Raw genomic sequence first — 115,343 nt, forward strand, 5'->3', positions numbered from 1 at the left:
CAATTACAATTACACCGTGGTGCAACCCACGGGATTGACCGCGAACATCACGCCGGCCAGCTTGACTGTCAGCGGTGTGAGCGCAAACAACAAGGTCTACGACACCACCACTACGGCCACGCTGAGCGGAACAGCAGCGGTGACGGCTTTGGGTGGCGATACCGTGACCGTGGGCGGTACCGGCAGCGGAAATTTCGCCAACAAGAACGTAGGTAACGGCAAGGCCGTCACCGTCACCGGCTACACACTGGGCGGAGCCGATGCCGGCAACTACACCGTGGTGCAGCCAACAGGTGTCACGGCCAACATCACGCCGGCCAGCCTGGCCATTACGGGTGTAGGCGCGAACAACAAGGTCTACGACACCACCACCACCGCCACGCTCAATGGCACCGCAAACGTCGCCGCCCTGGGCGGCGATGTGGTGACGGTTGGCGGTGGCAGCGGCACCTTCGCCGACAAGAATGTGGGCAACGGCAAGGCTGTGACGGTCAGCGGCTACACACTGGGTGGAGCCGATGCCGGCAACTACACCGTGGTGCAGCCCACCGGTGTCACGGCCAATATCACACCGGCCAACCTGGCGGTCACAGGCGTGGGGGCCAACAACAAGGTGTATGACACCACCACGACGGCGACGCTGAGCGGAACGGCAGCGGTGACGGCTTTGGGTGGCGATACCGTGACCGTGGGCGGTACCGGCAATGGCGCCTTCGCCAACAAGAATGTGGGCAATGGCAAGGCGGTGACTGTGACCGGCTACACGCTGGGCGGTGCCGACGCCGGCAACTACACCGTGGTGCAACCCACCAGTGTCACGGCAAACATCACACCAGCCAGCTTGGCGGTGACGGGTGTGAGCGCAAACAACAAGGTCTACGACACCACCACTACGGCCACGCTGAGCGGAACAGCAGCGGTGACGGCTTTGGGTGGCGATACCGTGACGGTGGGCGGCACCGGCAGCGGCACCTTTGCCAACAAAAACGTGGGTAACGGCAAGGCCGTCACCGTCACCGGCTACACACTGGGCGGCGCTGATGCCAGCAACTACACCGTGGTGCAACCCACAGCTGTCACGGCCAACATCACGCCAGCCAGCCTGGCAGTCACAGGTGTGGGCGCCAACAACAAGGTGTATGACACGACGACCACAGCGACGCTCAACGGAACGGCGGCTGTCACAGCTCTGGGCGGCGATACCGTGACGGTGGGCGGCACCGGCAGCGGCAATTTCAATAACAAAAACGTTGGCAATGGTAAAGCTGTGACGGTTACCGGCTACACACTGGGCGGTGCCGACGCAAGCAACTACATCGTGGTGCAGCCTACGGCAGTGACTGCCAACATCACGCCGGCCAGCGTGGCCGTCACGGGCGTGGGGGCAAACAGCAAGGTGTATGACGCGGGTACTGCCGCCACCCTCAATGGCACAGCCGCTGTGGCTGCTTTGGGTGGTGACGTGGTGAGTGTGAGTGGCGGCAGCGGCACTTTTACTGACAAGAATGTGGGCAACAGCAAGGTCGTGACCGTGACCGGCTACACCCTGGGCGGAGCCGACGCCGGCAACTACACCGTGGTGCAACCCACCGGCCTCGCAGCCAACATCACACCAGCCAGCCTGGCTGTCACAGGCGTCGGGGCAAACAACAAGGTCTACGACACCACCACCAACGTCACGCTTAACGGAACGGCGGGGGTCACGGCCCTGGGCGGTGATGTGGTGACTGTGGGTGGTACCGGCAGTGGCGCCTTCGCCAACAAAAATGTGGGCAACGGCAAGGTCGTGACGGTGACCGGCTATACGCTGGGCGGAGCCGACGCCGGGAACTACACCGTGGTGCAACCTACAGGTGTCACGGCAAACATCACACCGGCCAGCCTGGCTGTCACCGGTGTGAATGCGCAGAACAAGGTTTTTGACGGTACGACTGCGGCCACCTTGGGTGGTACCGCCGCCGTGGCGGCCCTGGTCGGTGACGTGGTTAGCGTCAGTGGCGGCAGCGGGGCTTTTGCCAACGCGAATGTGGGTAACGCAAAGCCCGTGACCGTGACCGGCTATACCCTGGGCGGGGTTGACGCGGCCAACTACACGGTGGTGCAACCGACCGGGCTGACGGCATCCATCACTCCCTTGCCTGTCACAGCTGTGCCCGCACGGGCGGGAACGCTTGGGCGGGGGGGCGCCGATGATGGTGCCGACGCCGCCATGCAACAGGCCGTGGATGGGACACGCTCCAAATCCGGCCTGATCGAGGTATCTCCCATCCTTCGGGTAACTCGCAGCGCAAGCGCGGATGCCTCCGGTGGAGACGAACTGGTGGTTTCCGGTGGGGCCGTCGAGGTGCTGCAGGATGTGGTTGCCACAGTAAGAAAAGATCCGCGCCTGCATATCGTTGACGGCGGCGTGCAGCTGCAAAACGGTGTGCTGGCCGCTCAAAAATAAATACGGCCACCCCACAAAAGTTTCCCCATGAAATGCAACGTATCCGGTAAGCACGCTGTGCTGCTGTTGGCAGCCGCGCCCCTGTTCGCGGTCCAGGCGGCTGATCCGCTGCCGGTTGATATCGGCACCATCCTCCAGCAGGTCCAGCCGTCCCAGCAAGCCGTCCCATCGCCCCGCGGAGAAAGGCCGCCTCTCAGCAATGAGGGGAATGTCCCGCCGCCACCTGCACGTCCCGCCGTGACGGTGGATGTCAAATCGATCAACATCATCGGCAACACCCTGTTTGAGACAGCCACGCTGCATGCACTGGTGGCCGATGCTGAAGGCAAAAGCCTGACGCTTGACCAGCTCGACGAAATGGCGGGGCGCATAGGCCAGTATTACCACAGCAGGGGCCAGACCTTTGCCCGGGCCGTGGTGCCTGCGCAGGTGATCCAGTCGGGCGTTGTTCGCTTTCTGGTGATCGAGGCGCGCTACGGCAAGGTCGGCGTCAACAACCAGACGCGCGTGAACGACCTGCTGCTGCAGGCGACGGTAGCGCCGCTGCAAAACGGGCAGCCAGTCGACCAGGCCCTGCTGGACAAGTCCCTGCTGTTGCTGTCGGACATACCCGGCGTGGTGGTGCAGGCAACCTTAAGACCCGGCGACGGGATGGGCACCTCCGATCTGAGTATCGATACCACGCCCGGCCCGGCGGTTTCAGGAAGCCTGGTTGTGGATGGCTACGGCAACAGCTATACAGGAAGAGCCCGCTTGGGCGGTACGGTGTACGTCAACAACCCCTTGAAGCATGGCGATGTCCTGAGCCTGAGCGGCCTGAGTTCCGGGAAGGGGCTGAGCTACGGACGGGTGGGCTACGAATCATTGTTGAACGGCCAGGGTACCCGCGCAGGAGCCGCCTATTCCTTGCTGGACTACAAAATTGGCGGGTCTCTTGAGATACTTGGCGCACACGGTTCCGCCGAGACCGGCAGCCTCTGGGGCAAGCATCCGCTGGTGCGAAGCCAGACGGTCAACCTCTATGGACAGATTCAGTACGACACGGTGCAGTTGCGCGAGCGTGTAGACGTGGCAGGAATAAAAACAGACCGGCATCTCGACTCCTGGACGTCGAGCCTGACCGGGGACTGGCGGGACACCTTGCTGTCCGGCGGCATCAATACCTGGAGCCTGGGATGGACCCGGGGCAGGGTGGTTTTTGACGCTGCCGAGGCGCAGCTGGACGATGCGGCCAGCGCTAGGACGCAGGGCTGGTTTTCAAAGGCCAATCTGGGCTTCTCCCGCTTGCAGCGCCTGGGGCAAAACAGCACGCTGCATTTTTCATGGGCGGGCCAGTGGGCCAACACCAACCTCGATTCGTCGCAAAAAATGTCCGTGGGCGGGCCCTATTCGGTGCGTGCCTACGATGTGGGTGCGCTGTCGGGTGATACGGGTTACCGCACAAGCGTCGAGCTGCGCTACGACCTGGGGCAGGTTGTCGGCGGCAAGCTCCAGGCGGTGGCGTTCTGGGACGGTGCCTACCTGAAAGTCAATCAACGACCCTGGGTGGCAGGTGCGAACAGTGCAACGCTCAGCGGAGCGGGGGTCGGCCTTGACTGGACGGGGCTCAACCAGTGGCGGGCTCGCGCCTATCTGGCCTCGCCCCTGGGGCAGACACCCGAGCTGGTCAGGACGACAGATTCAACGCGGATGTGGACCGAGGTCGCCTACCGTTTTTGAAGGCTCCGCTGCTTGTGCCCATTCCTGGCTTGTGGTGCCGGGCTGTCAATTCACGTAGCCCTGTAGTGCTATTAAATAAATAGCTGCTTGCGCTTTCCCTGTCTGGGCTACAGCCTATTTTGTTGTAAAAATCAGATACCGGCGGGCTTCTTGAGCGTCAGCATCCTGTCCTGGGCCTTGAGCACAATGGTTTTGACTTCTGCACCCTGCAGCACCGTCAGCCTGACTTCCGCGTCGGGTGCGGGCCGGTCCCACAGCTTTTTATAAAAAGCTTCGAGCGTGGCCACCTTGGCGTCGTCCACTGCCAGCACCACATTGCCCGCCTCCAGCCCGGCCAGGTCCGCAGGACTCTCCTTGCTGACCCGCAGGATCTGTATGCGCCCGCCCTGGTCATTGGAGGTGATGCCAAGCCACGGCCTGCGGCTTTTCGTGCTGGCGCCTGAACGCTGCAGCTCCGCGAGGATGGGACGCAGCAAATCCACCGGCACAAACATATTGCCCGGCAGGCGGCGGTTTTCACCTGTGGCATCGGACACGAGCAGCGAGCCTATGCCCATCAACTCACCTTTCTGGTTGAAGAGCGGGGCGCCACTGTGGTTGCCACCACTGGCCATGATGGGTGGGCTGGTGAACAGCGCCGATTCGATGTGGTATTCCCAGTTGCCGGAGAACGCGCGCCGGCTGACCAGTCGGGTCATGCTCACGTCGCCGTCCTCATCGGCCTGCGGGCCGGTGACGGCCATCAGAGGTTCGCCCGGCTGCAGGTCTTTGCTATTGCCCAGGGCCGCTACGCCCACGCCACGCAGCGGCAGCAAAGGGCGCAACAGCCCAAACCCGGTTGCCAGGTCGTAGGCGACGGCGCGCGCCGGCAACGTGCGGTTGTCCTGCGTCACGATCTCAATGTATTCGGCCTCCAGCATCAGGTAGCCGATGGTGAGGATGAGCCCGTCCTGGTTGATTTGCACACCCGAGCCGGCACGGCGCAAGCCCAGCGTTTCGGCCGAGCGCGCATCTTCCATCGCCGTGACCTTGACACCGACCACTGCTGTCGTAGCGCGAGTTAGCGCATCCATCATGGCCTGTGCCGCCGGGGGCTGCACAGTGGCTGCGTGCGCGGTCGCCAACCACGGCATGCCGGGCACTAACGCAGACATGAATGCGCTTGAAAGGAGGATGCAGAGCCACTGACGCAAGGTGTACATGACGGACTCCTGAACGGCAGAAATTTCTGCACGGAGTTCAAGAATGCACGTTAATAAATGGCGTGACAAGCGGCAGGGTCAAAAGAATCAGGAAGGGAAAGTAACAAGCATTCAGCCCAGTAATTACTCAATACTCAACCAATCCGGCGCTAATGCACCAGTTCAGAGCGTTCGCAATTCTTTGGGAATCAACGGCCCTGAAAAGAGATGAAAAAGGAGATGAAAAAGGAGATGAAAAAATTTAGCCCAATAAGTATTGCAACGCAAAGTTCAAAAGTATCTCTATTTCCAGTGGTTTGGAAATGACTAAGCAATTAGTACCCAAACCGGCGTTGAAAATAACGTAACTGCCGCTGCAAGTTCTGCGTATTGCGATACAGTTTGGAACAAATAACAGGGAGGGGGCCCGTGCGGGCGCCTTGAGACATGTCACATAACATAGCCGACTGGGGAAGACTCGCCCCAAGCACATACGTGATCGCACCTGTGCCGCCGCAGCGATTCTTTTGCTGTGGCAGGAGTCCCAAGTGACAACCGCAACCACAGCAGCCTCGCCCACACTGTCAGCGGCGCCGGGGGCTGAAGAGCCAGCACCACCCATCAACGCGCTCGCTGCCCTGTGCCTGGTGGCGCGCTTTCACCAGGTTGCCGCAGACCCCCATACCCTTGCCCATCAACTCGGCGTTTCCCCGAGTGACGATATTGATGCCAGCATATTGCTGCGTGCGGCCAAACACCTTGGGCTTAAAGCCAAGCTCTCTAAATCCAAACCCGACCGCTTGAAGCTGGTCCCGCTGCCGGCCCTCGCTTTCCTGAAGCCCGCAGACGACGCAGCAAGCAGCACCAGTGCCGGTAGCAAGCAAGTCCGCACTGTCATCCTGGCGCAGTGCGACGGCCAGCGTGTGCTGTTTCAGGACCCGGCCACACCGTCGAACAGGCCCACGATTGAATCAGTGGAAGTCTTCGCAAGCCAGTGGACGGGTGAGCTGATCCTCATCACCAGCCATGCCGCGCTGGCGGGTGAACTCGCCAAGTTCGACTTCTCCTGGTTTGTGCCCAGCCTCGTCAAATATCGCAAGCTGCTGGGCGAAGTGCTGCTTATTTCCTTCATGCTGCAGCTGTTCGCGCTCGTCAGCCCGCTTTTCTTTCAGGTCGTGATGGACAAGGTGCTGGTGCACCGGGGCCTCACCACGCTGGATGTGTTGGTCATCGGCCTCGTGGTGGTGGTGCTGTTTGAAAGCATCCTCAACGGTTTGCGTGCCTACGTGTTCAGCCACACTACCAGCCGCATTGACGTGGAGCTGGGCGCGCGACTTTTCCGCCACCTGGTGCAATTGCCGCTGGCGTACTTCCAGGCCCGGCGTGTCGGTGACTCGGTGGCGCGTGTGCGCGAGCTGGAGAACATCCGCAGCTTCCTCACCGGCAACGCGCTCACCGTGGTGCTCGACGTTCTCTTCTCGGTCATCTTCATCGCCGTGATGCTGTTCTACAGCGTGCCGCTGACCTTGATCGTCATGGTCAGCCTGCCGCTGTACTTTGGCCTGAGCCTGGCCGTGGTACCCATCCTGCGCCAGCGGCTGGACGTGAAATTTGCGCGCGGCGCAGAGAACCAGTCCATGCTGGTCGAAACCATCACCGGCATCCAGACCGTCAAGGCCAGCGCACTCGAGCCCAGCTTCGGCAAGCGCTGGGACAATCAGCTCGCCGCGTATGTCAGCGCCAGCTTCAAGACACAAAACCTCGCCACCTGGGCGCATGAAGGCATCAACCTGATCGGCAAGCTCGTGAACGCGGCCACGCTGTGGTACGGCGCGCACCTGGTGATGAACAACGAACTCACCGTTGGCCAGTTTGTGGCCTTCAACATGTTTGCCCAGCGCGTGGCCCAGCCCATCATGCGCATGGCCCAGCTATGGACGGACTTTCAGCAAACCGGCATCTCCGTCGCGCGCCTGGGCGACATCCTGAACACCCGCACCGAAGTGCCGCCCACCAGCGCCGCGCAGCTGCCGCCCATCAAGGGCCGCATCACGCTCGACGGCGTGGTGTTCCGCTACCGGCCCGAAGCGCCACCGGTGCTGCACGGCATCAGCCTCGATGTGAAACCCGGCGAGATCATCGGCATCGTCGGCCGTTCGGGCTCCGGCAAAAGCACGCTGACCAAGCTGGTGCAGCGCCTCTATTCCCCCGAAGGAGGCCGCCTGCTGGTCGATGGCATAGACATCAGCCTGATCGACGCCGCGCAGTTGCGCCGGCAGGTCGGTGTGGTGCTGCAAGAGAATTTGCTGTTCAACCGCAGCGTGCGCGAGAACATCGCCATCACCGACCCGGCTGCGCCGATTGAAGCCGTGGTGCGTGTGGCGCAACTGGCCGGCGCGCATGAGTTCATCAGCGAGCTGCCCGAAGGCTACGACACGCATGTGGGCGAGCAGGGCAGCTCCCTCAGCGGCGGGCAGCGCCAGCGCATCGCGATTGCGCGAGCGCTGTTTACCAACCCGCGCATCCTGATTTTTGACGAAGCCACCAGCGCGCTCGACTACGAAAGCGAAGCCATCATCCAGCGCAACATGGCCCACATCTGTAAAGGCCGCACCGTGCTCATCATTGCCCACCGCCTGAGCGCCGTGCGCCACGCGCACCGCATTATCGTGATGGACAAGGGCAAGATTGTTGAAGCAGGTCCGCACGACGCACTGATCCAGAAACCGCAAGGCCTGTATGCGCACCTGTGGCGCATGCAGGACGGCAAACAACCGATGGAAGGGGCGTCGGCATGAGCACCGGTCCTGAAGATCAAAAACCGGTAGCCGTGGGTTCCGCACCGGCCGAAGCAGCTGCCCCGGCTGACAGCCGAGAGAAGCATCAGATGAAGCAACCTGCGCCTGACGTGGAAGACATAACCGCCAAAGGTGAAGCACCGGCCGAAGTTCCCCAGGAAGCCGCCGTACCCGCCAAGCCTCGCCACCCCGCTATCGAACTGCTGACACGTTATCGCGCCATCTTTGGTGCTGCCTGGGCGCATCGCGACGAGCTCGCCGGCCCGCGCCGCTTGAGCGACGAGGCAGCTTTCTTGCCCGCCGCACTCAGCCTGCAAGACACGCCGGTGCACCCAGCGCCGCGCCGCCTGGCTTACCTCATCATGGGGCTGTTTGTCATAGCGCTGGTCTGGTCCATCTTCGGCAAGATCGACATCGTGGCCGTGGCGCCCGGGCGCGTGGTCGTGAGCGAGCGCACCAAACTCATCCAGCCGCTCGAGCGCAGTGTGGTCAAGGCCGTGCTGGTCAAAGACGGCGACCATGTAGTGGCTGGACAGCCCTTGGTAGAGCTGGATCCAACCGCCGCGAGCGCCGACAAAACCACAGCGCACGATCAGCAAAAATCAGCCCTTTCGGAAGTGCTGCGCGCCCGCGCCATCCAGCAGGCGCTACAAAATCTGCAGCAGCTTTCGCCCGCCAGTATTGGGTTGCCGGCCAAATACATACCCGAATTTCCCAAAGAATGGTCTGCAGCCGAGACTGCCGCCGCACAGGCGCAGCTGCAAGGCGAGTGGGGCGACGTGACGGCCAAGCTCGCCAAACTGTCTTCAGAAATCAGCCGCCGCCAGGCCGAGATCGTCACCGCGCGGGCCGTCGTTTCCAAACTCGAAACCACCGTGCCCATGGCCCAGGCGCGCGAAATGGATTTCAAGAAGCTGGTAGACCAGGGCTATATCTCCGGTCACGCCACCCAAGACAAAACCCGCGAACGCGTAGAGCTGGAGCGCGACCTCGCCACCCAACGCGCCAACCTGCTGCAAACCCAGGCCACCTTGCGCGAAAGCGAAAACAGCCGCGCCGCCTATTTGGCCGAAGTGCGCCGCACGCTGTATGAGCGCGAAGCCCAGGCCGACCTCAAACGCCAGCAGGCCACACAAGAACAAGCCAAAGCCACCCAGCGCGAAAACCTCACCACACTGAAAGCACCCGTCGCCGGCGTGGTGCAGCAACTCGCCATCCACACCACAGGCGGCGTCGTCACAGAAGCACAAGCGTTGATGATCATCGTGCCCGAAGGCGCGCAGGTCACGGCTGAAGTCACACTGGAAAACAAAGACATCGGCTTCGTCAACGTAGGCAACGGCGCCGAGATCAAGCTCGAAACTTTTCCCTACACCCGCTACGGTACCGTGCAAGCAAGCGTAGACCGCGTCACAGCCGACGCCGTCAACGACGAAAAGCGCGGCGCAATTTTCCCCGTCACGCTGGCCCTAAAAACCAAGCAGATCGACATAGACGGAAAGATGATTCAGCTCGTCCCCGGCATGAACCTGACCGCAGAGATCAAGACCGGGCAGCGGCGGGTGATTGAGTATTTGCTGAGCCCGATTCAGAGGGCGGGTAGTGAGAGTTTGAGGGAGCGATGACGAAGCTCTTACTGCGAAAGTCGAAATCTTTTTATGAAAATTAAAAGAGACTACCTTGCGTAAACTGAAATTTGAGGTGTTGAATTCCGTCGAAATCTGACCCATTTAGCGCAGTAATTTCCATCCAAAACTGACCCACGTAGGCACTACCCTGCTTGTTTTAAAAGCAGGGGGAAATTAGGAGTGATGGACGTGGCGACATTGAATGTCATCAGGCGTTGGGCATTGCGGGATCAGATGTCCATTCGCGAGATCTCAAGGCGTACAGGCCTGGCTCGCAACACAATAAAGAAGCACCTGCGATCGGAAGAGAGCGAGCCCAGTATCCAAGGCGGGCCAGCGCCAGCAAGCGCTATCCCTACGCCGAGAAGCTGGCCACCTGGCTAGTCATCGAGGCAACAAAATCGCGGAAACAGCGGCGCACTTTGAGGCAGATCCATACAGACTCAGCCCAAAAAGGAGAAAACCAAGAACTTATCCACATCGTGAGCACCTTCTGCTCACAAAGAGTGTGGGTCAATATTCGATGGAAAACTCGGGTCAGACTTCAGTGCAATTCAACAACGTCGGAAGGTCTGTATCGCGAATTTGCCCCAACGACCGGCGCGTGCTGGTCTTCAAATTCTGGCGGCTGGCGTCGGCTTAGTAGTCGTATTCACCAGTGCCGGGTGCATTTGTGTTCGCAGCGGCGACAAAAGAAAAAGCCGGATCGGTTTGAAACCGTCCGGCTTTTCGGGATGTGGTGCCCGGGGCCGGAATCGAACCGGCACGCCTTGCGGCGGGGGATTTTGAGTCCCCTGCGTCTACCAATTTCACCACCCGGGCCGCGAGGAGCGAAGCCTCAAATTATGGCACAGTGTGGCCATGAACTATCCAACCATTGAAGACGCGATTGGCAAAACGCCTCTGGTCGCGCTGCAACGCATTTACGCCGCCGAAAACGCCGCCCGCGGCAATGTCATCCTGGGAAAGCTCGAAGGCAACAACCCGGCCGGTTCCGTGAAAGACCGCCCGGCGCTGTCGATGATCAAGCGCGCGGAAGAGCGCGGCGACATCAAACCCGGCGATACATTGATTGAAGCCACTTCCGGGAACACGGGCATTGCACTGGCCATGGCCGCGGCGATCAAGGGCTACAAGATGGTACTGATCATGCCGGAGGACCTGAGCATCGAACGCGCCCAGACCATGAAGGCTTTTGGCGCCGAATTGATCCTGACGCCCAAAAGCGCCGGTATCGAATATTCCCGCGACCTGGCCGACCAGATGCAAAAAGAGGGCAAAGGCCGGGTGCTGGACCAGTTCGCCAACCCGGACAATCCGCGCATCCATTACGAAACCACCGGCCCTGAAATATGGACAGATACGTCAGGCAAGGTGACACATTTTGTCAGTGCGATGGGCACAACCGGCACGATTACCGGCGTTTCCCGCTATCTGAAAGAGAAAAACCCGGCCATCAAGGTCATCGGCGCCCAGCCCAGCGAAGGGTCCCGCATTCCCGGCATCCGCAAATGGCCACAAGAGTATTTGCCCAAGATTTACGACCCCCGCCAGGTCGATGAACTGGTGCTGGTGAGCCAGGCTGACGCTGAAGACATGTGCCGCCGCCTGGCGCGCGAGGAAGGCATTTTTGCCGGCATCTCGGCGGCAGGGGCGCTCTGGGTCGCGCAGGAAATCGCCAAAACCGTGAAAGACGCTGTGATCGTCTTTGTCGTGTGTGACCGCGGCGACCGTTACCTGTCTACCGGCGTATTTCCGGCTTGAGCCATTTTTTGAGGCCAAAAATTGGCTTTGGCCCATATGTGACTTGCGCAAGCAGCTATTAAAACGATAGCGAATTGCGCTCCTCAACCCCTCTTATCCTTTCCTTCTCCTCCTTTCTTGACCATGACCCACGAATTCAGGTTTTGCCCCAACTGCGCGACGCCGCTGGCCATGGTGTCGCAGATGGAAGACGGCGGCGAGAAGGCGCGCCTGCGTTGCCCAGCCTGTGGCTATACCCACTGGAACAACCCCACGCCCGTGCTGGCCGCAGTGATCGAATACAACGGCCAGGTTTTGCTGGCCCGCAATGCCGCCTGGCCCGGCAAAATGTACGCGCTGATCACCGGCTTTATGGAGGCCGGGGAAACGCCCCAAGGCGGCATAGCACGCGAAATCAAGGAAGAAACCAGCCTGGACACCACCTCGCTTGATTTGATTGGCGTCTATGACTTCCAGCGCATGAACCAGATCATCATTGCCTACCACGCCGTCTGCACGGGGGATGTCAGCCTGTCGCCAGAACTGGTGGACTACCGGCTCTACGACCTGGACAAGCTCAAATGCTGGCCTGCGGGCACGGGCTACGCGCTGGCTGACTGGCTGCGTACGCGCGGCCATGAACCTGAGTTTGTGGATTGGGCTACCGTGCTGAGCAAAGTGGAACCGGACGGCGACGGCAAGGCCGGGTAAAACCGGGCGAAGAGGCTTTGCGCTTTGCTTAAAATCGCGGCAACCCAAGGATTTTCATGAACATCGACAAAGAACTCGACACCCGCGGCCTCAATTGCCCGCTGCCCATCCTGAAGGCCAAAAAAGCGCTGACGGAAATGCTCAGCGGCCAGCTGCTTCGAGTTGTATCAACCGACGCCGGCTCTACGCGTGATTTCCAGGCATTTGCCAAACAAACCGGCAACGAACTGGTCGAGCAGCAGGTTGCCGGTAGTGACTTTATTCACGTTTTAAAGCGGCGCTGATTCTGTAACAGGTGGTTATCAGGCCACTTGTTTGCGGCGTTCCCGGCCCGACCAGCCAATTTGCAGGTTGTCCAGGTAATTCCGGAAATACACACCCACTTCTGGGTGCTCCAGAGCCAACTCTACGGTCGCTTCCAGGAAGCCTTCCTTGCTTCCGCAGTCATAACGTTTGCCCTCGTACTGGAAGGCATACACGCTCTCCTGGCCCAGCAGGCTCGAAATCCCGTCGGTGAGCTGCAACTCGCCGCCCACGCCGGATGTCTGCTTGCGGATGTGCCCAAAAATCGCGGGCGTCAGGATGTAGCGGCCGGCCACGCCCATGCGTGAAGGTGCCACCTCAGGCGCCGGCTTTTCGACAATCCTTTTGACTTTCATCAGGCCGGTGCTGGCGCCTTCCGTGGCGACGATGCCGTAACGGCGGGTTTGATCGAGAGGGACCTCCTGCACCGCCAGGATGGATTGCTGGACCTCTGCGAATTGCGCCGCCATCTGGGCCAGCACGGGCTGGCCGCCTTTCGGGCCGACCATCAGGTCGTCGGCCAGCAACACGGCAAAAGCCTCCTGGCCCACCAGGTGCTCGGCACACAGCACGGCATGGCCGAGGCCCAGCGAACGGGGCTGGCGCACATAGGAAAAATTCATGTCGTCCGGCTGGACAGAGCGCACCAGTGATAACAGTGCGTGCTTTTGGGCTACTTCAAGTTCGTTCTCTAGTTCATAAGCAGTATCGAAGTGATCTTCGATGGCCCGTTTATTGCGTCCAGTAACAAAAATCATGTGTCGGATGCCTGCGGCGTAGGCTTCTTCCACTGCGTATTGGATCAACGGCTTGTCGACCACAGGGAGCATTTCCTTGGGTTGGGCCTTGGTGGCTGGCAGAAAACGGGTACCGAGACCAGCAACCGGGAAGACAGCTTTATTTAATGTAAATTTTTGCATCGACTTTGACCGAATAAAAGCCTAAAGTGTTGCGTTGTTGGTACAGCGCGTGGGTCGGACAAATGCCCGAATCTGCGTGGGCACAGCACGCGATCGAGAGTTTGCAGGAAAAAGGATTGACTGAGTGGACATCTTACTTCTTGATGCGTTAGTGCCCGAAGCAATGGCCTGGCTTGAAACCCGGCATGGCGTCGCCTACCATCCAGAGCTTGCCGACGATCTGACATCGCTGCGCAAGATCGCGTACAAAACCAAAGGCATTGTTTTTCCGCGCCAGACTGTGGTCACGCGCGAGTTCCTCGATTTCCTGCCCAGGCTCAAGGCCATCGGGCGCCTGCACGTGGGAACCGACAACACCGACCTGGAGGCCTGCAAGGAGCGCGACATCAAGGTCGTGCATGCCAGCAGCGCCAACGTCCGCTCCAACGCAGAATACCTTTTGAGCAGCCTGTTGTTGCTGTACCGTCGCGGCCTTGTCTCGGCCTTGATGGGACGCCGTCATCCCACGACGCAGATGGGGCGCGAGCTTCATGGCAGCACCGTGGGCATTCTGGGCCTGGCCCCGACGGCGCACACGCTGGCCGGCATGCTGAGCGGGCTCGGCGTGCGGCTTGTCGGCTACGACCCTGCGGTTCATCACACTGCGCCCATTTGGGAGCGCCTTCGCATACAGCCTGTTTCCTTGCCAGAGCTGGTCAGCCAGTCTGATGCCGTGTCTGTGCAGATGCTGTATGCCACCCGGTTCCGGGGTTTCGTGAACGACAAACTCCTGGCGGGCTGCAAGCGCAACCAGTTGTGGGTCGGCATCAGCCGCAGCGAATTGTTTGATGAGGGCGCATTGGCCGCTGCGCTGTGCGACGGCCGCATTGAAGCCTGCATCCTGGATGGCGCTGAAGCAAGTTTCCTGGGTGACACCTCACCGCTCAAAGGGCTGAAGAACCTGTTTGTCACGCCGCGCCTGGGCTCCCACACACGCGAGGCACGCCTGCGCTCGAGCTGGTATGTAGCCCACCGTATGCATGAAGCTCTGGGCACGCAGCACAGCGGCATGGACCAGTTGACCAGCACCCCCATGGGTCTGGAGTCGCCGGGCAGTGTCCCGCCGTCGCAGTGGTCTGAACCCGAATTCATGACCAGATAGATCTTGGCCCCCACGTTCGCTCGCTTCGCGTAGCTCTCTGCCCCCCGAGGGGGCGCTGCGCCTGCGGCCCGGCAAAGCCGGTTCCGCGGCCCCTGTTGGTGAAGAGAGACCTTATTTTGACGGGGCATTGCTGATCTTGTTAGGGCTCGATTCGCATTTCAAACAATAAAAAGCCCCGCATCGCGGGGCTTTTTATTGAGTGGCTGTCGCTTATTTCAGGCGTGCCAGTTGCTCGCGAATCTTGGCCAGGGCCGCCTGGTTATCGGCCAGGCGTTTGCGTTCCTGCTCCAGCACGGCCGGGGGCACCTTGTTGACAAAGGCTTCATTGGCGAGCTTGGTTTCGGACTTGGTGATTTCTCCTGCCAGGCGGGTTTCTTCCTTTTGCAGGCGAACCTTTTCCGCCGCCAGATCGACTTCCATATAAAGGCACAGGCGCGCTTCGCCGACGATGGCCACAGGTGCAGACTGCGCCGCAGCGGCCCAACTGGCTTCGTCGTCGAACACTTTCACTTCGCTCAGCTTGGCCAGTGCCTTGAGTACCGGGGCGACGCCCTGCATGAAGGCGGTGTCGCCCAGCACATAAAGCGGCATGCGGGTAGCCGGAGACACCTTCATTTCGCCGCGCAGGTTGCGGCAGGCATCCACGAGCGTCTTGAGTTTGGTGACATGCGCTTCCGCTACCACGTCAATTTTCTCGGGCTGGCTTTGCGGATAAGGCGCGACGCCGATGAACTTGCCCGTTTTGCCGGCGACGGGAGCCACTGTCTGCCACAGCTCTTCCGTGATGAACGGAATCACCGGATGCGCCACGCGCAGGATGGCTTCGAGTGTGCGGATCAGTGTGCGGCGTGTGGCGCGCTTTTGCGCATCGGTGCCGGTCTGTATCTGCACCTTGGCGATCTCGAGGTACCAGTCGCAGAACTCGTCCCAGACAAACTGGTAGATGCTGCCGGCAACGTTGTCGAGGCGGTAGTCGGCAAAGCCTTTGGCCACGTCGGCTTCCACGCGCTGCATGGTCGATGAAATCCAGCGGTCGGCCTGCGAGAAGCTCAGGTAGTTGTGGAACTCTCCGCCGGGCGCGCATTGCTCTTTGGTGTGCTCTTCCAGCCCGCAGTCCTGGCCTTCGCAGTTCATCAGCGTGAAGCGCGTTGCGTTCCAGAGCTTGTTGCAGAAGTTGCGATAACCCTCGCAGCGTTTGCTGTCGAAGTTGATGCTGCGTCCCAGGCTGGCAAGCGAGGCGAAGGTAAAACGCAGCGCATCGGCGCCGTAGCCCGGAATGCCGGCGGGGAATTCCTTTTCGGTGTTCTTGCGCACCTGCGGCGCCGTCTCGGGCTTGCGCAGGCCTTGCGAGCGTTTTTCGAGCAGGGGCGCGAGCTCGATGCCGTCGATCAAATCGACCGGGTCCAGCACATTGCCTTCGGACTTGCTCATCTTCTTGCCCTGCGCGTCTTTCACCAGGCCGTGGATGTACACGTGTTTGAACGGCACCTGACCGGTGAAGTGCGTGGTCATCATGATCATCCGGGCGACCCAGAAGAAGATGATGTCGTAGCCGGTGACCAGCACGCTTGATGGCAGAAAGAGATCGAGCTCTTTCGTCTTCTCAGGCCAGCCCAATGAAGAAAAAGGAACGAGCGCCGATGAGTACCAGGTGTCGAGTACATCTTCATCGCGCGTGAGTTTTTTACCGGGCGCCTGGGCCTGTGCTGCTGCCTCGTTTTCAGCGACGTAAACCTTGCCGTCTTCGTCGTACCAGGCCGGGATCTGGTGGCCCCACCAGAGCTGGCGCGAGATGCACCAGTCCTGGATGTTGTTCATCCACTGGTTGTAGGTGTTGACCCATTGCTCAGGCACGAACTTCACGTCGCCGCTGGCCACCGCATCGCGCGCCTTTTGCGAAATGGATTTTCCGGTCGGGTCCTGTTCACTCACCTTGCTGAGCGCCACAAACCACTGGTCGGTCAGCATGGGTTCGACCACTGCGCCGGTGCGCGCGCACACCGGCACCATGTTTTTGTGCGGCACGGCTTTTTCGAGGAAGCCTTGGGCTTCCAGGTCTTTCAGCACGGCCTTGCGGCAGTCATAACGATCCAGGCCCTGGTATTGCGCCGGGCCGTTCTCGTTGATCTTCGCGTCCAGCGTGAAGATGGTGATCAGCGGCAGGTTGTGGCGCAGGGCGACCTGGTAGTCGTTGAAGTCGTGCGCGCCGGTGATCTTCACCACGCCGCTGCCAAATTCGGGGTCAACGTAGTCATCGGTGATCACCGGAATTTTCCGGTCGCACAGCGGCAGGTCGACCATCTTGCCGACCAGGTGCTTGTAGCGCTCGTCGTCCGGGTGCACCGCCAGCGCACCGTCGGCCAGCATGGTTTCGGGCCGTGTGGTGGCAATGTGCATGCCGCGCAGCGCCGAGCCGTCAGCGGCTTTCTGCGGGCCGTCGCTGAAGGGGTACTCGATGTGCCACATGAAGCTGTCGCGCTCTTCGTTCTCGACTTCCAGGTCGGACACGGCGGATTTGAGGATCGGGTCCCAGTTCACCAGGCGCTTGCCGCGGTAGATCAGGCCTTGCTTGTAAAGCTGCACAAAGGTCGAGGTCACCACCGTCGACATCTTCGGATCCATGGTGAAGTACTCGTGCTTCCAGGCCACCGAGTCGCCCATGCGGCGCATCTGGCGCGTAATGGTGGTGCCGGACTCTTCCTTCCACTCCCACACTTTCGCGACGAAATTTTTGCGGCCCAGGTCGTGGCGGCTTTGGCCTTCAGCCTGCAGCTTGCGTTCCACCACGATCTGCGTGGCGATGCCGGCGTGGTCGGTGCCGGGCACCCACAGCGTGTTGTGGCCGCGCATGCGGTGGTAACGCGTGAGCGAATCCATGATGGTCTGGTTGAAGGCATGGCCCATGTGCAGCGTGCCCGTCACGTTGGGCGGTGGCAGCTGGATGGAAAAAGAAGGCTTGGCAGCGTCCAGCGTGGGCTCGTACTGGCCGCTTTGCTCCCATTCGGGGCCCCAGCGGCTTTCAATGGCGGCCGGCTCGAAGGACTTGGCCAGGCCGTCCAGCCCCGGTGTGGCGACTTTCACGGCCTCAGGGGCTGTGTTGGCGGTATCGGCAAGGGTGGGGGCGGCAGCGTTGGTCATGGGGCAATGAAAAACGGCATCGAAGGGATGCCGCCTTGGGTTGGGTGAAACTCCGCTGATTTTATTCGACTGGGGCTGGCCGTTGCGCTTGCCGGCCGTTGGCCTTGTAGCGCTCAGGCCTGGCGGGCCGCGGCCACGCAAGCCCGCAGTACCGCGGTGTCGCCCAGCTGGTTGGCCATCAGCAGGATCAGCCGGGCGTTGAGCAGCTCGGATTCCTCCCGGGAGAGGCCCTGGTGGGCGTCCAGCAGGCATTCGTAAAACGCATCGGCGTCCTGAAAATGCAGGCGGGTGATCAGGGGGGTGTCTGGCTTCATGATGCATCCCTTGTTTCGTGGCCGGCGCCCGCACCCATGGCGCTTGCGATGGCGTGGACCACCGAGGCATCCGTACTTTCACCCGTTGCGGCGACGTGTCCGTCGGGCCGCAGCAGCGCCCAGGCATGGCCAAAAACATGGCAGGTCGCCTGCAGATGGCCTTCGCGGTCGATCACATGCTCCCTTGCGGCGGCTTTCTCGCCGGGCCCCAGCACTTGCACGCAGCGCACGTCCGCTTCCCTGGAAAGCGCCGCCAGCCGCGCCAGCCCGGCGCCGGATACATCGCCAAACACCAGCAGCAGCAGGCGCCCATGAGCCCACGTCAACAAGTCCAGCAGCTCGCCTGAGCTGCCATCGGCCCAGGAGAAGCCCGCGTTCTGCGTGGCCCGCCCGCCCGCAGGCCCGCAGACGCCGGACCGCGTGTAGTGATTGGGCGTCGACATGCGCCCGGTGTTCACCAGCTGCCGGGCAAACAGGTGTTCACGCGCCAGCCCCAATGCCGCCGTGCGAAACAGCCGCTCCGCGCCGTCGGCCGGCCGCAAAAAGCGCGCGGTGCGGTTGGTTACCAGCACGTTGTGCTTCGCCGCCTCATGCCTTTCATGGTGATAGCTGTCGAGCAATGCGGGTGCGGCGCGGCCTTGCAGCACAGCGGCCAGCTTCCACGCCAGGTTGTCGGCGTCCTGCACGCCCGAGTTGCCGCCGCGTGCGCCGAAGGGGCTCATCACATGGGCTGCGTCACCGGCAAAGAACACGCGGCCATGGCGCAGGTTGTCGAGGCATTCGCTGCGGTAGGCATAGGGGCCGACCCAGACGATCTCGTAGTCGGCATCGTCCAGCGCCTGACCGGCCTGGCTTTTGAACTGCGCCTTCAGGCGTGCGCGCACCACCTCTTCGCGGCTGACTTCTTCGGGGTTGGCGTGCGGCGGCATCTGGTAGTCGATGCGCCAGACGCCGTCGGCCATCAGGTGCTGCCATACGGCGCGCCCTTCGTTAAAAGGCGCTTCGATCCAGGTGTGGCGCTCCACCGGTGGCGGGTTTTTAAAGCGCACGTCGGCAATGCACCAGCGGTCGTCGCCTTTTTGCGCTGTGACTGCCGCGCCGCACCAGGCGCGAAACGGGCTGCGCGATCCGCTGCAGTCGATGACATGGTCGGCCTCCAGGGAATACGAACCGGCGGGCGTTTCAAGCTGCAGCGTCGCGAAGTCGTCGTTCTGTTCGAAGGCCGTGACGCGGTGGCTCCAGCGGAGATCAATGAGGCGGTCCTCAGGCTCGGGTCGGTAGAGCTGCTCCACCAGGAATCCCTCGACATAAAACTGCTGGATATTGATAAAGGGCGGTTGCCGGCTCAGTGAATGCGTTTGCTGCTGGCGCAGGTCAAATGAATACACCTCGTCGGCGCCCGCAAAGGTGCGGCCCACGCTCCATTGCACGCCTTTGGCGGCGATGCGCTCGTAAGTGCCCAGTCGCTTGAAGATTTCCAGGGTTTTCTGGGCATAACAAATGCCGCGCGATGACGCGCCCTTCACGCCCACGGTGTTGTCTTCGTCCAGCAGCAAGGCCTTGATGCCGTACTGCGCCAGCGCACAGGCCAGCGTCAGACCGGTGATGCCGCCACCCACGATGACGACACCGTGCCGTTTGGCCGCGCCTGTTTGCAGCTCGGGCGGTTCCACGAACGGGTATTCGGGCAGGGTGTAGCCCGTGCCTTGGGCAAATTCATAGCCGTTGGTAAACGCGGCCGCCAGTGTGGCCGCAGCGGCGCTGCCTTTTGTGCTTGTCTCCGGCATGGATTGTTCCTGCGGTTTTTACGTGTTTCAAGCGTTTTAGCCATACTGGACGAGCGCGAGCAGCTATCAAAAAAATAGCAACTGCGGGACGCCGGCTGCACTTTTCCGGGAGACCCGGTGCGGTGGGTGGCTCTGACCGTATTGTTTACCTATCCGTAATAAATTTACCATAACGTAATTCAAACGATGATTTGCTGCCGCACGTCGCTGGCTATGGTTGCCCCTTCCTATGGTTGCCTCTTATTTAATTTGTTAAATTTATTGATATTATTAATTTGATAGTTTTTATCAATGTCATGCATTGATTCCGGCAATTAGACGAATCCCTCCAACAGGTCTATGGTGTTTACGGCCTGTTGAAGCTATTTATGCAAATGCGAGTGGGGTGACGGGGTGTACCCCGCCTGCGTTTTGCGCCTTGCTCAAAGGCCTTTTTGACTCGCAACGCATCTTGCATAAATAGCTTTAACAGGCCTTAGTCTTCGGTCCTGCGCCAGAAGTCGGGCGTGGGTTTGAAGCATTGACGATTTGTTCGTTCATCAACCCACGAAGGAGATTTCCATGGCTGCTCTAAAAGGCTCCAGGACGGAAGAGAACCTGAAAGCCGCATTTGCCGGCGAATCACAGGCCAACCGCCGCTACCTGTATTTCGCGAACAAGGCCGACGTTGAAGGCCAGCCCGATGTCGCGGCACTGTTTCGCTCCACTGCGGAAGGTGAAACCGGCCACGCCCACGGCCACCTCGAATGGCTGGAGCAGTGCGGCGACCCCGCGACCGGCCTGCCGTTTGGCGCCACGCGCGACAACCTCAAGTCCGCTGTGGCCGGTGAAACGCACGAGTACACCGACATGTACCCAGGCATGGCCAAAACCGCGCGCGACGAAGGCCATGATGAAGTGGCCGACTGGTTTGAAACCCTGGCCAAGGCGGAACGCTCACACGCCAACCGCTACAGCAAAGCGCTGGCCGAACTGGTCGATTGACTGGACAAGCGTGTCCCTCGCTACGCCGCAAGGCGTGGCGGGTTTTGGAAAAGATTCCGCACGAGAGTCTTTTCTCAAACCCCACCTGAGATTCAAAAGAAGAGGCAAGAATGGCCACAGAAGGCAACCTCCAGGCGCCCACGCGCCACGCGATCGACTGGAAAAACCCGGACTTCTACAACGAGGACGCGGCCCTCCACGAGATGGAGCGCATCTTCGACATCTGCCATGGGTGCCGCCGCTGCGTCAGCCTCTGCGGCGCCTTCCCCACGCTGTTTGACCTGGTCGACGAAAGCAAGACCGGCGAGGTTGATGGTGTGGACAAGAAGGACTACATGAAAGTGGTCGACCAGTGCTACATGTGCGACCTCTGCTACATGACCAAGTGCCCCTATGTGCCGCCGCACGAGTTCAACCTCGACTTTCCCCACACCATGCTGCGCGCCAAAGCCATCAAGTTCAAGAAGGGCGAAGTGGGTGCCGGTGAAAAGTTTTTGTCCTCCACTGACGTGCACGGCCAGTTCGCCGGCATTCCCATCGTGGTCCAGGTGGCCAACGCGGTTAACAAAACCAAACCGGCCCGCGCCGTGATGGAAAAAGTGCTGGGCGTCGACAAAAACGCCTGGCTGCCCGACCTGGCCACGAAAAAATTCCGCTCCGGCGCACTCGAGTCGCCGCCCCACGCGGTGAAAGACGGCGCCAAGACGCCCGGCAAGGTCGTGATTTATTCCACCTGCTACATCAACTACAACGAGCCCGGTATAGGCCACGACCTGCTCAAAGTGCTGGACCACAACGAAGTGCCCTACGTGCTGGTCGAAAAAGAGAAATGCTGTGGCATGCCCAAGCTGGAGCTGGGCGATCTGGCCTCGGTGAACACCAGCAAGGAGGCCAACATCCCGGTGCTGGTGAAGTACGCCAAAGAGGGCTACGCCATCCTGAGCGCCGTACCCAGCTGTACGCTGATGTTCAAGCAGGAGCTGCCGCTGATGTACCCCGACGACGCCGACGTGCAGCTCGTCAAGGAGAATATGTGGGATCCGTTTGAATACCTGATGGCCCGCAAGCGCGACGGCCTGCTCAAGACGGAGTTCAGCACGCCGCTGGGCAAGATCAGCTACCAGATCCCCTGCCATGGCCGGGTGCAGAACATCGGCAAGAAAACCGAGGAAATGCTCAGGATGGTGCCGGGTACCAGTGTGCACACGCATGAGCGCTGCTCGGGCCATGCCGGCACCTTCGGCGTCAAAGTGCCGTACCACCAGCAGGCCATGAAGATCGGCAAACCGCTCTTCAAAGCCATGGCCAACCACAAAGACGGCGGCCTGCCTGACGTCATCAGCAGCGACTGCCCGCTGGGTGGCCACCACATCGCCCAGGGCTTTGATGTGAACAGCCTGGGTGCGCCGCCGCAAAAGCACCCGCTCACGCTGATACGCACGGCCTACGGCCTGAAATGAGATCACACCATGAAGACCACCGGAAAGATCACCCGCGAATCCCTCATGACGCTGGAGGCCTACAGCAAATACCGCAAGGAGAACAAGCCGGCCATCATCGCCCACCGCAAGCTGCGCAGCGTGCGCCTGGGTGAGCACATCAACCTGCAGTTTGAAAGCGAAACCAGCATCCGCTACCAGATCCAGGAGATGCTGCGCGTCGAGAAAATCTTCGAGGACGAGGGGATTGAGCAGGAGATCGAAGCCTATGCCCCACTGATGCCCGACGGCAGTAACTGGAAGGGCACGCTGATGCTCGAGTACCCCGACGTAAACGAGCGCAAGCGCGAACTGGCCCGCCTCATCGGTGTGGAAGACCGCATGTTCGTCGAGGTCGAAGGCCATGCGCGCGTGTACGCGATTGCTGACGAGGACATGGACCGCGAAAATGACGAGAAGACCTCGGCTGTGCACTTTGTGCGCTTTGAGCTGAACCCGGCCATGTGCGCGGCCGTCAAGGCAGGCGCAAGCGTGAAACTGGGCTGCGACCACACGCATTACCCGGCGCATACAACGATTGCAGCGGAAACGCTCGCCTCTTTGGCCAGCGATCTGCAGTAGTTGAAGGCTCATGGCTGTGGCGCCACCCTCCTGTCGTAAAGTGGGGGTTTCGCCTTACTTGCCTTACCCCTACGACTCAAAGCATGCTGTTTCTCATCTCGCCGGCCAAATCCCTGGACTACGACACGCCGCCGCACGTCGCGACCCACACCCAACCCCTCTTCACCCGCCAGTCGGCCCAGTTGATTGACGTGCTCAGAACCCGAACCCCGCAGCAGATCAGCGAACTGATGAAGCTGTCAGATTCGCTCGCAGGCCTGAATGTCGCGCGCTACCAGGCCTGGTCGCCGAAATTCACCGCGAAGAATTCCAAACAGGCCGCGCTGGCGTTTGACGGCGATGTGTATGGCGGCCTCGATGCAAAAACGCTAGGTGACGCACAACTGGCCTGGGCGCAGGACCATGTCTGTATCCTGAGCGGCCTTTACGGCGTGCTGCGCCCGCTGGACCGCATGCAGCCCTACCGGCTTGAAATGGGCACGCCGCTGGCCACGCCCCAAGGCAAAAATCTCTACCAGTTCTGGGGTTCGCAAATCTCCGCCTATCTGAACGAGCGCGCGGCCGCCCACACCACACCGGTCATCGTCAACCTTGCCAGCGAGGAATACTTCAAGGCCGTGGACCGCAAGGCGCTCAAGGCGCGCGTGGTGAGCTGCGTGTTTGAGGAATACAAGGCCGGCAAGTACAAGGTCATCAGTTTTTTTGCCAAGCGCGCCCGTGGTCTCATGGTGCGCCATGCGATTGAAAAGAAGCTGTCTACCGTCAAGAAGCTCGAGAGCTTTGACGTCGAAGGCTACCGCTTTGATCCCAAAGTGTCCGAACCCGACCGGCTGGTGTTCCGCCGCAAACAGGCCGCCTGAGCAGCCCAGCCCCGCATGAGCACGCCCGCCCGCACCGACCAGCAGCTCACGCCGGAAGTGCTGGCGTGGATGACGGCGCAGGCAAACCTCGGCCATTCCAGGGACGAGATTTTTAACGCCATGCTGGCAGCTGGCTGGAACCGCGACGCTGCCACGCGGGCGGTGCGCCTGACGCCCGAAGATCTCGCCGCAGTGGTTGTGCCTGCGCTGGCTTTGCCGGTCACCAACAACATGGTCGATGCCGGCGACAAATGGGTGGAAATACTTTTTTTCGCCCAGGTGCCCAATGTCATCGTGCTGGGCAACCTGCTGGGCCCGAGTGAATGCGAGGCGCTGATGGAGGCCGCCCGCCCGCGTCTGGTGCGTTCGCTGACGGTAGATACCAAGACCGGCGGCGAAGAACTCAACCCTGACCGTACCAGCGAGGGCATGTTTTTCAGGCGCGCTGAAAACGCCGTGGTGCGCCAGGTGGAGGCACGTATTGCCAGAATCTTCGGCTGGCCGCAGGAAAACGGCGAAGGGCTGCAGGTGCTTCACTACGGGCCCGGCACCGAATACAAGCCGCACTACGACTACTTTGACCCGACCGAACCCGGCACGCCCGCCATACTGCAGCGTGGCGGCCAGCGCGTGGCGACGCTCATCATGTACCTGCATGAGCCCGAGGAAGGCGGCGCCACGGTGTTCCCGGATATCGAGGTGCGGGTGGCGCCGCGGCGCGGCAATGCGGTGTTCTTCAGTTACCCGCATGCACTTCCTTCCAGCCTCACGCTGCATGGCGGCGAGCCGGTCACCGCCGGCGAGAAATGGATTGCCACCAAATGGCTACGAGAAAGAGAATTCGTGTAACACCCCCGTCCAGGCTCACTGTGTGTAGCCCGTTCCCCCCTCAAGGGGGCGAAAATTTTCTCACCCCTGTTGAGGCTCACTTCGTGTAGCCTCCTCTCCCCTTGCAGGAGACGGCGCCTGCGGCCTGGCGAAGCCAGTTCCGCGGAGAAATAGTTTCACCCCCGTCCAGGCTCACTTCGTGTAGCCCGTTCCCCCTTAAGGGGGCGGTGCCAGCGGCCTGGCAAAGCCAGTTCCGCGGCCCCTGCTTGCGGGTGAGCCTGCGTGACGCATGGGGGACGAGGTGATTGACGCGATTCGGGGAGTGCAGACCATAATCAGTTATGAAAATACGCGCCAACAACATCGATATCGAGATTGAAGACACCCACCCAGGCGACGCTACCGGACGGCCTGTGGTGTTGCTCATCATGGGGCTGGGCATGCAGCTGATTGCCTGGCCGCCGGCCATGGTGCAGGCGATCGCTGACGCGGGCTTTCGTGTGGTGCGCTTTGACAACCGCGATATCGGGCTTTCGCAGCACTTTGACCACCTTGGCTCGCCTAGCCTTTTGTGGGAGGGGCTCAAGTTCCGTATGGGCTGGCGTATCCGGCCGCCCTACAGCATTGAAGACATGGCCGCCGACACCGTGGGCGTGCTGGATGCGCTGCAAATCGGCAAGGCACATGTGGTGGGTGTGAGTATGGGCGGCATGATCGCGCAGCGCGTTGCGGTGCTGGCGCCTTCTCGGGTGATCAGCCTGACCAGCATCATGAGCTCCAGCGGCGCGCGCGGCCTGCCGGAAGCCAGTCCGGCGGTGGCCCGTGTGCTGCTCAGTCGGCCTGCCGGCAGGGGTGTGCAGGCCGCCATTGACCATACGGTGAAGCTGCTCAAGGCCATCGGCAGCCCGGGCTTTCCCATGGACGATGCCGAGATACGCGAAAAAGTCGCTGCGGCGGCGCAGCGCAGCTTTCATCCGCAGGGCGTTCTTCGCCAGATGGTGGCCGTTGCCGCTGACGGTGCGCGCGCCTCGGCACTTGCCAGGGTGACGGCGCCGACGCTGGTGGTGCACGGCCAGGCAGACCGGCTGGTGCCCATGGCCTGCGGGCAGGACACGGCCAGGCGCATTCCCGGTGCCCGTTTTGAAAGCATCGAAGGCATGGGCCACGATTTGCCGCCGGGTGTTGTCGAGCGCTTGCTGGCGCTGTTGGTTCCTCACTTCAAAGTGGCAAGCTGATACAGCTCCATCGCTTGGGGCTTTGTACGGGGGCTTTCAGCCTGGCAGCGGTTAGCGGCGAAAATGGGTGCATGAACACCCCTGAACAATCCCAGCTCGGCAAATCGTCGGCCTATATCGACCAATACGACGCTTCGCTGCTGTTCCCGATTCCGCGCGAAGGCAAGCGTGCCGAGATCGGCGTCACCGGAACGCCGCCGTTTTTCGGCGCAGACATGTGGACGGCGTTTGAGCTGAGCTGGCTCAATATGCGCGGCAAGCCGCAGGTGGCGCTGGCCCACATCACCGTGCCTTGCGAGTCACCCAACATCGTCGAAAGCAAGTCCTTCAAGCTCTACCTCAACAGCTTCAACAGCACGCGTTTTGCCGATGCGCGCGATGTGCGGGAACGCATTCGCGCCGACCTGAACGGTGCTGTCGGCATGGGTGTGGGCATCAAGACGCTGGGCCCCGAGCTTTTTGACCGCGAACCCGTGCATGAACTCGACGGCCTGAACCTGGACCGGCTCGACGTGGAGTGCATTCATTTCACGCCCACGCCCGAACTGTTGTTTGCCGAGTTCGACGAACCGCCGGTTGAAGAGACGCTGACCAGCAATCTGCTCAAAAGCAATTGCCTGGTCACCGGCCAGCCCGACTGGGGCAGCGTACAGATTCGCTATGCCGGCCCGCAGATCAACCAGGAAGGCCTGCTGCAATACCTGGTGAGCTTTCGCAACCACAACGAGTTCCATGAACAATGCGTGGAGCGCATCTTCATGGACATCTGGACGCGCTGCAAACCCATGAAGCTCTCGGTGTATGCGCGCTATACGCGCCGCGGCGGGCTGGACATCAATCCGTTTCGCACCAGCCATCCGCAGGCGCTGCCGCCTGCCATTCGTACAGCCCGCCAATAACTGCCAATGCAGTTTGCTATTAAATTAATAGCTGCTTGCGCAAGTTCTGTATAGGCTAGAGGCCGAATTCATTGAAATTCTTGATCGGTGAAAGCCCGGGAAAGCTCGCCGCGCGTTTTTCCTTCATGGCGGTAACCGCCTCACGGACATGCGCGTTGCTCCAGATCGCGCCCTGCAGCCAGCCCATCTGCTTGAGCGCGTCGTCCACCGAATGGTCACGTGTGTAGTGAATCGCCTGCTTGGTGCCCCAGATGGCCACCGGCGGCTTGGTGGCAATCTCGCCGGCGCATTGCATGGCGGCCGCCAGCATCGCCTCGGCTGAGTCAAACACTTCATTGACGAGGCCGTAGCCCAGCGCTTTGGCAGCCGGCATTCGTCGCCCGGTGTAAGCCAGTTCCTTGACGACCGCCAGCGGCACCAGTTTGGGCAGGCGCTGCAAGGTGCCCACGTCGGCCACCATGCCGATGTTGATTTCCTGGATGCAGAAGAATGCGTCGGCCGTGGCGTAGCGCAGGCAGCAGGCCGTCACCATGTCGACCGCTCCGCCTATGCAGCCGCCCTGGATGGCGGCGATCACCGGAATGCGCAGGGTTTCGAGCTTGGTGAAGGTGGCCTGCATGTCGCCCAGCATGTCAACGATGGCGGCGCGGCCCTCGGGGCTCTGGTCGTCCATGGCGATGTCGCTGCCAAAGGTTTCCAGTGCCATGCCGGCGCTGAAGTGCTTGCCGGTGCTGGAGATCACCAGCACGCGCGCCTCGCCAGCCTTGTGGATGTGCGTGAGCGCCGCATCCAGCTCGCGCCAGAAGGTCGGGTGCATGGTGTTCATCGCCTCGGGGCGGTTCAGCACCAGGTGGGCGACGTGGCCGGTGGTGTTGAGGGTGAAGCAGGTGAGGGCAGGTGGGGAGGAGGCGTTCATGCCCACACTCTAAGTCAGGCGACCAGGTCCAGCCAGTCACACCTGAGACGCCGCGCAATGTGCGCCCGTGCCCGTACATAGACATACAGCCGCGGCGCCAGTGTGCCCAGCACGCACAGCGGGTAGGCCCAGGCCGCCTCAAAGGTAAAGGCCGGCAGCCAGCCCATCCAGCCCATCACCCACGCCGTCAGCACTATCTCCCAGAGCTGGCATTCAAGCGGGTGCGCCGCTCGCTGCGCCTCGCGCCAGTCCTTGACGCGCTGCAACTGCGCCAGCGTGATGGGATGCCAGTACGGCGACCGGGCAGGTAGTGATGCCTTGGACGGGTCAGAGGGATCAGACATAAAGCCTCCGTGCGGAAGCTTCAATGTAAGTTTCGTGAAAGGTTCTGTCAATGACCCGAAAGGCCTGAAAGACGCCAAAAAAGCGTCGAAAGATTTCTGGATACGGCCGGCTAAATCCGGCGGCGGCGCGGCACCACGCTCAGCTGCAGCGTGAGCTTGCCGGGCGAGGCGGTCACGGTGTAGTTCTGAGGCGGGATATCGATCAGCTGGTCGGCATGCCAGACCTTGATCTGCGCAGCGCCTTCGGGCAACTGCTCGACCTGCGCTACGCCGTCGGCGCCTGTCAGCACGGCCCAGGGCGATTCGCTCACATAGACATGGCCGCGCATGGAGCCGTGAATGTGGCAGCCCAGCAGCACGGCGCCGGCCTTGTTGAAAGTGGCATCAGCGGTTTTGGCGGGTTTGCCTTCGGGCTTGCCGTCGAGCCGGAGCTCGAACCCCTCGCCCGGCGTTGCGTTGAACTGCGCTGCGCCGGCGGCCGAGCCGCGCACATGGTGTTCCCACGGATCATTGTTGACGAACTGGGCCTTGGCGCCCAGCGCCACCACGCTGACGGCCGGCACAAAACGCATCTTTTCCTGGTAGATCGTCACTTGGGCGGGCAAAGGGCTTTGGGGCGCCCCGGTTTTGGCGGAAGGCACCACGACGACTACGGCGTCCGGCGCCGGCTTGCCTTCCTTGTCGAGCACTTGAATGGAAATGTTTCCGGCTGCAGAGCATATAGGTAGTGCGCAAGCAGCTATGAAAAACAGAGCAGTTGGCAGCATCCGGAAGGCAGGGCGTGTTAGCTTGGGCATGGGATTTCTTTCGGCTTAAGCTTCGCGGGGAGTCAGCAATGCCAGCACAGCCGCCACCGCGAACAGCGCCAGGACATCACCCCAGAGGTGCCCCATGTTGTGGTGGCCCTGAAACGACTGCACTGCCATCACCCCGCCGTGTGCAATGCTGGACCAGACGGTAAACCAGATGAGGCTGCGGTGCAAGAGAGGGTTACGGGCGGCAAGCATGAGGAAGATCCCCAGCGTTGCGTAAAGGGCGAGGATCATCTCCAGGTAGTACGAACGACCTTCCGCATGCCACGACCAGCCTGAAGGCCAGATGATGGTGAGCGGCCACAAGCCGAAAGTGAACGTCACCCCTATCAGCACCAGGGCAATGCGCAGGTATTTGATGCGATCAGCGTCAGTCATTGTTTTCTTTCGGATCATCAGAGGTCGCGCACTCAGAGACCCGCTCTTTGTGCGCCGGGAGGTGAGTGGCAACAGGAGACCATTGCAGCGCATACCGCGCCGCAATGGTGGCGGTTCAAGGGCGGCTTACTTGGCGGCCGGCTTGTACTCGGCCACGGCCTTGGCCAGGTCGCGGGTTTCCTCACAGGTGGCGCAAATTGCCTGCAGCTTGGCCAGCTGCGCGTCGGCCTGGGCTTTCTGGTTGGTCTTCAGGTAGGCAATGCCCGAGTATTCCAGCGCACCCTTGTGCTTGGGGTCCAGCGCCAGCGCCTTGCCATAGGCGGCAAAGGCATCGTCGTACTTGCCCATCCAGCGGTTGGAATAGCCGAGGTAGTTGTAGGCGTCGGCATTTTTCGGGTCCTTGGCCACCACCTTGTTAAAGCTGCTCACGGCCTCCGACCAGTTCTTGGCGCTGATGGCTTTTTTACCCGCCGCGAAGTCGTCGACCTGGGCGTTTTTGGCTGGTGTGGTTTCGATGTCGGCAGCCATGGCTGCACCGGCCAGGGCCAGGGCGATGACGGGCAATGCGACCAAGTTGCGGATGGAAAAAGTGTTCATGTCGGGCTCCTTGAGATATCAGTTGATTGAAACGCGCTGCAAACCAGCACCTTATACAAACGGTGTGACAGGGAAAACGGATGCAGGGCGAGTTGTAATTTATTTGTAAACACAACGGCGGCTGCGCTTGATCGATGGCAGGCTCGCTGATTTCTCCTCTGATGGGGAAAGCTGGGCAGCCGCGGGATCACTGGCAGGGCGCTGAAGTCAGCATTTTTACCGCGGTCAAAAAGTCGCCCGGTTTGACCCAGCTCACGTTCCAGTCGCCGGATACAGGGACTTGACGCTTGTGAGCGATGACCATGCGGTGCTTTGGTACCACGAGGATGTATTGCCCATGGACGCCCCAGGCCATGTAAGCGCCACTTAGTGGCGAATCGGCCGGCTCTTCCAGCGTCCACCAAAGGTAGCTGTAGCCAAAGTGACGGCTGGCCGTGCGCGCCGGATGCATTTGCGCGGCCGCGGTGACGGGTGTGGTGATTCGAGTGGCCCATTCTGGGGGAATGAGTTGCTGGCCGCGCCAATTGCCGTGTTGGAGCATCAAGTAGCCCAGTCGCGCCATGTCTCTGGTTGACAAGAAAAAATGATAGGCGGCGTGCCGGGACTTTGTAAGGTCCCCGGTGCGCTGGTGACGAGCGAGGTCGAAGTCTTCAAGCTGCAGCGGCGTCGCAAGATCGTCCGCGAATGTGCGGTAGATGCTGCGATTTGTCAGCGCCTCGAAGACTGTGCCCGCAGCGTTGAAATCCCAGTTGTTGTACAGAAAATAAGTGCCGGGCACTTGTGAGCCGCGCGGTGGCGCCGATGCCAGGTCATCGCCTGTGTTGGCCGCCGGGTGATAGACGCCAGAGCGCGCTGTCAGAAGGTGGCGCAACTTTGCCTGGCGCTCCAGAGGCAATAGGCCACCCAGGTCGTCAATGTCGAGGTCGGCCAGTGTTTTCTCCAGATCGATCGTGCCATCTGCGACATATTTCCCATACAGCATCGCCAGCACACTTTTGCGAGCCGAAAACACGATGCTGACGGTATCGACGGGGCCATAGCTGAACAACACCCGGCCGTCCTGCACTGCCAGAACTGCGGTGGAATCAAGGGTTCGCAAGTAGTCGCGTGCAGCATCCAGGCGCTCATGACACGCGGGGCTTAGTGAAGTGGGGGAAATGGGTTCCCACGCCTTCGCCGGAAAGACGGGCGCAGGGGCTGCCGGCGTTGTTGCCCATCCGGCTGCAGGCATCGAAACCAGCAAGGCCGTGACGGAGGCAAGAAAAAAATGCTTCATTCTTGGTCAAATCTTTGCGCAAGGTTGTATCAATCGCCAAACCAAAGAGCCTTCTGGTGCCAGGCGAGATGTTTCTCGCGGGCACGGCAAACTCAGTCGTGCATGACCCGCGCTGTCCCTGACACCTTGATCGAGGCACCGGGGTTGGGTGGAATTTCGGCGCGCAAGCACGAGCGCATGCCCATGTCTTCACCCTGCACGATATCGATGGCGCCGCCGTGCGGCCACTTCAGGTCGCGCAGGTAGCCTGCAAAAGCGGCTGTGGCTGCACCTGTGGCGGGGTCTTCATACACGCCGCCCGAAGCAAACGGATTCCGGGTGTGAAAAAGCCGAGGCGTTTGTGCATGGGCCAGAAGGATCGTCACCAGCCCCGCCTTGTTCATCAGCTCGCGGCCCGTGTCCAGGTCATATTGCATGGCCGCCAGTTTGTCGCGGCTCTTCAGAACCAGTACCAGATGGTCTGCGCCGCCGTGGGCGAGCGCGGGGGCAATGCGCGGGTCCAGGTCATCCGGTGTGTAGCCGAACAGCGCCAGGGTGGCCAGCACCAGCGGCTGTGGGGCAGCCTGGCTGCGCGTGGGCGGCGATTGCAGCGCGGCGGTGATCGTCTCCCCGTTGCGCCGGCCTTCAACCGTGATGCTGGCCTGGTTCAGGGTCAGCGCAAACACGCCATCGCCATGCTGAAGGGCCAGTGCTGCGCCCAGGGCTATCGTTGCATGGCCGCAGAAGGGTACTTCTGATTCCGGCGAGAAATAGCGCACCCGCCAGCCGGCGCCGCTTGCAACGGCAAAAACCGTTTCCGAGAAGCCAAGCTCCGCAGCGATCCGCTGCATCTCACGGTCATCCGGAAATTGGCCGGCGATCATCACGCCGGCGGGGTTGCCGCCGGTGTTTCCGTCAGAAAAGGCTGCAATCTTCAAGACACTCATCGTTTTCCTTGTGAAATGGAAGGCGGGCTGCTTGCCTGTCCGGCGCAATTCATATTGCGCGCTGCCACCGGAGGCCGAAAGGCAATACTCGCGGTCCGAACAAAAAATGCAGCACCCTGCGCATGTTGCCGCTGGTGGATCTGGACGAAGCATGCAGCAGCAGCGGGCGCATGGCCATCGCGCTGCCTTGCCCGGCCGTGCAGGTGAACCCGGTTTGGGCCTGGCGGGCTGCTGCAGCGTCCTTCGCCTGCAAGCGGCCGTACAGGTGTGACCCCGGAACCACGCGCAGTGGACCGTCCCCCGGGCCGCAGGCATCGATGTGCAAACGCACCGCCACCAACTGCTCCAGCAGCTCGACGGGCGGCTGGACATAAAGAATGCCTTCCTTCCTGGACCAGCCACTCAGGCTTGCGTGCTCTACGTGATCTGCCACGGGAATGCTCAGGTCCTGGTGCACCGGAACCAGCCAGTTGCGCGACGCCGACTTCTCGAAGTAGGTGCATTGCACAGCCGCAAAACCGGCCGGAACCAGGGGGGCCATTGACACGTGCCGGCGCACTCTTGCTGCGAGCGCCTGGCACCAGGCCTCCGATAGCAGGCAACGTGTTCCCGCCGAGTTGGCGGAAATCCCGGCAAGGCGCGAAGCGGCCGATTCACACTGGGCGGCAGTCAGCACCTGCGGAACAAGTGCGAAGCCCTGAGTGGTGAATGCGGCGTGGTCCATCCCGGCTTGTTTTGCAAAGAGGTGTTGAATGCTCACAGCATCGACTGAAACAGCGAAAGGTACTGCGGATGCTGCGAGACCGTGTTGTGGGAGGTTCCGGGCAGCATCTTCAGTACTGCTGTGCCATTCTTGAAGTGCGCATGCAACTGGTCGGTGCTGGCTTTCGGAATGACTTCATCGTATTCGGCCGAAATCAGCAGCGTGGGCACGGTGACTTTGGCCGCGTACTTCCAGGACTCGAACTTGTCGACAAGAAGCCAGGGGATGGGAAACCAGGGAAAGCGCTGCGCTGCCAGTTCCTGGATGCTGTTGTAGGGCGTCACCAGAATCAGGCGCGACGCCGGCCGTTGGCTGGCCACCCGGATCGCAACGCCTGAGCCCAGACTCCTGCCAACCACGGTGACGTCCGAATGTGTCCGGCTCACATGGTCGAACAAGGCCAGGGCGTCGCTTTGAAGCGCCGCCTCGGTGGGATTTCCAGTACTTCCGCCGTAACCGCGGTAGTGAAGCAGGTAGAGGGCATGGCCTGGAAATGCTTCCGAGAAAGACGGCAAATTCGGCGAAACGTCTTCGGCATTGCCGCCGAAGTAAATGATGGCCTTGGGTCCGGCCGTTTGCCGGGCGGTGACCACGAGCGTGGCGTCGGGTGTCTGGAGGTGGAGCGTCGTGGCCGGACTGCCCCACGACCTCGGCTGCGGGAAATAGATCAGCGAGCGTTGAAACGCAAACAGCGCCGCGCAGATGCCCAGGTAAGCGAGCACCATGACCACCAGAAAAACAGTCACTGTGCGGCGCACCATGAAACTCGGCGTCTTCCCCCGCAGCGCGCCCTGCCAATCAGGATGATCCGGTCCAAAAGGCCACGAACAAGGTTCATCGGATGCGTCGCATTGAGTGAGTGCCTGAATAACTCAGTTCAGCCGCATGTCTGCACTGAGTTGTTTGACCAGCTCTGCACTCGTTTCCACATACTTCAAAAATGCCACTTCATCCTTGTTGATGGTCTTGCGCGCCATCATGTCGGTCAGGCGCGCGTCCAGGCTTTGCCAGTGAATTTGGCGATTGCCCACGAGATACACCGGAACCCTGGTCAGCTGCCTGCTTTTGATGATCTCGATGATCTGGAATATTTCCCATTCGGTGCCGGTCCCTCCTGGTGCAATCACGATGGCGGCCGAGTGCTTGATCATCGCCAGCTCGCGGATGGAGACGCTGGAAAAAATCAGGCCATGGGTCACATAGGCATTCAAGGCCTGCTTGGGGTCACCACCATAGGGTTTCAGCGTGTCGTTGGCCGTCGAGCGGTCGTAGTAGGTGGTGTACCCGACGCTGGGGCCTCCCGCCTCTTTTGCGCCGCGGTTGCCGGCTTCCATCAGGCCCGGGCCCGCACCCGTCATTATCGGATACTGCTTGCCATAACGCGTGGTCCATGCGTGAGCAAAATTCCGGATGTCTGCGTAGATGGCATCGTTTGCCGCCCTGATGGTGTCGTTGCAGTTCTCGCCGCGCGCGTCGCAGGCGGCATTTTTCTCGCGGATACGGGAGCTGCCATAGATGGAGACAAAGCCCCGCGGAAAATGCATGGCCTTCAGGGCGTCAGAGCAGTAGGTGTCCTGAGCCATCAGTTTCACGGGGACGATGTTTTCAACGCCCGCATAGGGGCCGATGTAATCGGCGTTCGGGACATCTGCTTTCGCTACTGCGCACTCCAGCCGCAACTCCGTGGGCTTGATCGCAGACGTTGCTGTGGTTGGCGGTGGTGTTGCACACCCGAGGAGGGTGGCGGTGACCACACCGAGGGATAGAAACAATTTGAGGCTGGCGTTCATGCTGGTTCTCCTTTTTACGGTACCTACCCGGATTGAGACCCCGGATGCCGCCACGCTCACCACAGCTTGGCGCAATTGCCGCTGAACACCACGGTTCCGCTCGGGCTGGCGGGTGTGGCGCTGGTTTCCAGTGTCACCACCAGCTTGCTGACCTTGGACAGCAGCTTTTCCGACGTATCGGGCAGCATGGAAACCGCCGATCCGCTCGTGGGCACGGTGCCCAGCGAGAACGCCGGGCCATTGGCCGGCACGGCCCACAGCACCAGTGTTCCGGTGGCCGGCGGTGTGATCGGGCCTATGACCTTGACCGTCATGGTCTTGCCGTGGCGCAGCGAACTGGCCAGCAGCTTGCCGTTGCCCTGGGCGTCGGTGAGCAGGCCCACATAGCTTTGCGGCAGCCTTTCGCCCGAGCGCATCGCGATCTGGTCGCTGGACATGAACAGGGTGGGCATGGCGATAAAGAAAACGCTGGCCGCGATCACCCCGGCGGCCAGGCCGCCGAAGCCGAAACCAGCAGGTTTGAGCCAGCCCAGCCAGGACGGTTTTGTTTGCGGCGCCCGTTGCGGCCCTGCGGGTCGTGTGCGTGCTGCGATGGCAGCCCACACCCTGGGAGACGGTTTGTGCGCCGGTACCGACATGGCGAGTTGACCCAGCCGGGCTTCCCATTGTGTGACGCGCACGCGCACATCGGCACGGTCGCGCTGCAGGCGCTCAAAGCGGCGGCGCGCGCCATCTTGCAGCGTACCCAGCACATAGGCCGATGCGAGGTGTTCGAGCAATTCGGGGCTGGAATATCTCATGACGCCACCACCCCTTGCGCCGCCAGGCAGCCCTTGAGTTTTTCGAGCCCGCGCCGTATCCAGGCTTTCACCGAACCCAGCGGCGCGCCCATTTGCGCGGCCACTTCGGTATGCGACAGGCCCTGGTAATACGCCAGCGCCAGGCTTTGGCGGTGGCTGCCTTCCAGTGCATTCATGCAGCCTTCGATGTGCAGGGCCTCTGTGGCCTGCTCCAGCAGCTGCATGGCGCTGGGGGTGGGTGTGGCGGTAGTTTCGGTGTCTTCCTCATCCACATCACCGGAGTCGGGCAACTCGCTTTCCTTGCGGCGCGTGCGGGAGCGCAGGGCGTCCAGCGCCTTGTTGCGGACGATGGCAATCAGCCACGTCATGGGTTGAATGGTTTGCCCGTCTACCTCACTGCGGTAGCCGGCAGCGTTTTTCCAGATGCTCACGTAAGCCTCTTGCAGCACATCTTCGGCCGCGTGTCCTTGTCCCAATATACGTACGGCAACGCCAAACAGATGCGTGTGGGTGCGTTCATAGACCTGCGCAAAGCAGGCGTGGTCGCCTTGCCCTGCGCCGGCAATCAGCGTCTGCAGGCTGCGGGTGTCCGTGTCGGGGGCCAGTTTCATGCGGCTGAGTATAGGGAGTTACGCCCAAGCGGCAAATCTTCCCCGGTCATGGCATTTTTTTCAGAAAAAGCTGCATCCAATCGACGCTTGCTGTCGTTTGTCCCTGGTAGGCCGGGCGCCGCGCCGGCCCACGCCCCCTTCCGCCATGTGGTTGTTGGGACTTTTTTACTTTCTTTTAACCCGGAGACCTGTCAATATTTGCAGGACTCCTCTCAGGAGATCGCCATGACACCGATAGCAACCGCCACCCAACCCAGGCTTCACGCAGGCCTTGCCGCTGCCGCGTTGTGTACTGGACTGCTGCTAAGCGCCTGCGCCGGTGGCCCGGCCGCACCAATGGATGTCAAGCCGGTGCCCGCCGCGCTCAAGCCGGCCGACGGCGAACGCATGGCCTTCACCTGGCATGCGGTGGGCTCGCAGATTTATGAGTGCCGCTCCGGCGACAAGGGCTGGGCCTGGGTGTTTGTTGCGCCAGAGGCAGACCTCTTCAACCAGAAAGACGAAAAAGTCGGCACGCATGGCGCCGGCCCGAACTGGACCGCGCTGGACGGCAGCAAAACCGTGGGCACGGTCAAAGCGCGCGCCGACGGCGAGCGTCCCGCCGACATCCCGCTGCTGCTGCTGACGGCCAAATCCGCCGGCATGCCCGGCAAGATGGCCACCGTTACCAGCGTGCAGCGCCTGAACACCGAGGGCGGCAACGCGCCGGCCAAAGGCTGCACCACACCGGCCGATGCGGGCAAACGCGTCAAGGAAGGCTATACCGCCGACTACGTGTTTTTCACCGCCCAAAAAGCCTGACCCACAAAGCCAGAGGAAGCGAGGCCTGACATGTCCGTGCTCAAGAACCTTTTCAGCGCCAGCAAGAGTCCCAAGCACGATGCCACGGGGCCTGAGACGGGTCCGGTCAAGATGAACCTTGACGAGCGCATGGCGTTTCGGCGCGAGATGCTGTTCGAGGCCATCAAGGTCACGATGCAGGCCCACGGAATTTTGTCGGCCAGCTACAAATTCCGCGTGGTGCGTAACGACAAGCGAGGCCACCAGTACATGGTGCTGGTGGACCTTTCCACCGACTTCCTGGACAACCGGGAAGGTGGGCCCGCCCGGCTGGTCGAGGTGGGTGCGGCTATCGCCAAAAATGCCGCTGCGCGTTACAACCTGCTGGTCAGCGGCGTGTACTGGCAGATCAATGAGCAGATTCAGGCCTTCGCGCCCAGCCGGCCCGTCTCCTTGCCCGCGAGCCAGGATGCGGCCAGCCCACCGCCACCGGTACAACGCCGGGAGCGAGCCACGGCGGAAGAACTCGCGGCCTTTGAAGCCGCCTGGGAGAAGGGGCGGGCGCTGCATATCGGCGACCGGGTCTATTCGTCCGACCTGTCGCCGCTGGAGCCTGATTCCCAGAAGGACGACAGCCGGCGCTAACAACCTCGGGGCCGGCCGTTCAAGACCTGCGCCGCCGCGGCACCACGGTAAGCTGCATAACGCTTTTGGCCGGGGAGGCGCTCACCGTGACCTGCTGCGGCGCAATGTCCACCAGCTGGTCGGGGTGCCAGACTTTCAGCTGCGCGGCGCCCTCAGGCAGGTCCTCAAAGCTCGCAATGCCTTCCGGACTGGTTTTGGTTGCCCAGGGGGATTCACTGGCGTAGATATAGCCGCGCATCGAGCCGTGGATAAAACAGCCCAGCAAGGTGGCCCCGACAACGCCGGCCCTGTCCAGCGTCACTTCACTGGACTTGCCCGGTTTTCCGTCGGGCTTGCCTTCCAGCCGCAGTTCGAAGCCGGCATTCGTCGCGTTGAACTGGCCCATGCCGGCAGGTGAGCTGCGCACGTGGTGGTCCCATGGGTCGTTGTTCACAAATTGAATTTTTGCCCCCACGGGAACCACTGTCACTGCGGGAACGAACTGCATCTTTTCCTGGTGAATGGTGGCCTGCGCAGCCGGCGGCGTTCTGGGCTGGGCGCTTTTGTTGGCGGGTGCCACCACGACCACGGCATCCGGCACCGGTTTGCCGTCTTTGTCGAGCACCGACACCGTGAGGCTGGCCGCATGAACCCCTGCGCCGAAAGCGAAGAGCGCGGCGATCGCTGTGAGCTGGATTATTTGTTTCATGGTTTGGCTGCCGTCTCGGTGGGCGTGATGATGTCGCGGTTCATGGGAGCCAGCAGCGCCAGCATTTCATTCTGTTTGCGAAAAGGGATGCCCCTGGCATCCATGCTTTGCTGCAGCACCTCCACCAGGGCGTGAAAGTCCGACTTCTTGATATCAAGGTTGGCATGCGCGCTTTTCATGTCTGCGCCCTTGTAGGCACAAGGGCCGCCGCTCAGGGCGCAGAGCTGGTCGACCAGCTGCTCTTTCACGCGCTGCTGGTTCGACGGCTTGAAATGCGGCCCGGTGCGCGGGTCGGCCAGCAGGCGAACCATGAAGTCGTCCATCAGCGCGACCAGGCCGGCTTTTTCACCGAAGGCCTTGTAAAGCTGGTCGTCCTTGGAGGCTGTCTGGGCAAATGCAGATCCGGCCACTAGCAGGCCTGCTGCGAGCGCAAAAGAAACAAAAGGGTTTTTCATGGGGCGATTCCTTGAAGGGGGTGGTTCGTCGGGCTTAAAAAGCGACCTGGGCCGAGAGGTAGTAGCCGGTCTGCTTCCGGCTTCCTGTTGTGGCCGGCACGATCACGCCCAGGTCCACATACGCCAGCGTGAGCGAAAGATTTTTGGTGGGTGCCCAGGCAATAAAGATGTCTTTCCAGTCTTCAGAGCGCAGGCCGTTGCCCAGGCCGGCCGCGCGGCCGGCGCCCTCGAGCTTGTTGCGCATGAAGCGGTATTCGGCGCCGATGGCGATGTTTTTGCTGATCAAGTAGGCGACGGAAAATTCCGGCTGCAGCGTGTACTTGTCTTCGTTGCCGCCCAGCGTGGCGCCGTAGCCCAGCAGCCCGTTCTGGTTGGCCTTGGTTGCGCGCAGCGTGCCGTTGACCAGCAGGCTCTGGCCCAGGAAGAGTTTGGTGGCGCTGACATACACATCCACGCCGTGGCGTTTGGCGCCCAGTGCATTGAGTGTGGGGTCCAGCCCGGTGGATCCCAGCGTCTTGTACTGCACGCCGACTGCCACCTGCGGCATCAGCGTGTCGCTGTCCAGGATGGCATCGCCCAGCACGCGAACCTTGGCGCCGACGATGGTCTGCTTCAGGTGCAGCCCGGGCAGGCCCAGGGCCACGCCGGTGCCGCGGGTGTTGAAGTCCTGCTGCGCAATTGACAGCTCGTAGCGGTCATGGATGCCGACAGCCGCGCCGTACACATTCAGGCCGTAGTCGGTGGTGCCGGCGTGGGTGACATAGGCAGAGCCGCCAATCTCATCTGCCGTGGCGTTGCTGCCGATGACAGCCCAGGGCGTGAGGCCGCCGCCGGCCGCGCCTTCAATGGTGCTGACACCGCCGGTCAGGAGGAGCTTGCCGGTGTCGGCGTGGGCGCCGGCGCAAAGCAGGGTGAGCAGGCTGGCAATCAGGGGGGGTGATACGGAGTGGCGCATGGTGATCCTGTGGGTGGAAAGGAAAAAGCCGGTTGCCGGCGTCAATGGAAGTGAACCTGTGTGGAATACGGCAAACCGGATTCACTGGATTCAATGAAACGAAAAAAAGATGCGAAAAGAAGCTGGGTCGCTCTTCGAAAGGCTGAATCCGCGGGCCGGCCGTCAACGTATTCAGAACAGCTTGCGGGATGGCCTGGCAGATTGCATGGCTTTCCCACCCGTCAAAACCAGTGTCTGGAGTGCCGAATGCCTGCTTGTTCCCTGTTCATGCGCAATGCGCGTCATCTTTTTAGTACCGTGGCGGCACTGACGCTCTTTGGCGTGAGCGGTGCCCCGCTATGGGCCCAAACGGCGCCCGAACGCGAATGGGTCACACCGCCACCCGGCAATGTGGCGCGCGGCATGGCCCTGTACCAGGCTCGCTGCACGGCCTGCCATGCGGTCGACAGCAACAAGATCGGGCCCGCGCACCGCGGTGTGATGGGCCGCCGCGTGGGCAGCCTGCCTGGGTACAAATATTCAGACGAATTGGCCCGGTCTCGGCTGCGCTGGACGCCGCAAACCCTCAACGCCTGGCTGGAAGACCCTGAGCAACTGGTGGCCGGCCAGCGCATGGGCTTTCAGGTGGAAAGCGCGGCGGAGCGCGCCGACCTGATTGCCTACCTGGCCACGCTGAAATGAACAGACCGCTATCAATTCAGGAGCTGCTTGCGCTTGTCCTGCCTGCCTGGAAGGCCTTTTCTTCATAAACTCTTTGTTCCGTGGCCCATGAGAGAAACGCCAGCCCGCCCTGATGCCGCAGCAAATGGGGCCCTGTGGGGACTGCTACCATCGCAGTCATGAAACGACGCGACTTTCTGGCCACCACCACGCTGGCTTTCACCGGAGGATTTGCCATGGCTGATTTGCCCAAAGTCCAGTCACTGGATGAAGCGTTGCGCTGGCTGGACAAGGTCGACCAGGCCGCCAGCGTCAAAACCACCGGCCAATGGCCCCTGGTGTCGGTGCTGGAGCACATGGCGCAAAGCGTGGAAATGAGCCTGGACGGTTTTCCGCAGCCGAAAAGCGCGGTGTTCCAGAACACGGCGGGCGCCGCGGCCTTTGCCTTTTTCAAATGGCGCGGGCAAATGAGCCACAGCCTGAGCGAGCCCATCCCGGGCGCTGCGGCGCTCAGCCGTGAAGGCGACTGGGGGCCCGCCTCGGCGCGGCTGCGCGCGGCCATTGCCCGCTTCGCCGGGCACCAGGGCGCGCTCAAGCCGCACTTTGCCTACGGCGCACTCAGCAAGGCTGATTTTTCACTTGCCCACACCTTCCATATCGCCAACCACCAGGATGAGATCGTGCTGGTGGCGCGCTAGAAGAACTGGTTAAAAAGCTGGTTAGAAAAGCTGGTCGGTTGCTATCGATTCAGGAGCTGCTTGCGCATGAACTGATTGGGCTGCAGGCACTTTTTGTTCAAAAACGCCTTCTTCGCCGGGCTTGGCCAGCGTGGAAGCGCGAACACCCAGCAGGCGCAGCTTTTTGTCCAGCGGCACCCGTTTGAGGCACAGGCCCGCCAGCTGGCGGATGGTTTTCCCGTCCGCGGTGTACGTGTCTGAGGTCTGGTCGCGCGTCGCGATCTTGAAGTCGTCGTAGCGCAGCTTGATGCCGATGGTCTTGGCCACATAACCCTTGCGCTGCAGGTCTTCGCCCAGCCTTTCGCACAGGTCGGTGAAGATCGCGCCCAGCGTTGCCTTGTCGCGCACCGCATGCAGGTCACGGTCAAAAGTGGTTTCGCGGCTCATGCTGACCGGCTCGCTCTCGGTGACCACCGGGCGGTCGTCGCGGCCCCAGGCGGCCTCGTGCATCCAGGCGCCGGTGGCCTTGCCGAAGTTGTCGATGAGCCATTGCGGGTCTTGTGTGGCCAGCTCGCCGATGGTGTGGATGTGCAGCCTCGCCAGTTTTTCGCCGGACTTCGGGCCGATGCCGTTGATCTTGCGTACGTGCAATGGCCAGATTTTTTCCTGCAGGTCAGCTTCGTAAATGATGGAAATGCCGTTGGGCTTGTTGAACTCGCTCGCCATCTTGGCCAGCAGCTTGTTGGGCGCCACGCCGACGGAGCAGGTCAGGCCCGTCTTTTCAAAAATCGCCTTCTGGATGAGCCGGGCCAGCACGCGCCCGCCTTCACGCTGGCCGCCGGGCACGTCGGTGAAGTCAACGTAGACCTCGTCCACGCCGCGGTCCTGCATGAGCGGCGCGATGTCGGTGATGGTGCTTTTGAAGAGCTGCGAGTATTTGCGGATTTCCGAAAAATCCACCGGCAGCACGATGGCCTGCGGGCACAGCTTGGCGGCCTTCATCATGCCCATGGCCGAGCCCACGCCGAACTGCCGCGCCGCATAGGTGGCGGTGGTGATAACGCCGCGGCCCACATAGTCCTTCAGCAGCGGAAAACTTTCGACCGGAATAAAGCGCAGCGCGCGCTCACCCTGCGCCGCGCGCAGCTCCTCGTCAACCTTGCGCCAGCCGCCGCCTATGACGACCGGCAGGCCCTTGAGCTGTGGGTAGCGCAGCAGCTCGACGGAGGCGAAAAACGCGTCCATGTCGAGGTGGGCAATGCGGCGGATTTTGGGTGCGGAGGAGGGGGACGAGGCGCTCACCCGGCAAGCATAGCAATTCGCAATGGCTTGCGCGCGGGCGCCCCGACACGATTTGGCCCTATTTGGCTCGCGCAGCCGCAAGGCTCATGCGCTCATTGGCACGGCGCGGGCCAGGCTTTTCGGGCAGTGGTAAGCGGGCGTCAACAATCGCGTGAGACTGCCGGGCTCTGGCATCATGGCCGGCTTGCCCACTCCTCTTGTCGAAAGTGAAACGCTATGCCCTCCCACGCCACCGGAATTTTTGAAGTCAAGCTCGCGCCGCAACCGCTGGCGAATGCGGATGCCGGGCCGCTGATGGGCCGGCTGTCCATCAACAAGACCTTCAGCGGTGACCTGCAGGCCACCAGCCAGGGCGAAATGCTCAGCGCAGGCACGACCATCAAAGGCTCGGCCGGTTATGTCGCGATGGAGCGCGTGACCGGAACGCTCCACGGCAAGAGCGGCAGCTTCGTGCTGCAGCACAGCGGCACCATGAACCGCGGCGCGCCGCAATTGACCGTCAGCGTCGTGCCCGATTCCGGCACCGGCGAGCTGGTGGGCCTCACGGGCACGCTCACCATCCAGATCGCTGATGGCAAGCATTCGTATGCCATGGACTATGAAGTTGCGCCCGGGTGACTTGAGCCCTTGTCATTTCCGCGTCACGTCGAAATATCCGGGATACCCGATCCTTAAGGGAAATCGGCCTCTAGCCCTTCAACCGCATGGGCGAGTAGCTACCAAAAAAATAGCAATCTATCTGAGATGCCCCTGGGGGCCTGGCGGCGTGCGCAGGTGCAGTCGGTGTGAACAGCCGTAGGGTCGTTATCGGCACGTGCTTGCCAGTGCGCCACTGGCTCGAGAATGATGAAAACAAGGGATCCGTGCCCTGGCATCGATATTGCACGCGGCGACCCTGCTGGTGCGTTGATGCAAGAAGTTGAAGGCCGCCACATTATTTCGCCCTCCAGTAGCTCAATTGGTAATTGAACCGCGGAGCGTGCGAAGCCAGCGTTTGAAGTTGTCTTAAAAAAACAGTTTAGAAAGTGCTTGAATAATGTCCGCATACATCAAGGCGTTATTCGCCAGTACCATCTTCGTTAGCGCCTTCCTGTTGTTTCTGGTTCAACCCATCATTGCCAAGCAGATATTGCCTTGGTTTGGGGGGTCGGCTACTGTGTGGTCAATCTGCATGGTGTTCTTCCAGGTTGTATTGCTCCTGGGCTATATGTATTCGGACTGGACCACGCGCCGGCTTAGCGTCCGTGCGCAAACATGGTTGCATGTCGGTCTGCTGCTGCTAAGCCTCGCGTTTCTTCCCATCATTACCAGTACGCACTGGAAGCCAACCGGCGACGAAAGCCCGACCCTGTGGATTCTCGGCCTGTTGGCCGGAACCATTGGCCTGCCGTACTTCCTGCTGTCTACTACCGGCCCCTTGGTGCAATCCTGGATCACACGCACGACGTGGGGTGCGCAGGTATACCGCTATTTCGCTTTATCGAACTTCGCGTCATTGGCTTCGCTGCTTAGCTATCCAGTGCTGATTGAGCCACACAGCACACTGATGCGGCAGGCAACTATCTGGTCGGCAGCATATGGTCTCTTTGTCGTTTTATGCATAGGCACGACGCTGTATGTATCGCGTTGTGTGCCTATGCCTGCATCAGCTCAAGTAACAAGCACTGCTGAGCCAGCAGCGCGGCCGCGTGTTTATCACTACCTGTTGTGGGCCGCACTACCCGCGCTGGGATCGTGGCTGTTGCTCGCTATTACCAACCACATAACGCAGAACGTGGCGGCAATTCCCTTCCTGTGGGTCGTTCCGCTTTCGGTTTACCTGCTGACATTTGTATTGGCTTTTGAGAGCGACAAATGGTACCGCCGGCAGGTGTTCCTGCCGGTCGCTGCGATCATGCTCGTCTTGTGTGCCTTCGGCCTGCAACACGATATCGGTTTCAATGTGAAAACCGCGCTACCCCTCTATATCGTTGGCCTGTTCGCTCTATGCATGTTCTTGCATGGCGAGATGGCGCGCCTGCGCCCCGGGGCCGCCTACCTCACGCGGTTTTACCTCATGCTGTCGCTCGGCGGTGCTCTCGGCGGGATAAGCGTAGGCCTGGTCGCGCCGCATGTGCTGTCGGGGTATTACGAATTAGGTCTCGGGCTGGTGCTGTGCGCAGTGGTCGCTGCGGTGCTGTGGCGCCACCAACGTGTTGGCCTGGTCTTTTCGCTTTTTTTGGCCGGATGCTGCGCGTGGTTCCTGGCCCAACAGGTGCAAGCGGACACGACGGGCGCTCGCCGCATGGAACGCAATTTCTACGGCACCTTACAGACCCTGGACACGAAGGGTGCCAGCGCCGAAGATCGCGTGCGCCAGCTGTACCATGGCTCGGTCAAGCACGGCGAGCAGTATCTTGCCGCAGCGCGTCGGCGGGAACCGACTACCTACTACGGAATTACCTCGGGGATCGGGCGAGCGATTGCCGCCGCACCGTCGGGCCCGCGTCGTGTTGGCTTGATTGGGCTCGGTGCCGGCACGCTGGCGGTGTACGGGCGACCGGGAGATATCTACCGGGTTTATGAAATCAACCCCTTGGTCTTTGATCTGGCGGATGAGGAATTTACTTTTTTATCCGACAGTTTGGCCCGTATCGAACGAGTGCCAGGTGATGCGCGGCTTGCCATGGAGCGCGAGACCCCGCAGAAATTTGACGTGTTGGCCGTCGATGCCTTTTCGGGCGACTCGGTGCCCGTCCACCTGATCACTACCGAGGCCATGGACGTCTACTTGCGTCACATGCAGCCAAACGGTGTGATCGCCTTCCACGTGACCAACCGTTTTCTGGCTTTGGCGCCGGTGGTGGAACGCATCGCATCAGCCAGAGGCCTGCACTCGGTATTGATCCATGACGAAGCGGAAAATTCAGATTTACGCCGCACCGACTGGGTACTGGTGTCTCGTGATCCTCAGGCGCTGGCGCGCGAATCGATTCGTGGCGCGATCTCTGCGTCAAAGCCGATCGCTGGCTTGGTGCCTTGGACGGACGACTTCAGCAATCTTTTCGGCGTGCTGAAGTAGGGCGCATGCATTCCAAAGCCGCTTCAGCTGTCCTCGGCGGGGCGCGCTGTTGCAGCGTGTCAGCGAGAGGGTTTGTCGACGGCGCCCAGCGCTACCTGGACTCGCTGCCGGAACAGGCGCAAGGTTGGCTGGGCGCACCGCGCGACCGCCAGATCGGCGCGCCATCACTCTGATGCACGGCGACCCAGCCCTGGACGCGGGTCCACCGCGCATGAAGACGTTCTGCGCACTTGGCGATCCATTGGGTAGGTAAAAGCGGTTCCATCAGGAGGAAATCTTGGCGGTTGGCTGTATTTTTATACAGTAAATTTGGCAATGAAAGTAATGAATTACTCTATCTTATGTTTGTAAGATATAATTTAGTTGTCAGCTAGTCTGACAACCAAAACACATACTCAAACTCATACCCAACTCAAACGCTCAAACTCCATCAAATCAAAGTCCAGCCTCAACCTCTAGCCCAACTAAACCACTCAAAACCACATCCATACAACTTATGAACATCACAAGGAAAGAAGCCATCATTCTTGGACAGCTCGCTGCCTCTGCCGGCTCTGAGTTGTACGGGCTTGAAATGGTCAAGGCGTCTAACGACGAATTGAAACTTGGCACTGTTTACGTCACGCTCAGCCGCTTGGAGACCAAGGGGTTTGTGGAAGGGCGTCGGGAGGAAGATCCCAATCGGACGGTGCCCCGCAGGCTTTACAAAATCACTGGAGCCGGCAGGCGTAGCTACATGGCATGGAGTGCCGCAATGGCAGTCTATAACCATGAAATTGGAGTAACAACATGAGCGATGAAGTTCAGAAGACCGCCTCTAAAATCCACAGCTCTTTCACCACTAATGAGGGAGCCCCTGCGGATGTGAAAGCGTTTCAAGAAGGTTTGCATAAGTACGGACGTGCCAACAAAAATTTAGATATTTTTGGGTCCGACCCGAACCTGAAAGGACTCAAGCAATTCCAGCATCAACTAACGGTGGTGGTCGACGAGGCATATGAGGGAAGTGTCGTAGAGATAACAACAAGAATGGAAATAACAGCGAGACTGGAAGCAGAAGCCGACTTATTTGCAAACGTCTTCTTGAAGCGCACTTCCCAGGCGCTGGGGCTCAAACGCGGCGTAAAAGTTGAGCGGGCGCCAGGATTTGGAACGCGAGATTTCCTCGGTCATTTTTGCCAGAAAAATTTCCGGGAGCGTGTATTGGAACCGCTGCATGCCGAGGCGCTGGTCGACTATCAGGACGCGTTAGCAAAGAAGGATTTTTCCAGGGCGAAGCATGTGCGTTACATGATCTATTTCTGGATGCTCACGACGATGCTGAAGGGTGCGTTGTCGTGGGTCACCGGCAAGCTGTCATTCAAAGTTGGGACATCAGGAGACTGATGCTGAAAGCAATAAAAAAGGGCCTTTTGGCCCTTTTTTTTGGTCTGAAGGCGACGTACGTTTTTGCGTTCCGTCATTTTCGATTGGTGCTTAGGTTCGCAAATGGGCTGTTAGAGTTTCCGGTCTTTTGCTTGATGCCATCCTCAATTGACTCCAGGTGACCAGGTACCTGACTAAATATCGTGATGAAACCGAAAACCTCGCCGAATACTGTTTGCATCAAGTGCAGATCTCCTGATTTATCCACTGAGTATTTGTAGTCGAACTGGTCTTTCAAGTCCTTCCCTCCTCGCTCTTTCGGTGAAGACATAGAGACTACAGTCGAAAGTAGATCAAGTGCTGGAATGCTTCCGTGCTCCATTTTTTCCGCATTGGTGAACCACTTAAACATGATCCCCGCATCGGATGGAAATATCGCCCCGGTGTTCATGTAGTAGACCGCCTTAGTCAGCTTTGCCGCAAGCGTTCCTACACATTTGTGCATTTCGTCGGTCACGTTTGCGATGCCTAAGTCTTGGTATGTTTCCCCCGGACCTGGGTGCATGCCAACGCGGCGCGCCCTAGAGCGTTTCTCACTCACAGTCATATCAAACATTTTTTTCAACGCATCTGGGAATCGTCGGTTAACCATTCGCATCAATCCAGCGCCCTTTTGAATCGTCGCTGAATCTTGTTTCGACGGGTCCAACTGCGCAAGGAAGGCCACCATTAGGTCATCATCAGAAGTCCCGCCGTTACACGCATCACACGCTGAAAACGAATACCCCTCGGGCCATTGTCGGTTCCTGAAAAGCGCTCGCGGTGGGCAATGTTCTTCTGTAGTTGCGGTACGCCCACCCCCACAGAAGATGCAGGGCTTACCCGCAAGCAGCAAGGCCCTCTTTCGTCGGATGCCATCGCCCATATGTATTCCCGTTTTAACCGAATAGTCGCATTCTGCATGGCATCCAGCAAATTTCATTGCCCGTGCATCAGCTGATGCACCTCGCCGGCTATTCCAGCCCAGGTTCTCCACCGAAGCTGCCAGGTGTTTTGAAACCCAGGATTTGGACTTCTTCACCAACTGGCAAATCTCGGTCAACGTCTTGCCCTGGTCAGCCAAGCTGCGCAAAGCCGCTGCCAGCTCCATCAAGGACAAATCCTCCCGCTGCACGTTCTCCACCAATTGGAGGATGCCCGCCCGCAGATCGTCCGCTTCACCGATCAGCGCCGGCACATGGCTAAACCCAGCCAGGCGCGCAGCCCTTCCTCGTTCCCCCGAGTAGGGGGCGGAGGGGGGTGCTGGTAGTTCAACAAGAAAAAACCGGGATGACCCGGTTGCCGCTGTATTAAAAATCCCCCCACAAGTGCCCCTCACACCGGGACGGGGTCTTGTGGGGGGATTCAGCGGCCACCGGGGCAGTCCGGTTTTTTCACAGCGTTAGGCCTGGAGCCTGCAGCCGACGTGACACAAAGCGTAGCGACTGGCACCAAAAAGGGTGCAGCCAGGCCGGATTGTTGGGAGCAGAGATGAAGCACCAGAGAATCCGCTATGTGGTCCGCGTTAATCCATTCGAAGGAGGTGGCGAACGGACTCCGCGCCTAGAATGATTCGGGCAGATTTGCAATGCCAAATTCGGAGAACTGTTGTGGACGCACTCACTAAGAAAAAAACTGATCGCTTTCTATTCCTCAATCGACTCTACGAGCTCACTGGCGGAGATAAGCTCATCTACGAAGATATGGGAGAAATTGGTAGGCAACTAGGTTTATCACGCGAAGAGATTCGAAACGTCATGAATTACTTGGACGGCGAAGGGCTCGCGATGTACCGCGGAATTGGCGGACAAATCGCCATGACTCATGCGGGAGTTGTGCAAGTCGAAAAAGCGCTTTCGAAGCCTGAAATCCAGACGGAATACTTCCCACCGGTGGTGAATATCCTGAATATTCAAAGCATGATTGGTTCTCAAATTCAACAAGGAACGCACGGAAGCACACAGTCGCAGACGATTTCAGTGAAGGATATTGCAGCTATTGAAAATTTATTGACGCAAGTTAAAAGTGCCCTTGGGAGTCTTCAGATGCAAGATGAAGTCCATAGGGAAGCTGAAGCTGAGATCCAAACAGTCGAAGCGCAATTGAAGTCAAGTAAACCCAAATCGGCGATCATTCGTGAATCGCTTGTAACACTGCGTGCATTGATCGAAGGTGTAGCATCCAACGCCTTGGCGGCAGGCCTCCTCCCGCTATTCGTCCCCGTCGCGGCGGCGCTGGGCTTTTGAGTCTGGACCAGTTGTAGGCTCACCGTAGGCAAACTTCCTTACTCAATGAGCGACCTATCAATCTTCATCTCTCTTTTGGCGTTTGGAGTGTCAATAGCAGGCTTCACCATATCGTTGTTGGGCTATAGACGAGACCGCAGCAAGCTTCGCGTTTGGAGTCGTATCTTCTGGCAACACAATGGGCCTGACCCAGAAACCCCTGTGATGCATGTAACCATTGCAAACGTAGGTCGCCGTCCTGTTGCGGTCCTCAATTTGGTGATGTATGCAGGGCGAGTTAAGTGGTGGAGGTCAATACAACAGCCTGTTTTATCCAATCCTGTTGTCAACACGCATGAGCAAATCCAAGAGTTCAAGCGCAAGTCTCTTGCTCACCTCTTAGCTCAGAAGCTTGCTGAAGGTGAAATACTGGAAATGACCTTTCAACCCGAAAATTGCTCGGACTTTATTTCTACCCATGACGACCAGTGGCTACAAGCTTCACGTTTAGAGATTGAGGATGTCTCAGGAAGACTGCACGCTATTAAAGGTTCGAAAGAAAATTTAGCAATCCTTTTCAAAGCCTGGCGTCCCTAAATTTTGCTGCGCAAGCTTGAGTGACCTGAGTGGCTACATTTTTGATAGCAACTCTAGCGAAGGTTTTGATAGCTTGCAGGACGTTCCCTGTTGGAACTAACAGGTTAAGCCACCGCTTTCGAGCTCTCACGCTAGGTCATTTGTGCTGGCTGCATAGGCCAGTTGATAGCGGCCTGCCAACGCGCCGGCCCGGGCGCCGTGGCTCTCAATGTCTTCACCGAACGACTCTCGTTGCAGAGCGTCCAGCGCCGACGCCTCATAGGCCACGGCAACCACGATCCAGTCGGCCGCCTTGTCTTTGCCGCCGCGAATCTGCTGCTCCTTGGTGCTGGCGGCTTGCGGTGTCTCTGTGCGCAGCACATGAAACGCGACGCCGCCAGGCTGGCTGACAAATTCCGCCGCAAGCGCGGATAAGTGGCCCAGCAATTCCGCATCCCGGCCTTCGGCAGGCGATAGCCGCACTGTCAGCGCGTGGCGGCCGATACCGCCGCCCGTGCTGTGCAGCAGCCGGCACTGGCTTCGGACCATGCCCTGGTGGTGCGGCATCATCTTCGTGGACCAGGGTGTTGGGTTGTTCAGGCGTTCCAGGTAGTCGGTCGACGTGAGGGTCTCGTAGTCCTCCAGTTCATACAGGACGAAGAAGCCTTCTGCGTTGTCAATGCTGGACCAGCGTGAACCCCGCAGAAAACCCTTGATGCCCATGCGCTCGGGAAAGTGCTCATGGGAATGCCAGTGTTCGAACTCCTCGCGGTGTTCTGCTGCCATGTTCCACCACATCGCAACGGCGGCTTGTCCCAGGAAAGCCATGGTGTTTACCGCCTCAGGCTCAGTAAGTACCCGGCACAAAGATGCTGGTGTCCACCGACTTGATGTCGGTGCGCCCACAGAAGGCCATGGTCAGGTCCAGCTCCTTGTGGATGATCTGCAGCGCCTTGGTTACGCCTTCTTCGCCCATGGCGCCCAGGCCGTAGAGGAAGGCGCGGCCGATGTAGGTGCCCTTGGCACCCAGGGCGGTGGCTTTCAGCACATCCTGGCCGGAGCGGATGCCGCCGTCCATGTGGACCTCGATCTGGTTGCCCACTGCCGCGACGATCTCGGGCAGGCAGGAAATGGAAGACATGGCGCCATCGAGCTGGCGGCCGCCGTGGTTGGAGACCACCAGCGCATCGGCGCCCGAATTGACGGCGAGCTTGGCGTCTTCAACGTCCTGGATGCCTTTGAGGATCAATTTGCCGCCCCAGCGCTTTTTGATCCACTCCACGTCGCCCCAGTTGAGGGCCGGGTCGAACTGTTTGGCCGTCCACTCAGAGAGCGAGCCCATGTTCTCGACACCCTTGACGTGGCCCACGATATTGCCGAAGCCGTGGCGCTTGGTACCCAGCATACCCAGCCCCCAGCGCGGCTTGGTCATCAGGTTGAGGATGGTGGAGAGCGTCGGCTTGGGCGGAGCGCTCAGGCCGTTCTTCAAGTCTTTGTGGCGCTGGCCGAGGATCTGCAAATCGAGCGTGAGCACCAGTGCCGAGCAGTTGGCTGCCTTGGCGCGGTCGATCAGGCTTTCAATGAAGGCGCGGTCCTTCATCACGTAGAGCTGGAACCAGAAGGGGTGGCGGTCTGTGCCGGCGGCCACGTCTTCGATGGAGCAGATGCTCATGGTCGACAGTGTGAACGGGATGCCGAATTTTTTGGCCGCGCGGGCGCCCAGGATTTCGCCGTCGGCGTGCTGCATGCCTGTGAGGCCCGTGGGCGCGATAGCGACCGGCATGGCTACCGGCTGGCCGATCATGGTGGTGGCTGTGCTGCGGTTTTCCATGTTGACGGCCACGCGCTGGCGCAGCTTGATCTTCTGGAAGTCGCTTTCGTTGGCGCGGTAGGTGCTTTCCGTCCAAGAGCCCGAGTCGGCGTAGTCGTAAAACATGCGGGGTACCCGCTTTTTGGCCAGGACGCGCAGGTCTTCGATGTTGGTGATCACGGGCATGGGGTCTCCAGACGACAGTTTTTTTGGGGAAGCTGCCGCCATGGTAGCGCCCGTGTTTGCGTTCTTGCGTGAATTCTGGTCCCGAGGCTTTGAAATTATTGATAAGCCACTGTCCCGCATAATCTGCGCCGGTGCGCCCCGGTGGCGCTACCTCAACAAAAAGCGGCGACCAGGGCCTGTTCGCCAATACCAGGGAATTACCTATGCAACGCACTCTCTTCACACTGATTCCAGTCCTGACGCTCGCATTGCTGGCCGGATGTACCCGCATTGAAACCGGCGAGGTGGGCTTGCGCATCAACTTTGACAAAACCACAGACCCGACCGAGCGTCTGCCGGGCTCCTTTAACCAGACGCTGATCGGCGATATCCTGACCTTCAAGATTCAGGACGTGGCGGTGGCCGTGGACAACATGACCCCGCTGGCGTCTGACAACTCAACCGTCAAGGACTTTGACATGACCGTTGTCTACAACGTCAACCCGACGGCGGTGTCCGAGTTATGGACCACCAAAAACAGGACGTTTCACGGTTTGTCTGAAAAAGGCAACGACATCTTGCTGATGCAGAACTATGTGGCGATGAGCGCGCGCAACGCGGCTTACAAGGTGGCGCGCGAATATGAGTCGCTCAAGATGGCCGACAACCGGCCGGCGATTGAGCAGAAAATCCGCGAAAACGTCATCAAGACGCTGACCGAGGAAAAGCTGGCGGACAAGATCACGGTTTCCCAGATCCAGGTGCGTGCCATTACCCCCGCCGATGTGATTGTTCAGAGTGCCAACGAATTGGTGCGGGCGCAAAACGAGCTGAAAACCAAGGAAGTTGAAGTCCAGACCGCCAAAAAAGAAGCGGAGCGCATTGCTGCCTTGAACGCTAACGCGGGCGCAATTGGCTACATGAACGCCATGGCCAACCTGAAGATCGCCGAAGGCGTTGCCGCAGGCAAGGTGCATACCATTGTGGTGCCCTATGACTTCAAGGGCATCGTGAACGCAAAGTGATCCTGGGGCGGCGGCGCGCATCCAACGCTGCCGGCGTCTCCTACCAGCTGCCGGACGAGCCGCCGCCGCTGCTGGAGCCACCCGACGAACTCCGGCTGCTGGAGCTGGAGCTCGAACTGCTGCCCGACGAGCTGCTGCCATCCCGGTCATCGCGCCCACTGCTGCTGCCGGTACCCCCTGTGAAGAAGCCGAACAGCATCGCCAGCCCGAATGCCATGCCTGTCGGCAGCCAGGATTCCCAGTCAGATAAAAGCAGGTCTGGCGGGTTTTGAAACGCCACATACCCCACAACGCAGGCCACCAGGGCGCTGCGCACGCCAAACTCCATCAGGCTGCGTTTGTAGGCCGCGCGCATACCCATGGCGATCAGGCCGAGCAGCAAACAGCCTATACCGCCCCCCAGGGCGTAGAGCAGGCCCACGCCGAACCGCTCGGAGCCCACCACGAAGGCAATACCGACCATGACGCCGATCGCCAGCCCGATACCGGCGGCAATCCTGCGCACCGTGCGGGAGCGGCCGCAGCCGAAGCCCAGCGCAAACGCCAAAGGCATCGGGAAGGTGAGCAGGATGGCTCCGATGGCGACATTCTTCAGGACAACTACCGCCACCGCCGGGGCGGCCGCGATGATACCGATCGTCACAGGCCACTTCCAGGTGCGATGCGCCCGGACTACGCCCACGGCGAAACCCCACAGCAGTGCGGCAAGAAAGGCCCAGCCAAAGCGCGTGATGCCACCGCGGCTCGCCTCCGGGGGCTCAATCTCGCCTCGCAGCAGCGCGCCGATGTGGCCGACGGCCGCTTCCAGTCCGCCGCCGTAGTCGTTGCGCTTAAAGCGCGGCTTCATGTCCTGGTCGATGATGCGACCCGCCAGCACGTCGGGCACGGTGCCCTCAAGGCCCTGGCCCACCTCGATGCGCATGCGCCTGTCCTCCAGTGCCACCAGAATCAGGATGCCGTCGTCGCGCTGGGTATCGCCGAGTTTCCACTTCTCGAACACGCGCGTGGCGTATTCCTCGATGGAGTCTTCGCCCGTGGTTGGCAGCATGAACACGACCACCGCCGCCCGCGTGTCTGCTTCGATTGCCAGGATCTGTTCGTTCAGGGCCGCGACCTGGGCTGTGTTCAGCGTGCCGGTGGTGTCGAGCACGCGCGCGCTGTAAGGCGGAACCTGCACCCGTACGGCATCGGCGGGCGTGGCTATCTGCGCAGCATCGCTCGGTGTGGGTGCCTGTGCGGCATCGGACGGCACGTCTGTCTGTCCGGCACGCGCCGGTGCTGCCATGGCATCACCCGCCGCCAGCATGCACAGCGCCACCCACAGAACAACCAGCGTTCTATAGAGAAAACGCCGGGTTTCAGCCGCTGAAGGAAATAGCGGGGCGCGTTGAAGGTGAAGCATGGAAGGTTTGGGGTAGAGCATGGCCGGTACAGCGTTGTCGGATGCCGGCGACGGAAAGATCAACGTGCCGCAGTCGCGCCGCCGCGCACACCGGCACCGCGCACTTCGAGCCTGATCTCGTCGGCCACCTTGCCACCGGCATCGACCAGTTGCACCACATGCCGGCCCGGCCAGGGCATCCACTGCGCCTGGGCCCCGCGCGCAAACTCCTTGCCGTCCATCAGCCAGCGCGTGCCGCGGCCTTCGGCGCTGAAGCTGACGCGCTGGTGTTTGGGTGGAATGTCCGGGTCCAGCGCAATGATGGTGCCGGAGGCAGGGGCGGTGATGCGGGGCGGGGCGTCGGGCTCGGCAACCGGTTTTTTGATGCTATTTCTGGCTGCAGCCCTTTCAGAACGGGCGCCACCAGCTCCTGAATTCATAGCAAAAACGGCCTGCTCCGTGCCTTTCAGAAACCATTCACTGCGGGACGCCTCCAGCGGCGTGCCGCCCTGGTTGTCAAACCGGGTCTGGCTTTGCACCAGGCCGGCAGGCGGCAGCGGCGCGCGGCTGGGTTCTGTTTTGTGCAGGTAATTCATCACCGCGGCCCAGATGGGGGCGGCGCCTGTGGTGCCGCTGACGTCCCACATCGGCGCGCCGCTGGCGTTGCCTACCCACACGCCCACGGTGTAGCGTTGCGAAAAACCCATGGCCCAGTTGTCGCGCATGTCCTTGCTGGTGCCGGTTTTCACGGCGCTCCAGAAACGGGTGGCCAGGATGCTGTCGGTGCCGAAAGTGCGGGCGCGCGCCATTGGGTCGGCCATGATGTCGGTGGCGATGAAGGCTGCGCGGGCGTCCAGCGCAGGCTTGAACTGGGGCTTGGGGTTCCGCTGCAGCGCAGTGGGGCTGTAGCGCCCGCCATTGGCCAGCGTGCGGTAGGCGTTGGTGAGGGACAGCAAAGAGACCTCGCTGCTGCCCAGCGCCAGGCTGTAGCCGTAGTAGTCGCCGGTTTCCTTGAGCGGCAGGCCGACGGCCTTCAGTTGTTTGTGAAAAGCGTCGGGCGACACCATCACCAGTGTGCGCACGGCCGGCACGTTCAGCGAAGCACCGAGTGCGGTGCGCGCCGACACCAGGCCCTTGAACTGCCGGTCGTAGTTTTGCGGAATGTAAAGCCCTCCCGCGGTCTGGATCTGCGAAGAGGAATCTTCGAGCAGCGAAGCCGCGGTGATGCGGCGCTCGGCAATGGCCTCAGCATACAAAAATGGTTTGAGCGTGGAGCCCGGCTGGCGCAGCGCCATCACGCCGTCGACTTCGGCCGCGCCGCTCAGTTCGCCCGACGAACCTACCCAGGCCAGCACCTCGCCGGTGGCGTTGTCCAGCACGACAATGGCGCCGTCTTCGACATGGCGGCCGCGCAGCTCGCGCAGCTGCTGGGTCAGGGTCTGCACGGCAAAGCGCTGCAGCGGAGCGCGCGCGGTGGAAACCAGCGTGCGGGGCACGCCCGTACGCCCAGGGGTATCGGCCTGGGCCGCGAGCAGCCGGCGCGCCAGGTGCGGCGCCACGCCTTCGCTGGGGTCAAACGCCTTGCGCTGCAGCGCGGCAATGGCAAGCAGGTCCAGACCCTCGCAGTCGGCCTTGGCCGGCGCTTGCATGGTTTTCAGCACGCCGCAAGCTCGCTGCGAGACCTGCGCGGCCTTGGCGTTGGGCGCACGCACCAGCGCGGCGGCGATCGCGGCCTCGCGCTCATCCAGCCCATGCGCAGCCTTGCCAAACAGTGTGCGGCTCAGCGCGTCGATGCCGACAAGTTCGCCGCGAAAAGGCACAAGATTCAGGTATGCCTCCAGGATCTGGTCCTTGCGCCAGCGTGCTTCCAGCACCTGGGCCGACACGGTCTGCCCCACCTTTTGCGCCATGCTGCGGCCACTCGCACCGGCGCGCCAGTCCTCGTCGAGCAGTCCGGCCAGCTGCATGCTGAGGGTCGAAGCGCCGCGTGTTTTGGTGTTCCACAGATTGCCCCAGGCCGCTGCAGAGACCGCCCGCCAGTCCACACCGCTGTGCTCGTAAAAGCGCTTGTCCTCACTCAGAATCAGTGCCGTGCGCAAGGCAGGCGACACATCGGGCAGCGCCACCCACTGGCCGCGCCGCACGGCGCTGTCGATGCGCAGCCGCTGGATGAGCTCGCCGCCGCGGTCCAGAACCAGCATGTCGGAGGGCCTGTAGTCGCGTTTGACTTCGTCGAAGGTGGCGACGGCCCAGGCGGCGTCCATCATGGCCGCAGCCAGTAGCAATGCTGTCGCAAGCTTGCGTGTCATGTGCTTCATGCCGGCAGCCCGATCTTGGTCGCCGCATTGAAGAGCTGGAAAAATGGCGCCTGCCAGGGTCCTTCGGACTCCACCGCCGTTTGCACCAGCACGGTTTGTGTCACGCGGTCCACCAGCACGCGCTGGCCGTGGTGGCCGTTCATCATCATCCAGCTGCCGTCGGGCTTGGGGTGCCAGAAGAAATACTTGTAGCCGGAAAGGCGCATGGCGGTGCCGTGCCGGCCCTGCGCATCAGCTGCCGACCATGAGGAGCATTCGTCAATCCACTTCTTGCTGACGACCTGGCGGCCTTCCATGACGCCGTCCTGTGCGATCAGTTGCGCAAGCCGTGCCCAGTCGCGCAGACGCGCGCCAAAGCCTATGCAGTTGAACTCCTTGCCCTTGCCGTCGCACAGCCAGCTGGCGCCGCCCTCGGCGCCCAGCGGTTGCCACAGGGCTTCTTCGCAAAAGGCCGCCAGCGGTTTTCCGGTGACCTGACGGATAACCATGCCGATGGTCAGCGGGCACAGTTCGTTGTAGTTGTAGCGTGTGCCGGGCGGCTCCTGCACGGCGTTCCAGCCGCGCACCACGGCTTCCAGGTCAGTATTTCCGCCGGTGAATGCACGCGGGTAGATGGTGGGGTTGTCGCGGTCATGCAGGATGGCCGCGCCGCTGGACATATTGGCCAGGTGGCGCAGGGCAATGCCGCCGTGCAGCGTTCCCTTCAGTTCGTCAACGTACATCTGCGGCGTGTCGTCCATGGAGCGGACCAGACCGCGGTCCAGGCAGATGCCCAGCAGCAGCGACGTCACACTTTTGGCCATGGACCAGCTCGTCATGCGCATGTCGGGCTTGCGGTCGAACTGGTAGGACTCCAGCAGCACCGTGCCCTTGCGCGCGATGAGCAGGCCCGTCACGGGCCAGGCCTTGAGGTAGTCTGCCGCCGATTCCGCAATGGGTACGAATGCCTTGAGGCTTTCGGCCGATGCCGCCTTCAGCGTGGAAGCCTGCGCGGGCGCGGCGATGGGTCGCGCCCGGAACATGGTTTCGTAGCCGCCGGAATAATTGCCAATGCGGTAGTCCTTGTCGGTCCAACTGCGGTTGCCGCCCCAGCCGGTCGGGTAGCCGAAGCGCTGCCAGTCGGCGGCGGCCGCGGCCGCAACGCGCGGCAGGGCAATGCCCGCAGCCAGTGCGACGGCCAGGGAACGCCGCTGGATCATTTTGCGGCTTCCACCTTCACCCGTGCATTCGGCGACTCGCCAAACATCTCGGGCGCATACATGGCCTCGACCCGGCTAGGCGGTAGCGCGAAGTCGCCGACGTTGTTCAGGCGCACGGTGTATTCCATCTTCACCACGCCCTTGGGCAGGTATTCGTAGTAACTGCGGAAGGCCTCAAAACTGCGCTCTTCAAACGCCGGCCAGCCTGCGCCGGTTTTCTTTTCGCCGCTGGTGGCGATTTCGGAGTCACGGCCCAGACCGCCGCCGAGGATCGTTGCGCCGCCCGGCACCGGGTCGCTGATGACGACCCAGGTCATGTCGGCGCTGGCGTTGACTTCCAGCGTGATGCGGATCACGTCGCCGCGCGTGTAGATGCCTTTGACGGCCTGCTCTACCGGGGTGATCGTTTTCTTGATCTGGTAGCCGGCGTTGAAAGGCGCCTTCAGCTGGATGGCCGCGATGGACTGCAACGTGAGCCACGGTTTGCCTGGGCCTTGATGCGTTACGGTCAACGTGTCCTTCGCTGCGCTGCCCCAAGGCAGGAACATGCTGTTGTTGCGCAGGTTGCCGGGCGAAGCCGGTGCGCCGAAGAAGGTGGTCTGGTTGGGTGCGCCGGCTGCGTCGGTGGTCTTGACGCGGTCAACCTTGGCCCAGTCAACGCTCGCCACGCTGGCGGCGGCCGCTGCCAGTGTGGCCTTGGTCACACCGGCCACGGGTGTGGCTTCAAACTTGGCCGAGAACTTGTCGAGCGCCAGGCCGCCCCACAGGTTGGCCGTGGTGGTGTGCCAGGCGCCCTTTTGCTGACGGGCGATAAAGCCGTTGGCCAGGCGGCCCATGTCATCTTTCCAGGCCGGGTCGTCCATCACGGCCAGCATCAGGCGCGCGGTATTCACATCACCGTTGGTCATCAGCCACCACCAGTAGTCGTCCTTTTCGGTGCTGAAGATCAGCTTGGTGCCCTGGAACGACAGGCGCGAACGCAGCACCTGATTGGCTTCGGCGATGCGCTGCTCACGCTGCGGCACATCGGCCACGCGTTTCAGGATGTTGAGCCAGTCGATCACAGCGTGCGTAGGCCACTGGTTGGGCGCAATCGTGATGCTGCCCAGCATGCGGCCCTGCGCCTTGCCGTAGCGCGAGAGCGCTTCCAGCGCGGCCAGCTTGCGCACGTCGAGGTCTTTGCGCGGGCTCCAGAACTCGCGCTGGATACGGCCTTCCACAAACGCGATCAGGCCGCGCTCCATGGGGGCGCGCGCATCGTCGGGCAGGGCAAACGCCGGGTTGATGCCAGAGGCTTCATGCGTGGCGGCCAGCAGGTAGGCCGTCAGTGCATCGCTGCCGCGATTCGCTTCACCGTCGCGCGGGGGGAAGTAGTTGGCCAGGCCATCGCTGTCCAGGTAGCTGGGCAGTTGTGCCAGCACGGTCTGCCACAGCTTGCTGTCGCGCAGCCCCACCGATTTGCTGGTTTTTTGCTCGAGGCAGATGAAAGGGTACATCGCGAAATAGTCGCGCACACCGTCCATGCCTTCTGCGAGTTTCGGCTGCAGTGACATCTTCAGGCCGCCGCGGCCGGGCAGGGCGTCGGCCGGTGGGTTCACGTCCAGCGTGAAGTTGCCGTCGACCTGCACCAGTGTGGCTTGCTGCACCGTCAGCGGCACGGCCGGGATGATGCGCTGGCGTGCCTTGAGGCCGTCGCGTGCGCCGGAAATCGTGTCTTTGGCTTCGATCTCCCACAGGATGGCTTCAGCACGGGTGAATGCGAGCTGCGCCGGTGCGGTGACCATCCAGGCCACTTCGCGCGCTTCGCCGGCGGGGATGTCCACCGTCTGCGGTTTCAGGTCAAGCAGCGTGGCGCGCGGGCTCACTTCCACCTTCATGGCTACTTTGGTGGTGTTGCGCAGCGTCAGTTGCGCGCGGAACTGGTCGTCCTCGCGCACCAGCGGCGGCAGGCCGCTGATGATTTGCAGGTCCTGTGTGGCCTTGATGCTGGTCTGGCCCGTGCCGAAGAGGCCGGTGCCTGCGTCAGCCACCGCCACAATCTTGAAGGTGGTCAGCGCGTCGTTGAGCGGCACCATCACCACGGCCTGGCCGTTGGCGTCCAGTTGCACCTTCGGGTTCCACAGCAGCAGGGTGTCGAGCAGTTCGCGCGTGTTGCTTCGCCCGCCGCCGCCGCCGGCTGCCACAGCCTTGCGCCCGAAATGCCTGCGCCCGATGATTTCCATCTGCGCGGTCGAGGTTTCCACGCCCCAGGCGCGGCGCTGCAACATTGCGTCCAGCAAGTTCCAGCTGCTATTGGGCATCAGCTCCAGCAGGGCCTGGTCCACCGCGGCCAGCGCCACTTCGGCATTGGCGGCCGGCTGGCCGTTGGGCAGCCTGGCGGTAATGGTTACCTTGGCCTGGCTGCGCACGGCGTAGCTTTCCTTGTCGGTTTTCACGCTGACGTCAAGCTGGTGCGCCTTGGTGCCGACACGGATTTCGGCCACGCCCAGGCGGAAGGCCGGTTTGCTCAAATCGACCAGCGCGGTAGGCGCGACGTATTCACGGCCTTCGTACCAGAAGGATGTCCACCACTCACGCGGTGCCTTGTAGCCCCAGGTGAAGAAGCTGTACCAGGGCACTTCGCGCAGCCGGCCGCGCAGGGCCAGCACGCTCACGTACACATTGGGGCCCCAGCCTTCCTTGATCTGAAGGTTCACCGTCGGGTCCTGGCCGTTGAGCTGTACCACCTGGGTTTCGACGATGCCTTCACGCTCAACGGCGACCAGTGCCGTGGCAAACCGGAAGGGCATGCGCACCTGGAACTTGGCGGTCTCGCCGGGCTGGTAGCTTTTCTTCTCGGGCAGCACGTCCATGCGGTCGTGGTCTTCGCCGCCAAACCAGAGTTCGCCCTGGCGGGTGACATACACGTTGCTGGCGGCCTGGATGGTGTTGCCGTCCTTGTCCTTGGCCGTCACGATGAGTTCGACCTCGCCGGGTTCGCCGAGCTTGGTCTCGCACAGCAGCAATCCGCGCGAATCGCTCTTGCCGCTGCAGACGCTGCCGAGGTCTTTGACTTCCGTCTTGTTGTCGTAGGTGTAGAAGCCACCCACCATGCGCTTGCGGCTGGTGGTGGTGATGCGCGCCACGGCCTTCACTTCCAGCGACACGCCGGGGGCAATCTTGCCGGTCAGGTCAAGCGCCAGCGCCTGGAACTTGATCTTCTGGCTGGAAGAAACCCAGCCTTCAGTCTTGATGCCCGCCACCACGGCCGCAGGCCAGACGGTGGAGGTGCTGCGAATGGTCTGCACTTCGCCGTTCGGGTCGGCATAGGTGGCTTCCATCAGCAGCTCCTGCGGCTGCCTGCGTTCGGGGATGTCGTTGATGGTGAGCTTGCCTGCGCCATTGCGGTCCAGCGTCAGCGGCAGTTTGTCGGCAATCACGCGCTGGTCCTGTGAAGAGGTGCTTTCCTCTTCGCCCTGGTTGCCCGCGGTGCCGCGGCCGGTGCTCGGCGGCGAGAAATTGAATTCGTCGAAATCGCTGTAGCTCAGGGACTTGCCGCGCACCAGCGCCGACACCCGTACGGGCAGGGCCACGGCGCCGCCGCCCGCCACGTAATTGATCTGCACGTCGGTTGGCACGGACTTCACATTGACGAGCGGTTTTTTGTCGGAAGGATTGATACGGCCTTCAAGCACCGGCAAACGGAACTCTTCCACACGGAACTGCCCGCTGGAAAAACTGCGCTCGCGGCTGCCACGTTCGCCCCGGAGTTGCACCTCATACACGCCCAGCTTGGCAGCAGGAGGGATGGCAAAAGTGTTTTCGGCGCTTTGCCCGCCCGTGGCGGTCTTGCGCCAGGTGATGGGCTGGGTGTATTGCTGGCCGCTGCCGACATGGGTCACGACCAGCGTGGCCGGCGCGCCCTCGGGCAGGCCAAAACCCTTGCTGGTTTCAGTGCGCAGCAGGTGTTTCATCGACACCGTTTCGCCGGCGCGGAACAGTGTGCGGTCAAAGACAGTGTGTGCCCGTTCGTTGGGCAGGGGATCGCGGTTGGTCGGCACGTTAAAGCGCCAGGGCTCAATGCCCTTGTGCCAGTCGCTCCAGGTGAAGGCCAGGTCTTCAACACCGCTGACCGTGCTGCGTGCGCTGACAAAGTAGGCATTGGCAGAGTTGTCACCCGAGCAGCGTGGCGGCTCGGAAGACAGGCCGCTGAAATTGGCGATGCCCTGTGCGTTGGTGACAGCCTTGGCGATCTCGGTGCCGTTGCAGCCCGAGACGCGCACCGTGGCGCCAGCCACCGGGGCGCCCTTGTCGAGCGTGGTGACCCAGGCCAGCGAGTTCTCGCGGCCCAGCTTGAAGTGCACGCCCAGGTTGGTCACCAGGGCGGAAGTGCGCACATACATGGTCCGGCTGTTACCGTAGCGTTCGTCGAGCAGCGAGCTGCCCAATTTTTGCGAAGCGATCTCTACCACGTGAAAACCGGGTGCCAGCGGTATGCCGACCACCTCAAACGGGCGTGGGTCGGTGCCTGCGGCGGGCTTGGGCAGGTCCAGTGTCTTCACGCCGGCCTGGCCGGCCAGCAGCGACACCATGCGCGATTGCACGTAGTCCCGGTCGCGTGACTCCAGCGGTTTGGGAAGAGCCCCCTTGATGTCGGCAGCAGCCGTCTTGCGCGAAACCTGGTAGTCGTCGTAACGCTGCACCTTACGGAACCACGCGATGATCTCGGCGTCGGTGCGGGGCTGGAGGTCACTGACCTTTCCGGCCGGTGCCGTGCCGGGCGTGAGCCCTTTCACGGGCAGCAGGGCTTCGACATTGCGCAACGTGACGGGCAGCAGGGCCGGGTCGCCCGGTTTGGTGTTGGGTTCGGCAAAGCGTTCGACGATGCCGAAGGGAGAGGCGGCGAACTTGGCCAGTGGCGGCATGGAGCCGGTAGCCACCTTGAGAGGGAAGCTGTCGGCATTGCGCAGCGTACGGCCGGAAGCGTCCTTGAAACCCTTGGGCAGCTCCAGCATGAACTGCGCCTGTTCGGGAAACAGAGGCTTGAAGGTGATGTTGCTGACCAGGCTGTCGCCGTCGCTGTTGCCTTCCTCGAAGGCGGGCTTGAACGTGTCCCTGTCGCCCTTCAGGCGAATGGCCTCGGCCAGCTTGCGCGGCACGGGGGTATTGAAGTTCAGGGTCATGGGCCGCATCGGCAGGCAGGCCGACTGGGCGTTTTCGCGTTCGCAGGTGAAGCTTGCCGCAAACGGCTCGCGTACCTGGAAGTTGTAGCGTTTCTCGACTGAATTGGGAATGCCGCTGGGTGTGCTGACGCCTTTGCCGTACACCAGTTGCACTTTGGCGGCCGACGTCAGGCGCCGGTTGCAGGTCAGGGTGGCGTAGCGCAGCGGCTCTTGGGCAGCGGCCTTTTCCAGGCCCAGCGACTTGAGCAGTTCGTTGCGCTCGTTACCGTCGATGAGCTTGACAGGAACACGTTCACCCAGGCCTTCCACGTTGCACCAGACGTTTTCGCGAATGCTGGCCAGTGTGGCGGCGCCGTTGAACTGCAGCACGAAGTACTGTTCTTCGTCGATGCGCTCATAGGTGCCGGGGCGAAGGTTCTGGATGAAGGGGCCGCCGGTGTTGAATTTATAGGAAGTGTTGCCGCCCACGGGCTGGCTCTTGGGAGACTTGAAGGTGCTGACCACCTGTACCGAACAGCTCACGCCGGGTGGCAGGTCGTTTTCAAATTCGAAAGCCCATTCGCGTTCGTTGATCCAGCGGCCGGAGCCCTTGGTGGCCTGCGCGTCGCTGCAACTCAGCGACAGCGGGGCAGGTGCCTTGGGGTCGCCGAAATTGACGGCGCCTTCGTCAAATTTGGCGACGATTTGCCTGACACGCGCGACTTCGCCCTGCGGCGAAAGACTGGTGATTTGCAGGGCATGGGCATGCAGCGAAACAGCCGCGATCAGTGCCAAAGCGGCTTTTTTCATTATTGGGCTCACGTTTTCCTCTCCTTCGGGAGGCCAAGCGTAGCCGATTTGGATGTAACAAAATGTCCCGTGAAATGGGCAAAAACCGCCCAAAAAAAGCGGGCCTGAAGCCCGCTGGGGTGATTTTTCAGAGGGCCTTCAGCGAAAAGCGGAAGGCCCCTGCGTCAGGACGCTCAGCTGAAGTTCACTGGCACAAAAATTTTGCTGTCGCCCCGCTGTATCAGAAGCGCCACGGATTTCTCCGCTTTGGCTACGGGCGGCACCTATTCGGTCGATCGTTTCCCTATTGCCTGTGGATTCATCTACTCCATGCGCGCGAACCGCTTGACAAGACTGTCAGGACTTCCTGGTCAGGTGATGAAAGATTTTTGTGCTCACCAAACGAGCAACGCCATTTGCTTCTGCGTTCAATTCTCTCGAAAAACCCGCTATCTAGTCTGAGCGGTCGCGGTTGGCTGCTCATGTTCAGTTGTTGTGATGCGGGTGAATTTTCACCATCGCGTGTGGTTACCTCTGCTCGGTCCGCGCTAAAGCCGCTTGATTAAAACGTTTGCTGGACTTCCTCTGCGTTAACTAATGAAAACGACTTGTGGCGGTCAGACGACGAGTGCGATTTGATTTGGTTTGCGGGATCCGTTCAACATAAACTGGCAATGACTACCAATAAATAACAAACGGGCAGGGAGTGTATGACTCAGGCAGAAGCAGCTGTGGCGAAGGAGACGCCAGCGCACGCACAAAGAACCAATAAGACAAGTTGTATTGCCGCTGTTTGTGTCGCCAATGTGTCTTCTTGCGCTGCAGCCTTCGGGTTGCCTGCCCTACTCCCGCTCGCCCGTTTTCATCGGGATGCCATCTACTCGGCCAATCCGGCTTCCCGGCTTGGGTGATGGCTTTCACTCCCGTAACCAAACTCGAAACCGCAGTGCCCACGGCCCAGGCACGCGAGGCTGACTTTAAGAAGCTTGTAGCCCAAGGCTATATCTCCGGTCACGCCACACGAGACAAAACCCGAGAACGCGTCGAGCTCAAGCGCGACCTAGCCACCCAACGCGAAACCCTCACCACCTTGAAGGCATCTGTCGTCGGCGTCGCGCAGCAACTCGCTATTCACACCACAGGCGCCGTCACCGAAGCACAAGCCCTGATGATCATCGCGTCCGAAGGCCCACAGTTCACTGTCGAAGTCACGCTGGAGAACAAGGACGTCGGCTTCGTCAACGTCTGCAACGGCGCCGAGATTAAGCTTGAAACCTTTCCCTCCATGCGCCGTGTCACCGTGCAGGCCAGCGGGATCTCGTTACGGCCGGCGCCGTCAACGACAAAAAATGAGGCGCGATTTTTCCGGTGACGCTGGCCCTAAAGACCAAGCAAATCAACGTACAAGGAAAGATGATCCAGCTGACGCCTGGGATGAACCTGATCGCAGAAATCGAAACCGGGCAGCGGCGCGTGATTGAGTATTTAATGAGCCCAATTCAAAGGGCGGGGAGTGATAGTTTGAGGGAGCAACGAGTGCTTTTCGGCTCCTCGGCTGTTGCCTTCACCTTCATCATTGGTTACCGACAATTTCTTTTTTTCAGGGGAAACAAATAGATGAGTAATTTGTGAAGCTTCAAACCTGTCATGAATTGAATATCTTCTTTTAAAAATAAATATCCATCCAATTTTCGAAGGAAATTTAGGATTTCAGTTATGAAACAAATATTTATTGCCCTTTATCAAATACACCCGCTGTTCCCAGCAGCTTATTTGTTTCTTTTTTCAGTTGGAATTCTTGCTCCAGGGATCTACTGTCTGATAAGAAATATTCCATATTCGTTGGGAATTATTTGGAGAAATTCCAGACGAGGTGATCTATTTGCTCAAATGGTCATCGCTGTGTATTCTTTTTTTGTATTGATAAGTTTCGTTTGTTTAATCCTTGTTTTACTTAAGTGAGAAAAAATATGGCTGGTATCCCCGCTCAAGCGTTAATCACAATTTATATGGACGTTACTGGGGTCGCGGTTGGTGCCGTCGACAATGTTGTTCAAACTATCAACGCCAGTTCCACCATGGAGACGGCCGCAGGTGTCGTTCAGGTTGTAGCGGCGGTAACGGGGCCAATTCCGGGTGTTGGAGCCGTAACAAACACCATCGCTCTGACTATGGGCGCAGTCACCGCAGATCCAAACGGTGCGACGCCCGGACAGCTCATTAGTGCAATTGGGAGTGTGGTTGGAATCGTTGGTAGTTTGCTTGCCGTTGGTGGAGTCGCGGTTCCCGCATTAGTAGTCGTTGGGCTCACGCTAACTGTCGCAGGTGCTGCCTACAACTTTTACGACCTTTATAAAAAATACCATCCCGATCCAGCACCGATCAATCCTGCGGTTGACCAGTGCTATAAAGATGCGTGCCGCTTCGTAAACAGCCGCGACCCATTGGTTCTGGACCTCGATGGCGACGGCCTGGAACTGGCAGGAGCCAACGGCGCTACCCTCTTTGACCACAACGCTGACGGCATCAAAACCGGCACAGGCTGGGCTAGACCGGATGACGGACTTCTGGTTCGTGACCTCAACGGCAACGGCACCATAGATACCGGCCGGGAACTCTTTGGTGTAGACACCATTAAGAGCAACAGCACACTGGCTACTGACGGCTTCGATGCCTTGGGTGATCTGGACGCCAACGGCGACGGTTTCATCACCAATGCAGATGCCGCATATGGTGATCTCAAGATATGGCAAGACGCTAATCAGGACGGCATTACCCAGAGCGGCGAGCTCAAGACGCTGACCGAGCTCAACATCACCAGCATTGGCGTCAACGGAAGCGGCACGGGCCCACAAGCGGGGCAGGTCATCAACAACAACACCGTAGCTTTGAGCGCCACGTTCACCCAGAACGGCCAGACGCATACCGTCGGCGCGATCGACCTCGAAACCAACAACTTCTTCACCGAGTTCCCACCTGTAGTGGTGGATGAAACTGGCAACCCTGTTCCTATCACCGAGCAGGCACAGGCATTGCCACAGATGAATGGCTCAGGCATGGTGCGCAACATGCGAGCCGCAGCCAGCATTGACGGTGATTTTGCGGATGCGCTGCAAACCTTCGCTGTCGCCGCTACGCGAGGGGATCAGCGTAATCAGCTGGATGGGCTGGTCCTTAAGTGGGCAGAAACTTCTGATTATTTTGGACAAACACCTGCTGGCTTTAATGCCAGTGTCACCTACAACCTCCCGGTCGGAATGACGGAGATCGAGTATATGAAGATGATTCATATACTCGAAGCATTCAACGGCAGCCGGTTTTATGGCGATGAGAATGGCGGCCCTCGCCCTGCGGGCTTTACCGTGCGTCTGGAGACAGATCCGTACGATGGACGTGCGATTTATCACTACATCATCAGCCCACCTGCACAGCAGATTGCGCTGCTGAAACAAGCCTATGAAGCGCTCAAGAACAGTGTTTATGACGCACTTGTCTTGCAGACTCGCCTTAAGCCTTATACCGATGCTATCGAGCTGGCAATTGGTGAAGCAGGCATTACATTCGACTTTACTGCGGTCTCCGCAATGTTTGCGTCGAAGTTCGGTGCCGATGCGCCAAACGCGGTATTTGATTTGCTGGACATGCAAAAGTATGCGGGTGACCAGATGCGAGGCATGGGATGGTCTGTCTATAGCACCCTTGACAGCCTTATCCGGTCTGGAAGTCCGTCATCGGCTTTGCAGGCAGCTTTGGATGCAGAGCATATTGAATTGGTCGCCGCCGGTGTTCAAGCTGGGGCGGTAAGCAATGCCACCGGCGCGATTTTGCTGGGTAACTCGCTCGACAACTCGTTGACCGGGAGCGCAGGTGATGATTACCTGTATGGGGGCGCGGGCAACGACACACTCACAGCCGCAGGCGGCACCAACGTGCTGGACGGTGGCGACGGCGACGACATACTCACCGGCGGCTATGGCGGGCACGACACGCTGCTGGGCGGCGCCGGTAACGACATCATGACAGTGCTGGGCAGTTACAGCAGCGACAACGTGTTCGAAGGCGGTACCGGCAACGACACCATGACCGGCAGCTACTGGACAGATACCTATCGATTCAACCTGGGCGATGGGCAAGACACGATCATCGAGACGCAGACGAACAACAACATTACCGACAAGCTGGTCTTCGGAGGTGGCATTGCGGTCAGTGACATCAGTGCACTGCGCTCGGGCAACGACCTCGTGTTCAGCCACGTAAATGGGGTCGACAAGGTCACGGCCAAAGACTGGTTTGTCAGCGCAGGCAACCAGCTCGAGTCGATCGAGTTTGCCGATGGCACCGTGTGGACGGGCGCAGCCGTGACGGCAGCGGCGCTGATCGTCACCGGCACGGCCGGTGACGACGTCATGACCGGCACGGTCATGAACGACACCCTGCGCGGTATGGGTGGCAACGACAACATCACGGGCGGGGCTGGCAACAACGTGCTGGACGGCGGTGATGGCGACGACGTGCTCAGCGGCGGCTACGGCGCCAGCGACACGCTGCTGGGCGGCGCCGGCAACGACACCATGACAGTGTTCGGCGGCTACAGCAGCGACAACGTGTTCGAGGGCGGCACCGGCAACGACACGATGACCGGCAGTTACTGGAACGACACCTACAAGTTCAATCTGGGTGACGGACAGGACACCATCATCGAGACGCAGACGAACAACAATGTCACCGACAAGCTGGTCTTCGGCAGCGGTATCGCCGCCAGCGATATCAGTGCATTGCGATCAGGCAACGACCTGGTGTTCAGCCATGTGAATGGGGTCGATAAAGTCACCGCAAAAGACTGGTTTGCCAGTGTAGCGAGCCAGCTCGAGCGCATCGAGTTTGCCGACGGTACGGTGTGGACAGGCGCGGCCGTGACCGCATCGGCGCTGATCGTCACCGGCACCGCCGGGGACGACGTCATGACCGGCACGGTCATGGATGACACCCTGCGCGGCATGGGTGGCAACGACAACATCACTGCAGGAGGCGGCACCAACGTTCTTGATGGTGGCGACGGTAACGACGTACTCACGGGTGGCTACGGCGGGCACGACACCTTGCTGGGCGGAGCCGGCAACGACATCATGACGGTGTTGGGCAGCTACAGCAGCGACAACGTGTTCGAGGGTGGTACCGGCAACGACACAATGACCGGCAGTTACTGGAATGACACCTACAAGTTCAACCTGGGTGACGGACAGGACACCATCATCGAGCTGGCCAGCAACAACAACGTGACCGACAAGCTGGTGTTCGGCCCAGACATAGCCGTTGTCGATATCACTGCAGTGCGATCTGGTAATGATCTGGTGCTCGGTCATTCCAATGGCCTGGACAAAATTACAGTCAAGGATTGGTATGTCGCAGACGGCAGCCAGCTCGAACGAATCGAGTTTGCAGACGGCACGGTGTGGACGGGAGCCGCTGTAACGGCTGCGACCATGGAAATATTTGGCACCAGCGGTAACGATGTTCTCAGCGGCAATAGCGCTTACACAGAATTTCTGTATGGCGTGGGTGGCAACGATACCTTATATGGTGGCAGCAATGACACGCTTTATGGCGGTGATGGCAACGATGCTTTGTATGGTGGAGGCAATAACGAAACGTTTGACGGCGGGGATGGCAATGACACCTTGACCGGCTACTGGGGGGGCAGCAACGCGACCTTCATCGGTGGCGCCGGCAACGACGTGATCACCGGGTCTTACTACAACAACAAGTACATCTTCAACCTGGGCGATGGCCAGGACACTGTCAGCAATTACGACGGTGTCCACAGTGGCTATACCGACACATTGATCTTTGGTGCGGGCATTGATCCGGCCAACGTGACGGCCACGCGTTCCGGTATTGACATGGTGTTCAAGGTTACAGGCAGTACCGATCAGATCACAGTGCAGAACTGGTTCTATGACACAGCAGGCGGATTCCAGATCGAGCAGATCAAGTTTGCCGATGGCACGATCTGGAGCGCTCCAGCCTTGACCACTGCCGCGCTGGAGGTGTTTGGCACCAGCGGTAACGACGTTATCAGCGGCTCCGGGGTGTATGTGGATATTCTGCACGGCGCTGGCGGCAACGACACTCTGTATGGTGATACCAACGACACGCTCGATGGCGGGGATGGCAATGACAGCCTCAATGGCTTCTGGGCAGGAAGTGACGTGACCTTCATCGGCGGCGCCGGCAACGACGTGATCACCGGGTCTTACTACAACAACAAGTACATCTTCAACCTGGGCGATGGCCAGGACACTGTCAGTAATGACGATGGTGTTCACAGTGGCTATACCGACACACTGACCTTTGGTGCGGGCGTTGGCGCTGACCAGATCTGGCTGCGCCAGGTGGCCAACAACCTTGAAGTGGGCGTCATCGGCACCACTGATACCGTCACGCTGAATAACTGGTACCTCGGTAGCCAATACCATGTGGAGCAGTTCAAGACTGGCGACGGAAAGGTGTTGTTGGACAGCCAGGTGCAAAACCTGGTGGACGCCATGGCGGCCTTTGCACCACCGGCTGCGGGGGAAACCTCTTTGCCTGCCTCTTATCAGGCCAGCTTGCAGCCTGTCATTGCGGCGAATTGGCAATAGTGTTCATCGGCTAAACCTGCCTGCAGCCCCTGGATGCCCGACCCAGGGGCCGCGTGCTTCAACTACCCGAAATTCACCGGCACAAAAATTTTGCTGTCGCCCCGCTGTATCAGAAGCGCCACGGATTTCTCTGCTTTGGCCACGGTGGCGCGCACCTGGTCGATATTTTTCACCGGAACGCCGTTGATGGACAGCAGCACATCACCGGCCTGCACTCCGGCCAGTGCCGCCGGGCCGCTGGCCTGCTGCACCACCAGGCCGTTGTCCACGCCGGCTTCCTGCTTTTCATCGGGCTGCAGCGGACGCAGCGCCAGGCCCAGCTTGCCCTGGTTGGGCGTGTCTTTTTTGGCGGCGGCCTGGGCCGTCTTTTCGTCGGCATTGGCCAGCCTGGCAGTGACCACCTTGGCGGCTCCCTGCCGCCAGATGTCCAGCCGGATGCTGTCGCCGGGCGCTGCCAGGCCGATCAGCGCGGGCAGGTCGCCCGAGGAGACGATGGGCTGGCCGTTCACGCCGCGGATCACGTCACCCGACTGCAGCCCGGCCTTGTCTGCCGGGCCGCCCTTTTCCACACTCGAAACCAGCGCGCCTTCGGGCTTGTCCAGCTTGAAGGAATCGGCAAAGGACTGGTTGACCTCTTGCACCGCTACCCCCAGGCGAGCATGTTCAACCTTGCCGGTCGCCACGATCTGGTTCTTGATCCGGACAGCCACGTCGACCGGGATGGCGAACGACACGCCCTGGTAGCCGCCGCTGCGGGTATAGATCTGCGAGTTAATGCCCACGACTTCGCCGCGTGCGTTGAACAGCGGGCCACCCGAGTTGCCCGGGTTGACCGCCACGTCGGTCTGGATGAAAGGCACGGCGCTGTCGTCAGGCAGCGAACGGCCCTTGGCGCTGACCACGCCGGCGGTCACGGTGTTTTCAAACCCGAAGGGCGAGCCGATGGCCAGCACCCATTCGCCGACCTTGAGCTCGCTGATCTTGCCGAGCGTCACCACGGGCAGGTTTTTGGCGTCAATGCGCAGCACCGCCACGTCGGTCTTGGGGTCGGCGCCCAGTACCTTGGCGCGGTATTCGCGCCGGTCGGTCAGCTTGACGGTGACCTCTTTTGCATCGCGCACCACGTGGGCGTTGGTCAGGATGATGCCGTCAGGGCTGACGATGAAGCCCGAACCCTGTCCGCGTGTGGGCATTTCCTGCTGCTGGCCGCCGCGGCCGCCACGGGCGCCCGGGCCCTGCTGGAAGCGTTTGAAGAATTCGAAGAACGGATCACCGGAGGGCGTGTCGTCGTCATCGCCGTCGTCCTGTGCCATCGGGGAGTCGTTTCGTACTTTGGTGGTGCCGGTCACGCTGATGTTGACGACCGCCGGGCCGTAGCGTTCGGTGATCTGCGAGAAGTCGGGCAGGGCCATGGGCACCGAGGTTGGGGTGCCGGCGGTAATGGCCGGAGGGACGGCCGCCGTGGCGGCAGGGTGCACGGCGTTGAGTGCACTGACGCCGGCGCCGCCTATGGCACCTGCAGCCAGAAGTGCAGCGACAAGCCGGGTATTTTTCAATGCTTCAGATTTCATGGATGGGCTTCCTTGCGTTGAGGGCACACACCGGTGCCGATGCGTACAACTATGGGGTGGCAGCCTTAGGCGGGGCTTAAATTTGCGCGACGCAGGAAGGGCAGCGCTGCGGGCGTGAATTTTGATAAAAAGTGGCTGTAGCCAGCAATAGGACTGCGCGAGAAGCTATAAAAATGGTAGCAAATGATGGCTGCTAGCCGGTGGTTTCATCCGCCGAAAAGCGGACTTCAACCCGCAGCCCGCCCAGGGACTCCGATGTGCCGAGCTGCAGCGTCGCGCCGTGCCGCTCGGCAATCACCTTGACGATGGCCAATCCGAGGCCGCTGCCGGTTTCGGGAGATATCGCTGATCCAGCCGACCCACCCGCCGTGTCCGTGACGCTGGCGGCGCGAAAGAAGCGGTCAAACACGCGGTGACGGTCTTCCGCGGCGATGCCCGGGCCGCTGTCTTCCACGGTCAGCGTCGGCTGGCCGTCCTGCAGGTCCAGCGACACATCGACCCGGCCCGCCACCGGCGTGTACTTGACAGCGTTGTCCAGCAGGTTGCGCAGCAGGATGCGCAGGGCCTCGCCTTGGCCTTTCACCTGCACAGGCTGCAGCGGCTCGCTGCCGGCCAGGCCCAGGTCAATTTGCCTGTGGCCCGCATGGGGCAGCACATCGGCCACGGCCAGCTTCACCACATCGCGCAGGTCCACCAGGGCGGCAGAGGCAGGTGCCTGGCCTGAATCGGCTTCGGCTTGTGCCGTGCCAGCGGTTTCCTCGCGGGCCAGCACCAGCAGCTGCTCGACCAGCCGTATCGCCCGGTCGATGCCCTGGTTCAACCGGCCGATGGCGGCCTCCCGCACGGCAGGCTCTTCGTCGTTTCGGCGAAGGGCCTGCGCCTGCAGCTTGAGCGCCGTCAGCGGCGAGCGCAGCTCGTGTGCTGCATCAGCCACAAAATGCCGCTGCGCCTCGAAAGCGCCGCGCACCCGGTCAAACAGCAGGTTCAGCTCTTCAACCAGCGGCCGCACTTCGTCAGGCAAACCGTCGTCGGCCAGCGGCGACAAATCGTCGGCCGGGCGCCCGGCCACCTGCCGCCGTGCACGCTCGATGGGCGCCAGCGATCGGCTGATGACCCACCACACGGCCAGCATCAGCAGCGGTGTGAGATAGGCAAAGGGCAGCACGGCGCGCACGGCCAGCGTGCGGGCGCGCGCCGAGCGGGCGTCCAGGTCCTGCGCAATCTGCACGGTTTGCAGCGCGGTCTGCAGGGTGTAGACGCGGTACCGGTTGCCGTGCGCTTCGACGTCTGAAAAGCCGAGCACTGCGCGCGGCGGAAGCGCCGAGCGGGTGGAACGGAAAATCTGTGTGCCGTCCTGGCCCCAGATCTGCACATACACCTCGAAGCGGTCGTCCTCATCGGCTTCGTCCAGAGGAATGTTGAGTGGAATGCCGCTGCGCAGGGAGCGCGCCATTTGCTGCAAATGGTCGTCGAACATCGCGTCGGCCTGCTGCAAGGCGCCGCGGTAGGCCGTGGCCGCCTGCAGCAGGGCCGCCAGAAAAATTGCCGCCAATATGAACCAGAGTAGGCGCCTCCTCAAAGAATGCGTTGCCGATTTTTTCACAGCTTCGATCATTGCTTGGGCACCAGATAGCCCAGGCCGCGCACGGTCTGGATCACGTCGTTGCCAAGTTTTTTACGGACACCGTGGATGTAGACCTCGACCGCGTTGCTGCTGATGTCGTCTTTCCAGCTGAAGAGCTTTTCCTCAAGCTGCGCGCGTGACAGTACCACGCCCGGGCGTGCCAGCAAGGGTTCGAGCACCGCCCATTCGCGTGCCGAGAGCGACACCGGCTGGCCATTGAGGCTGGCTTCGCGCGTGGCGGGGTTCAGGCTCACGCCCTTGTGTTCAAACGCCGGTTCGGCCCGGCCCGCACTGCGCCGTATCAGCGCGCGAATGCGTGCCAGCAGTTCGTCGGTGTCATAGGGTTTGACGACGTAGTCGTCGGCGCCGGCATCCAGCCCGGCGATGCGGTCGCCGACCGCATCGCGCGCCGTGGCCACCATCACCGGGGTGGTGTTGCGGCGAGCCCGCAAAGCGCGCAGCACTTCCAGGCCGTCACGCTTGGGCAGGCCGAGGTCCAGCAGCACCAGGTCGTACTGTTCGCTGTTCAGGGCCTCGTCGGCCATGCGGCCGTCACGCACCCAGTCGACGGCATAGTGCTCACCGCGCAGCACCTGCAGCACGGTCTCGCCGATCATGGCGTCGTCTTCAACGAGCAGTAATCGCATTGGAAGATGTACGGTTTTGGAGAAATTGCCGGGGAGCCCGCAAGCTGGTGGGCCATTGGGGGCCATTGGCCGGATTATCCGGCCAATGCCTGGCCAAGGCTTATGTCAGCCTTAAACGAAAAGGCAAAGCCGCCATACCGCGGCGAGGAGCGCAAGTGCCCCCGGGTCATGCCATACTCCGGCAGCCGTGACTGCCCTGGCAGGCGCCTTGTTCAACATGACGTTTACACCATGCCCTTTGTCAGCCTGATGTGTCCCCAATGCGCCGCGCCGCTGCCGCGTGCGGCTTATTGGCGTACGGTCACCTGCAGCTACTGCGGGGCCACCGTCAGCCGCGGCGCAGAAACCATCCGTGCCGCCTCGTTTCACGAAGCCTGGCTGCGGGTGCACCAGGCGGTCGATCTCCCGGCGCGCATGGTGTCCGTCGGCGAACGGCAATATGGGCTGCTGGCCGGCCTGGGCGGCGGCGAGTCGTCGCAGGTCTTTCTCGCGCAGCGCGTGCATCCTTTCGGCGAGCGCGTGACGCTCAAGCTGGCGCGCACCGACGGCGCAACCGCCGTGCTGCAGCAAGAGGCGGAGACCGTCAGGCAATTGCAGGGGCTTAAAACAGCAGGCTCGGCTTACTTCAGCCAGCGCCTGCCGCAGCTCGTTGCTTCAGGCACCGCGCGGGACGGCACGTCGCCCGAGCGGCATGCGCTGGCGCTCAGGCATCCCACGGGATTCTGGGGCAGCCTTGCCGACGTCATGCGTGGGCATCCAACGGGCGTGGACGCCCGCCATGCCGTCTGGATGTGGCGGCGTGTGCTGGAGGTACTGGCCTATCTTCATGACAACAGCTGGCAGCATGGCGACCTGTGCCCGGAGCATTTGCTCGTGCACCCGCGCAACCATGGCGTCCAGATGATTGGCTGGGCGCGGGCGCGGCATGGCGGGCATGGAGCGGTGCAGGACCTGATGCAGCTGGCGTGGAGCATACGCATGCTGTTGAGCGGCCAGGCCGGCAGCGGCGAGCATCCGCCGTCTCTGCCCGCAACCACCCCTGCGCCGCTGGCCGCGCTATTGCTGGCTGGCAGCGAAGATGCCCGTTGGTGCGCACAGCATGGCGCGCGCGGGTTGCTGGCGCAACTGGGCCAGGCGGCCGAGCAGTCTTTTGGCGTGTCGCGTTTTGTCGTTTTTCACCCGACTGCAGCGTCCGCCCTGCACTGAATCAGAATTACTGAATTACCAAAAGAGGAGCCGACTTCATGGGACACGGAAATTATTCATACGCTGCACATGCGGCCATGGTGGCCAACCGATCTGCCAGCCCACACACCGAGGTCTTTACCCAACGGGCCTGCCACGCGCTGATGGACCCGCGCGGGCTCAAGGTCCGGGAGTCGCGCGACAGTGCCGACCACCCGGCGTCGCTGGCCGTCGTGTTCGCACTGGACGTTACCGGCTCGATGGGAGACATCCCCCGCATCCTGGCGCAGCAGGAGCTGCCGACGTTCATGAAGCTGCTGGGCGATTGCAACATCCCCGATCCGCAGCTGATGTTCATGGCCATCGGTGACGCCACATCTGACCGGGCGCCGCTGCAGGTGGGTCAGTTTGAATCCACCGCCGAGTTGATGGACCAATGGCTGACCTGGAGCTATCTGGAGGGAGGCGGTGGCGGCTCGGGCAGTGAAAGCTACGAGCTGGCTTTCTACACCGTTGCCCAGCACACCGACCTGGACTGCTGGGCCAAGCGAAAAAAGCGCGGCTACCTGTTCATGACCGGTGACGAGCTTCCCTATCCGGCCGTGTCACGGCACCAGGTGGAGGCCCTTTTCTCTGAAAAACTGGATGAAGACATCCCGATCGAGGAAGTCATTGCGGCAGCCGCCGAAAACTACCACCTTTTTTTCCTGATCCCCGACCTGGAGCGCCGGCGCAACTGCGAAAAGCGCTGGCGCGAGTTGCTCGGAGAAAACGTCATCTGTATGGAGTCTCCCGAAGACGCATGCGCAGTCGCGGCGGCCATCGTCGGGCTGACGGAGCGTGCCTTGCCGGATTTGGGTGCCGTGGCGCGCGTCCTCAAGGCCAGCGGCGCCACGCCCGAGCGCACGGGCTCGGTCTTGCGTTGCCTGGATGCCTATGCTGCTCACCTGGATCCGTCCAGCATTCGTCACCTGCATGCGCAGGCGACCGGCGCGGCGCCGGTCAGGTCGGGCTGGTGGCGGCGCCTTTTCGGTTGAGCGGGCGGGTGTGCTGAACGGCCGTGGCGCGGCCCCGTCCCGGCTGGTGTCGCTGCTTGGCCTTGGCTTTGGCGACTGCGGCAAGGGGCTGTTCACCGATTTCCTGTGCCGCCAATGGCAGGCCGGGGCGGTAGTGCGTTTTAACGGCGGCGCGCAGGCGGGCCACAACGTGGTCCTGCCCGACGGCCGGCACCATACCTTTTCCCAGTTTTGCGCGGGCACCCTGGTGCCGGGCGTGTTGAGCGTCCTGGCCAGCCCGGTCGTGGTGCACCCGACGGCCTTGCTGGTCGAGCATGCCGCGTTGCAGGCACTCGGAATTCCGGACGCGCTCGCGCGTTTGCGCATCGACGCGCGCTGTCGCATCAACACACCGTTTCACCAGGCGGCCGGCCGGCTGCGCGAATTACGGCGCGGCGCGGCCAGCCACGGAACCTGCGGGGTGGGCGTGGGGGAAACCGTGCGCCACGCGCTGGCGCATCCGGGCGAAGTGCTGTGCTATGGCGACTTGCTGGCGCCAGCCCGCGCGCACGACAAGCTCGAAGCCATCCGGCGGCGCCTGCTGGCCGGGTTTGACGCGTCGGCCGGCTCGGCTACGCAGCCAGCCGCGTGGCAGCAAGAGCAAGGGCTGCTGAGAGATGCCAGTGTGTCCGCCCGATGGCTCGCCTCCGTGGCAGAACTGGCCCGGCAATGCAAACCCACGCAGAGCCCGGAGATCGCCCGGGAACTCCAGGGATGCGGCACCGTGCTCTTTGAAGGCGCACAAGGTGTTCTGCTGGATGAATGGCATGGCTTTCATCCGCATACGACCTGGAGCAGCATCCATCCCGCCTCGGTAGAGTCGGTGGTCGCCGATTTGGGGCTGACCGGCCCCATCATGCACCTGGGCATCTTGCGAAGCTATCTCACAAGGCACGGCAACGGACCCCTGCCCACGTTTGATGCTGCGCTCGATGTGCTGGCGGAGCCCCACAACACGGGTGACGGCTGGCAAGGGCGTTTTCGCAGGGGGCACGCCGATGCGGTGCTGCTGCGTTATGCGCTGGAGATCACTGGAAAGCTCGATGGCCTGCTATTGAGTCACCTGGACGTATTTGACGCCGGCTTGCCTGGCGGGGGCGTGAACCTGTGCACCGCGTACGAAGCGGCGCCCGAGGCTGGCGACGCCCTGTTATGCCAAAGAATCGCTCATGGGGAAGGCCGTGAACGTGGCAACGGGCTGGTTGAGCGTCTGCTGCCCGGCAACGGGCATGACCTGCAGCACCAGTCGAGGCTGACAGCTTTGCTGGCGAGAGCGCAGCCGGTGTATGAAGGCCAGCCGCTGCGCTCGGCGTCGGCATTGGTGGCGCGTTTTCAGGCGCTCGCTGCCTGCCCGGTTCTGTACGGCGGCTTTGGGCCGAGCTTCAGCGCGGTTCGCGCCATGACCGGCACCTAGCGCGTCCAGGGGTCAGGAGAGCGAGGCCAGCCGCGCCCGGTGCCGCGTGATCTGGGCCTTGACTTGTGCCGGCGCAGTGCCACCCAGGATGTTGCGGGCGTTCAACGAGCCGCGCAGGCTCAAGCAGTCGTAGACGTCTTTTTCGATGTTGGGGTTGAATTCCTGCAGCACAGCCAGCGGCAACTCGGACAGGTCCACCGCATGGGTGGTGGCGGCTTTGACGGCGTGGGCCACGGTTTCGTGGGCATCGCGGAAGGGCAGGCCTTTTTTCACCAGATAGTCGGCCAGGTCGGTGGCGGTGGCGTAGCCGCGCAGCGCGGCCTTTTCCATGGCTTCGGGCTTGACGGTGATGCCGGCCACCATCTCGGCAAAGATGCGCAGCGTGTCCTTGAGCGTGTCGACGGTGTCGAACAGCGGCTCCTTGTCTTCCTGGTTGTCCTTGTTGTAGGCCAGGGGCTGGCCCTTCATCAGGGTGATCAGGCCCATCAGGTGGCCGACCACGCGGCCGGTCTTGCCGCGCGCCAGTTCGGGCACGTCGGGGTTTTTCTTCTGCGGCATGATGGACGAGCCGGTGGTGAAGCGGTCGGGAATGTGGATGAAGCCGAAGTTCTGGCTCATCCACAAGATCAGCTCTTCGCTCATGCGGCTGATGTGCACCATGGCGAGCGACGCGGCCGCCGTGAACTCAATTGCGAAGTCACGGTCGCTCACGGCGTCCAGGCTGTTCTGGCATACCTGCGGCTGGCCGCTTTCGTCGACCATGCCCAGCGTTTTGGCCACGCGTTCGCGGTCCAGCGGGTAGCTGGTGCCGGCCAGCGCTGCAGCACCCAGCGGCAGGCGGTTCACGCGCTTCCTGATCTCCAGCATGCGCTCGGCGTCGCGGCTGAACATTTCCACATAGGCCAGCATATGGTGGCCAAAACTCACCGGCTGGGCCACCTGCAGGTGGGTGAAGCCGGGCAGGATGACTTCGACATTTTTCTCGGCGATGTCAACCAGCGCTTTTTGCAGGTCGGTCAGCAGCCCGCCGATCAGGTCGATCTCACTGCGCAGCCAGAGGCGCACATCGGTGGCGACCTGGTCGTTGCGGCTGCGGCCGGTGTGCAGGCGCTTGCCGGCGTCGCCCACAAGCTGGGTCAGGCGCGCTTCGATGTTGAAGTGCACGTCTTCGAGATCCAGCTTCCACTCAAAAGCGCCGGAGTCGATTTCGGACGTGATTTGCGTCATGCCTTTCTGGATGTCGGCGTAGTCGGCGGCGGGAATGATCTTTTGCGCTGCCAGCATTTCGGCGTGAGCGAGCGAACCGGCAATGTCGGCTTGCCACAGGCGCTTGTCAAAAAACACGCTGGACGTGTAACGCTTCACCAGGTCGCTCATGGGTTCGGAAAAAAGGGCGGACCAGGCTTGGGACTTTTTGTCGAATTGATTCACGTCGGGCTTTCTTTGAGGCAGTCACTGGCCGGTCTGTGGGGTAAAGCACGCCATTTCGGGCAGTTGCGCAGCCGGCCGGGCCTAAATAGTGTTTAACCCATGGCCGAATCGCCTTGGGCAGTGCAATACTCTTCCCAATGATTTTATCTGGGTGCCGGACCCCGTGGGAAACCCCTGCCGTGCGCTGCCCCAGCCGATCCGTTTTTCCACGATACCGAAGTGCCGCCGACGTCCATGAAGCCTGTGCCCGATCAGAAGAATTTCAGCGAATCCACGTTGCTGGGCAGCTTTATTCCGGGCGATGAGGAAGCGGTGCCGCGCACTTCCAACCGCACCAGCATGTTTGATGCTTGCCACGTGGGTGTGGTTTTGCGTGCCGTGCTCTTTGTAGAGGCGGTGACCGGCGTGTGTGTGATGTTCGCTGCGCGCGAACCCCTGGACTGGCTGCTGAGCTTTTCGCTGCTCACCGGCGGTGTGCTGCCCGCCACCCTGGCCTGGCTGATTGCGGTGTGTGCGCTGAAGGGGCAGTTGAACCGGCTGGAGCCTTCGCACCAGTGGGCGGCGGGTATTGCACTGGGTGTTGTGTCGGGGCTGTACGGCTGTGGCTTGCTGGCCCTGCTGGGCCTGCTCCAGCCGGTGCCCTGGTGGGCCAGTGCGGCGGCGGGTGCCTTGCTGTCCGCCATGATGCTGGCGGGGCTGTTCTGGCGGGCCAAGGCGCGTACGCCGGCAGCCACGGCGGCACGCCTTGCCGAACTGCAATCGCGCATTCGCCCCCATTTCCTTTTCAATACCCTGAACAGCGCCATTGCGCTGGTGCGTGCCGAGCCCGCCAAGGCCGAGGCGGTGCTGGAAGACCTGAGTGAGCTTTTTCGCCATGCACTGGCCGATCCGGCCGAATCCGTGACGCTCGGCCAGGAGATCGCGCTGGCGCAGCGTTACCTCGCCATTGAGCAGATCCGCTTTGGTGAGCGGCTGCAGGTGCAGTGGAGCCTGGACACCGAAGCGGACCAGGCCAAGCTGCCGCCGCTGCTGTTGCAGCCGCTGGTAGAAAACGCCGTCAGGCATGGCGTGGAACCCAGCGCCAGCGGCGCGCAGCTGAAAATATCCACCCTCCGGCGAGGCAGCACGGTGGTGATCAAGGTGACCAATTCAACCCCCGCAGGCGCCGGTGAGCGCGGCCACGGGTTGGCGCTGGCCAATGTGCGCGAACGCCTTGCGCTGCTGCATGATGTCGAGGCGAAATTCAAGACCGTGTTCAAGGACGGCATATTTCAGGTTCGACTGGAGATTCCCGCATGACGCTCAAGGTATTGGTAGTTGACGATGAAGCCCTGGCGCGTTCGCGCCTGCGCACCCTGCTGGGCGATTGCACCGCCCCGGCCGCAGTGGCAGCAGCTGAAGCCGCCGATGCTGTTCAGGCCATGAAGGCCTTGCAGCGTGAGTCATTCGATGCGGTGCTGCTTGACATCCGCATGCCCGGCGTTGACGGTATCGCGCTGGCACGCACCATTGCTTCACTTGCACAGCCACCCGCCCTGGTGTTTGTCACGGCCCATTCCGAACATGCCGTACAGGCCTTTGAACTGGAGGCCGTCGACTACCTCACGAAGCCGGTGCGCCTGGAACGCCTGCAGCAAGCGTTGCAGAAGGTAGAGCGTTTGGGCCAGGCTGCCCGGACGTCCACGGCGGATGTGGCGGAAGAAACGCTCATCATCCAGGACCGCGGCCGCACCGAGCGTGTGCCACTGGCCGAGGTGCTGTATTTCAAAGCCGAACTCAAATACATCACTGTGCGTACCGCGACCCGCAGCTACATACTCGATGGTTCCCTGAGCGAGCTGGAAGAGCGCCACGCGACCCGTTTCATGCGCATTCACCGCAACGCACTGATTGCGCGCCGGGCCGTGCGCGCGCTGGAAAAACATTTTGATCCAGAAGAGGGCGAGGGCTGGGCGGTACGGCTCAATGGTATTGATGAACTGCTGGCGGTGTCCAGGCGCCAGCTCAGCGCCGTTCGGGAAGCCATCGCGGCCTGATTACATTTCTCTTGCTGCTTCTTCCAATCCAACATCCTGTCTATGCATACACGTGCCGATTTCATCCAGCGGCACGTCAGCCGCTTCAGCAATGAGCCTGCCGTAGAGCGCCAGCTCGTACGCGACTTCTTCGGTGGCATGACTGGCTTTTATGTTGATATAGGGGCTAACGATCCGGTGCTGGATTCGCAATCGCAGCATCTGGAACAGATGGGTTGGACGGGCCTCCTCGTGGAACCTGACCCGGACTGTTGTGAGCTGCTGCGCAGGAGTCGAACCGGCGTGGTCATTGAAATGGCTTGTTCCAGCGCTGAAAACGCAGGAAGGTACCTGGATTTGAATCGGGCCGGACCCCATTCAACGCTCGAAGCGAGGCCTATTGCCATGGGCGCCGTGGTCCGTTCAACGGTACAGGTACGGTGCGAGACGCTGGATGCCATCCTGGAAGGAAATGCTGTGCCAGAGGGGTTTGATTTCCTGTCGATCGACATCGAGGGGCACGAACTGGTTGCGTTGTCCGGTTTCAACTTTGCACGCTGGCAGCCCCGCCTGGTGCTGATTGAGGATCACGTGACCCATCATAAAAAACACGACCTGATGCGCGGTAACGGCTACCAGCTGATCCTTCGAACCGGCTTGAACAGCTGGTACGTTCCGGCGAAAGCGTCCTACACATTTTCCTGGCCGGCTCGGTTTGAATACCTGCGTAAGTACTACCTGGGGCTTCCATTGCGCAAATTTCGTTACGCACGCCCCGGCACAAAAACGGATACGGGAGACATATGACCGAAGAACCCGCAGAGCGTGTCGTACGCGCGGCGCCTCCAGTGGTGCCGGGCGATCCTGAACAGCTGCATGTTCGGGTTCCGGTCGATATCCGCAGCATGTCGCTCGTGGTACTGGCGGGTCTCGCCTGCCTGTTTGTACTGCACTGGGCCAAGGCCGTCTTTATTCCGGTGATGCTGGGTGTGCTGTTCAGCTATGCTTTTTCACCGGTGGTCAACTGGTTTGAAACGAAACGCGTTCCACGCTGGCTGAGCGCTGCCGTGGTGTTGCTGACGATTGTGGGCAGCATCGGCACCACGGCGTATTCGCTCAGCGACGAAGCGGCGCAGCTGCTGGAAGCGCTGCCGGCTGCGGCACAGAAATTCCGCCAGGCCGTGAAGGTGCGCACCAACCAGTCTGACAGCGCCCTGGAAACCGTACAGAAAGCCGCCGCACAGCTTGAACAGGCCGCGCAGGAAAGCGCCGCGACCAGCAGTACGCGTGGGGCGATGCGTGTCGTGGTTGAGCCTGCCCGTTTCAACATCAAGAATTATCTCTGGTCAGGCACCATCGGGCTGATTGCACTGATCGGCCAGGCGACCGTGGTGGTTTTTTTCACCTACTTCCTGATGCTTTCGGGCGACAGCTTCCGGCGCAAGCTGATCAAGCTTGCGGGCTCCAGCATCAGCAGCAAAAAAATCACGCTGCAGGCTCTCAATGAGATCACCGACCAGATCCAGCGCTACCTGCAGGTGCAGCTCCTGACCAGTGCGCTGGTCGGGGTGCTGACCTGGCTGGCGCTCTGGGCGCTGCGGCTGGAAAACCCCGCTGTGTGGGGCGTTGCCGCTGCCGTGCTGAACCTGATTCCTTACGTAGGCTCTCTGGTCACGGCGGCGACGTCGGCCCTGGTGGCCTTTATGCAGTTTGGCTCGCTCAACATGGCGCTGGCCGTGGGGGGGGCCTCGCTGGCCATTCATACCGTGGTGGGCAACCTGTTGACGCCGTGGCTTACCAGCCGCGCCAGCCGCATGAGTCCGGTGGCGGTGTTCGTCGGCTTGCTGGCCTGGGGCTGGCTCTGGGGGGTGTGGGGCCTGTTGCTCGGCATTCCCATTCTGATGATTGTCAAGTCGATTTGCGACCGCATCGATGACCTGAAGCCGATTGGTGAGTTTCTCGGCAGTTGATGTGGCCCCCACGGTCGCTCACTTCGTGTAGCTCCCTGCCCCCCGAGGGGGCCGCCCGCCTGTGGCCCGGCAAAGCCGGTTCCACGGCTCATGCTGGTATGAGAGACTGGCCGTACGATCCTGATTTAGTTAATGAAATGAAAGAGGTAACGCGATGATGGAACTGTTGACGGATCCGCAAATGTGGATCGCTTTTGCCACGCTCACTGCGCTGGAACTGGTGCTGGGCATCGACAACATCATCTTTATTTCCATCCTGGTCGACAAGCTGCCCAAGGACAAACAGGAGCTGGCAAGGCGCCTGGGCCTTTTTATGGCGATGTTCATGCGCATTGGCTTGCTGTTTGTGCTGTCGTGGATCATCGGGCTGGTGGACCCGCTCTTCACCATCCTGAAAGAGGAAATTTCGGGGCGCGACCTGATCCTGATTGCCGGGGGCCTGTTCCTGATCTGGAAGAGCACCGGTGAAATCCACCAGTCGATGGAGGGCGAAGAAGGTCATGCCTCCAGCGGGGTCAAGGCCACGTTTGCGGCTGTGATCGTGCAGATCATGATTGTGGACATGGTGTTCTCGCTGGATTCCATCATCACCGCCGTCGGCATGGTGGACAGTCTGCCGGTCATGATTGCCGCGGTCATCGCATCGGTGGGCTTGATGATGCTGTTCGCTCCGGCCATCGGCCGCTTTGTGTCCGACCATCCCACCATCAAGATGCTGGCGCTGTCTTTCCTTGTCGTCGTGGGTGTGGTGCTGATCGCTGAGGGCCTCGACCACCATGTGCCCAAGGGCTATGTGTACTTTGCCATGGCGTTTTCTGTGGCGGTGGAAATGCTCAACATCCGCATGCGCAAGAAAAAGAGCAAGCCGGTACACCTGAGAAATGCCTATGCCAATGGGGATAAGGGCGACAAGGCTGATGGCGCTGACGGCCGTAAGACCTGACGCTGAGCTGTGCCCGTGACGCGCCTGCGCTGCGCCGCGTGCCTTCGCCCGCAGGGTGGCTGCATCTGCAGGTGGGTTACCCCCACAGCGCATGAAACCGGGGTGCTGATCCTTCAGCATCCGCTGGAGGTTGACCACGCCAAAAACAGCGCTCGCCTGCTGCACCTGAGTCTGCCGTGCAGCCGGATGCTGACGGGCGAGTGTTTTGATGAAGCTGGTTTGCGTGATGCGCTGCAAGGACCGGAGTATGTGGTGCTGCTGTATCCGCAGACGCCGGATGATGCAGCGCCCGTCCTGGATCCCATACAACTCAACGACGCGGCACGTGTGCTGCTTGTCGTACTGGACGGCACCTGGCGCAAGAGCCGAAGGATGCTGCACCGGAGCCCGTTGCTGCAGCAATTGCCGCGCCTGTCGCTGGAAGATGTACCGGCTTCCGGCTACCGGATCCGCAAGGCCCACAAGCCGGGGCAACTCTCAACGCTGGAGGCTACCTGCGCAGCGCTGGCGCAACTGGAAGGCCATGCTGAAAAATACCACCCGCTGCTCAAGGCGTTTGACGGTTTTGTGGCGCAGCAGTTGGCGTTTGTTCCGAAGTAGTTCGACTTGATCCCGGTATTTTGGTCAGTCGCCCAGGTCAATCAGACCGGCCAGCGGCACTCCGCTGGGGGCCTCATAGTCCGCAATCACGGCCGCGCGCCCTGTATGCGCTGAAATGTCTTGAAGCCGTCCTTTGACGAAGGCAATCGAGGGTGCATCCAGCGCGGCAAAGGGCTCATCCAGCAACAACACCGCCGCACCCGACACAAACGCCGCTGTCAGCCAGACCTTGCGCTTCGACCCGGTGGACAGCATGAAAAGCTGCTTGCCCATGTGCGGCTCAAGCCCGAGGCCGTCGACCAGCGGCGCTACCAGAGCCGCATCAAAACCCGGGTACCGGCTGCGAACATCTTCGAAATACTGCGCCGGCGTGAGTTGATCAAACGTGTCGGCGCGCGGCTCCATCCAGAAGAGCTGCCGGCGGTAAGCGTCGGGCTTGTCTTTGAGCGAGATGCCATTGAGCGTCAACTTTCCCTCATCGGCAGGCAAGGCCCCCGCCAGTAATCGAAGCAGGGTGCTCTTGCCGCGCCCGTCGCCGCCTTGCACCAGCGTGACGCCTGGCGGGATTTCGCCGGACCAGTTGGCAAGGATTTCAACCTGTGGGTTGGGGTAGCGAAACCACAGGTTTTCGATGGTGAGCATGGCTGGCGGGGTCAAGGTTTTACATCCAGGGGATAAGGCAACGCAGAGACGGGAAGTTCTGCACTACAAGGGCGTACAGGCCAACGCTGGCCAGGCATACCAGACCCGTCATGGACCAGATGCGGGCCTTGCGCCCCAACGTTTGCGCGCGAGGGTCTTCAATTTTTTTGTATTCACCGTGAAGAATGAGAAACCATTGCACGCCCGCCTGGCTGTGTTCCCCGTTTTCCGGCATGAGCCATTTGCTTCGCAGGGCCAGCTCTTTCCATCGTGTGGGGTGGTGTTCCTCGATGTAGTCCTCAAATCGGCATTGATCGCCATAGCCGAAGACGCCACACGCGAACATGCCGACAAAGAGCCATATGACAATGGTTTCAACGGGAGAGCACATGGGGTAAGGATCTGATTCTGAGGCTATCGAGGCACATTTAAATGATCAGGCTAGTGGCAATGTTAATCTGCGTTTTTTTGAGACATCTCTTAGCCCAATTTGCAGGACATCACCATGTCAGATCGCACAGTTCCAAGCTTGTACGAATGGGTAGGCGGCCTCGACGCCTTGACCCGATTGACCACGCGTTTCTATGAGCACGTGAAGAAGGACGTCTTGCTGGGGCCTGTGTTCGCGCACATGGACGACAGCCACCCGGCCCATGTCGCCGCATTTCTGGGCGAAGTCCTGGGTGGACCCACGACCTATTCGGAGCAGCATGGCGGCCATCCGCACATGATCCGGCAGCACCTGAACCGGCATCTGCTGCAGGAGCAGCGGCGCCGCTGGGTGGCCTTGCTGCTTGAAACGGCGGATGAACTGGGCATGCCCGACGACCCGGAATTCAGGTCGGCGCTGGTGGGATACCTTGAGTGGGGTTCGCGACTGGCCGTGATCAATTCGCAGCCGGGTGCCACGGTGGACGCTGATGCGCCCATGCCGCGATGGGGCTGGGGTGAGGTCAAGGGGCCTTACATTGGCTAGCTGCTTTATTTGACGAGGAGATTGCAGAGATGAGCTTCGGAAAAACCACCCCCATCCTTCGCATCTTCGATGAAGCCAAGGCCCGGGAGTTTTACATCGATTTCCTCGGTTTCAAGGTCGATTGGGAGCATCGCTTTGAGCCCGGCATGCCGCTCTATCTGCAAATATCCAAAGGCGGCTGCGTGCTGCATTTGTCGGAGCACCACGGCGACTGCAGCCCGGGCACCGCGATGCGGATTGAAACGGACGAGCTTGACGCGTTTCACCAGCAGCTTTTGGCGAAGAACTACAAACACGCCCGTCCCCGAATTGAAGACACAGCGTGGGAGAGCCGGGACATGTCGATCAGGGACCCTTTTGGCAACCGGCTGACATTTACCAATGCCATCAGCACCTGACCGCACTTTACAAACCGGATGAATCTCACGCCGGCGCGCTCTAAAACCCCAAATCTTGACTGCCGTCAAGAACGCCGTGTCAGGTGGAGCCCCGCTCTTGATTTTCGTCAAGAATACTTCGTTGCTACAGGTTCACCATGAGTGCTGCTGAAGGAGACACCCATGACCTCGACCCACGCGCCCCCTCTTCCAGGCCTCGCCTCACGCTGCTACCGGCTGACGCGGGGAGGCCGCGCCTGCGTGGACACGGTCAATACCAAAGCGCAGGCCACAGGCTCGTTGTCACGCTACTTGCACGATGTATTGGAGATGTGCGGCGCGGGCGTGTGGTTTGAGCAGTTGCAGCAGTTCATGCCGCCCCGATCGCTTGACGAATCCTTGCGCTCATTGCTGGCGCTGGGCCTGATTGAAACCGTGGATGCGGGCGAAGTGCCCGTGTACCTGCTCCCTGCGAGGCATCGCACGCCGTCGATGTTCGGCGACCTGACGAACGCCGGAGGCGCCCTGGAGTCAAAGAAGGGGCGTTTATAAGCAAAAAAAGGCTTCCAGCCCTTACCTGAAAAGCGCGAGTAGCTATTAAATCAATAGCGACTCGAAATTCAGCTTGCTTCAGCCTGCACCAGCAACGCCGCTTGCGCCGGCAGCTCGGCCAGCATCACCACTTGTCCCGGCGTGATTACCAGGTCGGGCTTGAAGCTGTCTTCTGCGGCAAGCCCTGCGCGTTGCCACCGAAGCTTCACCACGCGCTCCTGCAGGCGCAGCGTGATCTCAAACGAGGGCCAGTGCCCCGGTACACGGGGCGACAGCGACAGCGCACCTTGCTGCACCTTGAGGCCCAGAATGTTTTCCAGCGCCGCGCGGTGCAGCCACGCAGCCGAGCCGGTGTACCAGCTCCAGCCGCCGCGGCCTACATAGGGCGCCGCGCCATAGATGTCACCCGCCATCACGTAGGGCTCCAGCTCATAGGCGGGGCCGCGAACGGGGTGCTCGCTGCGGTGGGCCGGGCTCAGTGCCTTGAAGCTTTCCCAGGCGGCTTCGGTGTCACCGGTGAGGGCTTGCGCCATCATGGCCCAGACGGCGGCATGCGAGTACTGGCCACCGTTTTCACGCACCCCCGGCGGGTAGGCCTGGATGTAGCCCGGGTTGTTGTCCGACTTTTCCAGCGGCGGCGCCAGCAGGCGCAGCAGGCCCGCTTCGTTGTCTACCAACTGTTCATTCATGGCCTGCATGGCCGGGCCGATGAAGGCCTCGGTGGAAGCGCCGGAAAGCACCGACCAGGCTTGGGCAATCAGGTCGATGCGGCATTCGTCATTGGTGGAGGAGCCGAGCGGTGCGCCGTTGTCGAAGAACGCCCGGCGGAACCAGGCACCGTCCCAGCCCGCGTCGTGCAGGGCGGCAACCCAGCCGGAACGGGCCTGGCGCCAGCGCTGCGCGCGGCCGTCGTCGCCGCGCGATGTAGCCAGGGGCAGAAAGTCATTGACCACGCGGCATAAAAACCAGCCCAGCCAGACAGACTCGCCGCGGCCTTCGTGGCCCACGCGGTTCATGCCGTCGTTCCAGTCACCCGTACCCATGAGCGGAAGGCCGTGTGCCCCGATGGCCAGGCTGCGGTCCAGGGTACGGGCGCAGTGTTCGAACACCGTGGCGGTTTGCCCGCTGGGTTGCGGCGCGTAATACGCGTCTTCCGCATCTTCGGGAATCGACGGCCCGTCGATGAAGGCAACCTCTTCATCCAGGATGCTGGTGTCGCCTGTGACCTGGACATACCAGGCGCAGGCATAGGGCAGCCACAGCAAATCGTCCGAAAAATGGGTGCGCACGCCCTCACCGCCGGGCGCGTGCCACCAGTGCTGGACATCCCCCTCGGGGAATTGGCGCGAGGCGTTCAGCATGATTTGCGTACGCAGGCGGCCCGGTTCAATGACGGCGAAGGCCATGGCGTCCTGCAACTGGTCCCGAAAGCCGAATGCGCCGCCGGCCTGGTAGAAACCGGCCTTGGACCACAGGCGCGATGCCAGGGTCTGGTAGAGCAGCCAGCGGTTGACCAAAGCGTCAAACAGCGGATCGGGCGTTTGCACCTGCACTTTGCCCAGCAACCCGGACCAATAAGCCTTGACCTGTTCAAGCGCCTGCGCCGCATCTTTGCCTTGCCAGCTGCGGGCCAGTTGTAGTGCCTGCGTGGCGTCGCCGGCATGGCCGAGCAGAAAGGTGAACGCAAGAGTCTGGCCGGGAAGCAGGGAGAACTCGCTTGCCAGCGCGGCGCAGGGGTCCGCGCCGCCGGCGGCATTCTGGCCCAGGGCGGAAGGAAGCACCAGCCGGCCCGTTGCGTCGAAAAATTCGCTTCGGTCGCAGGTCCACTCGGGTGTGCCGGGCAAACCGGTCAGCGACAGGAACGCCGTGCTGCCGCCGAAGCCCGCCCGGCTTTCACGCTGCTGCGCAAACACGGCTGTCAGCAGGCTGTCTTTGTCTTTCCACGCATGGATGGTGCGGCGTTCGTGGCGTGCAGCACCCATCTGCCATTCGACCATGGCCAGGGCGCGCAGCTTGCGCGTGGCGCTGCCCTGGTTATGAAGCGTGACCTGCACCAGTTTGACCGGATCAGTTTGAGCAACAAAAAAAGTGGTTTCCGCATGAAGCGCACCGTGCTGGCATTCGAATACGGTGTAGCCCTGGCCGTGACGCACACGGCAGGCAGGCGCCGGGCCGTGTTGTGCCGACGGGCTTAATGCCAGCACTTGCTGCGTGTCCACGTCCTGCAGCAGATAGTGCTCGAAGGTGGGATCCGCCACCGGATCGTTGGACCAGGGCGTGACCTGGTGCAGCCGGCTGTTTACCGCCCATGTGTAGCCGGCACCGGTCTCAGACACCTGAAAGCCGAAAGAGGGATTCGCGATCACGTTGATCCATGGTCGGGGCGGGCGGTGCAGGCTGTCAACGTCAAAACGGAACTCGCCGGTGCCGGCATCGAAGTGTCCCTGGGGTGTCTGCAGTGCACCGGGCTGACCGGTGGCGCTGGGAGAACCGGTAGAGCCGGAGGAGGGCGCCGGCAGCGGACGCGTGGCGGAGCCCGCACGGCGCTGGGCGTTGGCCGTGCTGCGTAGCGCTGCGGCCTGTTGTTCAAGCGGCCTGCCGTCTGCCACCAGAATGACGCGTGCCAACCCCGTCAGCGCGGCTTTTTCCGAGGGCACGATTTCCTGGTCGCGCAGCAGGTAAAAGCCACCGGCGTCGCTGCGCGGAAAGCTGTTTTCCGTTTGTTGCAGTGTGCGGTCGCGCAGCGCCAGGATGTCGCGTTGCAAGGGCATCAGGTAGGAGTTGACTTCGCTGTTGAGGATGACCACGTCGGTACCCAGCCCGCAGAAACTCCACCAGGGTTGGGCCCGCAGCAATGAATGCACCAGTGCCATCCCGTTGCTGGAGTGGATGAGCACCAGTACGATGGGTTTGTCTCCCGAGATGCCGAAACGCCAGAGCTGGCGCTGGTCCAGCAGGCCGCGTTCCGCCATTGGCCGCGCGCAGCTGTACATCAGCGCCGTGTTCAGGTCCTGCAGCGCTGCATTTTCCTCAGGGTCGACCCCCAGGTCGCGCAGCCGCACCTGGGCCAGCGTGGCGGCCATGCGGGTAGCGCGCTCCACGTGCATGGGCTGCAGGTATTTGTCGATGCGTGCTGCGAGTTCGTCGCTGCTGGACGCGGCGGCTGTGGCAAAGCTGAGCCGGGCCACGCCGCCTGCCGGAATCCGGATGCGAAGGCGCAGGCCCGCAACCGGGTCCAGTCCGTTGATGGGTGAGCCGTCCTGGCCGTGCGCCTCGGTCCGCAATGCCGGCTGGCCCGGCTCCCGGTTACGGCCCAGAAAGGCGCGCCTGTCCGAGATGAAATCGATGGCGCGGACGTTGGCCTCTGAATTGGCGAGGAAATGTGCGACCGCCATGACAGGATCGCCCTGCAGCCGGGGTTTGCGCGACAGCAGCAGGGCGCGCCATTCGGGATGCCAGCGTGTCTGGACAAACAGGTTCGAAAATGCCGGATGGGCCTCGTCGGCGCGCGGGTCGGTCAACACCGCTTCAAAACATGAAATCACGTCGAGCGTCATCTCCGTGGCCGACAGGTTGCGCAGCGTCACGTTGCGCATTTCAGTGTCGTCCTCGGGACTGACCAGCACGCTGGTGCTTGCCTCCAGCTGATCGGAGCTCACGTCAAATTGCACGCGGTCCGGCAGGTAGGTGGCCTTGTATTGCCAGCCGGGATGCGGCGCCGGATGTTGCGTCAGGGACCAGGCCTGCTCCTGGCCGGACGGACGCAGGTAGATGAAGGTACCGCAGGCATCGCGCAGCAGGTCGTCGCGCCAGCGGGTGATGTTGTAGGTCTTGCCTGCGGTGCGCCAGCGGCTGACACCGGCCCCATTGGCGCGCAGGGCGACGCTGTAGCGCCCGTTGGACAGCAGCTGTGTAGGTTGCCAGCCGGGCATGGCCGGGTCGATCTCACGTGAATGGTACAGCCGGGCTTCGGCCAGCTCCGCGGGTTCGGGCAATGCGCGCGGGTCTGCGCTTTCGATGATCTGGCGCGGTGTCTTTTCATGCAGCAGCGATTCGAACGCCTGCACCAGCGGGGTCGAAGCGAACCAGCGGCGCGGTGCTTCGTTGCACAGCACATTGCACAGTGCCACCAGCGACATGCCCTGGTGGTGCGCCATGTAGGTGTTGACCAGGCTCATCGCCTGGGCGCCTGGTTGCCTGGCGACGGTGAAATCCAGCGCATCGGCAAAGCCGTATTCGCCGCGCGCACCCCATTGCTCAAGCTGGCGCAGGTTCGCCACCGCTTCTTGCGGCGTGAACTGGGACGCCATGATGCTGGCATAGGGCGCCACAACGCGGTCGGCAGGCGGGGTCCGCCGAAGGGCCAGTCGCGGCACGCCAAACGGCGAATACTGGTAGGCCAGCGTATGGTCTTGCCCAAAGTAGGCCGACTCCGAAACGCCCCATGGCAGGCCCTGTGCCTGGCCCCAGGCCTGCTGCTCCTTGACGGCCGCAAGGCCGGACACATGCAACAGGCCTTCGTCGGGCTCGCTCATGACCAGCGAAGGCATCAGGTATTCAAACATCGAGCCCGACCAGGACTTCAGGCCGGGCGTTACGCCCACCGTCAGGAAGGCGCGGCCCAACGCCAGCCAGTGGCGCCGCGGCACATCACCTTTGGCAATCGCCAGGAAGCTGGTCAGGCGCGCCTCCGAGGCGATCAGGTCGTAATAGCTGGCGTCAAGTGCCTGCTCGTGCACACGCAGCCCGATATGAAACAGGTGGCGCTTGGGGCTGTAAAGGCCGCCGAAATCCATCGCCATACAAAGCTTTTCACAGCGGGCTCCCAATTCCAGGAGTTCGGCGGATTCGCCTGGCGATGTTTCCTGGTGCGCCGCCAGCTGGCGAACACACTGCGCGACGGCCAGCAGGTGGCCCGCCAGGTTACCGCTGTCTACGGTGGAAACATAGGCCGGAGGCAGCACTTGCAGCGACCGGGTTTCATACCAGTTGAGCAGGTGGCCCTGGTGCTTGGGCAGTGCTTCGACCGTCCCCAGCGTGGCGCCCAGCCGCGCGATCAGCTCGGTGGTGGATATCCAGTTGAACTCGCGCGCACAGGCTGCAGCCATCAGGTACAGGCCGATGTTGGTCGGCGAGGTGCGGTGTGCGATCGTCGGTTCCGGTTCCATCTGCAGGTTGTCCGGCGGCAGGTGGTGGTCTTCGGGGCCGACGCAGCGTTCAAAGAAGCGCCAGGTCTGGGCCGCCAGCTTCATGAGGTAGGCGCGGTCTGCGGCGCTGAGTGACAGATATGGCGCGCGAACAGCCGGCTTGCTGCCCCACCAGGCCACTGCGGGCGCCAGCGCCCACAGCAGGAAAAGCACCGGGCCGATCAGGGGATGCGGCCCCCAGCATGCGGCCGTGCCCAGCGCGAGGCATAACGCGGACACCGGGGCATGATTGCGGACAAAAGCGCCCAGCGTGTACTGGGCGGAAGCCTGCGACTGGGCGGCGGTGGTCCACTGCAGCAGATGGCGGCGGCTGATGGCCATGCGCCAGAGGGCCCGTGTGATGGCGTCGAACGACAGGGCAGCCAGGGCGGGCAGCTGGCTCAATTGCCAAAGCGCCTGCGCCATGCTGCGCGCCACATCGCGCATGCCGACGTCAAAGAAGTGCCCCCAGGCGATGCCTCGCCGTGTGGGAACCAGCCCTGCCAGCGCACCCATCAAGGGGCCGGCCAGGAATGCCAGAACAGTGAAAACCAGTGCCGTCGTCACAGGCAGCGCCCCCGTGAATATTGTCCAGGCCACAAGCGCGAAGCAGGCCGGGGCGATCATCGAGCGGCGCAGGTTGTCCGCCATGCGCCACAGGCCCAGGGCATCAATGCCGTAGCGCTTCGCATGCAGCATCAGCGGCAGCAATTGCCAGTCGCCGCGCGTCCAGCGGTGCACGCGTGATGCGGCCACGCCCGCGTGATGTGGGTGGTCTTCCATCAGCACGACGTCGCCTGCGTAGCCGCAGCGGGCGATGCTGCCTTCCAGCAGGTCGTGGCTCAGGATGGCGCCCTCGGGCATGCGGCTGTCCAGCACGGCATGCACGGCCTCGACATGCAGCAGGCCCTTGCCGATGAAGTTGCCCATGCCGAACACGTCCTGGTACAGGTCGGAGGTACCGTTGCTGTAAGGGTCCAGGCCGCGCTGGCCTGCAAACATCGCATGGAAGGGGGAACGCTCGTGGTGGGCCGACAGGGGCATGGCCACGCGGGGCTGCAGGATGCCGTAGCCGGCGGTCACGCGCCGCGTCTCGCGGTCGACGTGCGGCGTGTTCAGCGGGTGCGCAGCGATGGCCACCAGTTCGCGCAGGGAGCCCGCCGGCAGGCTGGTGTCGCTGTCGAGCGTCAGCACGTAGCGTATGCCCGGCGCCAGCCGCATGTTGACGTCCACAGGGACAAACGGCGATGACGAGTGTCCGGCCAGTTGCCGCAACAGCATTTCAAGCTTGCCACGCTTGCGTTCCGCCCCGATCCAGCGGCGCTCTGTCGCGGACCAGCTGCGCGGGCGGTGCAGCAGTAAAAATCTTGCCGGTGAGTCGGAGCTCGCCGGCGGGCAGGCTGCGTTGAGTGCGCGCAGTTTGACGAGGACGTCCTCAAGCAGCTCTGCGTCGCCGGCCAGGCTCTCGGCGTCGGCGTCGGCCCAGTCTGTCAGCAGGGCAAACTGCGCATGGGTTTCGCGGCTGGCCAGCCAGTGCAGCTGCAGGCGGTGCACCAGTTCGCTGTTGGCGCAAGCTGAAGAAAGCATCGAAGGTATCACCACCAGCACGCGGTGTTCAGCCGGGATGCCCGTGCTGAAATCGAGACGGGCCAGGGGCTGTATGCGTGTGGATTCGGCGATCAGCCGGTGGATCAGCGCAGCGACCACTTCCGACGCGGGCCAGGCCATCAGCACCAAGGCTACCCATGCCGTCCAGGGTAGCGTGGCGAGCGGGTGTGCGGCCCAACTGAGCAATGCAGCGGTTCCGGCAATCCATGCGGCCGCGTAGAGCGGCAGGCGCCAGGCGCGTGGTGTTTCGGGGGCCGGCAATGGTTTGTGCGGCGCTGCGGCGGGCTGCAATGCTGCTTCCAGCAGGGGGCGGCCCGGCCCTATCAGGTAGTAGCCGGCGGTGTGTGCCGCCAGGGAGTTGTTGGGCTGGTGCGCTGCGGCCAGCACCGCTTCGGCGACGGCGCGCTCGGATTTACCGGTTTGCTGCGCCAGTCGCTCCATGGCGCGCGTGATCTGTTGGCGCGTCATCTCGCTTTCGCGGGAAAAGCTCGGCAGCCGGCGCAAGACCTGCAGGGAATGGCTGACCGGCTCGATCAGCTCCACCCACTCCACCTGGCCTATGAGCCGCAGGGTGGTGATGATGTTGCTGACGGTCAGGTTGGCGGCGACCTGGGTGGTTTGCCCTTCGCCGATCATGCCCAGGGCATCGCCGCAATGCTTTTCGGTCCAGCGGACGAGGGGTGGCGCCGTAGGCGAGTCCGGCTCTTCACGTTCGGCGGGCATGCGCTGCCAGAGCTGCGTGAGATAGCTGCGTTCAAGGCCATGGGCCTGCATGAGGGCGTACAGCTCGTCGAGCTCCTGCAGGCTCAGTACGCCGGCCTTGTCCCAGGTGGCATGCGCCACTTCGCGGGCCACCTTGTTCCAGGCGATGCGGTCGGCCATGCGGCGCAGGTTTTCCAGCAGGACCACACGCAGCGTGGTCGGCAGGGCCCAGAGTTCGCCGAGATTGAGTTCACTGACCTCCTGGTAGGCATGCAGGAAGGCCGTGAAAAGCTCCGGGTCCAGCACGCTGTCGGTGTGCGCTACATAGGCCCACGCAATACCGTACACCCGGGGAAGGCCCTCCAGCGGTTTGCTCGCCAGCTTGGGCAGATCCGCGTAATAGCGGTGGGGGACGCCATCCTGTATCTGTTGCAATTGGGCTTCGACAAGGTGGAAATTGTCGAGCAGCCATTCGGCGGCCGGCGTTACGTAGTGGCCTGTCAGCGAAGTCAGGGCGATGTAGTCGTACGCAAGGCGGATGGCGGCGATGTTTTCCTGCACGCGCGGGAAAAAAGGCGGACCGTGATCAGGGCTGCCGGCAGGCCTGATGGGTTGGGCTGCGGCCAGGCTGCGGCCGTGTTCTTCAAAGCGCTGCGCACCGAAAAGTTCAGCGCGGATGGGCTGCTCTGCGCCGCCCTGGCGGGAGGCGAGCAGTTGCCGGGCGTAGGCGCTTAGGGTGTCCAGCCGCTCGATGACAGCGGGGGTCACGCGCTCAGGCTACGGCTAACAGGCCAAGAAAAATAGCCAGTATGGCCGCGACTGTGATGATGCGCGGTGAGGCCAGGGAGTGCGCGGACTGAAGCCCGGACTGGAGCGTAAAAAACCGGCTGCGCGAATGCGCGCACTGATCCATGTGTGACGCCAGATCGGCGGCGTCGGTGGAAACAAAATCGTTTTGAATGGCGGACGGTGAGTCGGCCATGATCTCCAGGGTAGTCATGATTTTGCGCTCCGGGGGTAGCTGGTTTGGGCAACGCGTGGCGAAATACCCGCGTTGCTCCGTGTCTGACACCATGCTACGCACCGGCCCCTCGCGGGGCCATCAGAAGACGCTGGAGTTTGTCTAGGACAAGGCCTACAGTATGCGCCCCTGGTAATACCCCCACAGCGGGGAATCTCTCACGCGCAGCATGGCTGCCCGTTGTTCACGGCCATTCAACCTGTGTTGCGCAGGCCCGCGGCAATCCCGTTGATGGAAATGTGAATGCCGGTTTGCACCCGCTGGTCGGCCTGGCCGGCGCGGTAGCGCCGCACCAGCTCCACCTGGAGGTGGTGCAGGGGGTCGATGTACGGAAAACGGTGGCGGATGGAGCGCTGCAGGGCGGCGTTGCCCGCCAGCCGCTGCTTTTCCCCGGTGATCAGCGTCAGCGCCTCGGCCGTGCGGTGCCATTCGGACTCAATCGCACTGAAGATTTTTTTGCGCAGGCGCGCATCGCCCACCAGCTCCGAATAACGTGAGGCCAACGCCAGGTCGCTCTTGGCCAGCACCATGTCCATGTTGCTGAGCAGGGTGCGGAAAAACGGCCACTGCTTGTACATTTTTTGCAGCAATGCCAACGCTTCCCTGCGGCTGGCGGGCGTACCGCCCTGCTGGAGGAATTGCTCGATGGCCGAGCCGAAGCCATACCAGCCGGGCAGGGTCAGGCGGCACTGGCCCCAGCTGAAACCCCAGGGAATCGCACGCAGGTCTTCAATTTTCTGCGAAGCTTTGCGTGACGCCGGGCGGGAGCCGATGTTGAGTTCCGCAATCTCGCGGATCGGCGTGGAGCCAAAAAAGTATTCGGTGAACCCCGGGGTTTCATAAACCAGGTTGCGGTAGGCGGCCATGCTGGCCTGTGACAACTCGGCGGCGGCTTGCAAAAAGGCCTTGGTAGCGGGCTTGGTCGGCTGCAGCAGTGTGGCCTCCAGCGTGGCTGCCACCAGTGTTTCCAGGTTGCGCCGGCCGATTTCCGGATTGGCGTATTTGGAGCCGATCACTTCTCCTTGCTCGGTCAAACGGATCTGGCCGCGCACCGTGCCGGGCGGCTGCGCCAGGATGGCCTGGTAGCTCGGACCGCCGCCGCGGCCGACCGTGCCGCCGCGGCCATGGAACATGCGCAACTGGATGTTGTGCGAATTGGCCAGCTCGTCGAACAGCTCGACCAGCGCGATCTCGGCGCGGTACAACTCCCAGTTGCTGGTGAAGATGCCGCCATCCTTGTTGCTGTCCGAGTAGCCGAGCATGATGTCCTGCTCGGCACCGCTGCGCTTGACCAGCTGGGCGATGCCGGGCAGGGCGTAGAACTCGCGCATGATGGGCGCGGCATTGCGCAGGTCTTCGATGGTTTCAAACAGCGGCACGACGATGAGGTCGTTGGTGGCATGGCTGTCGAGCGTGGCGTGCATGAGGCCGACTTCTTTTTGCAGCAGCAGAACCTCGAGCAGATCGCTCACGGTCTCGGTATGGCTGATGATGTAGTGGCGGATCGCTTCCTTGCCGAAGCGGGCGCGCGCGGTGCGGGCCGCCTCAAAAATCGCCAGTTCACCGCGGGCGTGGGCTGAATAAGCGGTGCCGACCACGCGCAGCGGCCGTGCATCGTTGAGCAGGCCCATCAGCAGTGCGCGTTTGGCCGCTTCGTCCAGCTTGCCGTAATTCGCCTCGATGCGTGCAACGGCCAGCAGCTCGGCCACCACTTCTTCGTGCTTGTCGGAACTCTGGCGCAGGTCGACCGTGGCCAGGTGAAAACCAAACACTTCGACCGCGCGGATCAGCGGGTGCAGGCGCTGGGCGATCAGCGCTTCACCGTGATGGGCCTTGAGGGATCCTTCGATGGTGCGCAGGTCGGCCAGGAAGTCTTCCGACTTGAGGTAGGCGTTTTGCGGTGCCACGGCATGGCGCGCGGCATCGCCGCCGGTCAGGTCCTTGAGTGTGGCGGCCAGGCGTGCGTAGACGCCGGTGAGGGCGCGGCGATAGGGCTCGTCCTTGCGGTGTTCGCTGGTATCGGGCGAGCTTTCGGCGAGCAGCCGCATCGCGGGGCTGAATTCGACCAGCATGGCTGACAGCGAGAGCTCGCCGCCCAGGAAATGCACCTCGGTCAGGTAGTGGCGCAGCGCCACTTCTGCCTGCCGGCCCAACGCGTAATTGAGGGTGTCGGCGCTGACGTTGGGATTGCCGTCGCGGTCGCCGCCTATCCATTGGCCCATGCGCAGAAAGCTGTGTACCGGCTGGTTGCCCAGCTCGCGCTCCAGGTTGGCGTAAAGCTTGGGAATCTCCCGCAGGAAAGTGGCTTCGTAGTAGCTCAGCGCATTTTCGATCTCATCGGCGACGGTGAGTTTGGAAAACCGCAGCAAACGGGTTTGCCACAGCTGCATGACGCGGGCGCGAAGCTGCGCTTCATTGGCGGCCAGCTCGCGCGGTGTCAGCGCGTCCTTGGCGGCATTGACAGCTTGCGCCAGCGCCTTGATGTCGTCCCGCGCTGTCAGCAGCAGGGCGATGTCGCGCTCGGCGTCCAGGATGCTTTTGCGCTGCACCTCGGTCGGGTGGGCGGTAAGCACCGGCGAGACAAAGCTGTGCGCCAGGGTGGTGGAAATGGTTTTGGTCGAGATGCCGGCCCAGCGCAGTCGGGCCAGCGCCACGTCGATACTGCCTTCCTGCGTGTCGCCTGCGCGCTCGTGGACCGCGCGGCGGCGGATGTGGTGGCGGTCTTCGGCCAGGTTGGCCAGGTGGCTGAAATAGGTGAAGGCGCGGATCACGCTGACCGTCTGGTCGCCGGACAGGCCCTTGAGCAATTTCTTGAGCGACTTGTCGGCTTCGGGATCGGCGTCGCGCCGGAAGCTGACGGAGAGCTTGCGCACCTGCTCGATCAGTTCGTAGGCGGCAACGCCTTCCTGCTCGCGGATCACGTCGCCCAGAATGCGGCCCAAGAGGCGGATGTCTTCGACCAGCGGGCGTTCGTTGTCCCTGGAACGAGTGGACGACTTACCGCCCCCACGTTCACCCACTGCGTGTGGTTCTCTGCCCCCCGAGGGGGCTGGCCTTGCTTGGGGCGGCCCTGCGCTGCGGCCGCCGCTCTTGTCGCTGACAGCGGAGTTATTCCTTTTTACGCGCGCGGAAGTGACCATCTCTGCCCTCTAGTTCTTTAGCCTTGCATGCTAGCATTCACTTCCCCCCAAGTATTACAAGCAGGTTACGAGTGTCCGCAGCGTTTGAATCCAGACCGAATGATATGAAAAAAGTGGTCATCGCCACCCGCGAAAGCCGCCTCGCGATGTGGCAGGCCGAGCATGTGAAGGCGCTGCTGCAGGCGCGTCTGGGGTGGCAGGTCGAGCTGCTGGGCATGACCACACAGGGTGACCAGATCCTGGACCGCTCGCTGAGCAAGGTCGGCGGCAAGGGCCTGTTCGTCAAGGAACTCGAGGTAGCGCTCAGCGAAGGCCGGGCCGACCTGGCAGTGCATTCGCTCAAGGATGTGCCCATGGACCTGCCCGAAGGTTTTGCGCTGGCCTGTGTGCTGGAGCGCGAGGACCCGCGCGATGCTTTTGTCTCTAATCAATTTGCCACACTCGCGGATCTGCCGCAGGGCGCCGTGGTGGGCACTTCCAGCCTGCGCCGGCTGGTGCTGCTCAAGGCCATGCGCCCCGACCTGGTCATACAGCCGCTACGCGGCAACCTCGACACGCGCCTGCGCAAGCTCGACGAAGGCCAGTACCAGGCCATCGTGCTGGCGGCTGCGGGCCTGAAGCGCCTCGGTCTGGAATCACGCATCCGCAGCGCATTTGAGCCCGAAGACATGTTGCCGGCCGCAGGCCAGGGCGCCCTGGGCATCGAAGTGTGCGCCGATCGCGCCGACCTGATGGCCGCGTTGGCCACGCTGGCGCACCAGCCGACCTGGCTGGCCGTGACGGCCGAGCGTACGGTGTCGCGCGCCATGGGCGGCAGTTGTTCCATGCCGCTGGCGGCCTTTACGCAGGGTGCCGCCAATGGGGACGCCATGCAGCTCAATGCCGCCTGGGGCGACCCGGCCACCGCCGAGGCGCCATCCGCCGCCGCAGGCCCGCTGGCGCCGCTGGTGCAGGTCAACCAGACCGCCGTGGTGCGCAGCTTTGCCGAGGCCGAGGCCCTGGGCGAGGCCGTGGCGGCGCAATTGCGCGCCGGCGGCGCCGTGTGGGCCGGCAAAGCCCCGGGCGCCTGATGCCGCAGGCGCCGGTGCCTTCGACTGGCGCTATGACCCGCGTCATCGTGACGCGGCCCGTGCAGGATGCGCAGCACTGGGTGCAGCAACTGCAGCAGGGGGGCTTTGCCGCCGAGGCGCTGCCGCTGATTGACATCGCCCCCGCTCTGGATACGGCCGCGCTGGAGCGCGTCTGGCAAACACTGGGCCAATACGCCGCCTGCATGTTTGTCAGCGGCAATGCGGTGGAGTACTTTTTCAAGAAAAAAATGGCTGTAACCCATAAGGGGCATGCGCAAGCAGCTATCAATAACATAGCGAATGCCGATGCAATGCTGCCGGCTGCGCTGCGTTTCCTTGCGCCCGGGCCGGGCACTGTGGCGGCTTTGGTAGCCGCCGGGGTACCTGCCGGGCAGATCGATGCGCCGCCGGCCGATGCGGCCCAGTTTGATTCGGAAGCCCTGTGGGCGGTGACAGGCCTGCGCGACTGGCACGGCAAACGCGTGCTGGTGGTGCGGGGGGAAGGCGCTGTCTCGTCTGGGGCCACGGCATCTTCCGGCCGCGACTGGATCGCCCGCCAGTGGGAGGCCGCTGGTGCGCAGGTGGATTTTGTGGGGGTTTACCGGCGCCTTGCGCCTGTGCTCAGCGAAACACAACTTCAGCGCGCGCGCGCGGCCAGCGTGGATGGGTCTGTATGGCTCTTCAGCAGCTCTGAAGCGGTGGCCAACCTGACGGCCTTGCCTGCGCTGGCCGGGGTGGACTGGCGCCGCGCCCGCGCGGTGGCCACGCATCCGCGGATTGAGGAAGCCGTGCGTGCTGCCGGTTGGGGTGTTGTTGTGGCGTCACGTCCTGCCCTGAAGGACATCAGGGACACACTTGCCTCGATAGAATCTCTTTATCCATGAGTGACAGCCCTAACGCCCAGCCTCCATCCTCCACGCCAGACAACGAGCCGGTGCTGGAACGCGCGCTGGTGCCGCTTCCCCCGCAACCCGTTTCGCCCGACGTCTGGGTGGTGCCGCGCAAATGGGCGCTGCTGGTTGCCGCGCTGGCGGCTGCGGGCTTGCTCGTAAGCGGCTTGCTGTGGCAAAAGCTCGGCAATATCCAGGAAGAGCTGGCCCGCCGCAGCATTGATTCCGGCGCGCAGGCCATTGAAGCGCGCACACTGGCGCGCCAGGCCCAGGAAGGTACGCGCGAACTCTCCGCACGGCTGGCCATCCAGGAAACCCGCATCAGCGAAGTCAGCCTGCAGCGCACCCAGCTGGAGGAGCTCATGCAGAGCCTGTCGCGCTCGCGCGATGAGAATCTGGTGGTCGATGTGGAGTCGGCCCTGCGCCTGGCCCAGCAGCAGGCCCAGCTCACCGGCAGCGCCGAACCGCTGCTGGCCGCGCTCAAGTCGGCCGACCAGCGCCTGTCGCGCGCCGCGCAGCCGCGCCTGAACCCGCTGCAACGCGCCATTGCCAAAGACATGGACCGCATCAAGGCCGCAACGCTGACCGACGTGCCGGTTCTCATGCTCAAGCTCGACGAACTGGTCCGCATGGCAGACGACCTGCCGGTGGCCAACGCCATGGTGGCAGCCGGCCAGCGTGCATTGCCCGCTGCGGCCGCGCCGGCCTCCGCGCCGCGCGCTGCTGCGTCGGCCGCGTCTTCCGCCGGAAAGTCTTCCATGCTGGGATTCGACAAGCTGGCTCTCGATGCCTGGTCGCAGCGCACGCTGGACAACCTGCGCGAAGAAGCACGCAAGCTGCTGCGCGTGAGCCGCATTGACCAGCCCGAGGCCGCCCTTGTGTCGCCGGAGCAGTCGTTTTTCCTGCGGGAGAACCTCAAGCTGCGCCTGCTCAATGCGCGCCTGGGCCTGCTGTCGCGCCAGACGGATTCGGTGCGCGCCGACCTTGGCAGTGCCAATGCCTGGCTGGGCAAATATTTTGATGCCTCGTCCCGCAAAACGCAGGCCGCAGCGCAGTTGCTGGCCCAGGTCCAGGGCCAGCTGAAAACCAGCGAGCTTCCGCGCCTGGACGAAACCATGGCCGCGCTGGCCACAGCGGCCGCAGGCCGCTGAGCGGGAAAAGGCAGGAACCAGCATGCGCGCCGCCCTCTGGCTTTTGGCCCTGTTTGGCGTGGCCGTTGCCGTGGCCCTGTTTACGGGCAACAACCAGGCCGTGGTCACCATCTTCTGGCCGCCGCACCGTGTCGATATTTCCTTCAACCTGATGGTGATGCTGCTGGCAGCGCTTTTCCTGGTGTTGTACCTGGCCTTGCGCGCGCTGTCGGCGGTGTTTTCGCTGCCGGCGGAAGCCAGGCGCTGGCGTGCCCAGCAAAAAGAGCGTGCCATGTACGGCGCTCTCATGGATTCTCTGGCGCATCTGCTGGCGGGGCGCTACATCCGTTCGACCAAGTCGGCACAAAATGCGCTTGCGCAGGCAAAGAGCCTGAACCTGCTGACCGACGAATCCGGCCATGTGACAGGCCACAGCACCAGCCGCGGCAGACAGTTGCGTTCGCTGGCCCATCTTCTGGTGGCCGAAGCCGCGCAGGCGCTCCAAAACAAGAGCTTGCGCGACCAGCACCTGCAATTGGCGTTGAAGAGCTCCCGTCATGCGCAGGAAGTGCGTGAGGGCGTGCAGTTCCGTGCGGCTCGCTGGGCGCTGGACGATCGTGACGCGGGTGCGGCACTGGATTGGCTGGGCCAGCTTCCGCAGGGGGCATCGCGCCGCACGCTGGCCCTGCGCATGAAGCTGCGCGCCTCGCGGCATGCGCGGCACACGGCGCAAGCGCTGGAAACCGCGCGCCTGCTGGCCAAGCACCGCGCTTTTTCGCAGGCGGCGGCGCAAAGCATTGTGCGCGGTCTGGCCCTGGAGCTGCTGAACGATGCGCACGACCCCGCGCAGCTGCAGCAGGCCTGGTTCTCGCTGGATGACACCGAACGCGCCATGCCCGAGCTGGTGGTGCATGCGGCGTCGCGCCTGATGGCGCTGCACGGTGACCCGGAACTGGCCCGCAGCTGGCTCCTGCAGGTCTGGGACCGCATGATGCAGCCGCGCTCGGAGATCGGCGACAACCTGCGTATCAAGCTGATCGGTGTCCTCGAAGGCGGCCTGGATTCGCTGGACGCAGCCTGGCTGGCCCGCATTGAAAACGCACAACTCAGCCGTCCGCGCGATGCCAACCTGCAATACCTGGCGGGCATGGCTTGCCTGAGCCGCCAGCTCTGGGGCAAGTCCCGCCAGTTGCTGACGCAGGCGGCGCCGGCGCTTCAGGATGTAACGCTTCACCGCAATGCCTGGCGCGCCCTGGCGCTGCTGGCTGAGCAGCGTGAGGACGAGGCGGGCGCTGCGCAAGCCTACAAGCGCGCCGCGCAGATATAGACAGGCTCTGAGCGCGCGCCTCGCTCCTGGCAGGCATGCCGCCCGCCGTGGCAGGTTTAGGGCTTGACCACCTGGGCCGCTTTGGCCCGCTGCACATAACCCTGGTAAGCCGGCAAAGCGATGGCGGCGATGATGCCGATGACCATGATGATGGGAAACATCAGGGCGCCGATTTTGACCAGCGTGGTGTTGGGAGGCGGAGGGGCGCCAAAGCGGTTGCTGCCCTGGGTTCCCGAATTGAAAATCCAGACCAATCCCACCAGGGGGATGAAGGCCAGGATCGCCGTCCAGCCGCTCCATCCCATGTCGTGGCTGCGCTGGATAGTCAGCAGGATGAGAAAAAGAAAATAGGGAATCATGACCACGAAACCAACGATGCCCGCTGCGGCGCCGGCGCCGGCAGCGCCTGCCAGCATGCTGAGTCCGAAGACGCCCACCAGCAAAAGCAGGTAGCCCACAAAGGTGCGGGCCAGGTACCGCATGCGTCCGACGCGACCCCTGGCAGAGAACCACTTGACGGGTTGTGTATCTCCCTCACGGTCATAGACATCAGCGACTGCCGCGCGCGGTGCGGCATAAGGATTCATGGCTTCAGACATTTCTCTTTCCCTCCTGTTGTTGAAAAACGAAGAATAACCGCTGCCGGGCTGAATGCAATGCCCGCTTACAGCAGGCCGGCGCGTTTGACCGCGTGGTAGCGGTTCACCAGCGAGACGGCCAGTTGCGTCGGCTCCACATCCATCGACAGCGGGTCATTGCCGACCACCCGCGCAAAGGCATCGCGCCGCGACTGCCCGAACAGGTGGGCCGCGGCGACATCCACGGCATCCGCCGGGCTGGACAGCACCTGGCCGGCGATGCGGCCAAGCACCCGCTCGCGCAGGCTCGCCACCAGGACGAGGTGCTTGCGGCGTAACAGTTTGAGCGCGGGACGCAGCTCAGCCGAATCCTCGTCGCGGAAGTTGGTTAGCACTATCACCAGTGCACGGCGACGCTGTACACGCAGCAGTTCCTGCGCCGCCATGAGATAGTCCGAATGCATGGCGCCGGGCTGGATGTCGTGCAGGCGATTCATGAGGGCATTCAGTGTGGCGGCGCCTTTGCGGGGCGCAAAGTCACGACGATGCCCAGGTAAACCGCCGAAAGTCATTGCGCCGACCTCGTCGCCTTCTTTCAGTGCGACATAGCTCAGCAGCATCAGCGCGTTGAGGGCCTCGTCGAAATGGCTGCTGCCGCGCAGTTCTTGCTCCGGGCTGCTTTCATCAGCGCGCATGCGGCGGCCGCAGTCGAGCAGGAAAAACACACACTGGTCGCGGTCGTCCTGGAATTCACGCACGATGGGCCGCTGGTGGCGCAGTGTGGCCTTCCAGTCGATGTGCCGCAGGGAGTCCCCGGTTTTGTAATCAGCAAGCTGGCGGAAATCAGTGCCCAGCCCGCGCTGGACATAGGTCTTAATGCCGATCTGGGCGAGCCGCCGGTCACCGGAAAGCCACGCATAGCGGGCCAGTGCGGCAAAGTTGGGATAAACGCGCAGCTTCCCGGGCTGGCCCAGCGCCTGCTGCACCTCGAAACAGCCGCCGCGAGTGTGCCAGCGCAGCTGGGTCGTGCCGAAAAGGGCGACGCCACGCTCTCTCGCGGTCACCGTGTATCGCAACTCGGCGCGCGAAGCCGGTGGCACGGTGACGGCCTGTGGCAGGCCTTCAAAGGTAAACCGCGGATCGACCTCATCGAACACCGTCACTGCCCAGGCCAGGGGACCGTCATTGACCAGCGCCAGTGTCAGCACCGTTGGCACGCCCAGTGAAAAAGCGCCGGGCAGCGTGCGCTCAATGCGCAGCGGCGCGGTCCTCCATAGGCGCAGGCTGCGCCAGAGATCAAAAATGGCGCCTGCCAGCGCCGCCAGCAAGACGGCGCCGGCCAGTATCGCGACCCGGTCAACCGGCAAACCCCCGAGCAAGGCCAGCGCGGCGGCCGCCGTGATGCAAGCCAGCACCCTGACAGTCGTTTTTGCGGGGATCACCAACCGGCGCATGAGTTGCGGCCTAGAGACGGGGGGCCTGGACGCTGCCCAAGGCACTGCGCAGCAAGTCGTCAACACCGAGGCCTTCCAGCTGCGCATCGGGCGAAATCATCACCCGGTGGCGCAAGGCCGGCAGGGCCTGCCGTGCCACATCGTCGGGTGTGATGAAGTCCCGTCCGTGCATGAGCGCGCCGGCCCGCGCAGCCCGCACCAGGGCCATGGTGCCGCGCGGCCCTGCCCCCGACGAAAGTCCTGGCCAGTCGCGCGTGGCGCGGGCGATGCGGACCGCATAGTCAATGACCTGTTCGTGCGCCTGCACCAGGCTGGCCAGCCGCTGCAGTTCAAGCACCTGCGCGTCGTCCAGGCACGGCCTGACCGCATCAAGCGGCAACTGGTTGCCGGCACGCTGGCCGGTGGTCAGCTGCACGATCGCCTTTTCTTCAGCATGGCTGGGGAAGTCGATGTTGATCTTGAGCAGGAACCGGTCCAGTTGCGCCTCCGGCAGAGGGTAGGTGCCCTCGGTATCGATCGGGTTTTGTGTCGCCATCACCATGAAGGGACGGGGCAGCGGCATGGCCTTTCCTTCGAGCGTGACCTGGTATTCCTGCATCACTTCAAGCAAGGCACTCTGGGTTTTGGCTGGTGCGCGGTTGATTTCATCCGCCAGCAGCAGGTGCGTGAAGACCGGCCCCTGGTGTACCCGCAGCGTGCCGATGCCGGCTTCGCTCCGGGTCGATGGGTCCAGCACGGAATGACCCGTGATGTCCGAGGGCATCAGGTCGGGCGTGAATTGCACGCGGGCGTAGCGCAGGCTCATGGCTTGCGCCAATGCGCGCGCCAGCAATGTCTTGCCCAGTCCCGGTACACCCTCAATCAGGACGTGGCCGGATGCGACCAGCGCCACCAGGGTCTGGTCGACGGCTTCCGACTGGCCGACAACGGCTTTGCCGACCTCCTGGCGCAGGGTTTGCAGCGACTCGGCTGCGCGGCTCAGTTCTTCGTTGGGAATGAATGACATGGTGTTTCTCGGTTCAGGATGAAGGAGGAGATGAAGCGGCAGAGGAGGCGCTGGGTGAGGCACCGGGTGAAACGGGAGACGTGAAAGCTGTTGGCGGCCGCGTGTCGGGCCCTGTGGCGTCGAGGCGCCGGCGGGCGGTTTCGATCAATTCCAGGTCGGCGGCCAGCACGCCGGGGTTGCGCGACCTGACTGCCTGGGCGCGTTCCAGCAACAGGGCGTCCAGGCCGGTGGCGCGTGCGATCTCGACTGTGCGTTGCTTCGGATCAAGCTGTGAAAACCGGCGCAATTGCCGGGTGGCCGATTCGTGCAGCGCGCGAAGCTGCGCTGTATGCAAGGCCTTCGGCCCGTGCATATGCAGAAAACGCGCCGTACCGCGCACTTGCTCGGCCATCGAGCGCCGGTGAGCGCTTGCGGACGCTGCCAACGGCCCGAAGCGCACGCTGGCGCGCCACAGGGCCAGCGCCAGTGCCAGCAAGCCGAGCAACAGGGCGGCCCAGGCCTGGTGCCACAGCCAGGGCATGAAGGGCTCCCGGGCCTCTTCGGCGACAAACCAGAATTCAGTGCCGGCGCGCGCCTGCAATGCCGCGGCCGCCAGCTGCGCATTGTCGGCGCGCAGCAGGTTGCTATTGTCCAGCAGGTTCCATCCACCGAGCACGGTGACCGTGCCCTGGCCGACCTGCACGCGCACGGCCTCGGTGCCGGCCGTGCCGCGCAGGGACCACAGCGGTGCGGCCAGCCGATTCACCGGCAGGTACTGGGGGCTGAAATATGCGCCGCAGGCGCGATAGACACGGCTGTCGCTGTAGCTCGCGATGACCTCGGCGGGCTCTTCCAGCGCGCGGCAGTCCATGTCCTTGACGGGTTTGGCCAATGGGCGCGGCGGCACCGTGGGCGGCTCCCACTTCAAGGGGCTTTGCTCCGTGACGGGTAGCCAGTCCTTTAGCGATTTATGGCCGGCCAGGAAGCCCGGGATGACCAGATGCCCACCCTGTGCCACCCAGGCACGCAGGCGCTGCGCGCGTTCAGGGAACAGGTCCCAGTTGCGTGACACAAGCACCAGCCGGGCATGCGGCGGCGGCATGGCATCCAGGCTTTTGTGCCGCACGACCCGCGCACCCAGGGCGACCAGCAGTTTTTCGGTGGCGTAAAGCGGGTTGGTGAGGGCCTCACCCTTGGCTGGTGTGGGGGTGTCGACGTCCACCCATTCAGTGGCCGACATCAGCCAGGCGCTGCCCGCCAGCAACAGCACGCCGAGCAGGATGAGGATCAGTCGGTCCCTCATGCGATGGCTTTCGCCGGGGCGGTGGGTGCGCCCAGCCGCGCGTCAAATTCGGCGCACAGCGCCAGCACGCCGGCCGTGGGCGGCAGGCGTCCGCCATAGGCCGCCAGCTGCCAGGCGGTCACCAGTCGCGCGAAAAACTCCAGCGACATGGGCGCCAGCCGGCCCTCGCTGAGAGCCACGCATTCGCCTTCGGTGCTGGCGTTGCGGATGGGCACCGCATGCAGGTGGACCAGGCGGGAAAGCGCGCCGCGGTAGAGCAGCGACAGCGCAGGCCGCCGCTGGCCGCGCTGCCAGAGCGAGGCGACTTCGGCGCCCACGTCGTCGGGGAGGCTTTCAGGCCGTATGTCCAGGCTGCCGATATGGCTGGGCAGGGGCGCCATCCGGTGCCGGCCGCCGTCGGCCCGCACCTTCACCCAGCGCCGTATGCCGACCACCAGCCAGGCCAGGGCCAGCGCGCCCAGCGCCCACACCAGCAGGCGCGCGCCCTCGGACACCTTGGCCACCAAATCCTTGAGCCAGTTGAGGCTGTCGCGATCCTTCTTTTTGTCTTCCGGCTTTTTGTCCTGGCTCTTGAAGCGCAGGGATTTTTCGCTCTTGCTGCCGGGCAAGTTGGGATCGGCGCGAACCCGGTCGGCGGCCGATTGCACCTGCTGGCGCGAGGGCGGCTCGGCTGGCGCCGCAGCCGGGTTGGCCCACGATGGCATACCCGCCATCACGGCGCAGGCCGCGGCCCATCGCCATGAAAAGCGCCTTGCGGCGTGGCGAGAAGCCATCATGGCCGGCCTTTCGCCGCTGCGGGGCTGAAGGTGCGGCGAAATTCCTGCTCGATGTCCCAGGCCTCGAGCTCGACGCGCCGGTTCAGGTACATCGCAAATCCGGCGGCCACAAAAAAGGGCTCGATCAAACCGACGACGAAAGCGTACACCGCGGCAAAAAGCAGGCTTTGCGCCGAAGCCTCTGAGTCGAGCAGCCAACGCCAGACGTCTCCGAAGCTTCCCTCAGGAGCGAACCACAGCAGCGCCGACAGGATCGCGAGTTCGAGCGCGATCTCGACATTGGCAAAAATCATCTGCATGCCGGCGCCCGCACCACGGCGCCCGCGCAGCAATTGGTCGCGCCGCTTGCGCCTGGCGCCGCCGCGTTGGCCTTCGAGCTGATCGACGGCCTGCGTGAACGAACGCCAGGGAGACAGGCGCCGCCATAGCAGTGTCCGGAGCAACTGGCCGCCCCAGACCATCCCACGGTGCTGCCAGAGGTCGTTCCACCGGGTGGGCTGGCCGAACACCGCGCGTGACAGGATGAACAACAAGGTACGGTCAAACCAGGGCTTGAGGCAGAAAATCAACAGCCCGGGGAGCCAGCCGGCAAACTCCGCCGTGCACAGCACCAGTACGATGACGACCACATACATGGGCAGGAAAGTGCGCCAGATGGAATCGGCATGGCGGCGCACCAGTGCGACACCCAGGTCCGCGGCTTCGGCCATGGGCCGTGGCCGCAGTGCGACGGCGAGTGCATCAACCTGCATGGTGTTTTCCGGGGTCCGCGGGGACGGCGCGCGGCCTTCCCTGCCACCCGAGGTAAGCCAGCACCAGTGCCCAGCAGGCTGCGCCCGCACCATATTTCACAGCGGGCGTGACCCATCGCGCCGAAGACCAGAAAGCCTCGACGGCGGCAGCGATCAGCAGAAGGCCGATGACGCCGTAAATCACCACGATGGCATGGCGGGCCGCCAGCCGGAGCGCCTCTAGCCGGGTATGCCGGCCCGGCGCGATCAGTGCATAGCCCAGCCTGAGTCCCGCGGCGCCCGCCAGCACGATGGCGGTCAGTTCAAAGGCGCCGTGGGTGATGACGAAGGAGCAGAAGTTCTGCCCGTGGCCGGCGGCAATCAGGTAACCGCCGACGGCGCCTATCTGCACCCCATTGAACAGCAGCACGCCGGCGCTGCCGACCCCGCCGAAGATGCCGGCCGCGAAGCAGCGAAAGCCGATGCCGATGTTGTGCATGACGTAATAGCCGAACATTTGCCAGTCACCACCGGCGTCGCGGTTGCGCCCGAAGGACCTTGCGCTGTCGCCGTACATGCCGTCGAACTGCTGCACTTGCGTCGCGTCCATCAAGTGCAGGATGAAACCGGGGTCGCGGTAAGTCGCCAGGCCGGCAGCCAGCAGCGGCAGCACGAACAGCAGGAACGCCACCAGCAGGTAGGCCCGGTGCGCGCGTACGGCTTGCGGGAAGTCAACCAGCGCCAGCCGTCCAAGGCGCGCCAGGCCGTAGTCGTGCTGCCGGTAGATCAGCCGATGCGCGCCTTGCGTCAACGTTTCGAGCCTTTGCGTCAGATGAACGGGATAGGCGCGAGCCTGCGCCAGCGCCAGGTGCTCGCAAACACGGCGGTAGAGGGTGGCCAGCCGCGCACCGTCGAACTTGCGCTGGGTTTCGGCGATACCTATCACCGTCTCGAGTTCGGTCCAGAGGGGCGCATACAGGGCTTCAAATTGCAGAGGCGTCATCGGCGCGAGTCTCCTTCACGCCGGCCCATCAGCCATTGCGCCAGCCCGAGCAGGCGTTGTGTGGCGCTGCTGCCTGGCACACCCGTGCCAAGCACGGGCTCTGCCAGCGCTGCGAGTTCGCCGAAACGTTCAGGGGTTAATCGCGTTGCACGGCCGGCCCAGGAGAGCACCGAGGCCTGTTCGGTGGCGGATAGGGGCCGTGCGGGGGCCAGCGGATCAGCCAAGGGAACATCGCCATGAAGCTTGACGGATTCGCTAAACACCACAAGGGTGCCGGCGGCCAGATCACCCAGCCGTTTGCTGTCGCTGCGCCAGAGGACGCAGAGCAGTCCGGCACCAAACAGCGCCGGCATGAAGTCGGCGGCTCGCAGGAGGTTGCGGGTCAGCGAGGCGGCAGGCGTTACCGGCAGGCCGGAATCCATCACCACACGCAAGCCCATCGCGCGCTTGCCAGGAGTGGCCGCGGCGCGGGTCAACTCGAACACCACGGGATAAAACCACTCGAGGCCGAAGTAGGTCACCAGCAGGATTGCCGCGCCCGCCTTGCCCATTACTCCGACCACTACGGCCACAGCGATAAACAGGCATGACCGTATGGCCAGGTCGATCAGGTAGGCTTGCCCGCGTGCCACGATGCCGGCGGGCCGTAAGGACAATGTGATGCCCTCCGGTGTTTCGGCCGTGTACAGCGTATCGAGGCGCGCGGTTGTCACAGGGCTGGGCTGCCTGTCAGATCTTGAAGACCACGGTGTCCGCAATCTCGTCATGCAGGCAGCGACGGGATTTCCGGAAAATCATCAGGCAGTCCAGCAGGGAATAGACCCACAGGACGACCATCATGATGCTGGCCGCGAACCCCGCGCCATATCGGAGGGCCAGGCGCTTGACGGAAACGGACTCCCCCGAAGGTCGGGCAATCCGTATCTTGAGCAAGACCTTGCCAATCGTCTGGCCCCGTGTCGCGAGCAGGTAGCCGTTGAGCACAAGAAAAATCAGGGCACCGACACCCATGCTCACCAGATCGACGGACCACATGTCGCGTCCTTCCGTGTTCCAGGGATTGAAGGGCGTCAGTACCGACACCAGCCAAAGGAAGAGGGACTGAAAAACAGCGTCGAGCATCACGGCGCAAAATCGCCGCATGCGACTGGCCAGCTCAGGCCCGTCTGACGCCGCGACCACGTCGTCTACGCTGGCCTGCGGCGGCGCGTAGCGCGCATCGTGCTGCGGATTGTCCATCGTCCTCTCCCCATGCCTATTTTGTTGGGTTGATTCTAGGGCCTCTTAACGACATTGCTGCAAGATAGGAAGGACGTAAAAAAGGCCCGCATTTGCGGGCCTTTTGGTGAGGTGCCGCTTATGCGGCAGAGGTCGGCGCGTTTACTGGCCGGCCGATTGCTCGAAAGGCAGCTTCACAGCGCCGAGATCGCGCTTGGTCTCGACCAGCACCAGCGGGCCTTCGTCGGCGACCACCAGCGGTGGGCGCTCACGCGGTACGTGGACCGGCTTGGCTTCGGCGGCGATGGCGGCTTTGGCTTCGGCGATCTTGGCGGCATCTGAGTTGACCCACTGCAAGCCTGAGGACTGGGCGACCTGAACCAGGTCCTGCAGGGGCAAGTCGTAAGACTGAACCTTGGGCAGGCTGGCGGCAACCGGCGCAGCGGCTGGCGCCGGTGCGGGGGCAGGAGCTGCTACGGGTGCGGCAACGGCTACCGGGGCCACGTAAGCTGGAGCCGGTACAGCAGCCGGAGCGGCGGCAGCTACCGGCGCTACAAATTCAGGAGCTGCTTGCGCACGCTGCTCTTGGGCTTGTGGCTGATTTGGCTCTAAAGATTCGCCTTGACCGCTTGCCTGTCCGGCGTCTGCGGGTTGCTCGCTGCGTTCACCGTTTTCGCCGCGTTCGCGGCGGTCACGGCCATAGCGGTCGCGGCTACGGCGTTCGCGTGGCTGGCGTTGCTCTTCGCCCTGGCCGTTTTGTGCAGGAGCGATCACATTGCCCGCATCGTCCAGTACGGGGGCTGCCGCTGCGGCTTCAGGGTTGAAGCCGGCGCTGCCTTCAGCGGCAGCATTCTGGCCTTCGGCGCCTTCAGGGCGGTCTCCCCGGCGGTCGTTGCGACGGCCGTTGCGGTCGCCGCGGTCACGGCGGCCTTCACCACGCTCTCCACGCGGCTCACGGTTGCCTTGTGGGCGTTCGCCGTCTTGCGGTGCGCGTTCCTGGCGCGGCTCGCCGGCTTCACCGCCCATGGCGGCTGCCATGGCGGCCTGGTTGGCCAGTGCGAGGTCCTGCTCGACGGAGTCGCGCTGAATGCGCTCACCACCGCGCTCGCCACGTTCACCGCGCTCGCGGCGGCCGCGGCCTTCGCGGCCGGGGTTTTCGCTGCGGGGCTGGTCGCCGGCATTTTCAGGACGGCTTTCGCCGCGGGCTTCACCAGCTGGGCGTTCCTGGCGGCCGGCTTCGTTGCGGCCTTCCGGGTTGCGTTCGCGGCGCTCGCCGCCACGGCCTTCATTGCGGCCTTCGCCGCGGCCCTGGCCCTCTGGGCGTGGTTCGCGTCCTTCGCGGTTTTCGCCTCGGCCTTCACCGCCGCGTCCTTCGCTGCGGCCGCGGCCACCGCGGCGGCCGTCGCGGCCTCCGCGTTCGCCGCCACGGTCCGGACGCTCACCGCGTCCATCACCACGGCCATCGCGGCCTTCACGCCGGCCTTCGCCGCGCTCGTCTTTTTTCACTTCTTTGGCGGCAGGTGCCGGAGCTGGTGTTTCCGCGCCGCCGAACAGGCTCTTGATCCAGCCGAAGAAACCTTTTTCTGCAGGCGCAGCTGCAGCCGGGGCAGGGCGGCGCGACTGGGGCTTGGGAGCCGCTTGTGGTGCCACTTCCGGCTTGGGCGGGGCCACAGGCGCGGGTGCATCGGGCAGTACGCCCTTGATGATGGGCTCCTGCTTGTTGTGCTTTTCCTGGCTGCGGCGCGTGACGGTGGTCGGATCCTCGATTTCGTCGGCCATCTTGTAGCTGGCGGCGATGTTGTCCAGGCGCGGGTCGTCGTGTTTCAGGCGTTCCAGGCGGTAGTTGGGGGTCTCCAGCGTCTTGTTGGGCACCAGCAGCACATTGATGCGCTGCTTGACTTCGATCTTGGCGATCTCGGAGCGCTTTTCATTCAGCAGGAAAGACGCCACGTCAACCGGGACCTGGCACAACACCGAGGCCGTGCTGTCCTTGAGGGACTCTTCCTGGATGATGCGCAGGATCTGCAGCGCCGAGCTTTCGGTGTCGCGGATATGGCCGGAGCCGCCGCAACGCGGGCAGGGGATGGACGCGCCTTCCGACAGGGCGGGGCGCAGGCGCTGGCGGCTCATTTCCATGAGGCCGAATTTGCTGATGGTGCCGAACTGCACGCGGGCGCGGTCTTGCCGCAGCGCGTCGCGCAGGCGGTTTTCCACGTCGCGGCGGTTGCGCGACTCTTCCATGTCGATAAAGTCGATGACGATCAGGCCGCCGAGATCGCGCAAACGCATCTGGCGCGCCACTTCGTCGGCGGCTTCGAGGTTGGTGCGGGTGGCGGTTTCTTCGATGTCGCCGCCCTTGATGGCGCGAGCGGAGTTGACGTCGACCGACACCAGTGCTTCGGTGTGGTCGATCACGATGGCGCCGCCGGAAGGTAGCTGCACGGTGCGGGCGTAAGCCGACTCGATCTGGTGCTCGATCTGGAAGCGGCTGAACAGCGGCGCGTCGTCGCGGTAGCGCTTGACGCGATGCTCGTGCTCGGGCATCACGTGGGCCATGAACTGGCGGGCCTGTTCATAGACGTCGTCGGTGTCAAAGAGGATGTCGCCGATGTCGCTGTTGAAGTAGTCGCGGATGGCGCGGATCACGAGGCTGGATTCCTGGTAAATCAGGTAGGCGCCTTTGCCGCCCTTGCCAGCGCCGTCAATGGCGGTCCAGAGCTTGAGCAGGTAGTTCAAGTCCCACTGGAGCTCTGGCGCGCTGCGGCCGATACCGGCGGTGCGCGCAATGATGGACATCCCGTTGGGATATTCCAGCTGGTCCATATTCTCCTTGAGCTCGGCCCGGTCTTCGCCTTCGATACGGCGGCTTACGCCACCGCCGCGAGGATTGTTCGGCATCAGGACCACATAGCGGCCTGCCAGGGAGACGAAGGTGGTGAGGGCTGCGCCCTTGTTGCCGCGCTCTTCTTTTTCGACCTGGACCAGCAGTTCCTGGCCTTCACGGATCACATCGTTGATGCGCGCCTGGTTGACGGGCACGCCCTGGGCGAAGTATTGCTTGGAGATTTCCTTGAACGGCAGGAAGCCGTGGCGGTCTTCGCCGTAGTCGACGAAGCAGGCTTCCAGCGAGGGCTCGACGCGGGTGACGACGGCCTTGTAGATGTTGCCCTTGCGCTGTTCGCGCCCTTCAATTTCAATTTCGTAGTCGAGGAGTTTTTGTCCATCGACGATCGCCAGACGGCGTTCTTCAGCCTGTGTGGCGTTTACCAGCATCCGTTTCATGGGTAGCCTTCCTTATCGTTCTTCGTTTTGATGTCATGTCTTGAACATCAATCACATGCCCAAAATGGGCCAACGACGCCGGAGGGACGCAGTGCGAACTGGAGGAATTGCCGGAGAGCTTTTGACAGCGCGCGGCCGACCGAAGTGAATCGGTCAGCGACGTGGTCTGGGCGTAGGCGCGTGGATGGAGCGAGCAGGGGTCAAACGGGTGGTTGCTACAAAAAGAGTAGCTGCTTGCGCCCACTGTACAAGGGCTGGCGGCTGATTTATGCCAAAAGCAGGGCCCACGAATGTCGTGAGGCGCCGCAGGCACATATAAATCAGACTGACCAGTGTTGTCATCAGAGGGCTACCCGTTAAAGGACTTGATCTCGACTGGATCCGCATGCAGCCTGTTGTTCATGACTTGGGCTGCACACATGGTATTCCGTAGTGTTGTTCGCAAAACGTCGACTCTTCTACCGTGCAAAGACGCTCGCCGCGAGGTGCCTGGCACTCGTCGCTTGCGGGCAATTGCCGGCGTGGGCATCGACCTTCCAGCAAGGCTGCTTGTTTGCCTTTTCAGGGCCGGGGACTTGCGTGGACTAAACTCCAGACAAATCAACCACTTACAGCGCATCGCTAGTGAAACACATTATAGGGTCAGCAAAGGGCTTGGCAAGGAAACCCGGGAAAACACCGGTATGGCCGCCCGCAGCCGTGTCCGCGTCCACCCCGGCACCATCCAATCCCCAGGCGGCGGCCCCGGCTGCGCCGCAGGCCACGCTGGTGACGGTAGATGAAGACTATGCGGGCCAGCGCCTCGACAATTTCCTGATCCGCCAACTCAAGGGCGTGCCCAAAACCCATGTCTACCGCATCATCCGAAGCGGTGAAGTGAGGGTTAACAAGGGCCGGGCGCAGGCCGATACGCGGGTGGAGACCGGCGACATCGTGCGCCTGCCGCCGGTTCGCACCTCTGAGCGGGCCGGGCAAAAGGCCGAGGCCATGGCCCAGGAAATCGCCCGCCACGGCGCGAGTTCGACCACGGGCGGCTATGCGCCGTCCCGCGAATTCCCGATTCTTTTTGAGGACGACTTTGTGCTGGCCATCGACAAACCGGCCGGTGTGGCGGTGCACGGTGGCAGCGGCG

Annotated in this window: 94 protein-coding genes, 1 tRNA gene and 1 pseudogene (1 of these 96 running past the window's edge); 48 read left to right on the forward strand and 48 right to left on the reverse strand. The window is 62.2% G+C overall.

What is annotated here, in order from left to right:
- Positions 1-2,446: beta strand repeat-containing protein (locus tag AC1D13_RS00005; RefSeq protein ID WP_477688724.1), on the forward strand; the 2,446-nt coding region annotated here is incomplete at its 5' end.
- A gap of 27 nt (positions 2,447-2,473) precedes the next feature.
- On the forward strand, positions 2,474-4,165 hold the full coding sequence (locus tag AC1D13_RS00010; RefSeq protein ID WP_457279478.1) for a ShlB/FhaC/HecB family hemolysin secretion/activation protein: 1,692 nt from the start codon (positions 2,474-2,476) through the stop codon (positions 4,163-4,165).
- A 131-nt stretch (positions 4,166-4,296) separates the two neighbouring features.
- On the opposite strand, the gene AC1D13_RS00015 is transcribed toward AC1D13_RS00010, so the two are convergent.
- Entirely contained in the window at positions 4,297-5,367 is a 1,071-nt protein-coding gene (locus AC1D13_RS00015) for a S1C family serine protease (RefSeq protein ID WP_477688725.1), read from the reverse strand.
- 560 nt (positions 5,368-5,927) lie between these two features.
- On the opposite strand from AC1D13_RS00015, the gene AC1D13_RS00020 reads away from it, so the two are divergent.
- The 3 genes and pseudogenes from AC1D13_RS00020 to AC1D13_RS00030 all read left to right on the forward strand — a co-directional run.
- A complete protein-coding gene (locus AC1D13_RS00020; protein ID WP_457279801.1) occupies positions 5,928-8,144 on the forward strand; it encodes a type I secretion system permease/ATPase in 2,217 nt (738 codons plus the stop codon).
- A gap of 89 nt (positions 8,145-8,233) precedes the next feature.
- Positions 8,234-9,769: an HlyD family type I secretion periplasmic adaptor subunit gene (locus AC1D13_RS00025; protein ID WP_477688726.1), complete on the forward strand. Its 1,536-nt coding sequence runs from the start codon at positions 8,234-8,236 to the stop codon at positions 9,767-9,769.
- Between the two features lie 183 nt (positions 9,770-9,952).
- Positions 9,953-10,230: pseudogene (locus tag AC1D13_RS00030) on the forward strand (IS21 family transposase); the annotation flags it as partial.
- 279 nt (positions 10,231-10,509) lie between these two features.
- Here AC1D13_RS00030 and AC1D13_RS00035 read toward each other — a convergent pair.
- Positions 10,510-10,594: transfer RNA gene (locus AC1D13_RS00035), tRNA-Leu, on the reverse strand.
- Positions 10,595-10,633: 39 nt separating this feature from the next.
- On the opposite strand from AC1D13_RS00035, the gene cysM reads away from it, so the two are divergent.
- The 3 genes from cysM (at position 10,634) to AC1D13_RS00050 (ending at position 12,510) form a co-directional block, all read left to right on the forward strand.
- Positions 10,634-11,536 (forward strand): cysteine synthase CysM, encoded by a 903-nt coding sequence (cysM, locus tag AC1D13_RS00040; protein ID WP_457279475.1) that lies wholly within the window; start codon positions 10,634-10,636, stop codon positions 11,534-11,536.
- A 123-nt stretch (positions 11,537-11,659) separates the two neighbouring features.
- On the forward strand, positions 11,660-12,226 hold the full coding sequence (locus AC1D13_RS00045) for an NUDIX hydrolase (RefSeq protein ID WP_477666186.1): 567 nt from the start codon (positions 11,660-11,662) through the stop codon (positions 12,224-12,226).
- 56 nt (positions 12,227-12,282) lie between these two features.
- Entirely contained in the window at positions 12,283-12,510 is a 228-nt protein-coding gene (locus AC1D13_RS00050) for a sulfurtransferase TusA family protein (RefSeq protein WP_007867181.1), read from the forward strand.
- Positions 12,511-12,528: 18 nt separating this feature from the next.
- Here the strand turns inward: AC1D13_RS00050 and galU are convergent, their stop codons facing one another.
- Positions 12,529-13,449, reverse strand: a complete 921-nt coding sequence (galU, locus tag AC1D13_RS00055) for a UTP--glucose-1-phosphate uridylyltransferase GalU (RefSeq protein WP_457279474.1) — start codon at positions 13,447-13,449, stop codon at positions 12,529-12,531.
- A gap of 124 nt (positions 13,450-13,573) precedes the next feature.
- On the opposite strand from galU, the gene AC1D13_RS00060 reads away from it, so the two are divergent.
- The gene (locus AC1D13_RS00060) at positions 13,574-14,590 is read left to right on the forward strand and encodes an NAD(P)-dependent oxidoreductase (RefSeq protein WP_457279473.1); all 1,017 of its coding nucleotides are present in this window, start codon (positions 13,574-13,576) and stop codon (positions 14,588-14,590) included.
- Positions 14,591-14,800: 210 nt separating this feature from the next.
- Here the strand turns inward: AC1D13_RS00060 and AC1D13_RS00065 are convergent, their stop codons facing one another.
- The 3 genes from AC1D13_RS00065 to AC1D13_RS00075 form a co-directional block, all read right to left on the reverse strand.
- Complete coding sequence (locus tag AC1D13_RS00065) at positions 14,801-17,728, reverse strand: valine--tRNA ligase (RefSeq protein ID WP_477688727.1); 2,928 nt, start codon at positions 17,726-17,728, stop codon at positions 14,801-14,803.
- Between the two features lie 113 nt (positions 17,729-17,841).
- The gene (locus AC1D13_RS00070) at positions 17,842-18,042 is read right to left on the reverse strand and encodes a DUF2783 domain-containing protein (protein ID WP_457279471.1); all 201 of its coding nucleotides are present in this window, start codon (positions 18,040-18,042) and stop codon (positions 17,842-17,844) included.
- Positions 18,039-19,829, reverse strand: a complete 1,791-nt coding sequence (locus AC1D13_RS00075; RefSeq protein WP_477666187.1) for an FAD-dependent oxidoreductase — start codon at positions 19,827-19,829, stop codon at positions 18,039-18,041. The genes AC1D13_RS00070 and AC1D13_RS00075 overlap by 4 nt, the downstream gene beginning before the upstream one ends.
- 561 nt (positions 19,830-20,390) lie before the next feature.
- Between AC1D13_RS00075 and AC1D13_RS00080 the strand changes: the two genes are divergently transcribed.
- From AC1D13_RS00080 to queF, 7 genes are all read left to right on the forward strand, one after another.
- Positions 20,391-20,813: a rubrerythrin family protein gene (locus tag AC1D13_RS00080; RefSeq protein ID WP_007867167.1), complete on the forward strand. Its 423-nt coding sequence runs from the start codon at positions 20,391-20,393 to the stop codon at positions 20,811-20,813.
- Positions 20,814-20,923: 110 nt separating this feature from the next.
- A complete protein-coding gene (locus tag AC1D13_RS00085; RefSeq protein ID WP_477688728.1) occupies positions 20,924-22,273 on the forward strand; it encodes a (Fe-S)-binding protein in 1,350 nt (449 codons plus the stop codon).
- Between the two features lie 9 nt (positions 22,274-22,282).
- Positions 22,283-22,873 carry a DUF3501 family protein gene (locus AC1D13_RS00090; protein WP_457279468.1) on the forward strand — a complete coding sequence of 197 codons (591 nt, stop codon included), beginning with the start codon at positions 22,283-22,285 and terminating at the stop codon, positions 22,871-22,873.
- A gap of 83 nt (positions 22,874-22,956) precedes the next feature.
- The gene (yaaA, locus tag AC1D13_RS00095; protein WP_457279467.1) at positions 22,957-23,733 is read left to right on the forward strand and encodes a peroxide stress protein YaaA; all 777 of its coding nucleotides are present in this window, start codon (positions 22,957-22,959) and stop codon (positions 23,731-23,733) included.
- Between the two features lie 15 nt (positions 23,734-23,748).
- Positions 23,749-24,582: a 2OG-Fe(II) oxygenase gene (locus AC1D13_RS00100; protein ID WP_477666189.1), complete on the forward strand. Its 834-nt coding sequence runs from the start codon at positions 23,749-23,751 to the stop codon at positions 24,580-24,582.
- A gap of 320 nt (positions 24,583-24,902) precedes the next feature.
- Positions 24,903-25,796 carry an alpha/beta fold hydrolase gene (locus AC1D13_RS00105; protein WP_477666190.1) on the forward strand — a complete coding sequence of 298 codons (894 nt, stop codon included), beginning with the start codon at positions 24,903-24,905 and terminating at the stop codon, positions 25,794-25,796.
- Positions 25,797-25,867: 71 nt separating this feature from the next.
- Entirely contained in the window at positions 25,868-26,695 is an 828-nt protein-coding gene (queF, locus tag AC1D13_RS00110; protein WP_477666191.1) for an NADPH-dependent 7-cyano-7-deazaguanine reductase QueF, read from the forward strand.
- 55 nt (positions 26,696-26,750) lie between these two features.
- On the opposite strand, the gene AC1D13_RS00115 is transcribed toward queF, so the two are convergent.
- The 12 genes from AC1D13_RS00115 to AC1D13_RS00170 form a co-directional block, all read right to left on the reverse strand.
- A complete protein-coding gene (locus AC1D13_RS00115; RefSeq protein WP_477666192.1) occupies positions 26,751-27,611 on the reverse strand; it encodes an enoyl-CoA hydratase-related protein in 861 nt (286 codons plus the stop codon).
- Between the two features lie 14 nt (positions 27,612-27,625).
- Entirely contained in the window at positions 27,626-27,955 is a 330-nt protein-coding gene (locus AC1D13_RS00120) for a hypothetical protein (protein WP_457279462.1), read from the reverse strand.
- A gap of 110 nt (positions 27,956-28,065) precedes the next feature.
- Positions 28,066-28,644 (reverse strand): cupredoxin domain-containing protein, encoded by a 579-nt coding sequence (locus tag AC1D13_RS00125; RefSeq protein WP_477688729.1) that lies wholly within the window; start codon positions 28,642-28,644, stop codon positions 28,066-28,068.
- Between the two features lie 123 nt (positions 28,645-28,767).
- Complete coding sequence (locus tag AC1D13_RS00130) at positions 28,768-29,145, reverse strand: DUF6632 domain-containing protein (RefSeq protein WP_457279460.1); 378 nt, start codon at positions 29,143-29,145, stop codon at positions 28,768-28,770.
- Positions 29,146-29,271: 126 nt separating this feature from the next.
- Positions 29,272-29,742, reverse strand: coding sequence for a tetratricopeptide repeat protein (locus AC1D13_RS00135; RefSeq protein WP_457279459.1), 471 nt, complete (start codon positions 29,740-29,742; stop codon positions 29,272-29,274).
- 187 nt (positions 29,743-29,929) lie between these two features.
- Complete coding sequence (locus AC1D13_RS00140) at positions 29,930-31,018, reverse strand: serine hydrolase domain-containing protein (protein ID WP_457279458.1); 1,089 nt, start codon at positions 31,016-31,018, stop codon at positions 29,930-29,932.
- Positions 31,019-31,110: 92 nt separating this feature from the next.
- Complete coding sequence (locus AC1D13_RS00145; protein ID WP_477688730.1) at positions 31,111-31,944, reverse strand: PhzF family phenazine biosynthesis protein; 834 nt, start codon at positions 31,942-31,944, stop codon at positions 31,111-31,113.
- Between the two features lie 49 nt (positions 31,945-31,993).
- Entirely contained in the window at positions 31,994-32,668 is a 675-nt protein-coding gene (locus AC1D13_RS00150) for a phytanoyl-CoA dioxygenase family protein (protein WP_477688731.1), read from the reverse strand.
- 32 nt (positions 32,669-32,700) lie between these two features.
- The gene (locus AC1D13_RS00155; protein ID WP_477688732.1) at positions 32,701-33,468 is read right to left on the reverse strand and encodes an alpha/beta hydrolase; all 768 of its coding nucleotides are present in this window, start codon (positions 33,466-33,468) and stop codon (positions 32,701-32,703) included.
- Positions 33,469-33,579: 111 nt separating this feature from the next.
- Positions 33,580-34,497 (reverse strand): LOG family protein, encoded by a 918-nt coding sequence (locus AC1D13_RS00160; protein ID WP_477688733.1) that lies wholly within the window; start codon positions 34,495-34,497, stop codon positions 33,580-33,582.
- A 56-nt stretch (positions 34,498-34,553) separates the two neighbouring features.
- Entirely contained in the window at positions 34,554-35,297 is a 744-nt protein-coding gene (locus AC1D13_RS00165; protein WP_457279453.1) for an anti-sigma factor, read from the reverse strand.
- Positions 35,294-35,908 carry an RNA polymerase sigma factor gene (locus AC1D13_RS00170; protein WP_477688734.1) on the reverse strand — a complete coding sequence of 205 codons (615 nt, stop codon included), beginning with the start codon at positions 35,906-35,908 and terminating at the stop codon, positions 35,294-35,296. Before AC1D13_RS00170 ends, AC1D13_RS00165 begins: the two co-directional genes overlap by 4 nt.
- Before the next feature lie 225 nt (positions 35,909-36,133).
- On the opposite strand from AC1D13_RS00170, the gene AC1D13_RS00175 reads away from it, so the two are divergent.
- Together AC1D13_RS00175 and AC1D13_RS00180 are read left to right on the forward strand one after the other, a co-directional pair.
- Complete coding sequence (locus AC1D13_RS00175; RefSeq protein WP_457279451.1) at positions 36,134-36,709, forward strand: DUF3455 domain-containing protein; 576 nt, start codon at positions 36,134-36,136, stop codon at positions 36,707-36,709.
- A gap of 30 nt (positions 36,710-36,739) precedes the next feature.
- A complete protein-coding gene (locus AC1D13_RS00180) occupies positions 36,740-37,333 on the forward strand; it encodes a hypothetical protein (protein WP_477671260.1) in 594 nt (197 codons plus the stop codon).
- 19 nt (positions 37,334-37,352) lie between these two features.
- Here AC1D13_RS00180 and AC1D13_RS00185 read toward each other — a convergent pair whose 3' ends face one another.
- Genes AC1D13_RS00185 through AC1D13_RS00195 form a run of 3 tightly spaced genes read right to left on the reverse strand, consistent with a single transcriptional unit; the run spans position 37,353 to position 39,431 of the window.
- Complete coding sequence (locus tag AC1D13_RS00185) at positions 37,353-38,021, reverse strand: cupredoxin domain-containing protein (RefSeq protein WP_477688735.1); 669 nt, start codon at positions 38,019-38,021, stop codon at positions 37,353-37,355.
- A complete protein-coding gene (locus AC1D13_RS00190; protein WP_477688736.1) occupies positions 38,018-38,476 on the reverse strand; it encodes a group I truncated hemoglobin in 459 nt (152 codons plus the stop codon). The genes AC1D13_RS00185 and AC1D13_RS00190 overlap by 4 nt, the downstream gene beginning before the upstream one ends.
- A gap of 34 nt (positions 38,477-38,510) precedes the next feature.
- Positions 38,511-39,431 (reverse strand): DUF3034 family protein, encoded by a 921-nt coding sequence (locus AC1D13_RS00195; protein ID WP_477688737.1) that lies wholly within the window; start codon positions 39,429-39,431, stop codon positions 38,511-38,513.
- A gap of 246 nt (positions 39,432-39,677) precedes the next feature.
- Here AC1D13_RS00195 and AC1D13_RS00200 point away from each other — a divergent pair, with 246 nt between their 5' ends.
- On the forward strand, positions 39,678-40,112 hold the full coding sequence (locus AC1D13_RS00200; RefSeq protein ID WP_457279446.1) for a c-type cytochrome: 435 nt from the start codon (positions 39,678-39,680) through the stop codon (positions 40,110-40,112).
- A 158-nt stretch (positions 40,113-40,270) separates the two neighbouring features.
- Positions 40,271-40,789 (forward strand): DUF1569 domain-containing protein, encoded by a 519-nt coding sequence (locus AC1D13_RS00205; protein ID WP_477688738.1) that lies wholly within the window; start codon positions 40,271-40,273, stop codon positions 40,787-40,789.
- 21 nt (positions 40,790-40,810) lie between these two features.
- Here the strand turns inward: AC1D13_RS00205 and AC1D13_RS00210 are convergent, their stop codons facing one another.
- Complete coding sequence (locus tag AC1D13_RS00210; protein WP_477689127.1) at positions 40,811-42,013, reverse strand: Y-family DNA polymerase; 1,203 nt, start codon at positions 42,011-42,013, stop codon at positions 40,811-40,813.
- A gap of 273 nt (positions 42,014-42,286) precedes the next feature.
- Between AC1D13_RS00210 and AC1D13_RS00215 the strand changes: the two genes are divergently transcribed.
- The 5 genes from AC1D13_RS00215 to AC1D13_RS00235 all read left to right on the forward strand — a co-directional run bounded on the left by AC1D13_RS00215 (position 42,287) and on the right by AC1D13_RS00235 (position 46,517).
- The gene (locus AC1D13_RS00215; RefSeq protein ID WP_477688739.1) at positions 42,287-42,688 is read left to right on the forward strand and encodes a DUF3224 domain-containing protein; all 402 of its coding nucleotides are present in this window, start codon (positions 42,287-42,289) and stop codon (positions 42,686-42,688) included.
- Between the two features lie 418 nt (positions 42,689-43,106).
- The gene (locus AC1D13_RS00220) at positions 43,107-45,131 is read left to right on the forward strand and encodes a fused MFS/spermidine synthase (protein ID WP_477688740.1); all 2,025 of its coding nucleotides are present in this window, start codon (positions 43,107-43,109) and stop codon (positions 45,129-45,131) included.
- 5 nt (positions 45,132-45,136) lie between these two features.
- Positions 45,137-45,304, forward strand: coding sequence for a hypothetical protein (locus AC1D13_RS00225; protein ID WP_477688741.1), 168 nt, complete (start codon positions 45,137-45,139; stop codon positions 45,302-45,304).
- Between the two features lie 323 nt (positions 45,305-45,627).
- Positions 45,628-45,924, forward strand: a complete 297-nt coding sequence (locus AC1D13_RS00230) for a PadR family transcriptional regulator (protein WP_477688742.1) — start codon at positions 45,628-45,630, stop codon at positions 45,922-45,924.
- A complete protein-coding gene (locus AC1D13_RS00235; protein ID WP_477688743.1) occupies positions 45,921-46,517 on the forward strand; it encodes a hypothetical protein in 597 nt (198 codons plus the stop codon). Before AC1D13_RS00230 ends, AC1D13_RS00235 begins: the two co-directional genes overlap by 4 nt.
- Positions 46,518-46,590: 73 nt before the next feature.
- On the opposite strand, the gene AC1D13_RS00240 is transcribed toward AC1D13_RS00235, so the two are convergent.
- Positions 46,591-47,733 carry a ParB/RepB/Spo0J family partition protein gene (locus AC1D13_RS00240; protein WP_477688744.1) on the reverse strand — a complete coding sequence of 381 codons (1,143 nt, stop codon included), beginning with the start codon at positions 47,731-47,733 and terminating at the stop codon, positions 46,591-46,593.
- Positions 47,734-48,145: 412 nt separating this feature from the next.
- Between AC1D13_RS00240 and AC1D13_RS00245 the strand changes: the two genes are divergently transcribed.
- Together AC1D13_RS00245 and AC1D13_RS00250 are read left to right on the forward strand one after the other, a co-directional pair.
- Positions 48,146-48,781: a hypothetical protein gene (locus tag AC1D13_RS00245; protein ID WP_477688745.1), complete on the forward strand. Its 636-nt coding sequence runs from the start codon at positions 48,146-48,148 to the stop codon at positions 48,779-48,781.
- Positions 48,782-48,826: 45 nt separating this feature from the next.
- On the forward strand, positions 48,827-49,357 hold the full coding sequence (locus AC1D13_RS00250; RefSeq protein ID WP_477688746.1) for a hypothetical protein: 531 nt from the start codon (positions 48,827-48,829) through the stop codon (positions 49,355-49,357).
- 126 nt (positions 49,358-49,483) lie between these two features.
- Here the strand turns inward: AC1D13_RS00250 and AC1D13_RS00255 are convergent, their stop codons facing one another.
- Together AC1D13_RS00255 and AC1D13_RS00260 are read right to left on the reverse strand one after the other, a co-directional pair.
- The gene (locus tag AC1D13_RS00255; protein WP_477688747.1) at positions 49,484-50,164 is read right to left on the reverse strand and encodes a hypothetical protein; all 681 of its coding nucleotides are present in this window, start codon (positions 50,162-50,164) and stop codon (positions 49,484-49,486) included.
- A 19-nt stretch (positions 50,165-50,183) separates the two neighbouring features.
- On the reverse strand, positions 50,184-51,332 hold the full coding sequence (locus AC1D13_RS00260; protein WP_457279440.1) for an alpha-hydroxy acid oxidase: 1,149 nt from the start codon (positions 51,330-51,332) through the stop codon (positions 50,184-50,186).
- A 203-nt stretch (positions 51,333-51,535) separates the two neighbouring features.
- On the opposite strand from AC1D13_RS00260, the gene AC1D13_RS00265 reads away from it, so the two are divergent.
- Positions 51,536-52,336 carry an SPFH domain-containing protein gene (locus AC1D13_RS00265; protein WP_457279439.1) on the forward strand — a complete coding sequence of 267 codons (801 nt, stop codon included), beginning with the start codon at positions 51,536-51,538 and terminating at the stop codon, positions 52,334-52,336.
- A 40-nt stretch (positions 52,337-52,376) separates the two neighbouring features.
- Here the strand turns inward: AC1D13_RS00265 and AC1D13_RS00270 are convergent, their stop codons facing one another.
- The 4 genes from AC1D13_RS00270 to AC1D13_RS00285 are packed head-to-tail and all read right to left on the reverse strand — an operon-like array spanning position 52,377 to position 63,185.
- Positions 52,377-53,738, reverse strand: coding sequence for a TPM domain-containing protein (locus tag AC1D13_RS00270; protein ID WP_477688748.1), 1,362 nt, complete (start codon positions 53,736-53,738; stop codon positions 52,377-52,379).
- Positions 53,739-53,797: 59 nt separating this feature from the next.
- A complete protein-coding gene (pbpC, locus tag AC1D13_RS00275) occupies positions 53,798-56,035 on the reverse strand; it encodes a penicillin-binding protein 1C (protein ID WP_477688749.1) in 2,238 nt (745 codons plus the stop codon).
- Positions 56,032-57,234: a serine hydrolase domain-containing protein gene (locus AC1D13_RS00280; protein WP_457279436.1), complete on the reverse strand. Its 1,203-nt coding sequence runs from the start codon at positions 57,232-57,234 to the stop codon at positions 56,032-56,034. Before AC1D13_RS00280 ends, pbpC begins: the two co-directional genes overlap by 4 nt.
- On the reverse strand, positions 57,231-63,185 hold the full coding sequence (locus AC1D13_RS00285) for an alpha-2-macroglobulin family protein (RefSeq protein ID WP_477689128.1): 5,955 nt from the start codon (positions 63,183-63,185) through the stop codon (positions 57,231-57,233). The genes AC1D13_RS00280 and AC1D13_RS00285 overlap by 4 nt, the downstream gene beginning before the upstream one ends.
- Positions 63,186-64,074: 889 nt before the next feature.
- On the opposite strand from AC1D13_RS00285, the gene AC1D13_RS00290 reads away from it, so the two are divergent.
- The 3 genes from AC1D13_RS00290 (at position 64,075) to AC1D13_RS00300 (ending at position 69,805) form a co-directional block, all read left to right on the forward strand.
- Positions 64,075-64,536 (forward strand): hypothetical protein, encoded by a 462-nt coding sequence (locus AC1D13_RS00290; RefSeq protein ID WP_477666209.1) that lies wholly within the window; start codon positions 64,075-64,077, stop codon positions 64,534-64,536.
- 41 nt (positions 64,537-64,577) lie between these two features.
- Positions 64,578-64,781: a hypothetical protein gene (locus AC1D13_RS00295; protein WP_477688750.1), complete on the forward strand. Its 204-nt coding sequence runs from the start codon at positions 64,578-64,580 to the stop codon at positions 64,779-64,781.
- A gap of 353 nt (positions 64,782-65,134) precedes the next feature.
- Positions 65,135-69,805, forward strand: a complete 4,671-nt coding sequence (locus AC1D13_RS00300; RefSeq protein ID WP_477688751.1) for a calcium-binding protein — start codon at positions 65,135-65,137, stop codon at positions 69,803-69,805.
- Positions 69,806-69,867: 62 nt separating this feature from the next.
- Here AC1D13_RS00300 and AC1D13_RS00305 read toward each other — a convergent pair whose 3' ends face one another.
- From AC1D13_RS00305 to AC1D13_RS00315, 3 genes are all read right to left on the reverse strand, one after another.
- A complete protein-coding gene (locus AC1D13_RS00305; protein WP_477666212.1) occupies positions 69,868-71,376 on the reverse strand; it encodes a DegQ family serine endoprotease in 1,509 nt (502 codons plus the stop codon).
- Positions 71,377-71,569: 193 nt separating this feature from the next.
- A complete protein-coding gene (locus AC1D13_RS00310) occupies positions 71,570-72,991 on the reverse strand; it encodes an ATP-binding protein (RefSeq protein WP_477688752.1) in 1,422 nt (473 codons plus the stop codon).
- On the reverse strand, positions 72,988-73,647 hold the full coding sequence (locus AC1D13_RS00315; RefSeq protein ID WP_457279431.1) for a response regulator: 660 nt from the start codon (positions 73,645-73,647) through the stop codon (positions 72,988-72,990). Before AC1D13_RS00315 ends, AC1D13_RS00310 begins: the two co-directional genes overlap by 4 nt.
- 231 nt (positions 73,648-73,878) lie before the next feature.
- Here AC1D13_RS00315 and AC1D13_RS00320 point away from each other — a divergent pair, with 231 nt between their 5' ends.
- From AC1D13_RS00320 to AC1D13_RS00330, 3 genes are read left to right on the forward strand one after another with little or no spacing between them, the layout of a single operon-like run.
- On the forward strand, positions 73,879-74,853 hold the full coding sequence (locus tag AC1D13_RS00320) for a lipopolysaccharide kinase InaA family protein (protein WP_457279430.1): 975 nt from the start codon (positions 73,879-73,881) through the stop codon (positions 74,851-74,853).
- 38 nt (positions 74,854-74,891) lie between these two features.
- Entirely contained in the window at positions 74,892-75,869 is a 978-nt protein-coding gene (locus AC1D13_RS00325) for a VWA domain-containing protein (RefSeq protein WP_477666214.1), read from the forward strand.
- Positions 75,870-75,879: 10 nt separating this feature from the next.
- Entirely contained in the window at positions 75,880-77,301 is a 1,422-nt protein-coding gene (locus tag AC1D13_RS00330; RefSeq protein ID WP_477666215.1) for an adenylosuccinate synthetase, read from the forward strand.
- Positions 77,302-77,313: 12 nt separating this feature from the next.
- Here the strand turns inward: AC1D13_RS00330 and argH are convergent, their stop codons facing one another.
- Complete coding sequence (argH, locus tag AC1D13_RS00335; protein ID WP_457279427.1) at positions 77,314-78,732, reverse strand: argininosuccinate lyase; 1,419 nt, start codon at positions 78,730-78,732, stop codon at positions 77,314-77,316.
- Between the two features lie 234 nt (positions 78,733-78,966).
- On the opposite strand from argH, the gene AC1D13_RS00340 reads away from it, so the two are divergent.
- The 6 genes from AC1D13_RS00340 (at position 78,967) to AC1D13_RS00365 (ending at position 84,260) form a co-directional block, all read left to right on the forward strand.
- The gene (locus AC1D13_RS00340; RefSeq protein WP_477666216.1) at positions 78,967-80,031 is read left to right on the forward strand and encodes a sensor histidine kinase; all 1,065 of its coding nucleotides are present in this window, start codon (positions 78,967-78,969) and stop codon (positions 80,029-80,031) included.
- Positions 80,028-80,768, forward strand: a complete 741-nt coding sequence (locus AC1D13_RS00345) for a LytR/AlgR family response regulator transcription factor (protein WP_477666217.1) — start codon at positions 80,028-80,030, stop codon at positions 80,766-80,768. Before AC1D13_RS00340 ends, AC1D13_RS00345 begins: the two co-directional genes overlap by 4 nt.
- Positions 80,769-80,810: 42 nt before the next feature.
- Positions 80,811-81,554 (forward strand): FkbM family methyltransferase, encoded by a 744-nt coding sequence (locus tag AC1D13_RS00350; protein WP_457279424.1) that lies wholly within the window; start codon positions 80,811-80,813, stop codon positions 81,552-81,554.
- A complete protein-coding gene (locus AC1D13_RS00355) occupies positions 81,551-82,717 on the forward strand; it encodes an AI-2E family transporter (protein ID WP_457279423.1) in 1,167 nt (388 codons plus the stop codon). The genes AC1D13_RS00350 and AC1D13_RS00355 overlap by 4 nt, the downstream gene beginning before the upstream one ends.
- A gap of 154 nt (positions 82,718-82,871) precedes the next feature.
- Positions 82,872-83,660 carry a TerC family protein gene (locus AC1D13_RS00360; RefSeq protein WP_457279422.1) on the forward strand — a complete coding sequence of 263 codons (789 nt, stop codon included), beginning with the start codon at positions 82,872-82,874 and terminating at the stop codon, positions 83,658-83,660.
- A gap of 9 nt (positions 83,661-83,669) precedes the next feature.
- Positions 83,670-84,260: a tRNA-uridine aminocarboxypropyltransferase gene (locus AC1D13_RS00365; protein ID WP_457279421.1), complete on the forward strand. Its 591-nt coding sequence runs from the start codon at positions 83,670-83,672 to the stop codon at positions 84,258-84,260.
- A gap of 24 nt (positions 84,261-84,284) precedes the next feature.
- On the opposite strand, the gene AC1D13_RS00370 is transcribed toward AC1D13_RS00365, so the two are convergent.
- Together AC1D13_RS00370 and AC1D13_RS00375 are read right to left on the reverse strand one after the other, a co-directional pair.
- Positions 84,285-84,902 carry an ABC transporter ATP-binding protein gene (locus tag AC1D13_RS00370; RefSeq protein ID WP_457279420.1) on the reverse strand — a complete coding sequence of 206 codons (618 nt, stop codon included), beginning with the start codon at positions 84,900-84,902 and terminating at the stop codon, positions 84,285-84,287.
- A gap of 19 nt (positions 84,903-84,921) precedes the next feature.
- Complete coding sequence (locus AC1D13_RS00375) at positions 84,922-85,293, reverse strand: hypothetical protein (protein WP_457279419.1); 372 nt, start codon at positions 85,291-85,293, stop codon at positions 84,922-84,924.
- 114 nt (positions 85,294-85,407) lie between these two features.
- On the opposite strand from AC1D13_RS00375, the gene AC1D13_RS00380 reads away from it, so the two are divergent.
- From AC1D13_RS00380 to AC1D13_RS00390, 3 genes are all read left to right on the forward strand, one after another.
- Positions 85,408-85,878 carry a group II truncated hemoglobin gene (locus AC1D13_RS00380; protein WP_477688753.1) on the forward strand — a complete coding sequence of 157 codons (471 nt, stop codon included), beginning with the start codon at positions 85,408-85,410 and terminating at the stop codon, positions 85,876-85,878.
- Positions 85,879-85,907: 29 nt separating this feature from the next.
- A complete protein-coding gene (locus AC1D13_RS00385) occupies positions 85,908-86,276 on the forward strand; it encodes a glyoxalase superfamily protein (protein ID WP_477666221.1) in 369 nt (122 codons plus the stop codon).
- 162 nt (positions 86,277-86,438) lie between these two features.
- Complete coding sequence (locus AC1D13_RS00390) at positions 86,439-86,807, forward strand: hypothetical protein (protein WP_477688754.1); 369 nt, start codon at positions 86,439-86,441, stop codon at positions 86,805-86,807.
- 68 nt (positions 86,808-86,875) lie between these two features.
- Here AC1D13_RS00390 and AC1D13_RS00395 read toward each other — a convergent pair whose 3' ends face one another.
- The 3 genes from AC1D13_RS00395 to ppc all read right to left on the reverse strand — a co-directional run bounded on the left by AC1D13_RS00395 (position 86,876) and on the right by ppc (position 98,464).
- A complete protein-coding gene (locus AC1D13_RS00395; RefSeq protein WP_477688755.1) occupies positions 86,876-95,071 on the reverse strand; it encodes a GH36-type glycosyl hydrolase domain-containing protein in 8,196 nt (2,731 codons plus the stop codon).
- Positions 95,072-95,075: 4 nt separating this feature from the next.
- On the reverse strand, positions 95,076-95,303 hold the full coding sequence (locus AC1D13_RS00400) for a hypothetical protein (protein ID WP_457279414.1): 228 nt from the start codon (positions 95,301-95,303) through the stop codon (positions 95,076-95,078).
- Between the two features lie 215 nt (positions 95,304-95,518).
- Entirely contained in the window at positions 95,519-98,464 is a 2,946-nt protein-coding gene (gene ppc / locus AC1D13_RS00405) for a phosphoenolpyruvate carboxylase (protein WP_457279413.1), read from the reverse strand.
- A 104-nt stretch (positions 98,465-98,568) separates the two neighbouring features.
- Between ppc and hemC the strand changes: the two genes are divergently transcribed.
- The 4 genes from hemC to AC1D13_RS00425 are packed head-to-tail and all read left to right on the forward strand — an operon-like array spanning position 98,569 to position 102,881.
- On the forward strand, positions 98,569-99,534 hold the full coding sequence (gene hemC, locus AC1D13_RS00410; protein ID WP_477688756.1) for a hydroxymethylbilane synthase: 966 nt from the start codon (positions 98,569-98,571) through the stop codon (positions 99,532-99,534).
- Between the two features lie 32 nt (positions 99,535-99,566).
- Positions 99,567-100,418: a uroporphyrinogen-III synthase gene (locus AC1D13_RS00415; protein ID WP_477688757.1), complete on the forward strand. Its 852-nt coding sequence runs from the start codon at positions 99,567-99,569 to the stop codon at positions 100,416-100,418.
- A complete protein-coding gene (locus tag AC1D13_RS00420) occupies positions 100,415-101,575 on the forward strand; it encodes a uroporphyrinogen-III C-methyltransferase (RefSeq protein WP_457279410.1) in 1,161 nt (386 codons plus the stop codon). Before AC1D13_RS00415 ends, AC1D13_RS00420 begins: the two co-directional genes overlap by 4 nt.
- Before the next feature lie 22 nt (positions 101,576-101,597).
- Positions 101,598-102,881 carry a heme biosynthesis HemY N-terminal domain-containing protein gene (locus tag AC1D13_RS00425; protein ID WP_457279409.1) on the forward strand — a complete coding sequence of 428 codons (1,284 nt, stop codon included), beginning with the start codon at positions 101,598-101,600 and terminating at the stop codon, positions 102,879-102,881.
- A gap of 56 nt (positions 102,882-102,937) precedes the next feature.
- On the opposite strand, the gene AC1D13_RS00430 is transcribed toward AC1D13_RS00425, so the two are convergent.
- The 10 genes from AC1D13_RS00430 to AC1D13_RS00475 form a co-directional block, all read right to left on the reverse strand.
- The gene (locus tag AC1D13_RS00430) at positions 102,938-103,480 is read right to left on the reverse strand and encodes a DUF805 domain-containing protein (protein WP_457279408.1); all 543 of its coding nucleotides are present in this window, start codon (positions 103,478-103,480) and stop codon (positions 102,938-102,940) included.
- Between the two features lie 65 nt (positions 103,481-103,545).
- Positions 103,546-104,901 carry a DUF58 domain-containing protein gene (locus AC1D13_RS00435; protein WP_457279407.1) on the reverse strand — a complete coding sequence of 452 codons (1,356 nt, stop codon included), beginning with the start codon at positions 104,899-104,901 and terminating at the stop codon, positions 103,546-103,548.
- A 22-nt stretch (positions 104,902-104,923) separates the two neighbouring features.
- On the reverse strand, positions 104,924-105,919 hold the full coding sequence (locus AC1D13_RS00440) for an AAA family ATPase (RefSeq protein WP_457279406.1): 996 nt from the start codon (positions 105,917-105,919) through the stop codon (positions 104,924-104,926).
- 13 nt (positions 105,920-105,932) lie between these two features.
- Complete coding sequence (locus tag AC1D13_RS00445; RefSeq protein ID WP_477666227.1) at positions 105,933-107,201, reverse strand: DUF4350 domain-containing protein; 1,269 nt, start codon at positions 107,199-107,201, stop codon at positions 105,933-105,935.
- Positions 107,198-107,977, reverse strand: a complete 780-nt coding sequence (locus AC1D13_RS00450) for a DUF4129 domain-containing protein (protein ID WP_477666228.1) — start codon at positions 107,975-107,977, stop codon at positions 107,198-107,200. The genes AC1D13_RS00445 and AC1D13_RS00450 overlap by 4 nt, the downstream gene beginning before the upstream one ends.
- A complete protein-coding gene (locus AC1D13_RS00455; RefSeq protein ID WP_457279403.1) occupies positions 107,974-108,729 on the reverse strand; it encodes a hypothetical protein in 756 nt (251 codons plus the stop codon). The genes AC1D13_RS00450 and AC1D13_RS00455 overlap by 4 nt, the downstream gene beginning before the upstream one ends.
- Positions 108,719-109,711 (reverse strand): stage II sporulation protein M, encoded by a 993-nt coding sequence (locus tag AC1D13_RS00460; protein WP_457279402.1) that lies wholly within the window; start codon positions 109,709-109,711, stop codon positions 108,719-108,721. The genes AC1D13_RS00455 and AC1D13_RS00460 overlap by 11 nt, the downstream gene beginning before the upstream one ends.
- Positions 109,708-110,424 (reverse strand): RDD family protein, encoded by a 717-nt coding sequence (locus tag AC1D13_RS00465; protein WP_457279401.1) that lies wholly within the window; start codon positions 110,422-110,424, stop codon positions 109,708-109,710. The genes AC1D13_RS00460 and AC1D13_RS00465 overlap by 4 nt, the downstream gene beginning before the upstream one ends.
- 16 nt (positions 110,425-110,440) lie before the next feature.
- Positions 110,441-110,950: an RDD family protein gene (locus AC1D13_RS00470; protein ID WP_457279400.1), complete on the reverse strand. Its 510-nt coding sequence runs from the start codon at positions 110,948-110,950 to the stop codon at positions 110,441-110,443.
- Positions 110,951-111,091: 141 nt separating this feature from the next.
- Positions 111,092-114,211, reverse strand: coding sequence for an Rne/Rng family ribonuclease (locus AC1D13_RS00475; protein ID WP_477688758.1), 3,120 nt, complete (start codon positions 114,209-114,211; stop codon positions 111,092-111,094).
- A gap of 624 nt (positions 114,212-114,835) precedes the next feature.
- Between AC1D13_RS00475 and AC1D13_RS00480 the strand changes: the two genes are divergently transcribed.
- Positions 114,836-115,343 carry the 5' end (the start) of an RluA family pseudouridine synthase gene (locus tag AC1D13_RS00480; protein WP_477666232.1) on the forward strand. It continues 647 nt past the right edge of the window, so only the first 508 of its 1,155 coding nucleotides appear in the window; it begins with the start codon at positions 114,836-114,838; its stop codon lies off the right edge, out of view.

It is taken from the genome of Polaromonas sp. P1_E12, assembly GCF_056405975.1.

Bases quoted from the DNA above. Each gene is read 5' to 3' on its own strand.
- AC1D13_RS00010 (WP_457279478.1), top strand. From the start codon at position 2,474: ATGAAATGCAACGTATCCGGTAAGCACGCTGTGCTGCTGTTGGCAGCC.
- AC1D13_RS00015 (WP_477688725.1), bottom strand. From the start codon at position 5,367: ATGTACACCTTGCGTCAGTGGCTCTGCATCCTCCTTTCAAGCGCATTC.
- AC1D13_RS00025 (WP_477688726.1), top strand. From the start codon at position 8,234: ATGAAGCAACCTGCGCCTGACGTGGAAGACATAACCGCCAAAGGTGAA.
- cysM (WP_457279475.1), top strand. From the start codon at position 10,634: ATGAACTATCCAACCATTGAAGACGCGATTGGCAAAACGCCTCTGGTC.
- AC1D13_RS00045 (WP_477666186.1), top strand. From the start codon at position 11,660: ATGACCCACGAATTCAGGTTTTGCCCCAACTGCGCGACGCCGCTGGCC.
- AC1D13_RS00050 (WP_007867181.1), top strand. From the start codon at position 12,283: ATGAACATCGACAAAGAACTCGACACCCGCGGCCTCAATTGCCCGCTG.
- galU (WP_457279474.1), bottom strand. From the start codon at position 13,449: ATGCAAAAATTTACATTAAATAAAGCTGTCTTCCCGGTTGCTGGTCTC.
- AC1D13_RS00065 (WP_477688727.1), bottom strand. From the start codon at position 17,728: ATGACCAACGCTGCCGCCCCCACCCTTGCCGATACCGCCAACACAGCC.
- AC1D13_RS00070 (WP_457279471.1), bottom strand. From the start codon at position 18,042: ATGAAGCCAGACACCCCCCTGATCACCCGCCTGCATTTTCAGGACGCC.
- AC1D13_RS00075 (WP_477666187.1), bottom strand. From the start codon at position 19,829: ATGCCGGAGACAAGCACAAAAGGCAGCGCCGCTGCGGCCACACTGGCG.
- AC1D13_RS00080 (WP_007867167.1), top strand. From the start codon at position 20,391: ATGGCTGCTCTAAAAGGCTCCAGGACGGAAGAGAACCTGAAAGCCGCA.
- AC1D13_RS00085 (WP_477688728.1), top strand. From the start codon at position 20,924: ATGGCCACAGAAGGCAACCTCCAGGCGCCCACGCGCCACGCGATCGAC.
- AC1D13_RS00090 (WP_457279468.1), top strand. From the start codon at position 22,283: ATGAAGACCACCGGAAAGATCACCCGCGAATCCCTCATGACGCTGGAG.
- yaaA (WP_457279467.1), top strand. From the start codon at position 22,957: ATGCTGTTTCTCATCTCGCCGGCCAAATCCCTGGACTACGACACGCCG.
- AC1D13_RS00100 (WP_477666189.1), top strand. From the start codon at position 23,749: ATGAGCACGCCCGCCCGCACCGACCAGCAGCTCACGCCGGAAGTGCTG.
- AC1D13_RS00105 (WP_477666190.1), top strand. From the start codon at position 24,903: ATGAAAATACGCGCCAACAACATCGATATCGAGATTGAAGACACCCAC.
- queF (WP_477666191.1), top strand. From the start codon at position 25,868: ATGAACACCCCTGAACAATCCCAGCTCGGCAAATCGTCGGCCTATATC.
- AC1D13_RS00115 (WP_477666192.1), bottom strand. From the start codon at position 27,611: ATGAACGCCTCCTCCCCACCTGCCCTCACCTGCTTCACCCTCAACACC.
- AC1D13_RS00120 (WP_457279462.1), bottom strand. From the start codon at position 27,955: ATGTCTGATCCCTCTGACCCGTCCAAGGCATCACTACCTGCCCGGTCG.
- AC1D13_RS00130 (WP_457279460.1), bottom strand. From the start codon at position 29,145: ATGACTGACGCTGATCGCATCAAATACCTGCGCATTGCCCTGGTGCTG.
- AC1D13_RS00135 (WP_457279459.1), bottom strand. From the start codon at position 29,742: ATGAACACTTTTTCCATCCGCAACTTGGTCGCATTGCCCGTCATCGCC.
- AC1D13_RS00140 (WP_457279458.1), bottom strand. From the start codon at position 31,018: ATGAAGCATTTTTTTCTTGCCTCCGTCACGGCCTTGCTGGTTTCGATG.
- AC1D13_RS00145 (WP_477688730.1), bottom strand. From the start codon at position 31,944: ATGAGTGTCTTGAAGATTGCAGCCTTTTCTGACGGAAACACCGGCGGC.
- AC1D13_RS00150 (WP_477688731.1), bottom strand. From the start codon at position 32,668: ATGGACCACGCCGCATTCACCACTCAGGGCTTCGCACTTGTTCCGCAG.
- AC1D13_RS00155 (WP_477688732.1), bottom strand. From the start codon at position 33,468: ATGGTGCGCCGCACAGTGACTGTTTTTCTGGTGGTCATGGTGCTCGCT.
- AC1D13_RS00160 (WP_477688733.1), bottom strand. From the start codon at position 34,497: ATGAACGCCAGCCTCAAATTGTTTCTATCCCTCGGTGTGGTCACCGCC.
- AC1D13_RS00165 (WP_457279453.1), bottom strand. From the start codon at position 35,297: ATGAGATATTCCAGCCCCGAATTGCTCGAACACCTCGCATCGGCCTAT.
- AC1D13_RS00170 (WP_477688734.1), bottom strand. From the start codon at position 35,908: ATGAAACTGGCCCCCGACACGGACACCCGCAGCCTGCAGACGCTGATT.
- AC1D13_RS00175 (WP_457279451.1), top strand. From the start codon at position 36,134: ATGACACCGATAGCAACCGCCACCCAACCCAGGCTTCACGCAGGCCTT.
- AC1D13_RS00180 (WP_477671260.1), top strand. From the start codon at position 36,740: ATGTCCGTGCTCAAGAACCTTTTCAGCGCCAGCAAGAGTCCCAAGCAC.
- AC1D13_RS00185 (WP_477688735.1), bottom strand. From the start codon at position 38,021: ATGAAACAAATAATCCAGCTCACAGCGATCGCCGCGCTCTTCGCTTTC.
- AC1D13_RS00190 (WP_477688736.1), bottom strand. From the start codon at position 38,476: ATGAAAAACCCTTTTGTTTCTTTTGCGCTCGCAGCAGGCCTGCTAGTG.
- AC1D13_RS00195 (WP_477688737.1), bottom strand. From the start codon at position 39,431: ATGCGCCACTCCGTATCACCCCCCCTGATTGCCAGCCTGCTCACCCTG.
- AC1D13_RS00200 (WP_457279446.1), top strand. From the start codon at position 39,678: ATGCCTGCTTGTTCCCTGTTCATGCGCAATGCGCGTCATCTTTTTAGT.
- AC1D13_RS00205 (WP_477688738.1), top strand. From the start codon at position 40,271: ATGAAACGACGCGACTTTCTGGCCACCACCACGCTGGCTTTCACCGGA.
- AC1D13_RS00210 (WP_477689127.1), bottom strand. From the start codon at position 42,013: ATGGACGCGTTTTTCGCCTCCGTCGAGCTGCTGCGCTACCCACAGCTC.
- AC1D13_RS00215 (WP_477688739.1), top strand. From the start codon at position 42,287: ATGCCCTCCCACGCCACCGGAATTTTTGAAGTCAAGCTCGCGCCGCAA.
- AC1D13_RS00220 (WP_477688740.1), top strand. From the start codon at position 43,107: ATGTCCGCATACATCAAGGCGTTATTCGCCAGTACCATCTTCGTTAGC.
- AC1D13_RS00225 (WP_477688741.1), top strand. From the start codon at position 45,137: ATGCATTCCAAAGCCGCTTCAGCTGTCCTCGGCGGGGCGCGCTGTTGC.
- AC1D13_RS00230 (WP_477688742.1), top strand. From the start codon at position 45,628: ATGAACATCACAAGGAAAGAAGCCATCATTCTTGGACAGCTCGCTGCC.
- AC1D13_RS00235 (WP_477688743.1), top strand. From the start codon at position 45,921: ATGAGCGATGAAGTTCAGAAGACCGCCTCTAAAATCCACAGCTCTTTC.
- AC1D13_RS00250 (WP_477688746.1), top strand. From the start codon at position 48,827: ATGAGCGACCTATCAATCTTCATCTCTCTTTTGGCGTTTGGAGTGTCA.
- AC1D13_RS00255 (WP_477688747.1), bottom strand. From the start codon at position 50,164: ATGGCTTTCCTGGGACAAGCCGCCGTTGCGATGTGGTGGAACATGGCA.
- AC1D13_RS00260 (WP_457279440.1), bottom strand. From the start codon at position 51,332: ATGCCCGTGATCACCAACATCGAAGACCTGCGCGTCCTGGCCAAAAAG.
- AC1D13_RS00265 (WP_457279439.1), top strand. From the start codon at position 51,536: ATGCAACGCACTCTCTTCACACTGATTCCAGTCCTGACGCTCGCATTG.
- AC1D13_RS00270 (WP_477688748.1), bottom strand. From the start codon at position 53,738: ATGCTTCACCTTCAACGCGCCCCGCTATTTCCTTCAGCGGCTGAAACC.
- pbpC (WP_477688749.1), bottom strand. From the start codon at position 56,035: ATGAAGCACATGACACGCAAGCTTGCGACAGCATTGCTACTGGCTGCG.
- AC1D13_RS00280 (WP_457279436.1), bottom strand. From the start codon at position 57,234: ATGATCCAGCGGCGTTCCCTGGCCGTCGCACTGGCTGCGGGCATTGCC.
- AC1D13_RS00285 (WP_477689128.1), bottom strand. From the start codon at position 63,185: ATGAAAAAAGCCGCTTTGGCACTGATCGCGGCTGTTTCGCTGCATGCC.
- AC1D13_RS00290 (WP_477666209.1), top strand. From the start codon at position 64,075: ATGGCTTTCACTCCCGTAACCAAACTCGAAACCGCAGTGCCCACGGCC.
- AC1D13_RS00295 (WP_477688750.1), top strand. From the start codon at position 64,578: ATGATCCAGCTGACGCCTGGGATGAACCTGATCGCAGAAATCGAAACC.
- AC1D13_RS00300 (WP_477688751.1), top strand. From the start codon at position 65,135: ATGGCTGGTATCCCCGCTCAAGCGTTAATCACAATTTATATGGACGTT.
- AC1D13_RS00305 (WP_477666212.1), bottom strand. From the start codon at position 71,376: ATGAAATCTGAAGCATTGAAAAATACCCGGCTTGTCGCTGCACTTCTG.
- AC1D13_RS00310 (WP_477688752.1), bottom strand. From the start codon at position 72,991: ATGATCGAAGCTGTGAAAAAATCGGCAACGCATTCTTTGAGGAGGCGC.
- AC1D13_RS00315 (WP_457279431.1), bottom strand. From the start codon at position 73,647: ATGCGATTACTGCTCGTTGAAGACGACGCCATGATCGGCGAGACCGTG.
- AC1D13_RS00320 (WP_457279430.1), top strand. From the start codon at position 73,879: ATGCCCTTTGTCAGCCTGATGTGTCCCCAATGCGCCGCGCCGCTGCCG.
- AC1D13_RS00325 (WP_477666214.1), top strand. From the start codon at position 74,892: ATGGGACACGGAAATTATTCATACGCTGCACATGCGGCCATGGTGGCC.
- AC1D13_RS00340 (WP_477666216.1), top strand. From the start codon at position 78,967: ATGAAGCCTGTGCCCGATCAGAAGAATTTCAGCGAATCCACGTTGCTG.
- AC1D13_RS00345 (WP_477666217.1), top strand. From the start codon at position 80,028: ATGACGCTCAAGGTATTGGTAGTTGACGATGAAGCCCTGGCGCGTTCG.
- AC1D13_RS00350 (WP_457279424.1), top strand. From the start codon at position 80,811: ATGCATACACGTGCCGATTTCATCCAGCGGCACGTCAGCCGCTTCAGC.
- AC1D13_RS00355 (WP_457279423.1), top strand. From the start codon at position 81,551: ATGACCGAAGAACCCGCAGAGCGTGTCGTACGCGCGGCGCCTCCAGTG.
- AC1D13_RS00360 (WP_457279422.1), top strand. From the start codon at position 82,872: ATGATGGAACTGTTGACGGATCCGCAAATGTGGATCGCTTTTGCCACG.
- AC1D13_RS00370 (WP_457279420.1), bottom strand. From the start codon at position 84,902: ATGCTCACCATCGAAAACCTGTGGTTTCGCTACCCCAACCCACAGGTT.
- AC1D13_RS00375 (WP_457279419.1), bottom strand. From the start codon at position 85,293: ATGTGCTCTCCCGTTGAAACCATTGTCATATGGCTCTTTGTCGGCATG.
- AC1D13_RS00380 (WP_477688753.1), top strand. From the start codon at position 85,408: ATGTCAGATCGCACAGTTCCAAGCTTGTACGAATGGGTAGGCGGCCTC.
- AC1D13_RS00385 (WP_477666221.1), top strand. From the start codon at position 85,908: ATGAGCTTCGGAAAAACCACCCCCATCCTTCGCATCTTCGATGAAGCC.
- AC1D13_RS00390 (WP_477688754.1), top strand. From the start codon at position 86,439: ATGACCTCGACCCACGCGCCCCCTCTTCCAGGCCTCGCCTCACGCTGC.
- AC1D13_RS00400 (WP_457279414.1), bottom strand. From the start codon at position 95,303: ATGACTACCCTGGAGATCATGGCCGACTCACCGTCCGCCATTCAAAAC.
- ppc (WP_457279413.1), bottom strand. From the start codon at position 98,464: ATGGTCACTTCCGCGCGCGTAAAAAGGAATAACTCCGCTGTCAGCGAC.
- hemC (WP_477688756.1), top strand. From the start codon at position 98,569: ATGAAAAAAGTGGTCATCGCCACCCGCGAAAGCCGCCTCGCGATGTGG.
- AC1D13_RS00415 (WP_477688757.1), top strand. From the start codon at position 99,567: ATGACCCGCGTCATCGTGACGCGGCCCGTGCAGGATGCGCAGCACTGG.
- AC1D13_RS00420 (WP_457279410.1), top strand. From the start codon at position 100,415: ATGAGTGACAGCCCTAACGCCCAGCCTCCATCCTCCACGCCAGACAAC.
- AC1D13_RS00425 (WP_457279409.1), top strand. From the start codon at position 101,598: ATGCGCGCCGCCCTCTGGCTTTTGGCCCTGTTTGGCGTGGCCGTTGCC.
- AC1D13_RS00430 (WP_457279408.1), bottom strand. From the start codon at position 103,480: ATGTCTGAAGCCATGAATCCTTATGCCGCACCGCGCGCGGCAGTCGCT.
- AC1D13_RS00440 (WP_457279406.1), bottom strand. From the start codon at position 105,919: ATGTCATTCATTCCCAACGAAGAACTGAGCCGCGCAGCCGAGTCGCTG.
- AC1D13_RS00445 (WP_477666227.1), bottom strand. From the start codon at position 107,201: ATGAGGGACCGACTGATCCTCATCCTGCTCGGCGTGCTGTTGCTGGCG.
- AC1D13_RS00450 (WP_477666228.1), bottom strand. From the start codon at position 107,977: ATGATGGCTTCTCGCCACGCCGCAAGGCGCTTTTCATGGCGATGGGCC.
- AC1D13_RS00455 (WP_457279403.1), bottom strand. From the start codon at position 108,729: ATGCAGGTTGATGCACTCGCCGTCGCACTGCGGCCACGGCCCATGGCC.
- AC1D13_RS00460 (WP_457279402.1), bottom strand. From the start codon at position 109,711: ATGACGCCTCTGCAATTTGAAGCCCTGTATGCGCCCCTCTGGACCGAA.
- AC1D13_RS00470 (WP_457279400.1), bottom strand. From the start codon at position 110,950: ATGGACAATCCGCAGCACGATGCGCGCTACGCGCCGCCGCAGGCCAGC.
- AC1D13_RS00475 (WP_477688758.1), bottom strand. From the start codon at position 114,211: ATGAAACGGATGCTGGTAAACGCCACACAGGCTGAAGAACGCCGTCTG.